This window comes from Streptomyces odontomachi (assembly GCF_024435355.1).
In the GTDB taxonomy this organism is placed as follows: Bacteria; Actinomycetota; Actinomycetes; order Streptomycetales; family Streptomycetaceae; genus Streptomyces; species Streptomyces odontomachi.
This window is the reverse complement of the sequence record NZ_JAMJWG010000030.1, coordinates 1-98,961: the sequence shown is the minus strand read 5'-3', so window position 1 is coordinate 98,961 and position 98,961 is coordinate 1. Positions and strand designations below refer to the sequence as shown.

Here is a 98,961-nt window from a genome sequence, read left to right as displayed (position 1 = left end):
GCAACTCGCGGAGTACGGGACCGTCGCCATGCAGTCACCGCCCGGGCACGCGCGGGCCCGCCGGCCCCGGGTGACGCGCGTTTTCGCCACCCGCTCGGCCTGCGGCGCGGCCGGGCCGGTCGTACGCTGGCGGCAGGCCGGCTCGGCTGGGCGTGGCCGGGAGCGGCACCGGCGGTCCGGCGGTCCGGCCACCTGCGGCCCCGGGCAGGACGTCTCCTCCGGTCGCCGCACCCCGCGCACCCGGAAGCACATGCGGCGCTCCGGTCCCTGTCCGGGCGGCGAAGCCGGTGCGCGGTCGGACCGGAGGGAGGAAGCATGCGCGAGTTCCTGGTGGAGATCACCACCGACATCCCCGAGGGCACCGACCCCGCCGAGGTCGACCGGCGCCGCGCCGCCGAGGCGGTCCGGGCGAAGGAGCTGGCCGAAGCCGGCCATCTGGTCCGCCTCTGGCGCCCGGTCGGCGAGCGGCGGAGCATCGGCCTGTGGCGGGCGGCGAACGAGGCCGAGCTGCGCGAGAAGGTGCTCGGCACGCTGCCGCTGCACGCGTGGATGACCCCGGTCGTCACCGCCGTCGAACCGCACCCCAACGACCCGGGCCGGCCGGCGCCCGCGGCCTGAACCGGTCGCCCGCCGGCGCACCGCCGGCCCAGCCGACCACCTGGAGTTCTCCGTGACCACAGCGCGAGACCTGATGATCGTCGCGATGGACGTAGCGAGGGACGAGGAGTCCGCCCGTCCCGTCGAGCGGGGCGACATGTCGCTGGCGCTCGCGGGAGCCGAACTGGTCGACCTGCTCGGTGCCGAGGCCGCCCACCTGGACGGCGAGCGCATCGTGCCGGGGTACCGGCCCACGATCACGGACGGCATGCTGGACGAGGCTGCTTCCGCGCTGGTCAGGGAGGCGCCGCAGGAATCCGTCGAGGACTGGCTGTGGCGCCGGGGCCGCGGTCTTGCCGGGGCCTATCTGGCCGCGCTGGAGGCCGACGGGCAGCTCACCCGGCGCCGGCGCCGCTGGTCACCCTTCCGCTCCGGCACCGCGGTACTGGCCGACTCCGCTACCCGGCGCCGGGCAGCCGACCGCTGGGCGGCGCGGGAGCCGGTGCTGACGGCGCTCGCCGTGGCGGCCGGCGTCGGCGAGGAGGGGGCCGCACAAGCGCCGGACGTGGCCGACGACGACATGGCCACCGTGCTCGCCACCGTCCACGACGCGGTCCGGGAACTGGAGGCCGAGCGGCAGCGCCGGGCCATCGAGCAGACGGCCTACGACAACATCTGGCGGGACCCCGGTGGATGACGATGGCTGCCGTGCGTCATGGCACGGCAGCCGTCGGGGGGTGGCGCCGAAGGCGCCTTTTCAGGGGCGCGGGGAACTGCGCGCTCAGCCCCCACCGACCCGCAGGGTCCCCCACCGACCCGCAGGGTCGCGTCGTGGCCGGGCGCGCCCACGCGGCGGAGCAGCACAGCGGAGCAGCACATCGGACACAGCCCCGCGCCCCTTTCAGGCGCCTTCGGCGCCGGGATCACGGCCAGCCGCGGGCCGTATCGGGCGCTGGCCTAGGCTGGGGAGGTCAGCCGTCGTCCCTCGGAGATCCGGGAAGCCGCAGGTCATGAGCAAACCCCCATATCCGTACGAAGCACCTGCCTCACGGCGGCTCTTCGACCGCGCGGCCCAGGTGACGCCGGGCGGCGTCAACTCCCCGGTGCGCGCCTTCGGTGCCGTCGGCGGTACCCCCCGCTTCATGGTGTCCGGCAACGGCCCGTACCTCACCGACGCCGACGGCCGCGAGTACGTCGACCTGGTCGGCTCCTGGGGGCCGATGATCCTCGGCCACGCCCACCCGGAGGTGCTCGCCGCCGTCCAGGAGGCCGCCCGCCGCGGTACGTCCTTCGGCACGCCCGGCGAGGGCGAGGTGGCACTCGCCGAGGAGATCGTGGCCCGGGTCGAGCCGGTCGAGCAGGTCCGCCTGGTGTCCTCCGGCACCGAGGCCACCATGTCGGCCATCCGTCTCGCCCGCGGCTTCACCGGGCGCAGCAAGGTGATCAAGTTCGCCGGCTGCTACCACGGACACGTCGACGCGCTGCTCGCCGCCGCCGGCTCCGGCGTCGCCACCTTCGCCCTGCCGGACACCCCCGGGGTCACCGGCGCCCAGGCCGGCGACACGCTCGTCCTGCCGTACAACGACCTGGACGCGGTCCGTGCCGCGTTCGCCGCGCACCCCGACGAGATCGCCTGCCTGATCACCGAGGCGTCCCCCGGCAACATGGGCTGCGTCCCGCCCGGGGACGGCTTCAACGCCGGTCTGCGGCAGCTCTGCCACGACCACGGCGCGCTCTACGTCTCCGACGAGGTGATGACCGGCTTCCGCACCTCGAGGTCCGGCTGGTACGGCGTCGACGGGGTGCGCCCCGACCTGATGACCTTCGGCAAGGTCATGGGTGGTGGGTTCCCCGCCGCTGCGTTCGGCGGCCGCGCCGACGTGATGGAGAAGCTGGCGCCGGCCGGCCCCGTGTACCAGGCGGGCACGCTGTCCGGGAACCCGGTCGCGGCCGCCGCCGGCCTCGCCCAACTGCGCCTGCTGGACGACGCCCGGTACGCCACCTTGGACCGGGTCGCCGAGGGGGTGCGGGGCCTGGTCTCGCAGGCGCTCGCCAAGGAGGGCGTCGCGCACCGCGTGCAGAACGCCACGAACATGTTCTCCGTGTTCTTCACCGACGTCGACGGGCGCGAGGTGCGCAGCTACGACGACGCCAAGGCGCAGCAGTCGTTCCGGTACACCGCCTTCTTCCACGCGATGCTGGCGCAGGGCGTGTACCTGCCGCCGTCCGCCTTCGAGTGCTGGTTCCTGTCGACCGCCCACGACGAGCGCGCCGTCGAACGCATCGCCGCCGCCCTGCCCACCGCCGCACGCGCCGCAGCGGAGGCGACCGCATGAGCGCCTCCACGGCACCGCAGGACGGCACGCCGCACGAGGAGCGCACCACCACCGTGCAGAACGAGACCGCGGAGAACGAGAGCGCGCAGAACGACACCGCGCAGGACCACGCCCCCGGGCAGGACCCGGACGAGGCCGCCGCCCGCACCGGCGTCGTCGTGCTGGAGGACGAGGCCGTCCCCGGCGAGCGCACCATCGTCCACCTGATGCGGCACGGTGAGGTGCACAACCCGGACGGCCTGCTGTACGGGCGGCTGCCCGGCTACCATCTGTCCGAACTCGGCCGGCAGATGGCCGACCGGGTCGCCGCGTACCTCGCGCCCCGCGATGTGACGTACGTCGTCGCCTCGCCCCTGGAGCGTGCGCAGGAGACGGCGGCGCCGATCGCCAAGGCGCAGGGCGTCGACGTGGCCACCGACGAGCAGCTGATCGAGGCGGCCAACGCCTTCCAGGGCAAGACCTTCGGCGTCGGCGACGGCGCCCTGCGCCGCCCGGCCAACTGGAAGCTCCTCGTCAACCCCTTCAAGCCGTCCTGGGGTGAGCCCTACATCGAGCAGGCCCACCGGATGCTGGCCGCGCTGGCCGCCGCGCGGGACGCCGCCCGCGGCCACGAGGCGGTGTGCGTCAGCCATCAGCTGCCGATCTGGACCGTGCGCAGCTTCGTCGAGCAGCGCCGGCTGTGGCACGACCCGCGCCGACGGCAGTGCACGCTGGCGTCCTTGACGAGCTTCACGTACCACGGCGACAAACTGGTCTCCGTCGGCTACACCGAACCCGCCCGCGACCTCGTCCCCGCCCATCTGCTGGCCGGCGCCAAGCCGGTGAAGGGCCAGGGCAAGGCGTTCGGGGCCTAACGAGCGAACAAGCCTGCCGCAAGACCGGTTCACCGGGCCCCGGAATGCCCTTTGAAATGCGATTTTGCAGGGGAAAGGGGGGTGTGGAAGATCCATGAATCAGCCATGCGAAACTTTTCACATGAGTGCCGTGATGCGCCGCCAGGAACTGGGTGGGGGCGCCCCCACGCCCGTCGGGCAGTGGGGGAGCTCCAGCCTTCCGCACCGCTTCCCCCGCGTGCTGCGCGCACGCCGCCGAAGTGCGCCTCGCAGCCGTGCCGCCCTGCTCACCGTCGCGGCCGCGGCCACCGCACTGACCCTGACGGCGTGCTCCTCCGGCGGCACCAGCGGCGGCTCGGGGCAGACCGGCTTCGTCACGGACGCCGGCGGGATCTCCACCGTCAAGCCCGCGGAACGCAAGGACGGCCCGCAGCTCGACGGCGAGACCCTGGACGGCAAGAAGCTCGACGTCGACTCCTACCGGGGCAAGGTCGTCGTGCTGAACATGTGGGGGTCCTGGTGCCCGCCGTGCCGCGCGGAGGCCCCGAACTTCGCGAAGGTGGCCAAGGACACGACGGGACAGGACGTGCAGTTCGTCGGGATCAACACCCGCGACCGCAGCAAGGGCCCGGCCCGTGCCTTCGAGCAGGACTACGACATGCCCTACCCGAGCCTGTACGACCCGGCGGGCAAACTGATGCTGCGCTTCCCCAAGGGCACGCTGAACCCGCAGTCCATTCCTTCCACGATCGTCCTCGACCGCAAGGGGCGCATCGCGGCCCGCTCCCTGAAGGCGCTGAGCGTGCACGACCTGCGCAAGATGATCGACCCGCTGGTCGCGGAGAAGTGATCCGCGTGACGTTCCCGGCACCCGGCAGCACCCGCAGCACCCGTCGGCCGGCCCCGTGCGGCGGCGCACCGCGCGCCACCCTCCGCGAGGGGACCCGCCCATGAACCAGACCGTCTACAGCGGCGCCCTGCTGCTCGCCCTGCCGATCGCCGCGCTCGGTGGACTCGTCTCCTTCTTCTCGCCGTGCGTGCTGCCGCTGGTGCCCGGCTATCTGTCGTACGTCACCGGCATCAGCGGCACCGATCTCGCGGAGGCCCGGCGGGGGCGGATGGCCGCGGGAGCGGCGCTGTTCGTGCTCGGCTTCACCGCCGTCTTCGTGTCGGGCGGTGCCCTCTTCGGTGGGTTCGGCGCGACGCTGCTGAGCCACCAGGACGTCTCCTCCCGGGTCCTCGGCGTGCTGATGATCCTCATGGGTGTCTTCTTCCTGGGCCTGATGCCCTGGCTCACCCAGCGCGAGTTCCGCTTCCACACCCGGCCGGTGACCGGCCTCGCGGGCGCGCCGGTGCTCGGCGTGCTGTTCGGCATCGGCTGGACGCCCTGCCTCGGCCCCACCCTCACCTCCGTGAACCTGCTCGCCGTGAACGAGGGCAGCGCGGGACGCGGCGCCGTGCTGGCCGTCGCCTACTGCCTCGGGCTCGGGGTGCCGTTCGTGCTCGCCGCCGTCGGGTTCCGCAAGGCGCTCGGCGCGTTCGGCTGGATCAAGCGGCACTATGCGTGGGTGATGCGCATCGGCGGCGGCATGATGATCGTGACCGGTCTCCTCCTGCTGACCGGCGCGTGGGACGGCATCGTGCAGCAGGTGCAGGGCTGGTCCGGCGGCTTCACGGTGGGGATCTGACAGATGAGCAAGACGACGACATCGACCGACGCGACCGGGGCCTCGTCCGGGACCGACGCGACCGGGACCCCGTCCGAAACGGGTACCGACCCCGCCACCAGCGACCTGACCGCCGCCTCATCGCAGCTGTCCACCGCGCCCGAGGAGGACACCGGGGTCACCCTGCCGTCGCTCGGCGTCATCGGCTGGTGCCGGTGGTTCTGGCGGCAGCTGACCTCGATGCGGGTCGCGCTGCTGCTGCTCCTGCTGCTCTCCCTCGCCGCCATCCCCGGCTCGCTCATCCCGCAGACGTCCACCAACGAGCTGAAGGTCCAGGACTTCCACCGGACGCACACCACCCTCGGGCCGCTGTACGACAAGCTCGGGCTGTTCCACGTCTACAGCTCGGTGTGGTTCTCGGCGATCTACATCCTGCTGTTCATCTCGCTCATCGGCTGCATCGTGCCCCGCACCTGGCAGTTCATCGGCCAGCTGCGCGGCCGTCCACCGGGCGCCCCCAAACGCCTGGACCGGCTGCCCGCGTACACCACCTGGCGCACCGACGCCTCGCCCGAGCAGGTACGCGAGGCCGCGCGCAGCGTCCTGAAGCGACGCCGCTACCGCACCCACGAGGTGAACGGCGCGGTGGCGTCGGAGAAGGGCTACCTGCGCGAGGCCGGCAACCTGATCTTCCACATCGCCCTGATCGTGATGCTGGTCGCCTTCGCCGTCGGGCAGCTGTTCAAGTCCGAGGGCAGCGTCCTGATCGTGGAGGGCGACGGCTTCGCCAACACGCTCACGCAGTACGACGACTTCCGCTCCGGGAACCTCTTCTCCGTCAGCGACCTGGAACCGTTCAGCTTCGACCTGCACCAGTTCACCGGCACCTTCGAACGGAACGGGCCCAACCGCGGCACCCCGCGCACCTACCGCGCGGACATCAGCTACAGCACGGGCGCCTACGGCACCTCCAAGAAGGCCGCCATCGAGGTCAACAAGCCGCTGGAGATCGGCGGCGCCAAGGTCTACCTCGTCAACCACGGCTACGCCCCGGTCGTGACCGTGCGCGACGGGAACGGCAAGGTCGTCTTCCACGACCCCGCACCGCTGCTGCCGATCGACGCCAACGAGACCTCCTCGGGCGCGATCAAGGTGTTCGACGGCTACCACAACGCCGCCGGCAAGAAGGAGCAGCTCGGCTTCAACGCCTTCTTCGTGCCGACCTTCGCGGGCGCCGGGAAGGGGACGATGTTCTCCCAGTTCCCGGCCGCGGACGCCCCGGTACTGGCGGTGTCGGGATACCACGGCGACCTGGGGGTGGACGCCGGATTGCCGCAGAACGTGTACCAGCTCGACACCTCCCACATGACGAAGTTCACCGACGCCAAGGGAGCGCTGCTCAAGAAGCGGCTGCACCCCGGGCAGACGATGAAACTGCCGGGTGGCGCAGGCTCGATCACGTTCGACAAGGACCTCAAGGAATGGGCCAGCTTCACGATCGCCCAGGACCCCGGCAGCGGCTGGGCGCTGGGCGGCGCGATCGCCGCGATCGCCGGCCTGGCCGGCTCGCTGTTCATCCAGCGGCGCCGGGTCTGGGTGCGCGCCACGCCGGGCGACGACGGAGGCTCCGTCGTGGAGATGGCCGGCCTCGGCCGCAGCGACTCCGCCCGGCTCCCCGAAGAACTGGGCGACCTGGCCGGCCTGGTACACGCCCGCGTCCCGAGCAGCACGGACGCCCCCGAATCCGACCCCGACCCGCACGCCGTGACTGCCGAAGGGGCTGAGAAGTGAATCTCGCCGCCACCACCAACGAGAACCTGGCACACACCAGCAACGTGCTGGTCTACTCGTCCATGGCCGTATACATGCTGGCCTTCTTCGCCCACCTCGGCGAGTGGCTGCTCGGCAGCCGCAGCCGGGTGGGCCGCACCGCCGCCGCGCTCACCGCGACCGCACCGGCCGCACCGGCCGCACCGGCCGTGCAGGTCAGGCGGCAGGGCGGCACCGCCGTCCTGGAGCGCCCGAAGGTCGTCACCCGCTCCTCGGCCGGCACCCGCGACGTGCCGGACGGTCCCGGGGCGCACGGCGGTGACGCCCAGGGCGACCTGTACGGGCGCATGGCGGTGTCCTTCACGCTGCTCGCGCTGCTCATCGAGGCCGGCGGTGTCCTCACCCGCGCGCTGTCGGTGGAGCGCGCGCCGTGGGGCAACATGTACGAGTTCAACCTCACGTTCTCCACCGTCGCCGTCGCCGTCTACATGGGCCTGCTGGCGCTGAAGAAGAACGTGCGCTGGCTCGGCCTGCCGCTGGTCACCACCGTCCTGCTGGACCTGGGCCTGGCCGTCACCGTGCTGTACACCGCCAGCGACCAGCTGGTGCCCGCGCTGCACTCGTACTGGCTGTGGATCCACGTCTCCACCGCGATCTTCTGCGGCGCCTGCTTCTACGTCGGCGCCGTCGCCACCCTTCTGTACCTCTTCCGGGACAGCTACGAGACCAAGCTGGCCGGCGGCGGCCGACCGGGCACCTTCGCCTCCTCGGTCCTGGAGCGGCTGCCGGCCGCGGCCTCCCTCGACAAGCTCGCCTACCGGGTGAACGCTGCCGTCTTCCCGCTGTGGACCTTCACGATCATCGCCGGCGCCATCTGGGCCGGGGACGCCTGGGGCCACTACTGGGAGTGGGACCCCAAGGAGACCTGGTCCTTCATCACCTGGGTCGCCTACGCCTGTTACCTGCACGCCCGCGCGACGGCCGGCTGGAAGGGCCGCAAGGCTGCCATGCTCGCGCTGGTCGCCTTCGGCTGCTGGCTGTTCAACTACTACGGCGTCAACATCTTCGTCTCCGGCAAGCACTCGTACTCCGGTATGTGACCGGGACGACGTCCGGCCCGGGGCGGCCACCCGCTAACCTGACTGCCGCACCGGGCCGCACCCGGCCCACCGTCGTCTGCTGGGGGGACCGACCACCACCATGCTCAGGTATCTGCCCTTCCTGCTGGTCCTCGCGCTGTGGATCTACGCCTTCATCGACTGCCTGAACACCCCCGAACAAGAGGTGCGCCACCTGCCCAAGGTGGTCTGGGTCATCATCATCCTGCTCTTCGGCGAGGTACTGATCGGCCCGATCGCCTGGCTCGTGGCGGGCAGGTCCCGTGGCGTCCCCGCGGGCGGTGCCACACCGTCGGAGTGGCACCGTAACCATCGTGCGGAGTGGGTTGCGCCCGATGACAACCCCGAGTTCCTGAAGTCCATCAGGGAAGAGAACAAGAAGGACGAGGCGCTCCTCAAGGACTGGGAGGCGGACCTGCGGCGGCGTGAGGAGGAACTCCGCCGCCGCGAACGCAACGACGAAACAGGCTGACGCCCGTTCACCCGTTTCCGGGGTCCCCCCGTCGCACCCGGGCCACCGGCTGGTGGCGGTTGTTTGCGCAGTTCCCCGCGCCCCTGTTGGGTGGGTGGCCGTTGACCGCCAGGGCACGTTCGGCTCGCTCCTCGGGAACCCGCGCGTTTGAGGGCACGTAGTGCCCTCTTTAGGGGCGCGGGGAACGGCGCGACGAGCCCCGACGGGGCCGTCGGGTCGCCACCGTCCCAGAGGGCCAGTCGTGTCCGGGCCACCGGCTGGTGGTGGGTTGCTCGCGCAGTTCCCCGCGCCTCTTTCTGGTGGCCGTCGACCGCCGGGGCACGTAGTGCGCTCTTTAGGGGCGCGGGGAACTGCGCGACGAGCCCCGACGGGGCCGTCGGGTCGCCACCGTCCCAGAGGGCCAGTTTCTGTCGTGTCCGGGCCACCGGCTGGTGGCGGGTTGCTCGCGCAGTTCCCCGCGCCCCTTTCTGGTGGCCGTCGACCGCCGGGGCACGTAGTGCCCTCTTTAGGGGCGCGGGGAACGGCGCGACGAGCCCCGACGGGGCCGTCGGGTCGTCACCGTCCCAGAGGGCCAGTTTCTGTCGTGTCCGGGCCACCGGCTGGTGGCGGGTTAGTCGCGCAGTTCCCCGCGCCCCTTTCTGGTGGCCGTCGACCGCCGGGACATGTAGTGCGCTCTTTAGGGGCGCGGGGAACTGCGCGACGAGCCCCGACGGGGCCGTCGGGTCGTCACCGTCCCAGAGGGGCAGGTTCCGTCGCGTCCGGACCACCGGCCGGCAGCCGACCGCAGGGGGCGAGGAACGGCGGCACGCCGGGGTCAGCGCAGGGGGCGGCATGCCCTCGGCGATACTTGACCCCATGGCTTACGACGATCTTCGCTCGCTGCTCAGGGCACTGGAGCGCGAAGGCGACCTGAAGCGCATCAAGGCCGAGGTCGACCCGTACCTGGAGGTCGGCGAGATCGTCGACCGGGTGCAGAAGGCCAAGGGGCCCGCGCTGCTCTTCGAGAACGTGAAGGGCTCGGCGATGCCGCTGGCTATGAACGTCTACGGGACCGACCGCCGACTCCTCAAGGCGCTCGGCCTGAAGTCGTACGAGGAGATCAGCGACAAGATCGGCGGGCTGCTCAAGCCCGAGCTGCCGCACGGCTTCACGGGCGTGCGCGAAGCCTTCGGCAAGCTCGGTCAGATGGCGCACGTGCCGCCGAAGAAGGTGAAGCAGGGCACCGCACCCGTCCAGGAGATCGTGCTGCACGGCGACGACGTCGACCTGAACCGGCTGCCCGCGCTGTTCACCTGGCCGAAGGACGGCGGCTCCTTCTTCAACCTGGGCCTGACGCACACCAAGGACCCGGACACCGGAATCCGCAACCTCGGCCTCTACCGCCTCCAGCGCCACGACAAGCGCACCATCGGCATGCACTGGCAGATCCACAAGGACAGCCGCAACCACTACCAGGTGGCCGCCCGGCGCGGCGAGCCGCTGCCCGTGGCGATCGCCTTCGGCTGCCCGCCGGCCGTCACCTACGCGGCCACCGCGCCGCTCCCGGGCGACATCGACGAGTACCTCTTCGCCGGCTTCCTCCAGGGCAAGCGCATCGAGATGACGGACTGCCGCACCCTGCCGCTCCAGGTGCCCGCACAGGCCGAGGTCGTCCTGGAGGGCCACCTGGAGCCGGGCGTCATGCTCCCCGAGGGCCCGTTCGGCGACCACACCGGTTTCTACACGCCCCAGGAACCCTTCCCCGCGCTCACCATCGACTGCGTCACGATGCGCAGTCGACCGCTGCTCCAGTCCACCGTCGTCGGCCGGCCCCCGATGGAGGACGGCCCGCTGGGGCGTGCGACGGAGCGGTTCTTCCTGCCGCTGCTGAAGATCATCGTTCCGGACATCGTCGACTACCACCTGCCCGAGGCCGGCGGCTTCCACAACTGCGCCATCGTGTCGATCGACAAGCGCTACCCCAAGCACGCCCAGAAGGTGATGCACGCCATCTGGGGCGCGCACATGATGTCGTTGACCAAGCTGATCGTCGTCGTCGACGCCGACTGCGACGTGCACGACCTCCACGAGGTCGCCTGGCGCGCGCTCGGCAACACCGACTACTCCCGCGACCTGTCCGTCGTGGAGGGCCCGGTCGACCATCTCGACCACGCCTCGTATCAGCAGTTCTGGGGCGGCAAGGCGGGTATCGACGCCACCCGGAAGCTGCCCGAAGAGGGCTACACCCGAGACGGCGGCTGGCCGGACATGGTGCTGAGCGACCCCCGAACAGCGGCCACCGTGGACCGCCGTTGGAAGGAGTACGGGCTGTGAACCCCTCGGCTGCGGCAGGGGGATGCCCCGCTCGCGTCGCCCGCGGGTCAGCGACGACCCGACGGGTCCTCCACGACCAGCAGGTCCTCCACGACCAGCAGGTTCCACACGATCAGCAGGTCCCACACGATCAGCAGGTTCCACACGATCTGCGCCAGCCGGGTTGGATCCAGCCCGGGTGGCTTCGAAAGACAAGGACGTCGCACGTGCCTGGCTCTCGCACCGCGCACCGCGCGCCCTACCGGAGCACGGAGGTGGTCGGCTCGTGAGCACGGCGGGAGAAGTCCTCGGCGGCCCCGGGCCGGCGCACCCCGACAGCAGGATCCGCGCCTTCCTGCGTCTTGTCATGATCGAACACTCCGTGTTCGCGCTGCCGTTCGCGTACATCGCCGCGCTGACCGCGATGTTCCGGCTCGACGGGAACATCCACTGGGGACGGCTGCTGCTCGTCACCATCGCGATGGTGGGCCTGCGCACCTTCGCGATGGCCTGCAACCGGATCATCGACCGCGAGATCGACGCCCGTAACCCGCGCACCGCCGGTCGCGAACTGGTCACCGGCGCGGTCACCGTGCGCTCGGCGTGGGCCGGCGCGCTCGTCGCCGTCGTGGTGTTCCTCGGCGCCGCCGCCCTGCTGAACCCGCTCTGCCTGGCGCTCGCGCCCATCGCCGTCATCCCGATGGTGGTGTACCCGTACGGCAAGCGGTTCACGAACTTCCCGCACGCCATCCTCGGCATCGCCCAGGCGATGGGCCCGATCGGCGCCTGGCTGGCCATCACCGGCAGCTGGTCCTGGCAGGCGGTGCTGCTGGGACTCGCGGTGGGCGTGTGGATCGGCGGTTTCGACCTGATCTTCGGCTGCCAGGACGTCCAGGCGGACCGGGCGCACGGTGTGATGTCGGTGCCGGCCCGGTTCGGCATCCCGGCCGCGCTGCACGGCGCGCGCGCCTGCCACGCCGTGACGATGCTGCTCTTCCTGTGGTTCGCGCTCGTCACCGACGCGGGCCCGCTCTTCTGGGTCGGCCTCGCGGTGGTCGCGGGCGCCTTCCTCTACGAGCACACCATCGTGCGGCCACACGACCTGTCCCGGCTGAACCGGGCGTTCTTCACCGTCAACGGTTTCATCGGGATCGCCCTGTTCGCGTGCGCCCTGTTCGATCTTCTGGTGCGCGGTCTGACGGTGTGAGCGGACGGCATCCGTGCCGGCCTCCGGCACGCACACCGGGGGGCTCCCGGCCGGCCGCAAGCACACCTGAGCGAATCCAAGGCGCACCGCGCCGCTAGGCTCGACCTCGTGGAGCACGACAACGTACCTGGACAGCGCCCGTCGGGGCCGCCCCGCGCGGCGCCCGATGCGGCGGGGGACCGGGTGCCCTGGGTGGTGGGTGTGTCCGGGGCCTCCGGCACGCCGTACGCCGCCGCGGTGCTACGCGCCCTGCTGGACGCGGGGGAGAGCGTCGACCTGATCGTCTCGCGGGCGGCGCGGCTGACGGTGCTGGACGAGACCGGCATCGCGTTCCGGGACGCACACTGGCGCACCGACCTGGCGGAATGGCTGGCCCGCGGTGCGGACGGCAAGCCGGGCGTCTTCACGACCGCCGGCATCGAGCGGGTGCGTCACTGGACCGCGGGCGACCTGGCGGCGGGGCCGTCCTCCGGTTCGTACCGCAGCAAGGGCATGCTGATCGTGCCCGCGTCGACGGCGTGCGTGGCCGGGGTCGCGCTCGGCCTGTCGAAGGACCTGCTCCAGCGGGCGGCGAGCGTGACCCTCAAGGAGGGACGCCGGCTGGTGGTCGCGGTGCGCGAGACCCCGCTGAACGGGCAGACGTTGCGGCACCTCGTCACCCTCGACGACGCGGGCGCCGTCGTGCTCCCGGCCGCACCGGCGTTCTACGCGGGCGCCACGCACATCCAGGACCTGGTCGACTTCGTCGCCGGGCGGGCCCTGGACGCCGCAGGGGTGCCGCACGGGCTGTACCGCCGTTGGGAGGGAGAGCTCGGCGGCGGGGCTGCGCCGCGTGACTGACGCGGCGGCCTCCGGCGTGGCACCGGGGGCATGCACCAGCCCGTCGAGGCATCCGGCGCGGAATCCGGCGTGGAATCCGGCGTGGCGCAAGCCGTCCGGGGCATGTCGTGCGAACCCTGTACCACCGTGTGCGCCCGGTGTACCACCTGCCGCGCATCCGGCCCATCCGTCGGGGGGACTCCGGCGCGACTCGTGGGTTCGTAGGCTGTCGCTGCTGTATGCCTTGACTTCTGGACGTAAAAATACTGGCCGGACTTGAGAACGATGAAAGGCACTGGACCTATGGACGCTGTGGACAGGCAGCTCATTCAGGCCCTGCGCGAGAACGGCAGGGCCTCCTACGCCGAACTCGGGCGGCTCGTCGGTCTCTCCGGCCCCAGCGTGACGGACCGCATCAACCGCCTGGAGGCGGCGGGGGTGATCACCGGTTACCGCGCCACCGTCGACGCCGCGTCGCTCGGCCTCGGCGTCACCGCCCTGATCGGCATCTCCCTGTCGGACGCGACCGACCACGAGGAGGTCGCTACCCGGCTCCGGGAGCTCGACGAGATCGAGGACTGCTGGTTCATCGCGGGCGACGACTCGTACATGCTCAAGGTGCGCGCCGGCGACGTGGACGGCCTGGAGAAGACCATCCGGCGGCTGTCGGGCACCAAGGGCGTCTCGCGCACCCGCACCACGATCGTGCTCTCCACCAAGTGGGAGAACCGGGTCGGCGAACTGCCCGAGCAGGTCTGAGCAGGTCCGGACCCGTCCGGCCGGTCCCGCCAAGATCGGCGGGCCCGGTCTGGCGTACGGTGAACGGGGCTGGCAGGCCCTTCAGAGCCCACGGCCGGGAGCGTCCCGGCCTGCGGCATCCGCAGCTAGGCAGAAGGCGGTCGGTGCATGGACGCGGGTCGGAAGCGGGCCCTTGAGGAGAAGGTCCGCGGTGGCGAGCGGCTGTCCCGTGAGGACGGCCTCGCGCTCTACGCCTCGGACGACCTGGCCTGGCTCGGCGGCCTGGCCCACGAGGTGCGCACCCGCCGCAGCGGCGACACCGCCTCCTTCACCCTGGGCACCCGGCTGAGCCTGACCGACGTCTGCACGGCGCCCTGCGCGTACTGCTCCACGGCGGGCGAGGCGGGCGGGAGCCAGGACCAGCCGGGCGAAGCGGACGCGTACGCGCCGCACATCGAGGCGGCCGTGCGGCGCGCCCGGGAGTCGGCGGCGGGCCTCACCGAGCTGCGCATCGAGGCGGGCCCGCACCCGACGCTGCCGTGGGGGTGCTACCCGCGCGCGCTGAAGGCGCTCAAGGAGGCGCTGCCGCAGCTGACGTTGACGGCGTTCACGGCGACGGACATCCAGGGCTTCGAGCGGCTCTCCGGACTGCCCGCGTCCGACGTCCTGGACGCACTCGTCGACGCGGGCCTGGCCTCCCTCGCCCCGGAGGCCGGCGGGCAGGGCGCCGACGACGCCGTCGGCTGGGCGGACTTCGCGCGCATCCACCGCCTGGCGCACGCCAAGGGCCTCAAGACGCCCTGCACGATGCGTTACGGCCACACCGAGGAGCCACGGCACCGCGTCGACCACGTCCTCCGGCTGCGTGCGCTCCAGGACGAGACCGGCGGCTTCCAGGTCTTCGTGCCGCTCCGTCACCGGCCCGACGCGACCGAGGCGGGGGACGCGGCCCCGTCCGGAGCGTCCGGAGTGCGCACGGGGCCGGTCAGCGGTGCCGAGGCGCTGAAGACGTTCGCGATCTCCCGGCTGCTCTTCGACAACGTTCCGCACGTCGGTGTCTCCTGGGCGACGTACGGCGAGCGCACGGTCCTGCTGGCGCTCCAGCACGGCGCGGACGACATCGACGGCCCGGTCCTCGCGGAACCGGAGCCGGAGCCGGAGCCGCAGCCGCAGTCGACCGGCCAGCACCCGGACGGCTCCGGTACGCCCGCCCCGCCGACCCGGGACGACCTGCTGGACCTGGTCCGGGACGCCGGTCTGCGGCCGGTGGCGCGTGACACGCGGCACGAGGTGGTCCGCGCGTACGAGGGCGCGGACCCCGGCCGCCGTGACGTGCCGCAGCCGATGCGGGTGTGAGGCCGGCACGGGGTGAGGCCGGCACGGGGTGCGTCCGGTGCCGTCCGGTGCCCTGTCGTGCGACGGTCGCGCGATCGACGGGCGGCAGGTGAGATGCCCTGGGCGACGGGTACCCGCCGGCCATGACCCCGGCCAGGACCCCCACGGCGTCGGAGGACGCGTACACCGCCGAGCCCTTCGTTCCGCAGCGCGGCGGTCTGGCCGCGCTGCGCAAGGCCGCCGCCGACTGCCACGGCTGCCCGCTGCACCGCGACGCCACGCAGACCGTCTTCGGCGCCGGTGACACCGGCGCCCGGGTGCTGCTCGTCGGTGAACAGCCGGGCGACCAGGAGGACCGGCAAGGCAGGCCGTTCGTCGGCCCGGCCGGCCGGGTCCTCGACCGCGCCCTCGACGAGGCGGGCATCGACCCCGCCGAGACGTACGCCACGAACGCCGTCAAGCACTTCAAGTTCACCCAGAACCCGGCGCGCGGGAAGCGGCGCATCCACAAGGCACCCACGCTGCGCGAGATGACCGCCTGCGGCCCCTGGCTCGCCGCCGAGCTGGCCCTCGTCGAGCCCGATGTGGTGGTCACGCTCGGGGCCACGGCGGGCAAGGCGCTGCTGGGCTCGTCGTTCCGGGTGACCAGACAGCGCGGGACCGTGCTGGAGGAGGACGTCCACGGGCGCTGCGAGCAGGTCGTGGCGACGATCCACCCGTCCGCGGTGCTGCGTGCGGACGAGGCCGACCGTGCGACGGCTTACGCGGGCCTGGTCGACGATCTGAAGGTGGCCGCCCGGGTGCTGGGGTGACCTGGGGCGCCTCTGGGGCAGTTTCAGCCGCTCGGGCGCCGGGCCCAGGGGGCGTGAACCCGCTTTCGGCGGTGTGCGCCCGGCGTGCTTCACTGGACAGGCGGTGCCCGATTCCCAGGCATTGCCCGATTCGGAATATTTCGGCCATATGGCAAACGGGGTGTACGGGTCATACGGACGCCCTGGACGCCTGGATGTGTGTGCATGCTCCGGATCGGATCAGGACGGAACGGACATTCGGAACGGAAGTCGGTTGACATGCTCCGCTACACGTTGAAGCGCCTCGGGATCTTCGCAGGCTGCCTCCTTGTCGTCTGGGGCCTCGTCTCCACCGGGATCGTGCCGCGCGGCCTCGGCGGTTCCAACTACCTCTGGATCGCGCTGCTCGCCCTCGTGATCTCCGCGCCCATCAGCTTCGTGGTGCTGCGCAAGGAGCGCGACCGCGCCTCCGCGCACATCGTGGCCCGCGTGGACCGCGCCAGGGCCGGCTTCGAGCGCAGCGCCAGCCAGGAGGACGACGCGGACGACGCGGCGCGTGAGGCCGACGAGGCGACGCGCGCGCGGAGCGCACGGGCACCGCAGGGGACGCAGAGCACCCAGGGGGCGTAAGGGCGCGGGCCGGGGGGCCACGACGCGGGGGCCCCGGAGCCGCCACCTCCCTCCCCTCGTCTCTCCTTCCCCCCTCGTCTCTCCTCCTGCCTCCCCTCCCTCCTCCTCGGCGCCCCGCATGCCGTCCTCGGTGTCCGGGTCAGGAGCGTCCAGGCGCGTGGACATGGCGTGGTCCATGCCAAAGGCCCGTACGCTTGCGGGGTACGGAACCGTACCCATCGGGCGGCAAGGGCGGAGGAGAACCGGGTGAGCGTGGTGAACGTCGGGGAGGCCGGTCAGCAGACGACGCCGGGCGGCTCGGCAGGGCGCGCCAAGCGGATGCCCCGCGCGGTACGCGAGGCCCAGATGCTCGACGCCGCCGTGCGCATCTTCGGGAGCCGCGGCTACCGGTCCGCCTCCATGGACGAGATCGCCGAGCTGGCGGGCGTCTCCAAGCCCTTGGTCTACCTCTACCTGAACTCCAAGGAGAGCCTCTTCTCGGCGTGCATCCGGCGTGAGGCGACCGCGCTCGTCGACGCGGTGCGCGTGGGCGCCGATCGGGAGCTGCCCGCCGACCGCCAGCTGTGGGCGGGACTGCTGGCGTTCTTCACGCACACCGCCGAGCACCAGGACGGCTGGGCGATCCTGCACCGTCACGCACGCACCGGCGGCGAGCCGTTCCTGGCTGAGGTCACCGCCCTGCGCGCGGAGATCGTCGCCTTCGTGACGGAGCTGATCGTGGTCGCCGCCCGTGAGGCGCACGGCACCCCGGAACTGGCCGACCGGGAGGTCGCCGGGCTGGCCGAGGCCCTGGTCGGCGCCGCCGAATCCCTCGCGGCCTGGGCGAACACGGACCCGGCCGTCTCCGCACAGCAGGCCGCGACCACCTTGATGAACGTCGCATGGGCGGGCCTGGGCAACCTGATGGACGGCCGCCGGTGGTCGCCGTCGGCGTCGGCCCTGCATCCGTAAAAGGCGTCTACTCCGCCAGCGGCCGTACCTCGCCCGTGAGGTGCACGCGTTCGCCGTCCGGGCCACCGCGCAGCGCGAAGGCCGGGCCCTCGGCCGCGTAGTGCACCGTCCCCGGCAGCAGGACCGGCTTGCGGAACGCGGCCGTCACCTCCACGGGCCCCTGCACGCCGTACTCCGCGAGGCACCGCCCGACGCTCCACATGCCGTGCACGATGGCCCGCGGAAAGCCGAACAGGCGGGCGGTCAGCGGATAGAGGTGGATCGGGTTCCGGTCCCCGGACGCCGCACCGTAGCGCCGGCCCAGGTCCCCGCCGAGCCGCCACTCGGCACGCACCGGAAGCGCGCGGGCCGCCCCGTCCGTCCCGCCTCCGGTATCCGCCGCGGCATCGGGCGAGCCCGGTGACCGGGTGGCGTGCCGGGCCAGATAGCTGCTGTCCGATTCCCACACCGTCTCCCCGGCCGTGCGCACCCGGGTCACGATGCGTGCCTCGGTGCCGCGCCGGTGCGGGGTCAGCTCCGCCGCGTGCACGGTGAGTTCGTACTCCGCGTCCGTGCGCAGCTCCCGTAGCTGGCGGATCTCGATCGCCGTGTGCACCAGACCGAGCACCGGCAGCGGGAAGTCCCAGCCGGACATCAGGCGCATCGTCGACGGAAACCCGAGCACATGCGGATACGTCACCGGCAGTGCGGCGCCGGCCGCGTCCGGCGCGTCGAACCCGCACACCGCCGCGTACGCGGCCAGCCGCCGGCGGTCCACCCGCAGCCCGGGGACGACCACCCGCCGGTCGGGCAGCGACGCATCCGCCCGTGGCCGCTTGAACGGCGACAGCGCCGCGCCCCGGAGCAGATGCGGAACGAGTGTGGATGACGACATGCCAACTCCCTGTCCAGGCCCCGGGCGGACGGCCCGGGGTCCCCTGCGTGTCGCGGCCGACGCGCCCGTGGCGGACGCGTCGGCGCCCTGCCTCAAGCGCCCAGCAGGCTCTGCCCGCACACCCGCACGACCTGCCCGTTCACCGCCCAGGACGCGGGCTGTGCGAGCCAGGCCACCGTTTCGGCGACGTCCACGGGAAGACCGCCCTGCCCGAGCGAGTTCATCCGCCGGCCCACCTCACGGGGGAAGAGCGGCATCGCCGCCGTCATCCGGGTCTCGATGAAGCCGGGCGCCACCGCGTTCACCGTCACGCCGTGCTCGGCGCGTGCGCGCGGTGCCAGGCCGCGTACCAGGCCGATGACGCCCGCCTTGCTCGCCGCGTAGTTGGTCTGGCCGACGTTGCCGGCGATGCCGCTCATGGACGAGGTGGCCACGATCCGGCCGCCACGGCGCAGCGCACCGGAGGCCAGCAGGGCGTCCGAGGTGCGCAGCACGGCGGCGAGGTTGACGTCGAGGACGGCGGCCCAGCGGTCGGCCGGCATGTTCGCGAGGCGACGGTCGCGTGTGATGCCGGCGTTCTGGACGAGGATGTCCAGGCCGCCGTCCGGGAGTGCGGCGGCGATCTGCTCGCCCGCGTCGTCCGCCGTGATGTCGAGCGGGAGCGCGCTGCCGCCGAGCCGGTCGGCGACCGCGGTCAGGTCGTCCCGTGCGGCCGGCACGTCCAGGCAGACGACCCGCGCGCCGTCCCGGGCGAGGGTCGCGGCGATCGACTCTCCGATACCGCGCGCGGCACCGGTGACCAGGGCGGTCCGACCGGCCAACGGCAGCTGGGGATCGGCCTCGTCCACCGGCTCGGGTGCGCCGTCCGCCGCGTCGCCGTCGATCTCGATCACCTGCCCGCTGACGTAAGCCGACTTCGGTGAGAGGAAGAACCGCAGGGTCGACTCGGCGGCCGCGTTGCCCTCCGCCGACCCCGCCGTCCGTACCAGGGTGGCCGTGCGGCCACCGCCGATCTCCTTGCCCAGGGAGCGCACGAGCCCTTCGAGAGCCTGCTGGGCGGCGCACTGGTGGTGGTCGGCAGGGTCGAGCGGCGCGCCGAGCACCACCACGCGCCCGCTCTCGGCGACCGAGCGCACGACCGGGTGGAGCGCGGCGTGGACCTCGGCGAGCGCCGCGACATCCGTGACGCCGCGGGCGTCCAGGACGATCGCCGCGGGGCGCTCACCGCTCGCGCCGCCGGGACCGGCCGGCGCGCCGGGGGCGCCGGCCGCGCCGCCCTCGCGCACCGACAGACCGGTGCGGGCCAGCACTTCGGCGAGCGAGGTGCCGGGGCCGTGCCCGGCCGGCTTTCCCGCGGTCAGGTGCAGCAGCGGGCCGCCGAGCGTGCTGCCCGGGGCGGTGTGACGGCGCAGTGGCGCGGGTCGGGGCAGGCCGAGCCGCCGGGTGAGAAACCGGCCGGGCGCGGTGCCCGCGAAGGTCAGGTAACGATCGGCCATGTCCAGCTCCCAGCTCCCAGTTCCCGGGTAATTTACTAGAGAGTAAGGTTACTCAAGAGTCAGATACGCGTCGAGAGAAACGGAACAGGGCGGCGAGCGGTGCGGCGACCGACTGTCGGATCACGTCGTCCAGACGAGTCAGGAGCAGGTCGAGATGAGCCCCGCCGGTCCACCGCAGTCCCCGTCCCCGTCCCCGAACGCGCCCGACGACCGGGACGCCCCCGCATCCCCCCGTCCGCCGATGGCGGAGCCGCTGCGGGCGCGTCGTGTGGCGGTCATCGGCGGCTGCCGCATCCCGTTCGCCCGCTCGGACGGCCCGTATGCGACCGCGTCGAACCAGGAGATGCTGACCGCGGCGCTGGACGCGCTGGTCGAACGTTTCGGGCTCGCCGGACCGGCCGCCGACGGACACCGGTCGGACGGTCAGGACGGTCCGCCGGTCGGCGAGTTCGTCGCGGGAGCCGTCCTCAAGCACAGCCGTGACTTCAACCTTGCACGCGAGACCGTGCTCGGTTCGCGGCTCGATCCGCGCACGCCCGCGTGCGACGTCCAGCAGGCCTGCGGCACCGGCCTCCAGGCGGTCATCGCCGCCGCCAACAAGATCATGCTCGGCCAGCTCGACTCGGCGATCGCGGGCGGTGTCGACACCGCGAGCGACGCCCCGCTCGGTGTCAACGACGAACTGCGGCGCATCCTGCTCGACGCGCGCCGTGCGAAGTCCACCGGCGCCCGCCTTGCGGCGCTCTCCCGTATCCGGCCCCGGCACCTCGTCCCGGACATCCCGCGCAACGCCGAGCCCCGGACCCGGCTGTCCATGGGCGAGCACGCCGCGGTCACCGCCCGCGCGTGGGGCATCACGCGTGCGGCGCAGGACGAGCTCGCGGCCGCCAGCCACCAGCGGCTGGCGGCGGCGTACGACAGGGGCTTCCTGCGGGAACTGGTGGTGCCGTTCCGCGGCCTGGAACGGGACCAGAACCTGCGGCCGGACTCGACGGCGGAGAAACTGGCCGCGCTGAAGCCGGTGTTCGGCACCCGCGAGCCGGGCGCGACCATGACCGCCGGGAACTCCACCCCGCTCACCGACGGTGCCGCGACGGTGCTGCTGGCCGGCGAGGAGTGGGCGGCGGCGCGCGGCCTGACCCCGCTCGCCTACCTCACCACCTACGAGACCGCGGCCGTCGACTTCGTCGGCGGGGACGTCGCCGGTGGCACCGACGGGCTGCTGATGGCGCCCGCGTACGCGGTGCCGCGGATGCTCCGGCGGGCCGGGCTCGGCATCGAGGACTTCGACTTCGTGGAGATCCACGAGGCGTTCGCGTCTCAGGTGCTCGCCACGCTGGCGGCCTGGGAGAAGCAGGGCCTGGCCCCGGTGGACCGGGACCGGCTGAACGTCGCGGGCTCCTCGCTGGCCACGGGGCACCCGTTCGCCGCGACCGGGGCACGCATCGTGGCCACCCTGTCCCAACTCCTCGCCGAACGCGACGCCCCCGGCCGTGGCCTGATCTCGATCTGTGCGGCGGGCGGCCAGGGCGTGACGGCGATCCTGGAACGCCCGTGACGGACGGCGTGTGCGCCGGGCCGGGGTCGAGGGCGCTCGGACGCACCTGAAGGGGCGCGGGGAACTGCGCGAACGGCCACGACGATGGCCGCGGGTCGTCACCGACCTCAGGGGGCCGTCGCTGTCGCATCCGGACCACCGGCCGGTGGTGTGGATGCGGCAGGAGCCCCGTGCGCTGCACGGGGCTCCTTGGGTGGTGCTTCAGTTCTGGAATGTCTGGATAGACGTGATCCCGGCGAACGCGGAAACCCGACTACGGAAGTGGGGTGACCGCGTAGCCCCCGGCTCCAGGTCCGACTAGATCGGGGTGACGTTCTCCGCCTGCGGGCCCTTGGGGCCCTGGGTGACGTCAAAGCTCACGGACTGGTTCTCCTCGAGGGAACGGAATCCGGTCGCGTTGATCGCGGAGTAGTGGACGAAGACGTCGGGGCCGCCGCCTTCCTGGGCAATGAAGCCAAAGCCCTTTTCGGCGTTGAACCACTTAACGGTTCCGGTAGCCATAAGCCCTCCTTGGGCCAAAGGGTTGCCCTGCTCCAGAACCTCGCTGTTGTAAGCAACTGCATAAGTCTGAAAACGACGAAAGCCTGCGGGTCACATGCTCCGCAGGCTCTGTACTGCAAGGGAAACCAAACTGCAACTTGGCTGTGAGCCTAGCATGGTGCCCCCCGAAAGCGATAGAGGGAAAGATCACTTCACCCGGTCGCCGGAAGTGCTTCAGAAGATGTTGACACGATCTTCGTCTTGGATCTTCATCCGGGAAGATCCACTGCCCGGTGGGCCCACCTTCACCGACGGCAGTCGGGTGATCCCGGCACGGCTCCCGGGTGGCCGTGCGGGCGCCCCCGGCCCCCTGGTGGCGGTGGCGCGCAGGTCGGGGTCTAGTCTCGCGATGTGGACAATTCTCCCGCGGATTCAGTCACCGGCCCGGGCGGCGACCAGCGCCCCGGCCCGCAACGCACCAGGCCGCGCGTCGGTCATATCCAGTTCCTGAACTGCCTTCCCCTGTATTGGGGGCTGGCACGTACGGGGACGCTCCTCGATCTCGAGCTCACGAAGGACACCCCGGAGAAGCTCAGCGAGCAGCTGGTGAGAGGCGATCTCGACATCGCCCCGGTCACCCTCGTCGAATTCCTCAAGAACGCCGACGACCTGGTCGCCTTCCCCGACCTCGCGGTCGGCTGCAACGGCCCCGTCATGTCCTGCGTGATCGTCTCGCAGGTCCCCCTCGACCAGCTCGACGGCGCCCGGGTCGCCCTCGGCTCCACCTCGCGCACCTCCGTGCGGCTGGCCCAACTGCTGCTGTCCGAGCGGTACGGGGTGCAGCCCGACTACTACCGGTGCCCGCCCGACCTCGGGCTGATGATGCAGGAGGCGGACGCGGCGGTGCTGATCGGCGACGCCGCACTCCGCGCCAACCTGCACGACGGTCCCCGCCTCGGCCTGGACGTGCACGATCTGGGCGCGATGTGGAAGGAATGGACCGGACTGCCGTTCGTCTTCGCCGTCTGGGCCACCCGCCGCGACTACCTGGCCCGCGAGCCCGAGATGGTGCGCCAGGCGCACGGCGCGTTCCTGGACTCCCGGGACCTGTCGCTGCAGGAGGTCGACAAGCTCGCCGAGCAGGCCTCCCGCTGGGAGGTCTTCGACGCGGACGTGCTGGCCCGTTACTTCACCACGCTGGACTTCCGCTTCGGCGCGGCCCAACTGGAGGGCGTCACCGAGTTCGCCCGCCGCGTCGGGCCGACCACCGGCTTCCCGGCGGACGTACGCGTCGAGCTGCTCAAGCCGTAGCCTGCGGCTCTGCCGCGCCCCGGCGGTGTCCTGCCGGCGCCCCCGGCCATGTCGCGGTCGGAGCCCCGGCCGAGCCACGGCGCCGTGCCCCGGCCGTGGAAACGGAATTGGGCGGGGGCCGATTTCGCCGGTTTCACCGGGTCGCTTTCCAAGCGATTCGGAGTCGCTTCGAAAGCCTTCGAGACCATTGCACGGCGTTTTCGGGGCCGGCGACCCGGCCGGGGCCCGGTGAAATTTCTGCGGACATGCCGACCTGATGCTTGACATTTTCCGGGGTCGCTGGGCGGATCGCGGCGGTTTGCGGCGGCCGGAATGAATTCCGGCCGCTGCCGGTGAACTTCGACCGTCTGCCGGGCAAACGCCGGCGCCGGTCCGCGCCCCGTCCGTCCGACCCTGCCAGCCCGTGCCCTGGGTGACTCATCGTGCACGGTACGTCATGCGCCCCTGCGTCCTGCGCGGGTTGGCGGCGTCCTGCGAGGGGTCGGGGCGTGGGATTAGGCTGATGGTCGCGCCGTCAGGGGGAGGGGTCGTTCGCCATGCAGCCGCTCGACGCGGATGAGCCCAGGGCCATCGGCCCGTACCGGTTGCTCGGCCGACTCGGCTCCGGCGGTATGGGCCGGGTCTATCTGGGACGCAGCGCGGGCGGTCGCACCGTCGCCGTGAAGATCGTCCACCCGCACTTCGCCCTCGACGCGCAGTTCAGGGCCCGTTTCCGGCGCGAGGTCGAGGCGGCACGCCAGGTCGGCGGCGACTGGACGGCACCCGTGCTGGACGCCGACCCCGAGGCGTCCGTGCCGTGGGTGGCCACCGGCTACGTGGCCGGGCCCTCGCTCGCCGAAGCGGTCACCCCGCTGTCCGGCGCGGCCGACGCGGGGCAGCCGGGGGACGGGGCGGACCCGGCCCGAAGCATCGTCCCGGTCCCACCGGCGCCGCTCCCCGAGTCCTCCGTGCGCGTCCTCGGCGCCTCGCTCGCCGAAGCGCTGGCCCACGTGCACTCCCTGGGCCTCGTCCACCGTGATGTGAAGCCGTCGAACGTCCTGCTCACCATGGACGGGCCCCGGCTGATCGACTTCGGCATCGCCCGTGCGACGGACGGCACCGCCTCGCTCACCTCGACCGGTGCCTCCATCGGCTCGCCCGGCTACATGGCGCCGGAGCAGATCGTCGGCAAGGGCGTCACCGGCGCGGCGGACATCTTCTCGCTGGGCGCCGTCCTCGCGTTCGCGGCGACCGGACGGCCGCCGTTCCCGGGCGACTCCTCCGCCGCACTGCTGTACAAGGTCGTCCACGAGGAACCCGAACTCGACGGGCTGACCGGGGACCTGCTCGACGTCGTGACCCGCTGTCTCGCGAAGGACCCGGCCGTACGCCCCACTCCACAGCAACTCGCCCACCGGTTGGCGCCCCAGGGCGCCGCCGGGTTGGTCGCCGCCGGCTGGTTGCCCGCGCCCCTGGTGACCGAGGTCGGACGCAGCGCCGTGCGCCTGCTGGACCTGGAGGCCGCCGCGCCGGACACGCCCCCGGAAGGGCCGCCCGCGTCCTCCGACACCACCATGACGCTGGGCCTCCCGGCGGCAGCAAGGAAACGGCACGAGCCGCCCGCCCCGGGCTCGGACGGCACGCCCCCGCCGCCGGCTCCCGGCCCGTCCCTCGGGGTCTTCGGGCCCCCCGACCCGTCGTACGGACAGCAGAACCCCCACGACGGACAGCAGACACCCCACGACGGACGGCAGATACCCCAAGACGGCAAGGGCCCGCACGACCGCAACGGCCCCCACGACCGCAAGGGCCCGCAGGGGAACGAGGACGGGCGCTCCCACCCGCCCGGCCGACTCTCCCTCAGCCTGTCGGCGACGACCGGGGCCGCGTCGGCGGCGGCCGGCCGGGGTCGCCGGCTGAGCTGCACCGTGGCGCTGGCGGTCGCGGGCGCGCTGGCCGCGGTGACCGTCGGCTCCGTGTTCGTGTTCGACCTGCTGCCGGGCGGGGGCGGGGGCGCGACCGGCAACCAGCCGCCCTCGACCGGTGGCGCGGCCGGTGACACGGGGGAGGCCACCCCGTCCGGGGACGGCGGTTCGGACGGCCCCACCCCGCAGGCCGGCGCCGTCCCCAAGGCGTACTTCGGGACCTGGCGGGGCGACGCCACCGCCGCCGGCATCCCCGACGGCACCTTCGAACTCGTCGTCCACAAGGGGAAGGTCGGCGGGCGGTTCGCGACGCTCACCCAGACGGATCTGCTCGGCGGCGTCTGCAAGGACGACCTGATCCTGAAGAAGGTGGCGGACGACCGGATCACGGCCACCGGCAAGGGCGACGCGTCGAACGGCTCGCACTGCTCGCAGACCGCGCACACGATCTACCTGAAGCCGGTCGGAGACGACCTCCAATACACCTCCGACGACCCCGCCGCGGGGGACCCCAAGGCGCGGCTGTCGAAGACGGACTGACGGGACCGGCGGGACCGACGGCGCGGTCCGGGGGCCCGATCGCGGCCGGGGAGCCTGCCGTACGCTGGATCGGTCAGTCCACACCCTTACGAAAGGGACACCCGTGACCGAGCAGGCCGACTTCGCTTCCACAGGTGTCTCCGCGACGGCGCCGGAGGGCGGCCCGAGCGGCGCTCCGGTCGACGTCGACATCGCCGCCGTGCTCGACCGGGCCGCCGCCGGCGGGCGGATCACGCCCGAGGAAGCGCTCGTCCTCTACCGTGACGCCCCGCTGCACGCGCTGGGCTCCGCCGCCGACGCCGTCCGCAGGCGGCGCTACGCCGGCACCGAGCACATCGCCACGTACATCATCGAACGGAACATCAACTACACCAACGTCTGCGTGACGGCCTGCAAGTTCTGCGCCTTCTACGCCGCGCCCAAGGACGTCGGGAAGGGCTGGACCCGCGACCTCGACGACATCCTGCGGCGCTGCGCGGAGACCGTGGAGCTGGGCGGCACCCAGATCATGTTCCAGGGCGGGCACCACCCGGACTACGGCGTCGAGTACTACGAGAAGCACTTCGCGGCCATCAAGAAGGCGTTCCCGCAGCTGGTCATCCACTCCCTCGGCGCATCCGAGGTCGAGCACATGGCCCGGATCTCCGGCGTCACGGTCGAGGAGGCCGTCACGCGCATCCGCGACGCCGGCCTCGACTCCTTCGCGGGCGCCGGCGCGGAACTGCTGCCCGCGCGCCCCCGCAAGGCGATCGCACCGCTGAAGGAGTCCGGCGAGCGGTGGCTGGAGATCATGGAGACCGCGCACGGCCTCGGCGTCGAGTCCACCACGACGATGCTCATGGGCACCGGCGAGACCAACGCCGAGCGCATCGAGCACCTGCGCATGATCCGCGACGTCCAGGACCGCACCGGCGGCTTCCGGGCCTTCATCCCGTACACCTACCAGCCCGAGAACAACCACCTGAAGGGCCGCACCCAGGCGACCATCCTCGAGTACCTGCGCATGATCGCCATCGCGCGGCTCTTCCTCGACAACGTCGCCCACATCCAGGGCTCCTGGCTGACCACCGGCAAGGAGATCGGCCAGCTCTCGCTGCACTACGGCGCCGACGACCTCGGCTCGATCATGCTGGAGGAGAACGTCGTCTCGTCGGCGGGCGCCCGGCACCGGTCCAACCGGATGGAGATCATCGACCTGATCCGCTCGGCGGGCCGGGTCCCGGCGCAGCGCTCCACCACGTACGAGCACCTGGTCGTGCACGACGACCCGGCGAACGACCCGGTCGACGACCGCGTCGTCTCGCACCTGTCGTCGACGGCGATCGACGGAGGCACGGCCCATCCGGAGCTGAAGCTCGTCGACGCCCGCTGAGCCGGTGCGGGGTGCCGGGTGCGGTCGGCCGGTACGGATGCCCGATACGTATGCTGGGCCCGTGACCCGCGCAACCCTGGACAAGCAGCCGCACGAAGTCGCCTCTATGTTCGACGACGTGGCGGAACGCTACGACCTCACCAACGACGTGTTGTCCCTGGGCCAGACCCGGTTGTGGCGCCGGGAGGTCGCGAAGGCGGTGGACGCCCGGCCCGCGCAGAAGGTGCTCGACCTGGCAGCCGGCACGGCCACCTCCTCGCTGCCGTTCACGCGCACCGGTGCCTACGTGGTGCCGTGCGACTTCTCGCTCGGGATGCTCCAGGTCGGCAAGCGGCGGCACTCCTGGCTGCCGTTCACGGCCGGCGACGCCACGCGGCTGCCGTTCCGCGACGACGTCTTCGACGCGGTGACGATCTCCTTCGGGCTGCGCAACGTCCAGGACACCGACGCTGCGCTGCGCGAGCTGTACCGGGTGACCGCACCCGGCGGGCGCGTCGTCATCTGCGAGTTCTCCCACCCGACCTGGGCCCCCTTCCGCACCGTCTACACCGAGTACCTGATGCGTGCGCTGCCGCCGGTGGCACGCGGCGTCTCCTCCAACCCCGACGCGTACGTGTACCTCGCCGAGTCCATCCGCGCCTGGCCCGACCAGTCCGCGCTGGCCGGACGCCTCGCCGGCGCGGGCTGGTCACGGGTCGCGTGGCGCAACCTGACGGGCGGGATCGTGGCACTGCACCGGGGGTTCAAGCCGGAGTGAACGCGTAATCCTCCGCAACCTTCGTTTCCGCCTCGCCACAGCCATCCCCATCGCCATCCCCACCGCTGTCGACGGCGGTTTCGCTCGCCCGCGGAACCGCCGCCGGGCAAGATGTGTCCATTGTCGGCGACGGGGGTCCGGTGCAGAGGTGGTGCCGTACGGCCCGCGATCCCTTCCTGGACGACCCTGGATGACGGAGCGTACCGATGGCGTCGCACTGCTCGTACTGCGGAACCGAGATCCCTCGGCAGGCACGCCTGTGCACGGGATGCGGCCGAGAGACGACGACCCCGGAGAGGACCGAGACCGCCGATACGGCGTCGGCTCCCGATACGGCGTCGGCTCCCGATACGGCGTCGGCTCCGGAGCCGCAAGGGGAGTCGGGCCCGGAGCCCGGGACCACGGCAGCGGGCCACACGCAGCCACCGTCACCGTCGCCATCATCGCCGTCCCCGTCGCCCTCGCCGTCCCCGCCGCCCGAGTCCGCCGCCGACGTGGACGCGGGCCCCGTGCGGGTGCCCGCCCCGTCGTCCGAGCCGCGCGCCGTTCCGGCCGCCCCGAAGACGCCGCCCACCGCGGGCGCGCCCGCCGCTCCACCTCCGGGCCACGCGCCGCACCCGCCCCTGCCGCCCGCGCACACTCCGGCGCCGTCTCCAGCCCATGCGCCGCTCCCACCGCCGCGGCACGCGCCCGCGCCGCCCGCCAGCGCACCCGGCCGGCAACCGGAGCCGTCACCCGGACCCACGCCACCCGCGCAACCGCCGGCCGCCGGACCGCTTCCCCTCTCGCCCGCCACGCCGCCGTCGGCACCCGCCGCGGCGCCCCCGGGACCGTCGACGCCGCCTGGAGCGCCCCTTCCGGCGGCTCCGGCGCCATGGTCCCCGCCCGGAGCTCCCGTTCCGCAGGCCCCCGCCGGATGGTCGCCGCCGGGGCCGCCCTCCCCGGTCGGGGCGTTCCTCGGGCGGGCGTTCGGGGGCCCCTGGGCGGGCTCCGTCAAGGCGGCGCTGTGGCCGGTCGTGTTCCTGCTGGTGGCCGCTTTGGGGCTGGCCATCCCGCGGTACGGGCAGCCGTCGGACGCCGTCGTCGTGGACTTCGCCGACCGGGTGCGCATCATCCTCGCGGTGTTGCTGAAGGGCGTCGGCGGCGGCCTCACGCTGCACGCCGGCGACGTCACCGACGCGGACTCCGGACTCATCGCCGACGCGGTCGGCACCACGACGATCTCCCTCGTCCCGCTGTCCGTCACCTTCCTGTGGATCGGCGCCCTCTACCTGGGCCTGCGCGGGCTCCGCACCCGTATCACGCTCGCCGCGACGGCGCCGGGCGGGTCCGGCGCGGGCATCGGTGCCGGGGCCGGCGCGGGGGCGACCGCCGGTCTTGAGGCAGCCGTCAGGGTCTCGCTGTCGGTCGCCGCCGGCGTGCTCCTCCTCGCGCTCTTCGCGCAGCCCTCGGTCGCCGGTGTCGCCGTCTCCTCCTCGCCGGTGCTCGCGGCGCTCGGCGCGCTGGTGCTGAGCCTGGTCGCCTCCGCGGCCGTCCTGTGCCACGCCGACGCGGCCCGCTGGCTGAGCGGCCGGCCGGCGGCGTACGCGCTGCTGCACGCGACGTCCACCGCGTTGCGCGCGCTCGCCGTGGTGCTGGTGCTGGGCTCGATCGCCGCGTTCATCGCCCTCACGCAGATCGACGACCTGGACGAGCAGCTCGACCTCACCGGCAGCGGGGTGTCACCGCTGCTGGCGGCCCTGCTGGTGGTTCCGAACCTGGCCGTGGCGGCGCTCGGCCTCGGCTGGGGCGCGCCGCTCAAGGCGACCGCGGGGGGCAGCGCGGCGAGCGGGGGCAGCTACGAGACCGAGTCGTTCGGGTTCTCCCGGCTCGCCGACGCCGCGGGCTCCGGAGCGGTGGTGGGCGCACTGGCGCTGGGCCTGGTGTGCGCGCTGACGGTGGCGCTGCTCGCCGCCCGGCGCAGCCCGGGCCGCGGCGGTCAACTGCTGGCCGCCGGCATCTTCTTCGTCCTCTTCCTGTCCCTCGCCGCGATCGGCGGCTTCGGCGTCGAGGCCACGGACAGCGCCACGGCGTACGACTCCGGGGGCAGCGGCAGCATCGACGCGGGACTGAGCGTGCCGGACGCCCTGTTGTTCGGGCTGCTCTGGCTCGGTGCCGCGGTCTTCGTCGCGCCCTATCTGCGCGGCGCGTCGGGACACGGCACCCCGGGCGGCGGCACCCCGGCGGGCGGGCCGCCACCGCCGGCCCCCGCGGCCGGCAACGCCCCCGCTCCCGGAGCCGGGACGGCCTGGAACCCCGCCGCCGTCCCCCCGAACCACCCCGTCGTCCCCGCCCCAGCGCCGCCCTCTGACGCCGCGTCGGGCACTCCGCCCACCGCCCCGCCGCCGTACGGCGGTACCGCGCCGCGCAGTCGCGCGGTCGTCTGGGTGGCCATCCTCGCCGCCGCCTTCCTGGTCGGCGGGGGCGCGGCGGCCGGCATCCTGCTCTGGCAGGACCACCACGGCCGCCCCGCCCAGGACCAGCCGGCTCCGGCCGCTTCGTCGACCAACGCCGCCGACCGACCCGACCAGCTCCGCATCACGAGCTGACCCACCGCACCCCGCTCACCCCGACCCCGGGCCCCTCGGTGCCCCCACCAGCAACGCGCCCCCGAACCGTCCCCAGGAACCGCGCGCATAGACTGCCGGTGTCCCGTGCCGTCCGGCACACCCACTGACGACTGGGGAGAGCCCGCCGTGACCGAGCCCCGCTCCGAACACACCGCCGACGTGATCGTCGTCGGGGCCGGACCCGCCGGTTCCACCACCGCCTACCACCTGGCCAAGGCCGGGCTGGACGTGCTGCTGCTGGAGAAGACCGCCTTCCCGCGCGAGAAGGTCTGCGGCGACGGGCTCACGCCGCGTGCGGTCAAGCAACTCGTCGGGATGGGCATCGACGTCTCGCAGGAGGCGGGCTGGCTGCGCAACAAGGGCCTGCGGATCATCGGCGGCGGCGTACGGCTCGAACTGGACTGGCCGGACCTCGCCTCGTTCCCGGACTACGGCCTGGTCCGCAAGCGTGACGACTTCGACGAGCAACTGGCCCGCCAGGCGCAGAAGGCGGGCGCCCGGCTGTACGAGCGGTGCAACGTCACCGCCCCGATCATCGACGAGCGCACCCGCCGGATCACCGGTGTGCAGGCCAAGCTGGGCGAGGAGAAGGCCCCGGCCACCTTCCACGCCCCGCTGGTGGTGGCCGCGGACGGCAACTCCACCCGGCTCTCGCTCGCCATGGGCCTGCACCGCCGCGAGGACCGCCCGATGGGCGTCGCGGTGCGCACCTACTTCACCTCGCCCCGGCACGAGGACGACTACCTGGAGTCCTGGCTGGAACTGTGGGACCGGCGCGGCGGGCAGGAGCGGCTGCTGCCCGGCTACGGCTGGATCTTCGGCATGGGCGACGGCACGTCCAACGTCGGCCTCGGCGTGCTCAACACCTCGGCCGCGTTCAAGGAGCTGGACTGGCGCGACGTGCTGAAGACCTGGTGCGCGTCGATGCCCGAGGACTGGGGGTACACGCCCGAGAACATGACGGGCCCGATCCGCGGCGCCGCGCTCCCCATGGCCTTCAACCGCCAGCCGCACTACACCCGGGGCCTGTTGCTCGTCGGTGACGCGGGCGGCCTGGTCAACCCGTTCAACGGCGAGGGCATCGCGTACGCCATGGAGTCCGGCCAGCTCGTGGCCGACGTCATCGTGCAGGCGCACGCCCGCGCCACCTCCGCACAGCGCGAGCTCGCCCTGCGCAACTACCCGCGGGTCCTCAAGGAGACCTACGGCGGCTACTACACGCTGGGCCGGGTCTTCGTGAAGCTGATCGGCAACCCGAAGATCATGAAGATCGGCGCCCAGCACGGCCTGACCCACCCGCTGCTGATGAAGTTCACCCTGAAGATGCTCGCCAACCTCACCGACCCCAAGGGCGGCGACGCGATGGACCGCATCATCAACGGCCTGACGAAGATCGCCCCCAAGGCCTGACGCACGGCCGCGCCCCGCCCGCCCGCGCCCGCCCCTTCCGCATCGCGCTCGCCGGTTGCCCGTCAACCGTCACGGTCAACCGGCGAGCGGCCTGCGCCTGTCTGATGGCCGGCCTTCCCCTGCCTTCCCGGCTTATCCCGCTTATCCCGTCTTCCCAGGCTTTCCCCGTCGATTGGTGACGCGTTCCGCACAACCAGACGGGCGGGTCGTTCGTCGAAACCGTGAGCCCGTAGTGGGCACATGATTTCGAACGAGAGAGCCACTATGAGACACCTTGCGTCCCGACGAAGACGGTCGCGCGCAGCCGCCGGGCCGATGGCCGTCGTCGGACTGCTGGCTGCCGCGTCCCTGCTTGCCATCGGCCCGGGGGCACCCGCCCACGCCGCGGACCCCATGCCCGTGACGATCACGGGTCAGGACCGTGTCGACCTCGCCCTGGACGGCGCCGACCCCGAGGAGCCGCAGGTCAGCCTCCACCTGAAGACTCCGGGCGACGAGGTCGAGGACGGCGAGGTCCCGGTCGTCCACCAGGGCGACTACACGATCCGCATCGACGCGTCCGCGCTGTCGGGCGTCGCCTCCGCGCGGCTTCCCGACTGCCCCGCCGAGGACGGCAACCCGCTGATCGTGGTCTGCTCCGGCAGCGAGCTGTACCAGGGCGAATGGCCCAACAAGGTCGGCAACATCCGCCTCACCACCGACGACGACAGTGCAGCCGGCGACTTCGGCACCATCCACGTCACCGGCGAAGGCGCGGGCCTGGCGTTCACGCCGCTCGACGTCGACGTCCTCGTCGGCGGTGCCACGTACCTGAACCACCGGGTCCACGAGCCCGACGACTTCACGTCGGGCGACACCTTCGACGCCCCCATCGGGTTCCGCAACACCGGCGCGATCGCCGGCCACGGCGCCGTTCTGCGCGTGCACGGCTCGCGCGGCCTCAGCTTCCCCGACTCGTACGGGAACTGCTCCTACCAGGTGGTCGACGACGGGCCCCTGCTGGACCGGGGCACCGAGGCGCTCTGCACGTTCGACGGCACCTTCGAGCCCGGCTCCGCGTACGAGGCGAGCGAGCCGCTGAAGGTGAAGGCAGCGGACTTCGCCATGCTCGACGTCTTCACGTACGGCTTCTCCGCCGTCTCCCCCGAGCAGGCCCGTGATCTGCTCGCCTCCGGCGACTACACGCCCGGCACCGGACCCGACCTGACGCTGCGGCCCGCGACCGGCACCAGCCCGGACGACTACGCCCAGTACGTCGACATCGACCTGCCCCGCCATGGCCCCAGCGACTTCGCCCTGACCGGCGACTCGCTCAAGGGCGCCGCGGGCGACACGGTCACCGCGAAGGTCGGCTTCCAGAACGGCCCCACCTGGGTCTCCGCGCTGCGCTCCGGCGGTGAACCGCTCCACTACGAGGTGAAGGCCCCCGAGGGCGCCAGCATCGTCAAGACCCCCAGCGGCTGCTTCCACGTCGACGAGCTCCCGGAGTCGGGTGGCGCCGGGTACGCCTGCCCCATCGACACGCCCATTCTCGAAGGCGCGTCGAGCACGTACCTCTTCACGCTGAAGATCGACAAGGTCGTCCCCGACGCCAAGGGCAAGGTGTACCTGCCGAGCTTCTACAGCGGGGAGACCGACACCGCCAACAACACCGCCTGGATCGTCCTCAACGCCACCGCAGAGGACGGCACGGACGGCGGCACCGGCGCGACCGCGGGCGGCGCCGACGGCGGTCAGTCCACGGACAGCGGCACCGGCGGCAAGGGCGGCACGGCGGACGACGGCGGCACCACGACGGCCGGCAGCCAGAGCGGCGGAGGGCTCGCGTCCACGGGCCTCGGCGGCATCCTGCTGATCTCCGGCGGCGCGCTGCTCGCCCTCGGTCTGGGTACGGCGGCAGTGCTTATGCGGAATCGCCGTCGCACCGCGGTCACGCAATCCACACGCACTGCCTGACCATGAAGCGGAATCTGCTGTGAATAGCGGGTGAAAGGTGGGGCCAGGGTGCCTGGAGGCATGTTTTGATCCGCGCGAGGCGGGAGTCAGGCAAGAGGTTCCCGCCGCAGTGCTTCACGCGCTGCGCCCCACCACCAGAAAAGGAACCCTCATCATCATGAGCGACACCTCCCGCGTGGAAACCTGCGAGATCGACGACGCTGCCCTCGACGGCATCGCGGGCGGCCTCTCCGTCAGCGGCAGCCTGGACGGCCTGACCGCCAACTTCGCCCCCGGCCCGAACGGCATCCCCATGCTGACCGGCGGCTCCCTCAAGTCCGCCAGCATCACCGTCTCGGACATTTCGCTGGGCCAGGCGAGCGCCTGACGCACGGCTGAGGCACGTACTCGGCCACGGAGCCCGGCATCACCCGGTTTCCACGGGGCAGTGAGGGCCCGAAGCGACGTCGGCCTTCAGGACCACAACCGGTGGTCCTGAAGGCCGATGTCGTTGTTCGGGGCTCCCGGCGGTGTCGGGAGCGCTCGTGTCAGAGCACCCGCACCGCGCCGCTCGCCGGGTAGCCGGAGAGGTCCTCGACGACGACGCCCTTCGACGGGTTGGCCGCGGACAGGTACTTGCCGCCGCCGAGGTAGACCCCGACGTGGTACGCCGAACCGGCGCCGCCCCAGTACAGGATGTCGCCGGGCTGCGCGCTGGAGACGGACACCGACGTGCCGGCGGTCGACTGGTCCTGCGAGGTGCGCGGCAAACTGACGCCGACCTGCTTGAAGGCGGCCTGGACCAGGCCGGAGCAGTCCCAGGAGTTCGGTCCCGTGCCGCCGGACACGTACGCGTCGCCGACCTGCGCCCGCAGGAAGCTCAGCACGGTCCCGACGCTGCCGCCGGGGACGGAGACGTCCGTGGAAGCGAGCGTGGTGCGCTCGCTGGAGCGCGACGCGGCCGCCGCGGCGCGGCGTGCGGCTTCCTCCGCCGCCTTCTTCTTGGCCTTCGCCTTGCGCTCGGCGGAGGTCTGGTCCTTCTCGGCCTCCTTGACGGCCTTCGCGATGGCGGCATCCCGCAGGGCTTGCGTGGCGTAGGCGTCCGCGGCCTGCTGGGTGACCTCGGCGGTCCGGGCGACCTGCGTGGAGAGACCGCCGGTGAGCGTGGGCAGCTCGGCGGTGTCGGTCACGGTCGGGGCGGCGTTCGCCGGGCTGGACGCGCCTGCCACGGCAAGGGTGCTGAGGACGCCACCGGCCACCCCGGCGCGCAGCGCGAGGGACGAGGCGCGGCGGCGGGATTTCCGGTGGCTACGTAGGTGGGCTGTGTGGGACATGTGTACAAGCGCTATCAGGGCCCGACCGTTACCTTCAAGAAACGTGGGGTGCGACACAGTTGAGGCACAGGGGGCTGAATCCCGGGCGTGTCGCGCTTTATTGATGCCGTACGGGGCAATGCGGACAGGGTTGCTCGGGTCTGTGGTCATCAAGTTTCGACGAAACGTCCGGATTGCGCGCCACTTACCATCTGTTGGCGGATCGGGGCAAACAGTTTTTCCCGGCGGCTCCGTCCGATGTGTTCAGCCTCACGGAACCGTCACGTTTCCCCGTGGCCCCGATCCGCCCGAACGGGGTCGGGGGATACGGCTCCTTGGTCCCTACGCTGGGTGAGCGCCGTGCACCCTTCGTGAACGCGCGCACAGGGCCGGCGTCGCGTGCTGCACCCGACCGCGCGGCGTCGCGCGGCGCGCGGACGCACCCGTTCGCGCCGCGCCCGAGCCCCTCTTCTTTGCCGCTGTGTACAACCCCGTCTCCCGTCTTCTCCATCCTTCTTACGCCCTGTCCGTTCACTTCCCTTGGAGTCGGAACGACTCGGGTCGTCCCCGCATCAGCCGGGAGGAATCGCCCCAATACCAGACGGGCTGCCGTTAGCGCGAATTTGCGCAAAGATGCCGCCCCTTGGTAATGGGCGACCCCTGCGACCAGCTGAAACGCGGTGCAATGTGACCTCTGGTGACCAGTCGGAGGCTTCGCGTATGAAGATCACTCCTGATCAGGCTTCATGATCATTAGTCAGGTGGTGGAGATCACAAGAGCTAACCGGGACCCCGTGTCGCAGATCACAGACTCGCGGGCATAAGATGGCACGCTGTCGGGCTTGTGACCTGCTTCACATGAACACGATCTTCGTGGTTTCCACGGAGGAGTGGTGGGGGTCCCGGATCGCCGGAGTGCAGGTCGATCGAGATGCAGATCGGCCGGGACCGGTGGTCGGGGTGCCTTGCGTAAAGAGGGGAGCGTGCCCGGCGCCGCCGTAGGTGTCAGCGCCGACTGAGAGGAGCGAGGAGCGGTGAACGCGTATGCGCCCATCCTCGTACTGGGAGCCCTCGGAGCAGGTTTTGCGATCTTCTCCGTGGTCACGGCCGCGCTTGTCGGTCCAAAGCGCTACAACCGGGCCAAGCTCGAAGCCTATGAGTGCGGTATCGAGCCGACGCCGACCCCGGCTGGCGGGGGACGGTTCCCGATCAAGTACTACCTGACCGCGATGCTCTTCATCGTCTTCGACATCGAGGTCGTCTTCCTCTATCCCTGGGCCGTCACTTTCGACGCCCTGGGTGTGTTCGGGCTCGTCGAGATGCTGCTCTTCGTACTGACCGTCTTCGTCGCCTACGCGTACGTGTGGCGACGCGGCGGACTGGAATGGGACTGAAACCCGCGAGGGACACCCGCGAGGGACAAAGAGGAACAACGCGAGGGATAAGAGGGGTCTGAGGGCCTATGGGACTCGAAGAGAAACTGCCGAGCGGTTTTCTGCTCACCACCGTTGAGCAGGCCGCGGGCTGGGTGCGGAAGTCCTCCGTCTTCCCCGCGACGTTCGGCCTCGCCTGCTGCGCCATCGAGATGATGACGACGGGCGCGGGACGCTATGACCTGGCGCGCTTCGGCATGGAGGTGTTCCGCGGCTCGCCGCGGCAGGCGGACCTGATGATCGTGGCCGGACGGGTGAGCCAGAAGATGGCGCCGGTGCTGCGGCAGGTCTACGACCAGATGCCGAACCCGAAGTGGGTCATCTCGATGGGCGTCTGCGCGTCCTCCGGCGGCATGTTCAACAACTACGCGATCGTGCAGGGCGTCGACCACGTCGTGCCCGTGGACATCTACCTGCCCGGGTGCCCGCCGCGTCCGGAGATGCTGATGGACAGCATCCTCAAGCTCCATCAGAAGATCCAGACCTCCAAGCTCGGCGTGAACGCCGAGGAGGCGGCCCGCGAGGCGGAGGAGGCGGCCCTGAAGGCCGTCCCCACGATCGAGATGAAGGGGCTCCTGCGGTGAGCGGGCACGACGAGCAGAACGAACCCAATCCGGAGCAGGATCTCAACGCCCAGAACCTGCCGGGACGGCGTGGCGAGCAGGGCGAGGAGATCCGCGTCCAGCGCGGCATGTTCGGCGCCAACAACGGCGGCGACACCACCGGCTACGGCGGCCTGGTGCGCTCCATCCGGCTGCCCGGACCCTCCTCCCGGCCCTACGGCGGCTGGTTCGACGAGGTCGCCGACGAACTCGAAGGCGCCCTGGAGGAGCAGGACCTGCTCCCGGAGAACGCGATCGAGAAGACGGTCGTCGACCGCGGCGAGATGACCTTCCACATCGCACGCGAGCACCTGCTGCGCGTCGCGAAGACGCTGCGCGACGACCCGGCGCTCCGCTTCGAGCTGTGCACCGGCGTGAGCGGTGTGCACTACCCCGGCGACAAGGGCCGGGAGCTGCACGCCGTCTACCACCTGCGCTCGATCACCCACAACCGGCTGATCCGCCTCGAAGTCAGCGCCCCGGACCAGGACCCGCACGTCCCCTCGGTGGTCTCCGTCTATCCGACGAACGACTGGCACGAGCGCGAGACGTACGACTTCTTCGGCCTGATCTTCGACGGCCACCCGGCGCTGACCCGGATCATGATGCCGGACGACTGGCAGGGCTTCCCGCAGCGCAAGGACTACCCGCTCGGCGGCATCCCCGTCGAGTACAAGGGCGCCCAGATCCCGGCTCCCGACCAGCGGAGGTCGTACACGTGACTCCCGATCGCCACCCCTCAACGACTTCCTTCGGGAGGCCACTATGACGTCCGCGCAGCAGGCAGGCGCACGCGAGACCACCGAGGGCCCCGTCTACACGGTCACCGGCGGTGACTGGGACGAGGTCGTGGAGTCCGCGGCCAAGGCCGACGACGAGCGTCTCGTCGTCAACATGGGCCCCCAGCACCCGTCCACGCACGGTGTGCTCCGGCTCATCCTGGAGATCGACGGCGAGACGGTCACCGAGGCCCGCTGCGGCATCGGCTACCTGCACACCGGTATCGAGAAGAACCTCGAGTTCCGCACCTGGACGCAGGGCACCACGTACGTCACCCGGATGGACTACCTGACGCCGTTCTACAACGAGGCGGCGTACTGCCTCGCGGTGGAGAAGCTGCTCGGCATCACCGACGCCATCCCGGACCGGGCCAGCGTCATCCGCGTGATGCTCATGGAGCTCAACCGCCTCTCCTCGCACCTGGTGGCGATCGCCACCGGCGGCATGGAACTGGGCGCCACCACGATCATGATCTACGGATTCCGTGATCGTGAACTCATTCTCGACCTCTACGAGCTGATCACAGGGCTGCGGATGAACCACGCGTTCATCCGTCCCGGCGGTCTCGCCCAGGACCTGCCGCCCGGCGCGGTCGACCAGGTGCGCGAGTTCGTGAAGACGATGCGCAAGAACCTCCCGGAGTACGACAAGCTCGCCACCGGGAACCCGATCTTCAAGGCCCGCATGCAGGACGTCGGCTATCTCGACCTGGCCGGCTGTATGGCGCTGGGCGCCACCGGGCCCATCCTGCGCTCCGCCGGCCTGCCGCACGACCTGCGCAAGTCGCAGCCGTACTGCGGTTACGAGACCTACGACTTCGAGGTCCCCACCGCCGACACCTGCGACTCCTACGGCCGGTTCCTGATCCGCCTGGAGGAGATGCGGCAGTCGCTGCGGATCGTCGAGCAGTGCCTGGACCGTCTCGAGCCGGGCCCCGTGATGGTCGCCGACAAGAAGATCGCCTGGCCCGCTCAGCTCGCGCTCGGCCCGGACGGCCTCGGCAACTCGCTGGACCACATCAAGAAGATCATGGGCACCTCGATGGAGGCCCTGATCCACCACTTCAAGCTGGTCACCGAGGGCTTCCGGGTGCCGGCCGGGCAGGCCTACGCGGCCGTCGAGTCACCCAAGGGCGAACTCGGCGTGCACGCCGTCTCCGACGGCGGCACCCGCCCCTTCCGGGTCCACTTCCGCGACCCGTCCTTCACCAACCTTCAGGCCATGGCGGCGATGTGCGAGGGCGGCCAGGTCGCCGACGTCATCGTGGCCGTGGCGTCCATCGACCCTGTGATGGGAGGCGTCGACCGGTGACCACCTCAGAACAGGGCGTCAGCCTGGGCATGCCCCAGCTGCCCGCCCCCGCATACCCGGCCGACGTGCACGCCCGGCTCGAAGCGGACGCCAAGGAGATCATCTCCCGCTACCCGGGCGCCCGCTCCGCGCTGCTGCCGCTGCTGCACCTGGTGCAGTCCGAGGAAGGACATGTCTCGCGCACCGGCATGCAGTTCTGCGCGGACCAGCTCGACCTGACCACCGCCGAGGTCACCGCGGTCGCCACCTTCTACTCGATGTACCGGCGCAGGCCGGGCGGCGAGTACCAGGTGGGCGTCTGCACCAACACGCTGTGCGCGGTGATGGGCGGTGACGCGATCTTCTCCGCCCTCCAGGAGCACCTCGGCGTCGGCAACGGCGGGACCACCGAGGACGGCAAGATCAGCCTGGAGCACATCGAGTGCAACGCGGCCTGCGACTTCGCGCCGGTGCTGATGGTGAACTGGGAGTTCTTCGACAACCAGACCATCGAGTCGGCCAAGCGCCTGGTCGACGACCTGCGGGCCGGCGCCCAGGTCGAGCCGACCCGCGGCGCCCCGCTGTGCACGTTCAAGGAGACCTCCCGGATCCTGGCGGGTTTCCCGGACGAGCGGCCCGGCGCCGTCGAGGCCACCGGTGGCGCGGGCCCCGCGTCGCTGATCGGGCTCAAGCTGGCCCGCGGGGAGACCCCGGCCGCCGCCCGGGTCGTCTCGCCGCGCGCCGCGGCCCCGCGCCAGGCACCGCAGCCCGGCGCCGAGCACCTCAGTTCCCATGACGCGCCGCAGCAGACCTCGGCGTCCGACCCCGGGCACCCCGCCGGACCGGTCACCGAGGAGGGGGAGTGATGACTGTGACAGCCGAGAACGGCAACGGCGCCACCGCCCAGCCCGAGCCGCAGGCGGAGGCCAGCGCCATGAAGCTGCTGGCACCGGTGCTGTCGGCCTTCTGGGACGAGGACGGGTCCTGGACGCTGGACACCTACCGCCGGCACGACGGCTACGAGGGACTGCGCAAGGCCCTCGCCATGCAGCCCGACGACATCATCGCCTACGTCAAGGACTCCGGCCTGCGCGGCCGTGGCGGCGCGGGCTTCCCGACGGGCATGAAGTGGCAGTTCATCCCGCAGGGCGACAACAAGCCGCACTACCTCGTCGTCAACGCCGACGAGTCGGAGCCGGGCACCTGCAAGGACATCCCGCTGCTCTACGCCAACCCCCATTCCCTCATCGAAGGCATCGTGATCGCCTGCTACGCGATCCGCTCCAGCCATGCCTTCATCTACCTGCGCGGTGAGGTCGTCCCCGTGCTCAGGCGGCTGCACGAGGCCGTACGCGAGGCCTACGAAGCCGGCTACCTCGGCAAGAACATCCTGGGCAGCGGACTCGACCTCGAACTCACCGTGCACGCGGGCGCCGGCGCGTACATCTGCGGTGAAGAGACCGCGCTGCTGGACTCGCTCGAGGGCCGCCGCGGCCAGCCCCGGCTGCGTCCCCCCTTCCCCGCTGTCGCCGGTCTGTACGCGTGCCCCACTGTTGTCAATAACGTGGAGTCCATCGCGTCGGTTCCCGCGATCCTGCACAAGGGCAAGGAATGGTTCAGGTCGATGGGCAGCGAGAAGTCCCCGGGCTTCACGCTGTACTCGCTCAGCGGCCATGTCGCCAGCCCCGGCCAGTACGAGGGCCCGCTCGGCATCACGCTGCGCCAGCTGCTCGACATGAGCGGCGGCATGCGCCCCGGCCACCGGCTGAAGTTCTGGACCCCCGGCGGCTCCTCCACCCCGCTGCTCACCGACGAGCACCTCGACGTCCCGCTGGACTACGAGGGCGTGGGCGCCGCCGGCTCCATGCTCGGCACCAAGGCCCTCCAGTGCTTCGACGAGACCACCTGCGTGGTGCGCGCCGTGACCCGCTGGACGGAGTTCTACGCCCACGAGTCCTGCGGCAAGTGCACCCCCTGCCGTGAGGGCACCTACTGGCTCGTGCAGTTGCTGCGCGACATCGAGGCAGGCAAGGGCACCATGTCCGACCTCGACAAGCTCGCCGACATCGCCGACAACATCAACGGCAAGTCCTTCTGCGCCCTCGGCGACGGCGCCGCCTCGCCGATCTTCTCCTCGCTGAAGTACTTCCGCGACGAGTACGAGGAGCACATCACCGGCCGGAGCTGCCCGTTCGACCCGGCCAGGTCGACCGTATGGGCGGACGGCTCCATCGACACCACGGAGGTGAACGCATGACGGTGATCACTGGCGCTCCCTCCGGGGGCTCAGCGGCCGCCACCCCACCAGAGGACCTGGTTAATCTGACCATCGACGGGGCAGAGATCAGCGTCCCCAAGGGCACCCTGGTCATCCGGGCCGCCGAGCTGCTCGGCATCGAGATCCCGAGGTTCTGCGACCACCCGCTGCTCGACCCGGCCGGCGCCTGCCGGCAGTGCATCGTCGAGGTGGAGGGCCAGCGCAAGCCGATGGCGTCCTGCACCATCACCTGCACCGAGGGCATGGTCGTCAAGACGCAGGTCACCTCGCCGGTCGCGGAGAAGGCCCAGCGCGGGGTGATGGAGCTGCTGCTCATCAACCACCCGCTGGACTGCCCGGTCTGCGACAAGGGCGGCGAGTGCCCGTTGCAGAACCAGGCCATGTCGGTCGGTGACGCCAACTCCCGCTTCGAGGGCACCAAGCGCACCTTCGACAAGCCGGTCCCGATCTCCACCCAGGTACTCCTCGACCGCGAGCGGTGCGTGCTGTGCGCACGCTGCACCCGGTTCTCCAACCAGATCGCCGGCGACCCGATGATCGAGCTGCTGGAACGCGGTGCGCTCCAGCAGGTCGGCACCGGCGAGGGCGACCCGTTCGAGTCGTACTTCTCCGGCAACACCATCCAGATCTGCCCGGTCGGCGCGCTCACCTCGGCCGCCTACCGGTTCCGCTCCCGGCCGTTCGACCTGGTGTCGTCGCCGGGTATCTGCGAGCACTGCGCAGGCGGCTGCGCCACCCGTACCGACCACCGGCGCGGCAAGGTGATGCGCCGCATGGCGGCCGAGGACCCCGAGGTCAACGAGGAGTGGCTGTGCGACAAGGGCCGCTTCGGGTTCCGGTACGCGCAGCGCCCGGACCGGCTGACCCGGCCCCTGGTCCGCAACAAGGAGACCGGTGAGCTGGAGGCCGCCAGCTGGCCGCAGGCGCTGGCCGCTGCCGCAGCGGGCCTGACGGCGGCGCACGGCCGCACCGGCGTGCTGACCGGTGGCCGGCTCACCGTCGAGGACGCCTACGCGTACAGCAAGTTCACCCGGATCGCGCTCGGCACCAACGACATCGACTTCCGCGCGCGCGTGCACAGCGCCGAGGAGGCCGACTTCCTCGCCGCCCGGGTCGCCGGACGCGGCAAGGACCTCGACGGCACCGGCGTCACCTACTCCCTGCTGGAGAAGGCGCCCGTGGTGCTGCTCGTCGGCCTGGAGGCCGAGGAGGAGGCGCCCGGGGTCTTCCTGCGGCTGCGCAAGGCCTGGCGCAAGCACGGCCAGCGCACCTTCGCGATCGCCAGCCACGCCTCCCGGGGCCTTACGAAGGCGGGCGGCACCCTGCTGCCCGCGGCACCGGGCACCGAGACCGAGTGGCTCGACGCGCTCGCCAGCGGCGTCGGCCTCGCGGAGAACGGCGAGCAGGCCGCCCAGGCCTCCGAGGCGCTGCGCTCCGAGGGCGCGGTCATCCTGGTCGGGGAGCGGCTCGCCGGCATCCCGGGCGGGTTCACCGCAGTGGTGCGCACCGCGACCGCGACCGGCGCCCGGCTGATGTGGGTGCCGCGCCGGGCGGGCGAGCGCGGTGCCGTCGAGGCGGGCGCGCTGCCGGCGCTGCTGCCCGGCGGACGTCCGGCCACCGACCCGCGGGCCCGCGAGGAGGTCGCCGGCGTCTGGGGCGTCGCCGAACTCCCGCACCACTTCGGCCGCGACACCGACCAGATCCTCGAGGCCGCCACGTCCGGCGCGCTGGACGCCCTGGTCGTCGCGGGCGTCAGCCTGGACGACCTGCCGGATCCGGCGGCCGCACGGGCGGCGCTCGACGAGGTGGGCTTCCTGGTCTCCTTCGAGCAGCGGCCCAGCGAGGTCACCGAACGGGCCGACGTGGTCTTCCCGGTGGCCGCGGTCGCCGAGAAGCCGGGCACCTTCCTCAACTGGGAGGGCCGCGCACGCTCCTTCAACGCGGCGCTCAAGCCCGACCAGATGACCCGCCCGCTGGCCCCCACCGACATGCGCGTCCTCCAGATGCTGGCCGACTCGATGGACGTCCACCTGGGCCTGCCCGACGTGGGCACGCTCCGTGCGGAGGTGCAGCGTCTCGGCACCTGGGACGGTGTCAGGCCGGGCGACCCCCTGAAGACCACGGCCACCATGCCGCGCCCCGGCGCCGGGGAGGCGCTGCTGGCCGGGCACCGGCTCCTGCTCGACCAGGGCCGGCTCCAGGACGGCGACGAGGCGTTGGCCGGCACCCGGCACGCCGCGGTGGCCCGACTCTCCGCCGCCACGGCAGCGGAGGCCGGCATCAAGGACGGCGATGCGCTCGCCGTCAGCGGCCCGCAGGGCGCCGTCGAGCTCCCCTTGCAGATCACGCCGATGCCGGACCGCGTGGTGTGGCTGCCGATGAACTCCATCGGGGCGGGCATCACCGCCGACACCGGCGCACGCCCGGGTGAACTCGTCCGTATCGGCCCGGCGGTGGCGCCGGAGTCCCAGGAGGTCACGGAGGTGACGTCATGACGCCCCTGGCCGCGGCGCCCCAGGCGCTGACGCCGCTCGCCGCGGAGGACCTGTCGGCCTTCGGCGGCGATCCGTGGTGGCTGATCGTCATCAAGGCGGTGTTCTGCTTCGCCTTCCTGATGGTGACGGTGCTCTTCTCCATCGTGTGGGAGCGCAAGGTCGTCGCCTGGATGCAGCTGCGCATCGGCCCGAACCGGCACGGCCCCTGGGGCATGCTCCAGTCGCTCGCCGACGGCGTGAAGCTGATGCTCAAGGAAGACGTGATCGTCAAGCGCGCGGACAAGGTGGTCTACATCCTTGCGCCGATCGTCGCCGCGATCCCGGCCTTCATGGCGATCGCCGTGATCCCGTTCGGACCTGCCGACAACGAGGTCTCGATCTTCGGTACCCGCACCGCGATGCAGCTCACCGACCTGCCGATCGCGATGCTGTACATCCTGGCGATCGCCTCGGTCGGCATCTACGGCATCGTGCTCGCCGGCTGGTCGTCGGGCTCGACGTACCCGCTGCTGGGCGGCCTGCGCTCCTGCGCGCAGATGATCTCCTACGAGATCGCCATGGGCGCCGCGTTCGCCTCGGTGTTCCTGTACTCGGGCTCGATGTCGACGTCCAGGATCGTCGAGCAGCAGCAGGACCGCTGGTACATCCTGCTGCTGCCGGTGTCGTTCCTGATCTACATCGTCACGATGGTCGGCGAGACCAACCGGGCGCCTTTCGACATGCCCGAGTCCGAGGGTGACCTGGTCGGCGGCTTCAACACCGAGTACTCGTCGATCAAGTTCGCGATGTTCATGCTCGCCGAGTACGTCAACATGGTCACCGTCTCCGCGGTCTCCACGACGCTGTTCCTGGGCGGTTGGCGGGCACCCTGGCCCATCACGACCTTCTGGGCGAACGCCAACCACGGTTGGTGGCCGCTGTTGTGGTTCGTCATCAAGGTGCAGCTGCTGCTGTTCTTCTTCATCTGGCTGCGCGGCACCCTGCCCCGGGTCCGCTACGACCAGCTGATGAAGCTCGGCTGGAAGGTCCTCATCCCGGTCTCCGTGGTCTGGCTGATGCTGGTCGCGACCGTGCGGACGCTGCGCAACGAGAACTACAACTTCTCGCACATCGTGCTCTACGTCGCCGGCGCGGTCCTCGTCGTGCTGCTGCTGTCGTTCGTCGCCGACGCCTTCCGGGACCGCGGCAAGGGCGAGGACGGTGCCGAGCCGCCGGCCTTCGACCCGATGGCGGGCGGGTTCCCCGTGCCGCCGCTGCCCGGGCAGACCATGCCGCCGGTGCCGAGGCGGCGCCCGCGCTGGGGCTCCTCGGAGGGTGGCGACGACGAACCCGAACTCGTTGTCAGTGGTGGCGTCGATACTGTGAGTGACGGAAAGGAGGCGTCCGATGGCTGAGCGACCCCGCAAGCAGATCGAGTCCGGAGAGTCCCCGCAGCCCCAGGAAGGGTTCCAGAACCCGGTGGCGGGCTTCGGCGTGACCTTCAAGGCCATGTTCAAGCGGCGGCTGACCGAGCAGTACCCGGAGCAGGAGAAGGTCACCGCGCCCCGGTTCCACGGCCGGCACCAGCTCAACCGCCATCCGGACGGCCTGGAGAAGTGCGTCGGCTGCGAGCTGTGCGCCTGGGCCTGCCCGGCCGACGCGATCTACGTGGAAGGCGCGGACAACACCGACGAGGAGCGCTACTCCCCGGGCGAGCGCTACGGCCGCGTCTACCAGATCAACTACGCCCGCTGCATCTTCTGCGGCCTGTGCATCGAAGCGTGCCCGACCCGCGCGCTGACGATGACGAACGAGTTCGAACTGGCCGACTCCAGCCGCGAGAACCTGATCTACACCAAGGAGCAGCTGCTCGCCGGGCTCGAGGAGGGCATGGTCGACAGCCCGCACGCGCTGTACCCGGACACCGACGAGCAGGACTACTACCGCGGCCTGGTGACGCACGCGGCGCCCGGCACCGAGCGGCAGGTCGCCTTCTCCAAGGGCGAGGCCCCTCAGGAGGCCGCCGCCGACTTCGGCCCCGGTGAACCGGCATCCGGAAAGGTGATCGGCCGATGAGCAATCTCGCCGCCTACCACACGTCGACCGGTGAGGCCTTCCAGTTCTGGGTCCTCGGGGTCGTCGCGGTGCTCGGCGCCCTGGGCACGATCCTGATGAGGAAGGCCGTGCACAGTGCCCTGTGCCTGGCCGGGACCATGATCGTCCTCGCGGTCTTCTACCTGGCCAACGGCGCCTACTTCCTCGGGATCGTGCAGATCGTCGTCTACACCGGCGCGATCATGATGCTGTTCCTCTTCGTGGTGATGCTGGTCGGCGTCACCGCCGCCGACTCCCTGAAGGAGACCATCAAGGGCCAGCGCTGGCTCGCCGCCCTGTGCGGCGTCGGCTTCGGCATCCTGCTGGTCGCCGGCATCGCCAACGCCTCCCTCAAGGACTTCGCCGGCACCGGCAAGGCCAACGCCAACGGCAACGTGGAAGGCCTCGCCCAGCTGATCTTCACCAAGTACGTGTTCGCCTTCGAGATCACCGGTGCGCTGCTCATCACCGCGGCGGTCGGCGCGATGGTGCTGACCCACCGTGAGCGCACCGAGCGCGCCAAGACCCAGCGCGAGTTGTCCGAGCAGCGCATCCGTGAGGGCAAGCACGTACCCCCGCTGCCCGCCCCCGGTGTCTACGCCCGGCACAACGCGGTCGACATCGCCGGCCTGCTCCCGGACGGCACCCCGTCCGAGCTGACGGTCAGCCAGACGCTGCGCGACCGGGGTCAGATCCGCGATGTGTCCGGTGAGGCGCTGAAGGACCTGAAGGCCCTGGAAGAGCGTGCTGCCGACCGCCTGGAGCGGGAGCGGACCGAGGAGGCATCCAACAAGTGAATCCGGTCTACTACCTCTATCTCGCGGCCCTGCTGTTCACGATCGGCGCCACCGGCGTGCTCATCAGGCGGAACGCGATCGTCGTGTTCATGTGCGTCGAGCTGATGCTCAACGCCTGCAACCTCGCCTTCGTCGTCTTCTCCAGGCTGCACGGCAATCTCGACGGCCAGATCATCGCCTTCTTCACCATGGTGGTGGCCGCCGCGGAGGTCGTCGTCGGGCTCGCGATCATCGTGTCGCTGTTCCGTTCCCGCCATTCGGCCTCGGTCGACGACGCCAGCCTGATGAAGCTGTAAGGGGTCGGAAGAATCGTGCAGAACCTGATTGCGCTGCTCGTCGCGGCGCCATTGCTCGGGGCGGCCCTGCTCTTGTGCGGCGGTCGCAGGCTGGACAGGTCCGGCCACCTCATCGGCACCCTGCTGTCCGGTGCCTCGTTCGTGATCGGCGTGGTGCTCTTCTCCGACCTGCTCGGCAAGGACCCCGACGCCCGCACCGTCCACCAGCACCTGTTCAGTTGGGTGCCGGTGGGCGGTTTCCGCGCGGACGTCGCCTTCCAGCTCGACCAGTTGTCGATGACGTTCGTCCTGCTGATCTCCGGTGTGGGCACCCTGATCCACATCTACTCGATCGGGTACATGGAGCACGACGAGCGGCGCCGCCGCTTCTTCGGCTACCTGAACCTGTTCCTCGCGGCCATGCTGCTGCTGGTGCTCGCCGACAACTACCTGCTGCTGTACGTCGGCTGGGAGGGCGTCGGTCTCGCCTCGTACCTGCTGATCGGCTTCTGGCAGCACAAGCCGAGCGCCGCCACCGCCGCGAAGAAGGCCTTCCTGGTCAACCGGGTCGGCGACATGGGCCTGTCCATCGCGATCATGCTCATGTTCACCACGTTCGGCACCTTCGCCTTCGGCCCGGTGCTGCACGCGGCGCCCGGCGCGAGCGAGGGCAAGCTGACGGCGATCGGCCTGATGCTGCTGCTCGCCGCGTGCGGCAAGTCGGCCCAGGTGCCGCTCCAGTCCTGGCTCGGTGACGCGATGGAGGGCCCGACCCCGGTCTCGGCCCTGATCCACGCCGCCACCATGGTGACCGCGGGCGTCTACCTGATCACCCGCTCCGGCGTGATCTTCAACAACGCGCCCGACGCGCAGCTGGTCGTCACCATCGTCGGTGCCGTCACGCTCCTCTTCGGTGCGATCGTCGGTTGCGCGAAGGACGACATCAAGAAGGCGCTGGCCGGCTCGACCATGTCGCAGATCGGCTACATGGTGCTGGCCGCCGGGCTCGGCCCGATCGGCTACGTCTTCGCGATCATGCACCTGGTGACGCACGGCTTCTTCAAGGCCGGTCTCTTCCTCGGCGCCGGTTCGGTCATGCACGGCATGAACGACGAGGTCGACATGCGCAAGTACGGCGGCCTGCGCAAGCACATGCCGGTCACCTTCGCCACCTTCGGCCTCGGCTACCTCGCGATCATCGGCTTCCCCGGCCTGTCCGGCTTCTTCTCCAAGGACAAGATCATCGAGGCGGCCTTCGCCAAGGGCGGTACGGAGGGCTGGATCCTCGGCGGGTGCGCCCTGCTCGGCGCGGCCATCACCGCGTACTACATGACCCGCGTGATGATCATGACGTTCTTCGGCGAGAAGCGCTGGGAGGCCGACGCGAACGGCAACGAGCCGCACCCGCACGAGTCGCCCAAGGTCATGACGATCCCGATGATCGTGCTCGCCTTCGGCTCGGTCTTCGCCGGTGGGTTCTTCGGCATCGGCGACCGGTTCCTGCACTGGCTGGAGCCCGTCACCTCGCACGCCGAGGGCAACTCCCCGGTGAGCGCCGCCGAGGTCACCATCGCCACCATGGTGCTGCTGGTGATCGGCGTGGGCATCGCGTACCTCCAGTACGGGCGCCGGCCGGTGCCGTCGGTCGCCCCGCGCGGCTCGCTGCTCACCCGGGCGGCCCGTCGCGACCTCCTCCAGGACGACTTCAACCATGTGGTCCTGGTGCGTGGCGGTGAGCACCTCACCCGCTCCCTGGTCTACCTGGACCACTCCCTCGTCGACGGGGTCGTCAACGGCACGGCGGCCTCGTTCGGCGGTCTCTCCGGCCGGCTGCGCCGACTGCAGAACGGCTACGCCCGCAGTTACGCGGTCTCGATGTTCGGCGGTGCGGCACTGATCGTCGCCGCGACCCTGCTGATGAGGGCGGTCTGATACCGATGTCCTTTCCTCTGCTGACAGCTACGGCGGCGGTGCCGGCCGTCGGCGCGGTGGCCACGGCCGCCGTGCCGGCCGCCCGGCGTACCGCCGCGAAGTGGCTCGCGCTGGTCTTCTCGCTGGCCACCCTCGTGCTGGCCGCCATCGTGCTCACCGACTTCGAGCCCGGTGGCGCCCGGTACCAGCTGACCGAATCGCACTCCTGGATCAAGGACTTCGGGGTGCGGTACGAACTCGGCGTGGACGGCATCGGGGTGGCGCTGCTGGCGCTGACCGCGCTGCTGATCCCGTTCGTGATCCTGGCCGGTTGGCACGACGCCGACCCCCTGGAGACGAAGAGCAGCCGGTGGCGGCCCACGCAGGGCTTCTTCGCCCTGATCCTGGCCGTCGAGGCGATGGTGATCCTCTCCTTCGAGGCCACCGACGTCTTCCTCTTCTACATCCTCTTCGAAGCCATGCTCATCCCGATGTACTTCCTCATCGGAGGCTTCGGGGACCGGGCGCACTCCGGCAGCGACGAGAACGCGGCCGCCCAGCGCTCCTACGCCGCGGTCAAGTTCCTGCTCTACAACCTGGTCGGCGGTCTGATCATGCTGGCCGCCGTGATCGGCCTGTACGTGGTCGCGGGGAGCTTCTCGCTCACCGAGATCGCCCACGCCCGGGCGAGCGGCTCCCTGCACATGGCGACCAGCACCGAGCGGTGGCTGTTCCTCGGGTTCTTCTTCGCCTTCGCGGTGAAGGCCCCGCTGTGGCCGCTGCACACCTGGCTGCCGAACGCGATGGGCGAGGCGACCGCCCCGGTGGCGGTGCTGATCACGGCCGTCGTCGACAAGGTCGGCACCTTCGCGATGCTCCGCTTCTGCCTCCAGCTCTTCCCGGGGGCCAGCAAGTGGGCGACCCCGGTGATCCTGGTGCTGGCGCTGATCAGCATCGTCTACGGGGCGCTGCTCGCGGTCGGCCAGCGCGACATCAAGCGGCTGGTGGCGTACGCCTCGATCTCGCACTTCGGCTTCATCATCCTGGGCATCTTCGCGATGACCAGCCAGGGCCAGTCCGGTGCCACGCTCTACATGGTCAACCACGGTCTGTCGACCGCGGCCCTGATGCTGGTGGCCGGCTTCCTGATCTCGCGGCGCGGCTCGCGGTTGATCTCGGACTACGGCGGGGTGCAGAAGGTCGCACCGGTGCTCGCCGGCACCTTCCTGATCGGCGGGCTCGCGACCCTCTCGCTGCCCGGACTCGCCCCGTTCATCAGCGAGTTCCTCGTCCTGGTCGGGACGTTCACGCGCTATCCGGTGATCGGCATCATCGCCACCGTCGGCATAGTGCTGGCCGCGCTCTACGTCCTCGTCCTCTACCAGCGCACGATGACGGGTCCGGTCAAGGCGGAGGTCTCCGCCATGCCCGACCTGCGGGTGCGTGAACTGGTGGTGGTCGCCCCGCTGATCGCACTGCTGATCTTCCTGGGCGTCTACCCGAAGCCGCTGACCGACGTGGTCAACCCGGCCGTCAAGCAGACCATGTCCGACGTCCATAAGACGGACCCCAAGCCCGAGGTGGAGGCGGCACGGTGAGCCCAACAGCCGTCCACAGCCTGTGGACAACCGCGGCCGACCCGATCACCAAGATCGACGCGCCGAAGATCGAATACGGGCAGCTGTCGCCCACCCTGATCGTCATCTGCGCTGCGGTCGTCGGCGTCCTGGTCGAGGCGTTCGTGCCTCGCAGGTCGCGGTACTACGCGCAGGTGTTCGTCTCCGTGGTCGCGCTCGCGGCCGCGTTCGCGGCGGTCATCGGCCTCGCGGCCGGCGGCTACGCGACCAACAAGGGCCGGATCGCGGCCATGGGCGCCATCGCGGTCGACGGACCCGCGCTGTTCCTCCAGGGCGTCATCCTGCTGGCCGGCCTGGTCGCCGTCTTCACCTTCGCGGAGCGGCGCCTGGACCCGTCGGCACATGGCAACCGCGTCGACTCGTTCGCCGCACAGGCCGCGTCCGTGCCGGGCAGCGACGGGGAGAAGGCCGCCGTCAAGGCCGGCTTCACCACCACCGAGGTCTTCCCGCTGGTGCTCTTCGCGATCGGCGGCATGCTGGTCTTCCCCTCGGCGAACGACCTGCTGACGTTGTTCGTCGCCCTTGAGGTCTTCTCGCTCCCGCTCTACCTGCTGTGCGCCGTGGCCCGCCGCAAGCGGATCATGTCGCAGGAGGCCGCGGTCAAGTACTTCCTGCTCGGCGCCTTCGCTTCCGCGTTCACGCTGTTCGGCATCGCGCTGCTGTACGGCTACGCGGGCTCGGTGTCGTACGCCACCATCGCGCAGGTCGTCGACGGCACCGTGACCAACGTCGACCCGGCGCTCGCCAACACCATGGGCAACGACGCGCTGCTGCTGATCGGCGGTGCCATGGTCGTCATGGGGCTGCTGTTCAAGGTCGGCGCCGTGCCGTTCCACATGTGGACCCCGGACGTCTACCAGGGTGCGCCCACGCCCGTCACCGGCTTCATGGCGGCGGCCACCAAGGTCGCGGCCTTCGGTGCGCTGCTGCGGCTGCTGTACGTGGTGCTGCCGGGCATGCGGTGGGACTGGCGGCCGGTCATGTGGGCGGTCGCGATCATCACGATGCTGGGCGGTGCGATCGTCGCGATCACCCAGACCGACATCAAGCGGCTGCTGGCGTACTCGTCCATCGCGCACGCCGGCTTCATCCTCGCCGGTGTCATCGCGATGACCCCCGACGGTGTCTCGTCCGTGCTGTTCTACCTGGCCGCGTACTCGTTCGTGACGCTCGGCGCGTTCGCCGTCGTCACGCTGGTGCGCGACGCGGGCGGCGAGGCCACCCACCTGTCCAAGTGGGCCGGTCTCGGACGGCGTTCGCCCCTGGTGTCGGCGGTCTTCGCGGTGTTCCTGCTGGCCTTCGCCGGCATTCCGCTGACGTCCGGGTTCGCGGGCAAGTTCGCGGTGTTCAAGGCGGCGGCGCAGGGCGGGGCCACCCCGCTGGTCATCGTCGGTGTGATCTCCTCGGCGATCGCCGCGTTCTTCTACATCCGGGTGATCGTGCTGATGTTCTTCAGCGAGCCGAAGCCGGAAGGCCCCACGGTCGCGGTTCCCTCGCCCCTGACCACGACGGCGATCGCGTTCGGCGTCATCGTCACCCTGGTCCTGGGCGTGGCACCGCAGTACTTCCTGGACCTGGCGGGCCAGGCGGGGGTGTTCGTGCGGTAAGGCCACTGCTGCGCCGTGGCCCGGTAAGGGGCGCGGGGAACTGCGCGACCAGCCGCGACGAGACCGTCAGGTCGTCACCGCCCCAAGGGGCTGTTTCCGTCGTGGCCGGGCCACCGGCCGGTGGATGGTCGCTTGCGCAGTTCCTCGCGCCCCTTTTTGCGGCAGCGGCCGGACCACCGGCCGGTAGGTGGTCGCTCGCGCAGTTCCCCGCGCCCCTCTTGCGGCACCGGGGGTGCCGTGGCGCGTAAGCGCGCCGTCCCTGTGGATAACTCGGGGCCCTGTCGGCGGGGCCCCCTATCGTGGCTGTCGTGCTCGACACACGACGTACGGGGGCAGGGCGATGAGCGGGACGGGCGGGACCACCGAGATGACAGAGACGCCGGCAGATCTGCCGGGGCCATGTGGCAAGGCGGAAGCAGCGGAAGCGGCGGGAGTGGTGCCGGAGCCGCCGGATGACCAGTGGGAGCCGGAGGGCGACCCGTGGGCGGCGGAGCCGGGGGAGGACCCGTGGGCGTCCGAGGCGGAGGAGGACCCGTGGGCGGCGGAGCCGAAGGGCCCCCGGTGGGTCCCGGGCGCCGCGCCCAGCGGGGAGACCGATGCCCTGCACGCCCTCCACCGTGTGTTCGGCTACGAGTCCTTCCGCGGCGAGCAGGAAGCCGTCATCGAGCATGTGATCGCCGGTGGTGACGCCGTCGTCCTGATGCCCACCGGCGGCGGAAAATCGCTCTGCTACCAGATCCCGGCCCTCGTCCGGCCCGGCACCGGTGTGGTGGTCTCCCCCCTGATCGCCCTCATGCAGGACCAGGTCGACGCCCTGCGGGCGCTCGGCGTGCGCGCCGGGTTCATCAATTCCACCCAGGACATGGACGAGCGGCGGCTGGTCGAGGCCGAGTTCCTCGCCGGCGAGCTCGACCTGCTCTACCTCGCCCCGGAGCGGCTCCGCCTGGACAGCTCGCTCGACCTGCTGGGCCGCGCCAAGATCTCCGTCTTCGCGATCGACGAAGCGCACTGCGTCTCCCAGTGGGGGCATGACTTCCGGCCGGACTACCTGTCCCTGTCGCTGCTCGGCGAGCGCTGGCCGGACGTGCCGAGGATCGCGCTCACGGCCACCGCGACCCAGGCCACCCACCAGGAGATCACCCAGCGGCTCGGCATGCCGGACGCACGGCACTTCGTCGCCAGCTTCGACCGGCCCAACATCCAGTACCGCATCGTCCCGAAGGCCGACCCGAAGAAGCAGCTCCTGACCTTCCTGCGCACCGAGCACGAGGGCGACGCGGGCATCGTGTACTGCCTGTCGCGCAGCAGCGTCGAGAAGACCGCCGCCTACCTGTCGGACCACGGCATCGAGGCCGTGCCCTACCACGCGGGCCTCGACGCCGGGACGCGCGCCGCCCACCAGTCGCGTTTCCTGCGCGAGGACGGCCTGGTGGTGGTCGCGACGATCGCCTTCGGCATGGGCATCGACAAGCCGGACGTCCGCTTCGTCGCCCATCTGGACCTGCCCAAGTCCGTGGAGGGCTACTACCAGGAGACGGGCCGTGCCGGCCGTGACGGCCTGCCGTCCACCGCCTGGATGGCCTACGGTCTCCAGGACGTCGTACAGCAGCGCAAGCTCATCCAGTCCGGCGAGGGCGACGAGACGTTCAGAAGGCGCGCCGGATCCCACCTCGACGCGATGCTCGCGCTGTGCGAGACGGTCCAGTGCCGCCGCGCCCAACTGCTCACCTACTTCGGCCAGGAGCCGCAGCAGCAGGCCTGTGGGAACTGCGACAGCTGCCTCACCCCACCCGAGACGTGGGACGGCACCGTTGCGGCCCAGAAGGTGCTGTCCACGGTGGTGCGGTTGCAGCGTGAGCGCCGGCAGAAGTTCGGCGCCGGCCAGATCATCGACATCCTGCTCGGCCGGCGGACGGCCAAGGTCATCCAGTTCGACCATGACCAGCTCTCCGTGTTCGGCATCGGCGAGGAGCTCGGCGAGGCCGAGTGGCGCGGCGTCCTCCGGCAGCTGCTGGCCCAGAGCCTGCTCTCCGTCGAGGGCGAGTACGGCACGCTGGTGCTGACGGACACCAGCGCGGCGGCACTGCGCGGTGAGCGGAAGGTGCCACTGCGCAAGGAGCCGAAGCGGGCCTCGGTGGCACGCGCCGGGAAGCCGGAGCGCGCGGGTGGCGGCGCGCAGGGCACCGAGCGCGGCGGCAGGCGGGGCAAGACCGTCGTCGATCTGCCGGAAGACGCCATGCCGCTCTTCGAGGCGCTGCGCGCATGGCGCGCCGAGCAGGCGCGCGAGCAGGGCGTTCCGGCGTATGTGATCTTCCATGACGCGACGTTGCGGGAGTTCGCGGCGCTGCGGCCGCGGTCGGTTGCGGAGCTGAGCGGCATCAGCGGCGTCGGGGAGAAGAAGCTGAACACATATGGGGAGGGGGTACTTGCGGTGATCGCTGCGGAGTCCGGCAGCGATGCTGCCGCGGACTCCGGGGGCGTGCCGGGTGCGGATGCGGATGCGGGTGCGGGTGCGGACCAGGTTCTCGATGGGCTGTCCGACGGGGATGCCGGGGACTGATAGGGATGCCGGGGATTGATGGGGATGGTGAGGATTGGCGTGGGTGATGAGGACTGGCGGGAATAGCGAGGATTGAAAGGGACTGGCGGGAATAGCGAGGATTGAAAGGGACTGGCGGGGATGCGCTCCTGGACCTGAGGGGCTCCCGGTGCGGTACCTCTCGCGGGGGGCTGCGGGGGGCGTCGTGTGGTGCCGGAGGGTGCCGCGGGGCGGGCCGGCCGCCCCGCGGCGTGCCCCTAGCGGGTGGTCCCTGCCGGGAGAATCCGCCCCCGTACCTCGCCGAGGCCGACCCGGGTGCCGTTGGGGCCCGGGGCCCAGCCCGTCAGGGTGATCTCGTCGCCGTCCTCCAGGAACGTCCGCTTGCCCTCGGGCAGGTCGAGCGGGTCGCGGCCGTTCCAGGTGAGCTCGATCAGCGAGCCGTACTGGCCGGGCGCCGACCCGCTGACCGTGCCGGAGGCGTACAGGTCGCCGGTGCGCAGGGCGGCGCCGTTCACCGTCATATGGGCGAGTTGCTGGGCGGCCGTCCAGTACATGCCGGAGAACGGCGGCTCGGAGACGACATGGCCGTTGACCGCGACCGACAGCCGAAGGTCGTAGCCACCCGGTTCGTCCGCAGCCGACTCCCCGGTGTCGTCGAGGTAGGGCTGTAGCGGGTGGGTGCGCTCCGGAGGGGCGACACGGGCCGCGTCCAGCGCTTCCAGCGGGGTGATCCACGCGGACAGCGAGGTGGTGAACGACTTGCCCAGGAACGGGCCGAGCGGGACGTACTCCCAGGCCTGGATGTCCCGGGCCGACCAGTCGTTCAGCAGGCAGAGCCCGAAGACGTGCTGACGGAAGTCGCCCAGTGGCACCGGTACGCCGAGCGTGGACGGCACGCCGACCACGAAGCCGACCTCCGTCTCGATGTCCAGCCGCACCGACGGACCGAAGACCGGCGGCGCCCCGGCCTCGGCGGCCCTGCGCTGGCCACACGGCCGCACCACGTCCGTGCCGGAGACCACCACGGTGCCGGCCCGACCGTGGTAACCGATCGGCAGGTGCTTCCAGTTCGGGGTGAGCGGGTCCGCGGCGTCGGGCCGGAAGATGCTGCCGAGGTTACTGGCGTGCTGCTCGGACGCGTAGAAGTCCACGTAGTCGGCGACCTCGAACGGCAGGTGCAGCCGCACCGAGGAGAGCGGGAACAGCAACGGTGCCAGGGTGTCCTGGTGTGCCGGCACCGTCACCCAGGCGGTCAGCGCACGCCGCACGTCCCGCCAGACCGTGGGCCCCGCCGCCAGCAGCGGGCCGAGCGAGGGCCGCGCGAGCAGCGCGACGTACGGGGAGCCCAGCGCGGCGGCCGCTGCCCCCGCGTCGAGCACATGCTCGCCCAGTCGGACGCCGACCCTGCGGTCGTCCGAACCGGCCGGGGTGAAGACGCCGTACGGGAGGTTGTGCGGGCCGAAGGGGTTGTCTTCGGAAAGACTGAACGGATCTTCCCGGACGGCGGCGCCGAAGGCGGTAGGACGGGCGCCAGAGGCGCCAGAGGCGCCAGGGGCGCCAGGGGCGCCAGGGGCGGCAGGGGCGGCAGGGGCGCCAGAGGCGGCAGGGGCGGCAGAGATGGCAGAAGTGGCAGAGGTGGCAGGGGAAGGAGCGGATCGGTCGTCTTGCGGGGGCCCCGATGAGCCGCTCTGGGGCAACCCGGAAGGGCCGTCGTGGGGCAACCGGGAAGGGCCGTCGTGGGACAGTCCGGAAGGGTCGTCGTGGGAGAGGTCGGAAGGGTCGGAGCGGTCGTAGGGGGAGAGGCCGGAGGAGCTGTCAGGGGACAGGCTGGAGGAGCCGTCAGGGGACAGGCCGGAAGAGCTGTCAGGGGACAGGCCGGAAGGATCTTCCTCGGACGGGTCGGAGGGATTGTCCTCGGACCGGTCGAAGGGGGCGCCGCCGGGAAGGTCGAGCGGGGTCTGCTCGGTCTGCTCGGGCATCGGTGCTGCCTCACTTTCCGTGTCGGTGAGCCACACGTTACGGGGAACGGTGCCCGCTGCTTCCCGTCCTACGGGGCGGTTCCCCGTACGGCCGCGCGGCCGCACGGCCGTGGGGCGGCAGGGCGGACGGCCGTGGGGCCGCAGAGCGGACGGCCGCAGGACTGTCGCCGGTTGTCCGGCCACGGCTCCGGGCTCCGGGGTATCCGGTGGCGCCCAGCCCGCCGAGGCGGGGGATGTTCTGCGCGTCGAGAGGAGGACGCCCAGCTCAGCCAGCAGGCTAAGTCCGTCCTCCGGTACGGGCGTTGATCTTCCCTCCGTATCCTTGGATCATGCTCACCCTGGCGCCGTATGCGCTGATCGCGACCGACCTGGACGGCACGTTGCTCCGCCCCGGGGACACTGTTTCGGAACGCTCCCGGGCCGCGTTGGCCCGCGCCGCCGGGAACGGAGCGCGGCATGTCGTGGCCACCGGGCGACCGGTGCCGGAGGTGCGGTCACTCCTGGACGATCTCGGGTACCGAGGGCTGGCCGTCTGCGGCCAGGGCGCGCAGGTCTACGACACCGTGACCGAGACCATGATCTCCTCGCTGACCCTGGACCGGGATCTCGCCGAGACGGCGGTCGGCAAGATCGAGGCCGAGGTCGGTCCGGTCTTCCTGGCGGTGAACCAGTGCACGGCCGACGGTCTCACCCTCGCCGAGCACGGCTACCGCATGCCGCACCCCCGGTTACCGGCCACCCGGGTGGCGGAACGCGCCGGGCTGTGGGCAGCGCCCATCAACAAGGTGCTGGTCAGACATGCCACGCTCGACGACGACGAACTGGTCGAGGCGGCTCGTGGCGTGGTCGGTGACCTGGTCACGGTCACCATGGCGGGCGCGGACACGGTGGAGCTCCAGCCGTTCGGGGTCACCAAGGCGACAGGGCTGGCGGTGGCCGCCGAGCGGTTGGGGATCGGCCCGGAGGGCACCATCGCCTTCGGTGACATGCCGAACGACATCCCCATGTTCGGCTGGGCGGCCCACGGGGTCGCCATGGCCAACGCCCATCCCCAGCTGAAGGCCGTCGCCGATGAGATCACCCTCTCGAACGACGAGGACGGTATCGCGGTGGTCTTGGAGCGACTGTACGGCTGACCGGCTGTGTGGGCGATCGGCGGCTGCGCTGCTGGCGGGCCGGGCCGGCTGTACGGCTGACCGGCTGTGGAGCTGACCGACGGCTGTGCAGCTGACCGCCGACCAGGGCGCAAAGCCACCCGACCAGGGCGGATGTCCGACCGGAGCGGCGTGCAGGTGCCGGCGGCGGCGCAGGTGCCGGGGCGGTGCAGACGCCGGGGTGGCGGGCTTCGGACGTGTCTGGCCGGCAGGAGGGGGCTGGGAGCGCCGAAGGGTGGGTACCTGCGCACCGGTGACACCGTCATCCGCTCAGCGGATCCGGTCCGGCGACCGTATGAAGTTCGTAGCGGGAGGGGCGACAATGAATACGTGTGCCGTAAACCAGGGCGAGGCCGTGGATGAGATGAGGCCGTGGGCCGGCCGAAGCGGCCGTGAATGAGCCAACCAGCCAACCAGCCGATGACCTGATCAGGAGTATGGCCGTAGCGATCCATTGCCGTCTGCACCGGTCGGGCAGGCGCTCACTCTGATCGAAAGTCGACCGGATACGCTGACTTGAGTGGGTGCAGCGACACATCGACAAACCGTGTCACCGACCTTGTGATCGTCAGCAGACAGGAGAACCCTCGTGACCGCAGTCGGGCCCTTTGGGCTGAGCGTGCGGGACCAGGCTCTCGAAGCCGATGTCCAGGCCGGGTTGGCCGCTGTCGAGGAGGGTCTGCTCGACGCTACCAAGAGCGAGGTGCCCTTCATCACCAAGGCCGCCCAACACCTCGTCCACGCGGGAGGCAAGAGGTTCCGACCGCTGCTGGTGATGCTGGCCGCGCAGTTCGGCGACCCGTACGCGCCCGGCGTGGTGCCGTCGGCCGTCGTGGTCGAGCTGACCCATCTGGCGACGCTGTACCACGACGACGTGATGGACGAGGCCGAGGTGCGCCGCGGCGTGGACAGCGCCAACAACCGTTGGGGCAACTCCGTCGCCGTCCTGACCGGCGACTTCCTCTTCTCCCGTGCCTCGCACATACTGGCCGACCTCGGTCCCGAAGCCGTCCGCATCCAGGCCGAGGCGTTCGAGCGACTGGTCACCGGCCAGATCCTGGAGACCGCGGGTCCGCGCGACGGGCGTGACCCCGTCGATCACTATCTGGACGTGATCAGCGGCAAGACCGGCTCACTGATCGCCGTCTCCGGCCGCTTCGGCGCGATGATGTCCGGCGCCGACGAGACCGTGGTGGACGTGCTGACCCAGTACGGCGAACGGCTCGGCGTCGCGTTCCAGCTCGCCGACGACGTCCTGGACATCGCCTCCGACAAGCGCGAGTCCGGCAAGACGCCCGGCACCGACCTGCGGGAAGGCATCCCCACGCTGCCGGTGCTACGGCTGCGCGAACGAGTGCACCGGCTCGGCCTCGCCGAGGACATCGAGCTGGCCGAACTGCTCGACTCCGACCTCAGCGACGACGCGCGGCACGCGGAGGCGCTGACCCGGATGCGGGCCCACCCGGCGCTGGAGCAGGCTCGCCGGGACACCGTGCGGTATGCGGAGGAGGCTCGCGCGACCCTCTCCCCGTTGCCCGACCGGGGGGCGAAGCGAGCGCTGCTGGAACTGTGCGACGCGGTGGTCCACCGGGCCGGCTAGATGCCCTTCCCGGCCTCCGCTGCCGAGGCCCCGGCCGGTACGGGCGGTACGCGGGTCCCGGCTGGTACGGATCCCGGCTGGTACGGGCGGTGCGGGTCCCGGCTGGTAGGGGCGGTACGGATCCCGGCTGGTACGGCTGGTTCGGCTGGTTCGGCTGGTTCGGCCGGTAGGGGTGGCACGGGTGATACAGGCGGGTTCGGTCGGCGACCGCCGAGGTCGGCGAGGTCGCCGCGGGTCCCACGGGCACCCGGTGGGATCGCCCCCTACGGGGTGCGCGCGCAGGGGACGGCTCGCCGTCATACCCGAGGCGTACACCGAGTTGATCCCGCGGGCTGACGCCACCGGGGCGCGAATTTGGTCGGATGGAAATCACCACCCCTGACCAATTCGGGTGAGAATGGCGGCACCGGGGTGGTGGACCTCCGCGCGCAGCGGGGGAAGAGTGACGGATAAGGGTAGGCCGCCGCCGAGCCACGGAGGTAGGGCACAACATGGCACCGTATGAATCCGGCGAATCCGGTGATTTCTCCCCCGATGGGCCCCAGCGGTCCGACGGGCCCACGGCGGCCGGCGCCGCTCAGGCCCGCAGGGGCGGCAAGGCGGCCCGGTACGTGGTCCCGTTCGCGGTGATCGGAGTGGCGGCGGCGACCATCGGGTTGGTCCCGGCGCTTGCCGACTCCGGCGATCCCGACCTGCCGAAGATCAGCGCGCAGCAGCTCGTCGAGAAGATAGCCGCGTCGGATACGCAACAGCTGTCCGGCACCGTGAAGATCAACACCGACCTCGGTCTGCCGGACCTCGGTGGCGTCGCGGCCTTCGTGCCGGGTGCCGCGGGTGGCTCCGGGGCGCACGCCCCCGGCGCGGGCTCGGGATCGTCAGCCGATCCGCAGTCCCGGCTGACGGAGCTGCTCTCCGGTGCCCACACGCTCCGAGTGGCGACGGACGGTCCCGACCGCCAGAAGCTCTCCATCCTGGACCATGCATCCGAGTACAGCGTGATCCACAACGGTGGCGAGCTGTGGGCGTACGACAGCGCGTCGGACGAGGCGTATCACGCCAAGACGGATAAATCTCACCGTTCCGGCAAATCGCCTGAGCAGAGCAAACCGCCGGCCACTCCGGACGAGTTGGCCCGACAGATGCTCAAGGCGAGCGACGACACCACGTCGGTGACCGTCGACGGCACGGAGCGGGTGGCCGACCGCGACGCGTACCGGCTGGTCCTCAAGCCGAAGCAGTCCGGTTCGACGGTCGGAGCGATCAGCGTCGCGGTGGACGCGAAGACCGGCACTCCGCTGAAGTTCACGCTCACCCCGGCCTCGGGCGGCAGCGCGGTCGTCGACGTGGGCTACACCAAGGTCGACTTCGGCAAGCCGGCAGCGTCCACCTTCGACTTCACCCCGCCGAAGGGCACGAAGGTGACGGAGGCGGACGAGGCCCGGAAGGCCCAGCAGGGCCAGCCCGGCCTGGGCGCTCCGAAGGGTTCGAAGGACCTCAAGAGCCTCAAAGACCTCAAGGGTCTGAAGGATCCCGAGGACTTGAAGAAGCTGAGGGAGTCGAAGGGCGCCGGCCAGTCGAACGGGCCGGATGACGTGAAGGTCATCGGCAAGGGCTGGGGCGCCATCGCCGAGTTCACCATGCCGGGTGGGCAGGGCATGCCGTCCGCCGGCTCCGGCCAGCTACCTCCGGACGCCGAGCATTTGCTGGACTCCCTGGGCGACAAGGCACAGGGGAAGTTCGGCTCCGGCACCGTCTTCTCGACCCGGCTGATCAACGCCCTGGTCACCGACGACGGCAAGGTTTACGTCGGCGCGGTCACCAAGGACGCGCTGGTGAAGGCGGCGAACGCCGCGCAGTAGGGCACGATGCCGCCTGGCTGCCGGCGCCCACCGGGTCGGTCGGTGCCCGGCGCCCACCGGGTCGGGCGGTGCCCGGCGCCCACCGGGTCGGGCGGTGCCGGTCGGTGCCGGGCGGTGTCGGTCGGTGCACGGCTGCGGCGGTCGGTGCCCGACCGCCCCGGTAGCGGGCCTGGGCCCGAGCCCGGGGCGCTGCGGTGGGGTGCGTGGCATGGGTGGCCGCGCGTGGCGTTGGCCGCGAGGGCGTAGGGGCCTTGGCGCCAGCCACGCTCGGGCGTCCCGCCCCGGTAGCCCCTCGGGAGCCCGGGAGCCCGGGAGCCCAGGAGCCCGGTTGCCCGGTTGCCGGTAGTCCGGTAGCCGGTGATCAGGTTGCCGGGTCCCTCGCTCGTCCGCGTGGGGCTCGGCGCCAGCCGGGGGCATCCGGCAACGTAACGTTCGGATCGATACCGACCCTGCGGTATCGATCCCCTCGATACCGCAGGGTCCCCGTGATACCGAGTGTCCCCGTCAGGAGGCCCGATGGATGAGCTGCCAGCTGCGAGGCCCGACGCGGATCCCGGTGCGGTGATCGCCACGCGTGCGCTCACCAAGCGCTACCGCGGCGGTCAGCTCGCCGTCGACCGGCTCGACCTGAGCGTCCCGGCGGGGAGCGTCTTCGGCTTCCTCGGGCCGAACGGCTCCGGCAAGACGACCACCATCCGCATGCTGATGGGGCTGATCGAGCCGACCTCCGGCACGGCCCGGGTACTCGGTCAGCACATGCCGCGGGCGGAGCGCACGGTATTGCCGCAGGTGGGCGCGCTCATCGAGGGGCCCGCGCTGTACGGCTTCCTGTCCGGCCGCGACAATCTGCTGCGCTACGACGCGGCCGACCCGTCCGCGGATTCGCGCACCCGGAGCGCCCGGGTCGCCGTCGCGCTGGAACGGGTCGGGTTGGCGGCGGCAGCAGGGAAGAAGGCGAAGGCGTACTCGCTCGGGATGAAGCAGCGCCTCGGTCTTGCGGCGGCCCTGCTGCGCCCCCGTCGGCTCCTAGTCCTCGACGAGCCCACCAACGGCCTCGACCCGCAGGGCATGCGGGAGATCCGGAGCCTGGTCCGCGAGCTCGCCTCGGACGGCACGACCGTCTTCCTCTCCTCCCACCTGCTCGACGAGATCGAGCAGGTCTGCACGCATGCCGCGGTGATGGCGAAGGGCCGGCTCATCACGCAGGGGTTGGTGGCCGACCTGGCGGCGGGCCTGCACGGGCGGCTCGCGGTGACCACACCGGACCCGGGCGACGCGGCCCGCGTACTGAAGGAGCAGGGCGTGACCGATGTCGTGGTGACCGGCGATCGCGTGACGGGCGATCCACCGGAGAGGGACCTCGCGGAGGTGAACGCCCTGTTGGTGGCCGCGGGCGTACGGGTGCGCGGCTTCGGCCTGGAACGACCCTCGCTGGAGGACGCGTTCGTGGCCCTGACGGGGGAGGGCTTCGATGTCGCAGGCTGACGGCTCACGGGCCACCGAGACGACGTCCGGGATGACGTCCGAGACGACGTCCGGGACGAGACCCTCGTCGGACTCGGCAGCCTCGAGCGCGGCAGCGCCGGGTTCGGCAGCGTCCAATGCCGCAGACTCGGGTTCGGCAGCGTCCAATGCCGCAGTGTCGGGTTCGGCAGCGTCCAATGCCGCAGTGTCGGGTTCGGCAGCGTCCAATGCCGCAGTGTCGGGTTCGGCAGCGTCCAATGCCGCAGTGTCGGGTTCGGCAGCGCCCAATGCCGCAGTGTCGCGCTCAGCTGCGCCGGACGCGGTGGGCCGATGGACCTGGGGTCTGGCGCTCTTCCGCAGCGAGCTGGCCATCACCTTCCGCCGTTGGCGCACCCTCGCACTGCTCGCCGTGCTGGCGGCCGTGCCCGTGCTGGTCGGGATCGCGGTGAAGCTGGAGACGGACGGCGGCAGCTCCGGTGGCGGCGGTCAGGGCGGTCCGGCGTTCATCACCCAGGTCACCAACAACGGCCTTTTCCTGGTCTTCACCGCGCTCGCCGCCACCCTGCCGTTCTTCCTGCCGATGTCGATCGGCGTCATCGCGGGCGATGCGATCGCGGGTGAGGCGCACGGGGGCACGCTGCGCTACCTGCTGGTGGCGCCCGCCGGCCGTACCCGGCTGCTGCTGGTCAAATATGCGACGACGATGACGTTCTGCCTGGTGGCCACGGTGGTCGTGGCCGTCTTCGCGCTCGCCACCGGAGCAGTGCTCTTTCCGCTCGGGGATGTCACCACCATCTCCGGCACCACGATCAGTTTCGGCGCCGGCCTGCTGCGTGCGCTGCTGGTCGCGCTGCTCGTCGCCGCCTCACTGCTCGGTCTCGCCGCCCTCGGGCTGTTCGTCTCGACCCTGACCAGCAGCGGCATCGCGGCCATGGCGACCACCGTGGGCCTGCTGATCACCATCCAGATCCTGGATGCGATCCCGCAGCTGCACGCGCTCCGCCCGTACTTCTTCTCGCACTACTGGCTGTCCTTCGCCGACGTGATGCGCGCACCCGTCTACTGGGACGACGTGATCAGGAACCTGGGCCTTCAGGGCCTGTACGTCGCCGTGTTCGGCTCGGCGGCCTGGGCTCGCTTCTCGACGAAGGACATCACGGCGTAGCTCAGGAACCGGACCGGTCGGCGGCAGGGAGACCCGCCGGCCGCTGCGCCTCCGGGGAGCTCTCGGAAGCCTCCCCCTCCGCCTCCCCCTCCGCCTCCGCCTCCGCACGGAGCCGCGTCACCTCCGCCCTGGTACGCCGAGCGGTGCGCAGCGCGTCCCATGTCAGTACCGAGAGCGCCAGCCATACGAGGGCGAAGCCGGCCCACCGCTCGGGGGGCATCTCCTCGTGGAAGTAGACCACCCCGAGCAGGAACTGGAGCGTCGGCGTCAGGTACTGGAGCAGTCCGAGCATGGACAGCGGCACCCGGATGGCCGCCGCACCGAAGCAGACCAGCGGTATCGCCGTCACCAGGCCGGCGGAGGCGAGCAGCGCGGCGTGCCCGGCGCCCTGGGACGTGAACGTGCCCTCGCCGCGCGCCCCCAGCCACAGCAGATACGCCAACGCCGGCAGGAACTGGACCGTCGCCTCCGCAGCCAGTGACTCCAGCCCGCTGAGCCCGACCTTCTTCTTGGCCAGCCCGTAGCTGGCGAACGAGAAGGCGAGGCAGAGCGAGATCCACGGAGGCTGGCCGTAGCCGAACGTCAAGGTGACCACCGAGACGAAACCCGTCCCGACTGCCACCCATTGCGCGGGCCGCAGCCGTTCCTTCAGCAGCAGCACACCCATGGCTATGGTGACCAGCGGGTTGATGAAGTATCCAAGGGACGCCTCCACCACATGGCCGGAGTTCACGGCCCAGATGTAGACACCCCAGTTGACCGTGATCGTCGCGGCCGCGACGACGACCAGCGCCAGTTTGCGCGGCTGCCGCAACAGCGTGCCCGCCCACGCCCAACGTCGCATCACCAGCAGGACCAACACGACGAGGACCAGGGACCACACCATGCGGTGGGCGAGGATCTCGACGGCGCCGGCCGAGTCGACGAGCGGCCAGAACAGCGGGACGAGACCCCACAGGCCATATGCAGCGATGCCGTTCAGCAGCCCGATGCGCTGTTCGCCCCTCGTGGTCACGACTCCCTCTTCTCTCGCTCTTCCCTCGGCGCGTTCTCGGTCTCGCCGGCCGACGCCATCGCGCGCAGGCCGACCAGATGACGGTAACGCCGCCGCCCGATCGCTGTCATGTGCGTATCGCCATACGGTCATGACAGTACGAGGGCAGCCCCCCCCCACACGCGCAGCGGCCTGCACGAGGGCGGCCCCCACGCGAAGCGGCCCGGACCTGGGTGACCAGATCCGGGCCGCTTCAGGCGAGGCGGTCGGCCGAACGGGTTAGCCGGCGACCGTCCAGGTGTCGTTTCCGGTCAGCAGAGCGGCGAGGTCGCCCTTGCCCTGCTGCTGCACGGCGGCGTCGAGCTGGTCGTTCATCAACGTGTCGTACACCGGCCGGTCCACGTCGCGGAAGACGCCGATGGGCGTCTGGTGCAATGTGGTGGGGTCGGCCAGACGGGTCAGCGCGAAGGCCGTGGTGGGGCTGGGGTTGTGCGCGTCGTGGACGAGGATCTGGGACTCGTTCTCCGGGGTGACGGGCACCACGGTGAGGTCACCGGTGATCGCGTCGCGCACCACGCCCTTGGAACCGTCGGCGCCGAAGCGGATCTGCCGGCCGTGCTCCAGCCGGATCACCGCCTCCTGGGCCAGCTGGCGGTCCTTGACGGCCTCGAACGCACCATCGTTGAAGATGTTGCAGTTCTGGTAGATCTCGACCAGGGCGGTGCCGCGGTGCGCGGCGGCCTGGCGCAGCACGCTGGTGAGGTGCTGCCGGTCGGAGTCGACGCTGCGCGCGACGAACGACGCCTCGGAGCCCAGGGCCAGCGACAGCGGGTTGAAGGGGTAGTCCAGGGACCCCATCGGCGTCGACTTGGTGATCTTGCCGACTTCGCTGGTGGGGGAGTACTGGCCCTTGGTGAGACCGTAGATCCGGTTGTTGAACAGCAGGATCTTCAGGTTCACATTGCGCCGGAGGGCGTGGATGAGGTGGTTGCCGCCGATCGACAGGGAGTCGCCGTCGCCGGTGATGACCCAGACGGAGAGGTCGGGGCGGGAGGCCGCCAGACCGGTGGCGATGGCCGGCGCCCGGCCGTGGATGGAGTGCATCCCGTACGTGTTCATGTAGTACGGGAACCGGGAGGAGCAGCCGATGCCGGAGACGAAGACGATGTTCTCTCTGGCCAGGCCGAGCTCCGGCATGAAGCCCTGGACGGCGGCGAGGACCGCGTAGTCGCCGCAGCCGGGGCACCAGCGCACTTCCTGGTCGGACTTGAAGTCCCGCGCGGACTGCTTGGCGGTGGCCTTGGGGACCAGCTTCAGGGCCTCGATGCCCTGGCCCGCGGCACCCGCGCCGGCACCGTTCCTGCGTGTGGTGGTGTCAGTCATCGAGGGCCTCCTTGAGGGCCGTGGCGAGCTGCTCGGCCTTGAACGGCAGGCCACGCACCTGCGTGTAGGACCGGGCGTCGACCAGGTAACGCGCCCGGATCAGCTGGGCCAGCTGCCCGAGGTTCATCTCCGGGATGATCACCTTGTCGTAGCGCTTGAGGATCTCGCCGAGGTTGGCGGGGAACGGGTTCAGATGGCGCAGGTGGGCCTGGGCGATGTGCTCCCCGGCCCGGCGCAGCCGTCGGACCGCCGCCGTGATCGGACCGTAGGTCGAGCCCCAGCCGAGCACCAGCAGCTCCGCCTCGCCCGTGGGGTCGTCCACGGCGATGTCCGGCACCCGAATCCCGTCGATCTTGGCCTGGCGGGTACGGACCATGAAGTCGTGGTTGGCCGGGTCGTAGGAGATGTTGCCCGTGCCGTCCTGCTTCTCGATGCCGCCGATACGGTGCTCGAGCCCGGGGGTGCCCGGGATCGCCCACGGCCTGGCGAGCGTCTCAGGGTCCCGCTTGTAGGGCCAGAAGGCCTCGGTGCCGTCCTCCAGGGTGTGGTTCGGAGCCTGGGCGAACTGCACCCGCAGGTCCGGCAGGTCGTCGACGTCGGGGATCCGCCAGGGCTCGGAGCCGTTGGCCAGGTAACCGTCGGACAGCAGGAAGACCGGGGTGCGGTAGGTCAGCGCGATCCGGGCGGCCTCCACCGCGGCGTCGAAGCAGTCCGCGGGGGTCTGCGGGGCGATGACGGGAACGGGGGCTTCGCCGTTGCGCCCGTACATGGCCTGGAGCAGGTCGGCCTGCTCCGTCTTGGTCGGCAGACCGGTGGACGGACCACCCCGCTGGATGTCGATCACCAGCAGCGGCAGCTCGAGGGAGACGGCCAGGCCGATGGTCTCGCTCTTGAGCGCGATGCCGGGCCCGGATGTCGTGGTCACGCCGAGGGATCCACCGAAGGCGGCACCCAGCGCCGCACCGATTCCGGCGATCTCGTCCTCCGCCTGGAAGGTGCGCACGCCGAAGTTCTTGTGCTTGCTGAGCTCGTGGAGGATGTCGGAGGCCGGCGTGATCGGGTACGAGCCGAGGAACAGCGGCAGATCGGCCTGCTGGGAGGCGGCGACCAAGCCGTAGGCCAGCGCCAGGTTGCCGGAGATGTTGCGGTAGGTGCCCGTCGGGAAGGCCGTGGACGCGGGGGCCACCTCGTAGGAGACGGCGAAGTCCTCGGTGGTCTCGCCGAAGTTCCAGCCGGCCCGGAAGGCCGTCAGGTTGGCCTCGGCGATCTGCGGCTTCTTGGCGAACTTGGTCTTCAGGAACGCCTCGGTGCCCTCGGTGGGCCGGTGGTACATCCAGGAGAGCAGTCCCAGGGCGAACATGTTCTTCGACCGGTCGGCGTCCTTGCGGGGCAGGCCGAAGTCCTTCAGGGCCTCCACCGTCAGCGTGCTCAGCGGTACGGGGTGCACGCGGTAGGCGTCCAGCGAGCCGTCCTCCAGCGGCGAGACCGCGTAGCCGACCTTGGTCAGGGCGCGCGTGGTGAACTCGTCCGTGTTGACGATGATCTCTGCGCCCGGCGGCAGGTCTGCCAGGTTGGCCTTGAGGGCGGCGGGGTTCATCGCCACCAGCACGTTGGGTGCGTCGCCGGGGGTGAGGATGTCGTGGTCGGCGAAGTGGAGCTGGAAGGAGGAGACGCCGGGGAGCGTGCCGGCGGGAGCGCGGATCTCAGCAGGGAAGTTCGGCAGGGTGGACAGATCGTTGCCGAAGGAGGCCGTCTCGGATGTGAAACGGTCACCCGTCAACTGCATTCCGTCACCGGAGTCACCCGCGAACCGGATGATCACACGGTCCAGCCGGCGGATCTCTTTGTCGCCTGGCTCCGGCCGCGGGGTGAGCTGCTGGCCGGCGTCCTCGTCGGACAACTCGGCTGGGCTACTGACCTGGCTGGTCACTGAACTGGACCTCCCTCGGGGCGGCTGTGCGAGGCTGGCCTCCCGACCGGCCTGCCCCGCAACAACAGTACGTCGGTAAGGGTCCCCTTCCCTGAGCCGTTCGAATTCTGGACGGCCATTTGAGACAGTCCCCCGCCCGTTTTTGACATGATTTGCCCTGTCTTCTGGCTCTCTTGCTGGAGAGCTTCCTGCTCATACTTTCGGTCTAGGACCAGGCCCCTGACCGCGTACTGGGACTGGTCGCGGTCGTCGGGGACCTGTTCGCACGGGTGTCTGATCGGTGGCCGTGGTCGGTGCCGCGGTGGCCGGTTGGGAACATCCGTACGTCCATCAGTGTGTCGTGGGTTAGGAGTTCAAATAGGTCAGGACGGCGAGAACGCGGCGGTGATCCCCGTCACTCTGGGACAGGCCCAGTTTGAGGAAGATGTTGCTGACGTGCTTCTCCACCGCACCGTCGCTCACCACGAGCTGGCGGGCGATCGCGGAGTTCGTCCGGCCTTCGGCCATCAGCCCCAGCACCTCGCGCTCCCGCGGGGTCAGCCCGGTGAGCACGTCCTGCTTGCGGCTGCGTCCGAGCAGCTGGGCGACGACCTCCGGGTCCAGCGCGGTGCCGCCTCGGGCCACGCGTACGACCGCGTCCACGAACTCGCGCACCTCGGCGACGCGGTCCTTGAGCAGATAGCCCACGCCATGACTGGAACCGGCCAGTAGTTCCGTCGCGTACTCCTCCTCTACATACTGGGACAGCACCAGCACGCCGAGTCCCGGATGCGCTCGGCGGAGCTGGACGGCGGCCCGGACCCCTTCGTCGGTATGCGTCGGCGGCATGCGCACATCCGCGACCACGACGTCGGGCAGTGCCTCCTGCTCGGCCAGACTGGTGATGGTCTTGATCAGGGCTTCGGCATCCCCGACGCCCGCCACCACCTCATGCCCGCGGTCGGTCAACAGCCTGGTCAGGCCCTCCCTGAGCAGCACCGAATCCTCGGCGATGACCACCCGCACCCTGTCCTCCACGATCTTCGATCCCCCAGCCCTACGGCCCGCCTCGACCCGGGCGGGCCACTGCCCGCATCCGTGTCAGCGGCCGTCCCCTTTTCCTCGTCCTCCACGTCCGGACTCCAGCATCCCAGCAATCCACCCCCTTCGCTGAGCGCCTGTGGATAACCCCAACTGGATACCTGTGGAAAAGACGACTGGATACCGGCGGACGCGGGATGGCCGGCCGGCACGGCCGTCCGCGGCTGTGGTGCAGAACGCGATGACCAGGGGGAGTTATGGGTGCGCGAGGCGCTGGCGGACGGGGCGAACGGATGGGGGAGCGGATGGGGACGAGGAGCGTGTCATTGTGCCGCTGTCTTCCGTGGGCGCGGCGTTCGGATGGTGAGATGCCGTGACGCCGGCGGCCCAGCGGGCGTCGGCAGGTCCGGAGGTCCTGCCGTCGCCCCTGGGCGTCGGAGCCTTGGGTCGTCAGGCGGCGAGGCGGTCCCGCCACGGCAGCTCGGCCGTTATGCGGGTCGGGCCGGCCTCGGGGGAGTCGATCGCGAGGATGCCGTCGACCGCGTCCAGCCGCTCGGCCAGACCCCGCAGGCCCGAGCCGGCGGCCAGGCCGGCGCCCCCCACGCCGTCGTCCGTGACCTGGAGCAACAGGCGACTCTCCACCTTCCATACGTCGACCGTGGCCCGGGAGGCCCGACTGTGCTTGCTGACGTTCTGGAGGAGCTCGGATACCGTGAAGTAGGCGATGCCTTCGATGGCGGGTGCGGGCCTGGCGGGCAGGTCGACCTCGACGGTGACCGGGACCGTGCAGCGGGCCGCGACGGAGGAGAGGGCGGCGTCCAGGCCGCGGTCGGTGAGCACGGCCGGGTGGATGCCCCGGGCCAGATCGCGCAGCTCCTGAAGGGCTGTCTTCACCTCGCCGTGTGCTTCGTCCACCATGCGGGCCGCCGCGTCCGGGTCCTCCGCCAGCTTCTCCTTGGCGAGGCCGAGGTCCATCGCGAGACTGACCAGTCGGGCCTGTGCGCCGTCGTGCAGGTCGCGCTCGATGCGGCGCAGGTCGGCGGCGGCAGTGTCGACCACCACCCCGCGGTCCGACTCCAACTCGACCACCCGGGTGGCCAGCCGCGACGGGCCGAGCAGCCCACTCACCAGCAGCCGGTCGACCGTCGTCAGGGCCCGCATCATCCACGGTGTGGCGAGCGTGACCAGCAGGCCCACCAATGCCGTCATCGCGATCTCGAAGGGGTTGTCCAGATAGACGTTGTGCGTGGCGTCGCCATACAGCTGGATGCCGCCGGTGCCCAGGTACATCGGGAAGACCCACTGCCAGAGCGGGTAGGACAGCAGGGCCCAGCCGTAGGTCCAGAACCCCAGCGAGACCGAGCCCGCGAAGACCGCCCACGGGAAGTGGATCATCGCGTAGAGCATGTGCCGCCAGGAGACGCCGCTCTTGAGCAGCTCACCCATCCAGGCCAGCGCGCCGCGCTTCGCCGGGCGAATGGGCTCGGGCGGCGCCACCTCCAGGCCGAGCAGCGCTCGGGCCCGGGTCCGCTCCAGCGCACCGAAGCCCCGGCAGCAGGCCAGCCCCGCAGCGAGTATCGGCACCCCGAGGAACGTGATCAGCATGCCGGCGCCCATCGAGAGCGTCGTCACTGCGAGGGCGAACAGGACGGTGCTGATCGGCAGGCTCAAGAGCAGATAGGCGAATTCCCCCCAGGTCCGTGCCTCGATCGGTGCTCGCAGCATGGCCGGCAGACGACGCCTGCCCCCGCCCCGGCCGTTCCCCAGGTCCCCGGGCCCCACCCCGCCGAACCCGGGCCGGCCCTGCCGCCCGTACTCCTGTCCGTAACCCGTGGCCATCGGTGTCGTCCGTTCTCTCCGGTCCAGCGGACCCCGTTGTTTCTTCTTGTGCGTTTTATGTGTCTTACGCGTTTTGCGAGTCTTGCTCGGCTTGTATGTCTTACGTGATGTGTGCGAATTACATGTCTTACGTGTCTTACATGTCTCATGTGGCAATGGAGCTGCCCGCCCGCTGGTTGGCTCCGCGGCCTCGGTGGAGCAAGGGGCGGGGAGTTCCGGTGGCGTACCTCAACACTGCCGTCGGTGACCCGAGCGGGCCATGGAGCAAGTGGGCCTCTTGGACCGGGGGTTTTCCCTACCTCCGGACGACCGGTCCGTGGCGGCACCGGCGTTTCGCACGGTGCGCGCACTCAAGGCCGGCGCATGCCTGAGCGGGGCGCACGCCCGACGCGCGCCCCCGTGCGAGGGATTTCCTCCGCCGGCTCCTACTTCTGCTCGTCCTGGCGGTCGCGCCAGGGGAGTTCCGCTGTGACGGTCGTCGGGCCGCCCGTGGGGGAGTCGATGACGAACAGGCCGTCCACGGCGCCCAGCCGCTCCGCAAGGCCCGCCATGCCCGTGCCGCCGGAGAGGTCCGCGCCCCCCACGCCGTTGTCGCTGACCTGGATCAGTAGCCGGGAGTCCGCACGCCACACGTCCACGGATGCGGAACGGGCCCGACTGTGTTTGCTGACGTTCTGGAGGAGCTCGGATACCGTGAAGTAGGCGATGCCTTCGATGGCGGGTGCGGGCCTGGCGGGCAGGTCGACCTCGACGGTGACCGGGACCGTGCAGCGGGCGGCGACGGAGGAGAGGGCGGCGTCCAGGCCGCGGTCGGTGAGCACGGCCGGGTGGATGCCCCGGGCCAGATCACGCAGCTCCTGGAGAGCGAGCTTCACCTCCCCATGCGCTTCGTCGACCATGGCCGCGGCGGCGTCCGGGTCCTCCGTCAGCTTCTCCTTGGCGAGGCCGAGGCCCATGGCGAGATTGACCAGTCGGGCCTGTGCGCCGTCGTGCAGGTCGCGCTCGATGCGGCGCAGGTCGGCGGCGGCCGTGTCGACCACCACCCCGCGGTCCGACTCCAACTCGGCGATCCGCACCTCCAGGTCGTCCGACGGCGACAGCAGGCCGCGGACCATCGCCCGGTCGACGTTCGCCAGCCCGCGCAGGATGAACGGGGAGACCGGCCACAGGACGACGAACGAGACCATCGTGACGACGAAGGTGAGGATCCCCCAGGGCAGGCGTATGAAGCCGTACAGCGCCGTACGCCAGCCGAGCGGATCCTTCACGCTGGACCACAGCCGGGCGAGGAGGCTCTGCCCACCCCGCTTCCGCTTACGCCTCGGCTCCGCCGTCCGCACACCCAGCAGCGCCCGGGCCCGGGCGCGCTCCGCCCGACTCAGCTCACGGGCGCCCGCCAGACCGGCCGCGAGCAGCGGCAGACCGATCACGGTCACCGACATCCCCGCACCCGTGGTGAGAGACGTGACCACATACACGAAACCGATCACGGCCACCGGCAGATTGAGCAGGAGGTGGGCCATCTCCTTCCAGGTGTGACGGTCGTACTTGAGCAGCCGGGGTGGCGGTGGCCCGTCCGGGCTGCCGGTGCGATCCCCGGCGGCACCCTGCGCTGCGCCGGGCTCGCCGAACGGAATCGTGTACGTACGTGCGGTCATACCGACAGCCTGCCCGCCCGCCGTCCGCCGCGCCATGAGGTGGACCGCCATGACGTACTGCGGTAAACCCCACCATCCATTTCACGTCGGTCCACCGGCCGGCGCCCTGGTCGGCACTTACCCGGACTTTAGATGCCCTGCTCACCCCGTTCCGGGCAGGCCCTAGACTCGCGTGCGTAAGCCAGCATGCGTACAAGATGCGTATAGGCCGTCGAAACGGGGCATCCCGGGCCGCCAGCATCGCGTACGCCCGAGGCGCCGCAAGACCAGGGAGCGAGGGGCGGACGTGCCGGAACCGACCGTGCTCGCGGCGGGCTACTTCGCGTCGTACTCCGTCGTCGGGCTGCTCGCCGTCGTGGGCGTGCTGTTCGTCGCCGTCGCGTTCGGCGCGGGGCGGTTGCTGCGGCCCGTCGTGCCCACCCCCGAGAAGCTGCTCACGTACGAGTGCGGGATCGATCCGGTCGGCGAGGGCTGGGCGCACACCCAGGTCCGCTACTACGTGTACGCATTCCTCTATGTGATCTTCGCAGTCGACTCGATCTTCCTCTTCCCCTGGGCGACGGTGTTCGCGGCGCCCGGGTACGGCGCGACCACGTTGGTGGAGATGTTCGTCTTCCTCGGGTTCCTCGCCGTCGGCCTGCTTTACGCCTGGAAGAAGGGCGTACTCGCATGGACATGAACCAGCCTGCCTCGAACCCGTCCGTGCCGTCCGTGCCCGGTGCCGGTACCGGTGCCTCCGCGGCGCGGTCCACCGGAAGCAGCCGGGCCGTGGAGCTGCCCGCTCCGGTGCGGCTGCCTCCCGAGGGCGCCGGTTCCGGCCGGCTCGGCGCGCTCGCCCGGCTCGCGCCCGAGCCCATGAAGGTGGTCCTCAACTGGGGGCGCCGCTACAGCCTCTGGGTCTTCAACTTCGGCCTCGCCTGCTGCGCGATCGAGTTCATCGCCGCCTCCATGGCGCGCCACGACTTCATCCGCCTCGGCGTCATCCCGTTCGCCCCGGGGCCCCGGCAGGCCGACCTGATGGTGGTCTCCGGAACGGTCACGGACAAGATGGCACCCGCCGTGAAGCGGCTCTACGAGCAGATGCCGGAGCCCAAATACGTCATCTCCTTCGGAGCCTGCTCCAACTGCGGTGGCCCCTACTGGGACTCGTACAGCGTGACCAAGGGCGTCGACCAGGTCATCCCCGTCGACGTCTACGTACCGGGCTGCCCACCGCGCCCCGAGGCGCTGCTCCAAGGGATCATCAAGCTCCAGGAGAAGATCGCCCGTGAATCCCTCGGGGAGCGGTACGCGGGTCCCGCCGAGGCTGCCCGGGGTTCCCGCCGGTCGTCGGCGGACGAGTTGCAGCGCGGTCTGGTGAGGCCGCCGCACCGCCCCGCCACGCCAGGGGAGGAGGGCACGCCGTGACCGGCTGGCTCACCGCCGACGTCGGCGAACTCTTCGGGGACGGTGCCGTGGCCCAGGAGTCGTACGGCCTGCTCACCGTCGACGTGCCGGCCACCTCGTGGATCGCCGCCCTGCGCACCGCGCACTCCGAGCTCGGCTGCACCTACTTCGACTGGCTCAGCGCGGTGGACGAGCCCGGCACCGGCTTCCGGGTCTCCGCGCACGTGGTGGCGCTCGCGCCGGTGCGCAGGCTGCTGCTGCGCACCACCGTGCCGCACGACGCGCCGGTACTGGCCTCCGCGGTCGACGTGTACGCCGGCGCGAGCTGGCACGAGCGCGAGACCCACGAGATGTTCGGGATCGACTTCGAGGGCCATCCGCACCTCGTGCCGCTCCTGCTGCCCGACGGCTTCGAAGGACACCCGCTGCGCAAGGACTTCGTCCTCGCGGCGCGGGTCGTGAAGGCGTGGCCCGGCGCCAAGGAGCCGGGCGAGTCGGAACACGGCGGGCCGCGGCGGCGCCAGATGCGGCCGCCCGGCGTGCCGGACCCGAACGAATGGGGGCCGCACAAGGGCACCCTCCCAGCCGCCCCCGCACGCCCGGCCCGCGGCGCACGCCCGGGCAGCGGCGGGGGCGCGGCTGGCGAACCGGCGGCCCGAGGCGCCGCGCGCCCCGCGAGGGAGCGCCGGCCGCGCCGGATGCGCACGGCGTCGGAGGGCTCGGTGAGCCAGTCGACTCAAGGGGCGGGGTCGGGTGAGGCGCCTTCTCAGCAGCATCCTCAGCCTTCTGAGCGGGCCCGGACATCTCAGCGGCCTCAGCCTTCTGAGCAGGCTCAGGCATCTCAGCGACCTCAGGCGGCTCAGCGACCTCAGGCGGCTCGGCCGGCTCAGCCGACTGAGGCTCCCCAGACGTCAGTGGAGCCTCGACCGTCCGGGGAGCCTCAGGCGTCCGAGAGGCCTCAGGCATCCGAGTCCCCTCAACCGCCGCACAGGTCGGCCGGGGCCCCCGCCGAGGAGGCTGCCGGTCTTGCCGGTGCCTCGGACGCCGAGGGGGCGGCGGCAGGCGGGGCTCCTGCGCGGGGCGAGTCCGGTGTGCCCGGTGGGGCCGACGAGCCCGGAGCCTCCGGCGCGTCCGGCGCCTCTGAAGAACCTGGTGCGCCGGAGTCCGCGCCTCAGGAGCCACCCGCCCGAACCGGCGCGCGCAGCACCGACGCCCCGTGGCACCACGCCCGCCCGGCCTTCGAGGACCGGCACCGTGAACATGCCGACCGCCCCGACGGCCGCGACGGCACCCCCGACGACCGCGCCCGACGAACCTCGGAAGCCAACGACCGGGGCGCCAACGACCGGAGCGCCAACGACCGGGGCGCCAACGGCACGGATGCCAACGACGAGGATCCAAACGACGGGGACGCAAACGACGACGCCCCCGACTCGGACACCCCCGACACCTCCGGTCCCGACCCCTCCGACCCCGACACCTCCGACCCCGACACCTCCGACCCCGACACCTCCCACCCCGACACCCCCCGAGGAGGCCCCCGGTGAACGACGTGTTCGACGTCGTCGTGCGGCTCCTCGTCGTGCTCGCCGTCTTCCTCGTCCTTCCCCTGGTGATCGGTCAGGCCGAGCACAAGGTGATGGCCCATATGCAGGGCCGTCTGGGGCCGATGTACGCGGGCGGGTTCCACGGGTGGGCGCAACTGGTCGCCGACGGTGTGAAGTTCGCGCAGAAGGAAGACGTGGTCCCGGCCGCCGCGGACCGGCGGGTCTTCCAGCTTGCGCCGGCCGTCGCGCTCCTGCCGTATCTGCTGGTGCTCGTCGCCCTGCCGATCGGGCCCGGCGCGGGGGCGGTCGGCGAGGTCGTCGACGCGGGGGTGTTCTTCGTCCTCGCGGTCATGGGCGTCGGGGTGCTGGGCTCGCTCATGGCGGGCTGGGCGTCCGCCAACAAGTACTCGCTCCTCGGTGGCCTGCGGACCGCCGCCCAGTTGCTCGCGTACGAGCTTCCGATGCTGCTCGCCGCCGCGTCGGTGGCGATGGCGGCCGGCACGCTCTCGCTGCCCGGCATCCTGGACGCCTTCGCATGGTGGTGGGTGCCCTGGCAGCTGGTCGGTGCACTGGTGTTCTTCGTCGCCGGCCTTGCGGAGCTCCAGCGCCCGCCCTTCGACATGCCGGTCGCCGACTCCGAGATCATCTTCGGCGCTTACACCGAGTACACGGGGCTGCGCTTCGCCCTCTTCATGCTCGCCGAGTACGCGGGGATCGTCGTCCTGTGCGGGCTGACCACCGTCCTCTTCCTCGGCGGCTGGCACGGGCCGTGGGGCGGTGACGGCCTGGGCTGGGTGTGGACCCTGCTCAAGACGGCCGTCCTCGCCTTCCTCGTGATCTGGCTGCGCGTCAGCTATCCGCGGCTGCGTGAGGACCAGCTCCAGAAACTCTCCTGGACCCTGCTCGTGCCGCTGGCCCTCGCCCAGATCGCCCTCACCGGTGTCGTCAAGGTGGTGATGCAGTAATGGCGCCCCCCATTCCCGGATCAGGGCTCGCCAAGGGCCTCGCCGTCACGCTGCGGACGATGACGAAGAAGACCGTCACCCAGCAGTACCCGGACGTGCAGCCCGAGCTTCCGCCGCGCAGCCGCGGCGTGATCGGCCTCTTCGAGGAGAACTGCACGGTCTGCATGCTGTGCGCGCGTGAGTGCCCCGACTGGTGCATCTACATCGACTCCCACAAGGAGACCGTGCCGCCCGCCGCCCCCGGTGGCCGCGAGCGCAGCCGTAACGTCCTCGATCGGTTCGCGATCGACTTCGCCCTGTGCATGTACTGCGGTATCTGCATCGAGGTCTGTCCTTTCGACGCGCTGTTCTGGTCACCGGAGTTCGAGTACGCGGAGACCGACATCCGTGATCTCACGCATGAACGGGAGACGTTGCGTGAGTGGATGTGGACCGTGCCCGCGCCGCCCCCGCTCGACGCGGCGGCCGAGGAGCCCAAGGAACTCACCGCTGCCCGCAGGACCGCGGACAAGCTGGCCGCCCAGCAGTCCGCCCAGCAGCAGTCATCGGCTCGGCAGCAGGCCTCCGGAGGTCCGCACGGTGCCCCGCCCCAGGGCGACGGGCGCGGCACGCCACCACCCTCGGGACCGGGCACGGAAGGAGAGTCGTGACACACGCTGCCGCCCACGCCCACGGCTTCCTCTCCCCGTCCGGCGTCGAGATCGCCTTCGTCCTCGTCGGCCTGGCCACCCTGGGCGCGGCGATCGTCACCGTGACCACCCGGCAGATCGTGCACGCGGCGCTCTGGCTGGTCGTCGCGCTCGGCGGTGTCGCCGTCGAGTACCTGCTGCTCACGGCCGAGTTCATCGCCTGGGTGCAGGTGCTCATCTACGTCGGCTCGGTGGTCGTCCTGCTGCTCTTCGGGCTGATGCTCACCAAGGCGCCCATCGGCCACTCCCCGGACGCCGATTCGGGCAACCGCCCGGCGGCGCTGCTGGTCGGCGTCGCCTCCGCCGCCGTCCTCGTCTGGGTGGTCGTCGACGCGTTCCGTGCCACCTGGATCGATCTCGGCGGGCCGGTCGCCGGCTCGGCCGCCGTCACCGGGGCGAGCCTCTTCAGGAACTGGGTGCTGCCGTTCGAGGCGCTCTCCATACTGCTGCTCGCGGCCCTCGTCGGTGCCATCACCCTCTCCCGTAAGACGCCGACCCCCCACGAGGCCTCCCCGGCAACGGCCTCCAGGCGCACACCGACCCTCGGCGCTCCCGGGGGTCCGTCGTCGGCAGCCGGTCACGGCACCTCTGACGGCGGCGGGTCCGCCGCCGCTGGGGAGGGCCGCCGCTGATGCATCTCGTCTTCCCCGCCGTGCTGTCCGTCCTCCTCTTCTCCGTCGGTGTCTACGGGGTGCTGGCGCGCCGGAACGCGATCCTGGTGCTGATGGCCGTCGAGTTGATGCTCAACGCCGTCAACCTCAATCTGGTCGCCTTCGACGTCTGGCTGCGCGACCGCCTGCATTCCGGCCAGGCGCTGACCCTCTTCACGATCGCCATCGCGGCCGCCGAGATCGGCATCGGCCTGGCGATCGTCCTGATGGTGTACCGGGGCCGCGGCACCTCCGACGTGGACCGGCTCCGTGACGCCGCCGAACCGCGCGGCCCCGGCGACGGGGACGCCGCCGCCGACGTCCTGGCCGACGACCCCGACGCGGCGCCGGCCGGCAACCCGCGGCCCGCACGGGCAGACCGGACAGAGGCCACCGCGTGACCACGACCCAGCTCGCCGTACTCGTCCCCCTCCTGCCGTTCCTCGCTGCCGCCGCCGGACTGCTGCTCGGCCGGACAGCGCCCGGTTACGTGCGCCCCATCGCCGTGCTGCCCACCCTCGCGTCAGCCGTGCTCGCCGTGACGGTGGCCGCCCGGCAGGGTGGCGGGCCGCCCGTCGACGCCGCCACCAGGCTCACGCCCACCGGCTCGGTGCCCATCGACCTCGCCCTGCACCTGGACGGGCCGGCCGTGCTGGTCGCGGTGCTGGTCGGCCTGGTCGCCTGCGGTGTGCAGATCTACTCGATCGGCTATCTGCACGACGACCCCCGGTACCCGTCGTATGCCGCACTGGTGTCCCTCTTCACCTCCGCGATGCTGCTCGTCGTCTACTCCGGCGACCTGATGGTGCTACTGGTCGGCTGGGAGGTCATGGGCATCTGCTCCTACTTCCTGGTCGGCCACTACTGGGAGACGCCCGAGGCCCGCGCGGCGTCCCTGAAGGCCTTCCTGGTCACCAAGCTCGGCGATGTGCCCTTTCTCTTCGGGCTGTTCGCGCTCGCCGCCGACGCCGGGTCCTTCCGCATCACCACCGTCCTCGACGCGGCCGCGGGCGGCGGGCTCGCGCATCCGACGCTGATCGCGCTGCTGCTGCTCGCCGGTGTCGCGGGCAAGTCGGCGCAGTTCCCGCTGCACACCTGGCTGCCCGACGCGATGGCGGGCCCCACGCCCGTCTCCGCGCTGATCCACGCGGCGACGATGGTCGCCGCCGGGGTCTATCTCATCGCCCGGCTCCTCCCCGTATTCGCGGCCTCCACGGCCGCGCTCGTGGTGCTCGCGGTGCTGGCCGCGATCACCATGGTCGGCTCGGCTCTGGCCGCGCTCGCCCAGGACGACATCAAACGCGTCCTCGCCTACTCGACCGTCGGCCAACTCGGCTACATGACTGGCGCTCTCGCCGTCGCCGACCGCGGTGCCGCCCTCTTCCACCTCCTCACGCACGGCGCCTTCAAGGCGCTGCTGTTCCTCGCCGCGGGCGTGGTCATCCACGCCGCGGGCACCAACTCGCTCGCCGCCATGACCCGCATACGCGGACTGCGGGCCCGCGTGCCGGACGCCTACTGGACGATGACCGTGGCCCTGCTGGCGCTCGCCGCGATCCCGCCCTTCAGCGGCTTCTTCTCCAAGGAAGCCGTACTGGGCGCCGCCGAGCACGCCGCCACCACGCCCACAGCGCCGCTGCCGGGCACACCTGCCGTACCCGCCGCCGCCGGCTGGATCGTGCTCCTCGCCGGTCTGGCCACGGCCCTGCTCACCGGCGCCTACGCGACCCGGCTGTGGCTGCTGGCCTTCCGCGGCCGGGGCGCCGAGGTCCCCGCACAGGGCCGCGAACCCCTCGTCATGAACGCCGTGCTGTGGGTGCTCGCCGTCCCCTCGCTCGCGCTCGGCCTGGCCACCGGCGTACTGCCCGACTGGCTCGGCGGCACCACCCTCACCCCGGTCCTCACCACCTCCGTCCTCGGCACCGGCGTCTCGCTCGCCGGCGGACTCGTCGTCTACGGGGCCTGGCGGCACACCACCGCGCTCGCCGCACGTGTCCCCATCGGCGCCGTCGCCGCCCGGCGGGGTGCGGACGCGGGTGAGGTCGAGGCCGAGGCCATCGCCGCCCACGAACCGGTCTACGGGAACATCGCCGCCGCCGACGACCCGGCCGACCCGGGCAAGCTGCTGCTCGGCCCGCTGCACCGGCACGCCGCCACCGGCTTCCACCTCGACGCCCTGTACACGACGCTCTTCGTGCGCCCCGTACGGGCCGCGGCGGGTCTGGTCCGCTTCCTGGACCGCGAGGTCGTGGAGACCTACGTGCGCGGCGCCGCGGTGCTGCCGGGCTGGCTCGGGGCTGCCGTCCGCCGTGCGCAGACCGGGAACGTGCAGACCTACCTGAGCGTCCTGCTGGCCGGCTCCGCCGTCCTCGCGCTCGCCGTCGTCCTCGTCGCCACCGGGGGAGCGTGAGTCGCCGTGCTCGATATCAGCCCGTCCGTGATGCAGGCCCTTCTGGCATTGATCGTCGTCGGCCCGCTGCTGGGTGCCGCGGCGGCCCTGCTGCCTGCGCCGCCCGGACTGAAGGGGAAGTCACCCGAGCAGGCCGTGCTGCGGCACGGGGTGACCGTCACCGGAGCGGTCCTCGTCGCCGCTGTCGTCCTCGCGCTCGGCTTCGACCGCGACCACCCGTCGACGATCCAGGCGAGCACCGACATCAGCTGGATCCCGGCGCTCGGCGTCCGCATCCACCTCGGCATCGACGGCATCTCCCTCCCCCTGCTCGTCCTGACCGCACTGCTGACCTTCCTGTGCGCGCTGTACAGCTACGCCAAGCCGCCCAGCGGCGACACCGCCCCGTCCCCGAAGGCCTTCGTCGCGCTGCTGCTGCTCATGGAGGCAGGCACGCTCGCCACCTTCGCCGTCCTCGACCTGCTGCTCTTCTTCCTCGCCTTCGAGACGGTGCTCGTGCCGATGTACTTCCTCATCGCCCGCTGGGGTGGTGCGGGCAGGCGGGCGGCCGCCTGGAGGTTCATCCTCTACACGCTCCTCGGGTCCGTCGTGATGCTGCTCGGGCTGCTGCTCGTCGGGCTCAGGGCAGGCACCTTCGACATGGTGGCACTCGCCACTGACAACGGCCGGGGGATGAGCGGATCCGTGCAGGTCATCGCCGCTTTGGCGATCGGGCTCGGGCTCGCGGTGAAGGCGCCGATGTGGCCGCTGCACAGCTGGCTGCCCGACGCGCACACCGCCGCGCCGACGGTCGGCTCCGTGCTGCTGGCCGGCGTGCTGCTGAAGATGGGCACGTACGGGTTCGTGCGGATCGTGCTGGCGATCACACCGCACGGCGCCCACACCTTCGCGCCCGCCCTCGCCGCGCTGGCCACCGTCGGCATCATCTACGGATCACTGGCCTGCCTGGCCCTTGCGAGAAGCGGCACCGGCGGCGACCTCAAGCGCCTGATCGCCTACTCGTCGGTCGGCCACATGGGCTTCGTGCTGCTCGGCATCGCCACCCTGACGCCGACCGGGCTGGACGGCGCACTGTTCGCCAACATCGCCCACGGACTCATCACCGGCCTGCTGTTCTTCCTGGTCGGCGCGGTGAAGGACCGCACGGGCAGCACCGACCTCGACACGCTGGCGACCGGCGGCGGCGCCGCGCTCTACGGACGCGCGCCGCGTCTGGGCGGCCTGGTCGCCTTCGGCGCCGTCGCCTCGCTCGGGCTGCCGGGGCTCGCCGGGTTCTGGGGCGAGATGCTGGCCATGTTCGGTGCGTTCCGGCCCGCGGCGGACCTCAACCGTCCCGCGTTCCTCGTGTTCATGGCGCTGGCCGGCCTCGGCACCCTGCTCACGGCCGGGTATCTGCTCGTCGTGGTGCGCCGGGTCTGCATGGGCCCGGGCCGGACTGCGACCACGGAGCCGGGTGCGGCGCTCCCGAGCCTGCCGGACGTGCACGCCCACGAGTTCGCCGCGTTCTCGCCGCTCGTCGCGCTCACCGTCCTGGCCGGACTGTGGCCCGCCGTGCTGCTCGGCCTCACGAACCCCGCCGTGCAGCATCTCCTCGCAGGAGGCACCCCGTGACCGAGACCGCCGCGGGCCTCGTCCAGTCCATCGACTGGTTCGCCGTCGCACCGCCCACCATCGCCGCGGTCGTCGGCCTGGCCGTCCTGGTCGCCGACCTGTTCGTCGACGACGCTCGCAAGCCTCTGCTGGGCTGGGTCTCCGTCGCGGGCCTCGCCCTGGCCGCACTCGCCCTGCTGCCCCTGCTCGACGGCGACCGGACCACCTTCTGCCGCACCGACCGCCCCGCCGTATGCAGCTACACCGCCGATCACTTCGCGGTCGTCATCCAGTTCCTGGTGCTGGGCGGTGCCCTGCTGGCCGCACTGCTGTCGATGAGCACCCTGCGGGACGCGCGGACCGGGGGCGCGCGGACCGGGGGCGCGCGGGACGCCCGGAACGAGGGCTCTAAGGGAACGCCTCAGGACGCCGCCGGCGCCATGCCCGACGGCGAGTACTGGTTCCTGCTGCTGTCGTCCGCAGCGGGCGCCGCCCTGCTGCCGGCCGCCCGGGACCTGGCCACCCTGGTCGTCGCCCTCGAGGTGGCCTCCCTGCCGGCGTTCGCCCTGGTCGGGCTCAAACGAGGTGACCGGAAGTCCGCCGACGCGGCCCTGAAGTTCTTCCTGTCGTCGGTCACCGCGACCGCGGTCACCCTCCTGGGGGCGAGCTTCGTCTACGCGGCCACCGGGAGCATGTACCTGACGGAGATCGCGAGCCGGCTCCCGCACGTCGACGGACAGCTCCAGACGCTCGCCCGCACCGGGGTCACGCTCACCCTGGTGGGCTTCGCCTTCAAGACGGCGGCGGTGCCGTTCCACTTCTGGGTGCCCGACACCTATGTGGGCGCGCCGCTGCCCATCGCCGCGTACCTGTCGGTGATCGGCAAGGCGGTCGGCTTCTCGGGCCTCATCGTCGTCACCGTGCTCGGGTTCCCGTCGTACGCGCACGTGTGGGGGCCCGCCCTGGCGGTGCTCGCCGCGCTCACCATGAGCGTGGGCAACGTCGCCGCGCTGCGCCAGCCGCCCACGCGCGCGTACAGCGCGGTCCGGCTGCTGGCCTGGTCGTCCGTCGGGCAGGCGGGCTACCTCCTGGTGCCGATCGCGGCGGCCGGGTACGCCCGGCGCACCGACGGCGTCGAGCGGGCGATCGGCTCCACGGTGGCGTACGCCCTGATGTACGCGGCGGTGAACCTCGGTGCCTTCGCCGTGGCCGCCCTGGTGGCCCGGAGCAGCCCGTACAACCGGCTCAGCGACTACCGCGGCCTGTACGCCCGCCGCCCGCTCACCGCGCTCCTCCTGGGCTTCTTCCTGCTCTGCCTGGCCGGCCTGCCGCCAGGCGTCATCGGACTCTTCGCCAAGGTCACCGTCTTCTCCGCCGCGGTCGACGCGGGGCTCGGCTGGCTCGCGGTGGTGATGGCCGTCAACGTGGTGATCGCGCTCTACTACTACCTCCAGTGGACGGCGCTCCTCTTCCGTGCGCCCGCTCCTCAGGAGGTGCCCGGCAGCGAGGCGGAAACGCCCGGCAGCGAGCCCTCCGGGGTGCCCGAGGCGGCCGGCGCGGGATCGCGTCCGGATTCCGCTTCCGCCTCTGCCGGCGCCGGGGGAAGCGCCGGTCCGCCGCCGGCCGCGGTACCCGTACCCCTCGCTGCCGCGCTCGGCTTGACGGCGCTGTTGGCGGTGGCCCTCTCAGGAGCGCCTCAGCTGATCATGCGATTTTCAGCCATCGCTCTCTTCTAGAGTCCCTTTCCGGCTACCAGGAGTCCCTTTCCCGGATACGGCAGGCGGGCCGCCGAAATCGGTGCGCGGCCCGTGCCCGCGGCGCACGGGCGTGACGGGCGTCACCCGCGCCCGCCCGGTCGGCACGCGGACCGTCCGTCCGGGGCCGCGAACACCCTCGGAGACCGTCCGGAGACGACCCGGAGATCACCCGCCCGCCGCAGGCACCAGGGAACTCGTGCCTCCTGCCCAGCGTTGACGGGTATGTGAAGGGTTCGGGAGACCAAGGCACAAGGTCTCCCCGACCGTCGACGCACCAGCATCAGCAAGCAGAGGATTCCCTGCCGCACCACCAGGAGGGCGTACTGTGCACCGCCGGCACAATGGGCTGAAAACCGCCGTACTGCTCGGGGGACTGTCCGCACTCATCCTTCTGATCGGCAGCTTCTTCGGCCGTCCAGGTCTCGTCATCGCGCTGCTCGTCGCCCTGGGCACCAATGCGTACGCCTACTGGAACAGCGACAAGCTGGCCCTGCGTGCCATGCGCGCCCGCCCGGTCAGCGAGTTCGAGGCGCCCGGCCTGTACCGCATGGTGCGCGACCTCTCCACCCAGGCACGCCAGCCCATGCCCCGCCTGTACATCTCGCCGACCGAGGCGCCGAACGCGTTCGCGACCGGCCGCAATCCGCGCAACGCCGCCGTGTGCTGCACCGAAGGCATCCTGCGCATACTCGACGAGCGCGAGCTGCGCGGTGTCATCGGACACGAGCTGAGCCATGTCTACAACCGCGACATCCTCATCTCCTCCGTCGCCGGCGCCCTCGCCTCCGTCATCATCTTCCTTGTGAACTTCGCCTGGCTGATCCCCATCGGCCGCTCGGACAACGACGAGGGCCCCGGCATCGTGGGCATGCTGCTGATCATGCTCCTGGGGCCGCTCGCCGCGAGCGTCATCCAGCTCGCCATCAGCCGTTCCAGGGAGTATGAGGCCGACGCCTCCGGCGCCCAGCTCACCGGCGACCCGCTGGCCCTGGCCAGCGCCCTGCGCAAGCTCGACGCCGGCACCCGGCAGCTGCCGCTGCCGCCCGAGCCGCGCATCGAGACGGCAAGCCACATGATGATTGCCAACCCATTCCGTCCCGGGCAGGGCATGGCCAAGATGTTCTCCACACATCCGCCCATGGCGGACCGGATCGCCCGACTGGAACAGATGGCAGGTCGCCGCCCGTGAAGACACTCCTCAACATCATCTGGCTGATCCTGGGCGGCCTCTGGCTCTTCCTCGGCTACCTCCTAGCCGGCGTGCTGCTCTGCGTGACCATCATCGGGATCCCGTTCGGCGTCGCTGCCTTCCGGATCGCCCGCTACGCCCTCTGGCCGTTCGGCTACACCACGGTGGAGCGAGCCGACGCCGGAGCACCGTCCTGCGTGGGCAACGTCCTGTGGTTGCTGCTGGCCGGCTGGTGGATCGCCCTGAGCCACATCGTCACCGGTATCGCGCAATTCGTCACGATCATCGGCATCCCATTGGCCATCGCCAATTTCAAGCTGATCCCCGTCGCGCTGATGCCCCTCGGCCGCGAGATCGTCCGCACGGACCAGCCGTTCGCACCCTCGGCCCGGTGGTAGCCCCAGCCGTGCGACCGCCGCTGTACCACGGGGCCGTGGGACCACCGCTGTACGCCCTGACGGCGTATGACGCAGACGAAACGGTCCTTCGAAAACCTGGCCGCACAGCCGGGTCGGCACCTGTGCGCCACGGCGACCGTGCCGTCACCGGAGCGTGCACCAAGGAGCCATGCGAAGCCGGCGTGGAGCCCAGACGCCCTGTCGAGCCCCCGGCACCCTCGGCAGGGCCGGCCAGCGACCCACGACCGCCCTCAGGGGTCTCCCAGCAGTCCCGCAGAGCGCCTGGGCCGCCCCCGGGCGAGCTGGAGGACCTGGAGGACCCGGAGTCGCTCAGCGCCCGCTCTGACGGCCTCTGGGCCCTCTGCGCAGACGCACAGGACCTCTTCCGGGACCCGCCCCCCGCCGCACGGGCCCTCTTCGCACTCCGCGACTGCACCCCCGAAGGCCCCCTGAGAGCAGCGCTCGCCCGCTTCGAGCCGTGCCGCGCATCCGAGACGCCCCCGTCCCACGAGGACCACGACGCAGCCCCCTCCGCCCCCCTGGGCCTGCTCGTCCTGGAGACCCTGGACGCCTCCGGCAAGCCCCTCAGCGAGTGGCAGTTGACGGACGCCCGCCTCGTGGCCGCGCGCCGCAGCGCCCACCACCCCGGGTCGTACGACCTCACCGTCGAGGCGATCGCGCACGAGGACCAGCCCGACCACCCGCACCACCCCCCGGACTCCCCGGGCCACCGGCTGCGCGGCACGAACCACCGCCCCCTGGGCCACTGCCGGGACCTGACCTGCGTACGGGAGGCGCCCCCCGACTCCGAGGAGCCTCCTATACGGCTCATCGGGTGTTCCCCCAGCGGGCTGTTGCGCACCGCGCTCGCCATCGGCGACGAGGAGCTCGGGCACGCCAAGATCCTCCGGCTCGACGAGGACGGGCAGATGCTCCAGTACGTCGCGGAGGGTGAGGTCACCGCGTGGATCCCGTCCTCGCTCGGCCGCGGGCTCGTCGACCTCACACTCGAGCCGTGGTCGCAGCGGCCCCCGAGCGCGGCCCGTGACGTGTGGACCCGGTGGAGCTCCGGCCGCCCCGGCCGGCCCAACCTGTGGGCGGACTGCGGCGTCGAAGGCAGACGCTTCTGGCTCCGGACCGCGCAGGACCACGCCATCCGCCGGTGCTCGGCCCCGCACGCCGTGGCCGGACGGACCTACCACCTGGACGGCCGGCACATCACCGACGAGCTCGGCTTCTACTGCGCGCTCGGCGAGGCGGTGCACGGCCCGGGCGGGTACTTCGGCCAGGACGCCGACACGCTCATCGACTGCCTGTGCGGCAACCGCGGAACGCTGCCCGACCCTCCGCCCACCCTCGTCTGGCATGACGCGAGCACGGCACGCGCCTGTCTCGGCGTCACCCCGCAGACGGCGCGCCCGCCGACGTTCGAGGAACTGGTGACGTTGCTCACGCGGTGCGGGGTGGAGACGGTGCTGGCCTGAGACGCCACGGCACCGGCGGAAGGGAAGTGCCCCGCGCGGGCCAGGCGTTCGTGCCAGGCCAGCGGCTTGTGTCGGGATCGGCGCCGAACGACCCGGCGCACGGTGGAGCATGCGCGCCTCGGCCGCGCACCGTCGTGCGCCGACGGGCCTCGCAACCGGTTCCGGCCCCGGTGGCGTCCTCGCTCTCGATGTCACCCGACATCAGCGCGTATTGCCAGCGGTTCGTGATCGCGCGGACATAGCATCGTCGGGGCACGCCTGTGCATGCGTGCGCCCCGTGTGGTCTTACGTGTCGGGTGGTATACGCAGCCACGTGATCGTTCTGGTCTGCTGGTCGTCCGCGTCCATGTGACGTGGGCACTTGCAGGGCGACCGGGAGGCTGACCGGGCGTCATTCCAGCGGTCGCACCCGCCCGTTGGGAACCCGTCGGCGTGTGTGAACATGTGTGCGTATGACCAACGGGTGACGTCAAGACGGTGAAATACTACGAAAGGAAGGTCCTGACCATGGGTTTCATCAGTTGGATCATCCTCGGCCTGTTTGCCGGCGCCATAGCCAAGCTCCTGCTGCCGGGACGCGACCCGGGTGGCCTCGTCGGGACCACGATCATCGGCATCGTCGGCGCCTTCCTCGGCGGTTGGATCTCTTCCACCTTCCTCGACACCGACGTCAAGAAGTCGTTCTTCAACGGCCCCACGTGGCTGTCGGCGATCGGCGGCTCGCTGGTCCTGCTGATCATCTACCGCATATTCTTCGGAAATTCGCGGGAACGATGAGGGGATTCAAATGAATGCCGCGGAAATTCCGGTGGATTTAACGGGCTGGTTCGTTCCCAGGCCGGCCTCGGGATGTCCGCTGTCGACGGGGGGCGGCGCCGTACGCGGGCGGGATTTTTCGATCTCGCGGCGATTAGGGCCCACGCTGCGAAATCGTGCGCCTCCTTGTCCGCCTTGCTATTGATCACGGGTATAGGTATACTGCCCGCCCCTCCTGAGAGCCGTACGCGGACTGATCCATAACTCATCAGGACTGCTTGATCCGGTGAACCTGGCCGGCGGCTCGTTGAATCCGGAACAGACCATTCGAAGCGTTGGTGGCCATGATCTTCGCCGGTCGCGAGGACACGCACGGTGACCTTCGCCGTAGCTGCGGATGGATATTGCAGACCATTCAGGTCTATCCCGCGCATGCTGATCCAGGTGGAAAAGTTCTGGAAGCACAGGGCGAAACTCGCAGTTTCGCCCATGTCAACCCTATTCAGGGGTGACCAGACCAATGCGCACTCCCCGCAGATCGTGACAACACGCACATAAATCAAGTGGTAATGCTCTAAAGGTGACCGCCATTAAGTCGTCTCTTGACCCACGTGGCCATGGCTGATCTTCTTAGGTGGTTGCTGTCTGGACCGCGCCTCTGCGGGAGGAGGGGCGCAAGCGTTACCAGGGGGTACAGCCGTGCGGTCAGCGTCACCCATCGGTATTACTCAACCGGAGAAAAATGAGCGACGTTCTGATCGCCGGTGTGCTCGCCGGCTATGGGATCGCGATGCCGGTGGGCGCGATCACCATTCTGATCATCACGACTTCCGCGCAGACATCCCTGCGTGCCGGTCTCGCCGGCGCGATGGGTACCGCGACGGCGGACGGGCTCTACGCCCTCATCGCCGTGACGGCCGGCGCAGCCGTGTCGGGACTGTTACGACCCGTGGCGGGACCGATACGGTGGGTGGCCGGGCTTGTGCTCATCGGAATTGCCGCAAAGAGCATCATCGGAGCATTGCGCCGTTCTCGTTCTTCGAACGACGCAAAGGTGCTCCAGGCCAAACGTCCCTTGCGGACGTACCTGGAACTCACCGGGCTCACGATCCTCAATCCGCTGACCATCATCTACTTCTCCGCGCTGGTGCTGGGTCTACGCAGTGATGCGTGGACTGTCGCGGACAGCGTTGTTTTCGTGCTCGCGGCATTCGCCGCATCCGCCAGTTGGCAGGCCGTCCTGGCTCTCGGCGGAGCGCTTGTGGGCCGTGTGCTCACCAGTGACAAGGGCCGCATGGGAACAGTCCTCATTGGAAATGGTGTGATTGTTCTCCTTGCTATTCGCCTCTTTGTTGCCTGATTGACCCGCGAGCCGCTGGCAGCATCTCACTTTTTCGGCATCCACGACGTAAGTTCGGCCAGGCCGAACTCACAGCACTAGGAGTGTGCCTGTGGAGGAACTATGTCAGCCGTACGAGTATGAGATACCGCAACCGGGGCAACAAGCAGATGTTTCACCACGAGTGGTGTGCGTGCCTGGTCCCTCGGCGATTCTGCCCGAGGGATTAGGCCTCCACGCACTCGAAACCCCGGCGGTCGAAGTCCCCATAGATTCTGTCGTAGTCGCTGATTCACCACGCAGCGCCGGCAGCAGTAATGCTCACGCCCGGGTCCTCGCGGAGGCGGAGGAGGAACTGCCTCCCATTCTCCTGCACGGTCCGACGATGCGTGTGATCGATGGCATGCACCGATTGGAGGCGGCAAAGCTGCGCGGCGCCAAGACGATCAGCGTGCGCTTCTTCAACGGAGACGAGGAGCAGGCGTTCGTCCTTGCCGTCGAAATGAACGTAAAGCACGGGCTGCCGCTCTCCCTGGCGGATCGCAAGGCTGCCGCCATGCGGATCATGAAGGCGTATCCGAACTGGTCGGACCGGGCGGTGGCAGCCAAAGCGGGACTGGCGCACAAGACGGTAGGTTCGCTGCGATGTCGGTCAAGTGGGGAACTTCCCCAGTTGACTGCTCGGGTCGGGCGCGACGGAAGGGTGCGCTCGGTGCGCGTCGGCCCGGTGCAGCCGGACGTCGGCGGTCCCGCCCCCAAGGCCAAGGCCAAGGGCAGCCAGACGGCGCGGAAGCCCACCGTCCCGCTGCTGGAGGAAGGGGCGCCGGCCACGGCTTCCCTTGCTTATCCGGCGCCCCGACCCGTTCACGCGAACACTGACTGGATGGCGAGTCTGCGCAGGCTGCGCACGGACCCGTCCCTGCGGTACACCGAGGCGGGACGCTTGGTCCTCCGGGTGTTCGATGTCCATCTGGCGGTGTCGGGGAAGTGGCACGAGATCGCCGACCTGCTCCCCGAGCACTGTCTTGATGCGCTGACCGAATTCGCGCTCAAGTGCGCCGACGACTGTCGACGCTTATCGCTTCGGCTGGAGGCGCGAAAGGGCCGGCGGCGCTGAGCCTGTCGCCCTTGGGGCTCTATCGGTCGTCCACGGGGCTGTATCAGATGTCCACCGGACGACGTGCCCTCACTCTCGATTGACCCGGGCTGCGACGAGATTCACCCATCCGTTGAGGATCCGTCGCGCATAACGCCCCATGCGCACCGCTGCCTCGCGCAGTTCATCGGTGATCTGCTGTGGACTTCCCGGACCGCATCGCTCCATGAGTTCCGTCGTGCACGCGGGGACTTCCAACCAGGCGGCGAGCAGGTCCGGGTCGACCTCCAGATGGAATTGCAATCCGTATGCCGTGGTGCCGACGCGTATGGCCTCGTGGGGACACCCCGGTGAACCCGCGAGGCTCGTGCCACCGGTGGGGCATGCGAAGTTCTCGCCATGCCACTGGAACACCGGCAGGGCTCGGGGCAGACCACCGAAGAGCGGGTCGTCGAAGGAGCCCCGTTGCAGGTCAGCGGTGTGCATGCCGTAGTGCGCAGCGGCCGGTTTCACCTCTGCACCGAGGGCGGCGGCGAGCAGCTGCGCCCCCAGGCAGACACCGAAGTAGGGAATACCTGAGTCGACTGCCGTGCGGATGTAGTCCATTTCCGCGGGAAGCCACGGCAGTGGGTCGTTCACGCTCATGGGTCCGCCCATGGCCAGGATGCCGTCCACGTCGGACACCGGGGGCGGTTGTTCACCTTCGTCGACACGTACCGGGAAAAGGGTCGCACCGCGTTCGGTGAGTAGTCGGGCGAAGGAGCCGGGCTTCTCCCAGCTCGCGTGCTGGAGTACCGCGATACGGAGAGGGCCGCCGAATCGCGTTTCATTGGCTGCGTCCACAATCGGCCTCTTTCTCTTGCGGGGCACACAGGATACGTGCATGCCAAGATTGGCAGAAGAGTCGTCAAAATGGGCGCCTGGCATTGGTTGCCGCTCGAAATCATTGGCTATACCGTCGTTAGTTGTTCGCCCTGGCGGGTCCGGGCCGTGTCTCTTCTATTGGGGGACTTCCCATGACTTACGTGATCGCGGAACCGTGTGTCGACATCAAGGACAAAGCCTGCTTGGATGTGTGCCCGGTCGACTGCATATATGAGGGCAAGAGGTCTCTGTACATCCACCCTGATGAATGTATCGACTGTCATGCGTGCGAGCCGGCCTGTCCGGTGGAGGCAATATTTCCGCTGGATGAGCTGCCAGAGAAATGGTCACCGTATGCCGAGGCCAATCGGGATTTCTTCACCGAGGTGACCGATCTGGGCAGCCCAGGTGGCGCCGCAAACACCCAGGCTCAGGACGTCGATCATCCCGTTGTCGTCAACCTGGCCACTCGGGCCTAGGACGGAAGGAACGCACGTGGCAGACAAGAAATGGCAGGAAGTAGGTTATCCGGCTCGTCTCGAGGAGCGACTCCCCGACGATGTCGTCCGGTGTCACCTGAGCCCCCGCAACTGTCGGATCAGGCCGGGCCAGCACGGTTTCTGCATGGTGCGGGCGAACCGTGACGGGCGACTGGTTTCGCTGAACTACGGCCGGTCGGTGCACGCGACCGAGGAAACCATCGAGACCGAGGCCGTATTCCATTACGAGCCGGGTGCCCGCATTCTCTCGATGGGCAACATCGGCTGCATGCTGAACTGCGACTACTGCCACAACTGGAAGACGTCGCAGGCCCGGTACGTGGAAGACAAGGACGTCTACTACTACACGCCGGAACAGGTTGTGGACATCGCCAAGCGCCACAACATCAGCGTGATTTCGTGGACGTACAACGACCCGGTGGTGTGGCACGAGTTCGTGGTGGAGACGGCGGCCCTGGCCAAGGAGGCCGGCATCGTCAATCTCTACAAGTCGGCGTTCTTCATCTCCGAAGAGGCGATCGACGAGCTCATACCGGTCATCGACATCTTCTCCGTGTCGATCAAGTCGATCGACCCGAAGTACTACCGGAAGATCACCAAGGGCTGGCTGGAGCCGGTCCTGGACGGCACCGCGAAGGTGTACCAGGCGGGTAAGCACGTCGAGGTCTCGACGCTGATGGTCACCGACCTGAGCGACAACGAGAAGACCGCCCACGACATCGGGGCGTTCGTGCTCGACCGGCTCGGTCCCGAGGTGCCGACGCACTACGTGCGGTTCCACCCGGACTACAAGATGACCAACACCATCCGGACGCCCATCGACCGGCTGGAGGCCGCCCGCCGGGTGGGCCTGGACATGGGCCTGCGCCATGTCTACCTGGGCAACGTGTACGACACCGAGTCCACCAACACCAGGTGCCACAGCTGTGGCGAGCTGCAGATTACCCGTTACGGCCTGAACGCAAACATTCTGGCCGTCAACGAGCAGGGCAAGTGCACCAAGTGTGGTGCCGACGCCAACATCAAGCGCATTCCGGGCGGAGTCGCCACGCAGAGCACCGTCGCGGAGCTGCCGGCCGCCGCCGACCTGGAGACCGCCACGTTCGACTGGTACGGCGACGTGCGGGCGCTGCACGTCCAGATCCGGAACGACGGCACCGAGACGCAGCGGATCTACCACCGGCGCAACCGGGGCACGGGCGGCACCCCCTGGACGGTGCTCGAGCTCCAGCCCAAGGAGAGCTACCGGTTCATCGCCGCCAAGTCCTCGCTGGACGAGCGCGGTGTGGCCGTCGCCGTGCCGCCGACCTGCACCTCCTCGCTGCACCAGGTCTTCGACCGTGCGCACTTCCCGACCACGGAGGCCGACAGCGGTTCGCTGAACGCGGACGTCACGCCCCTGCCGCTGTTCGAGGCACGCGGCTGAGAAAAGCGAAAGGAAGGAACATGACCGTCAGCGAGAAGAGAGAGGAATTCCCCGACCTCGTCATCGTCAAAGGCGCCGACGTCGAGAGCAGGGAGGCCTTCCCCAACCTCACCCGGCGCGTCCTGGCCCACAACGAGGACCTCATGCTGGTCGAGCACGTGATGGCGGAGGGGTCGGTGTTCCCCCTGCACAGCCACCCGCACGTGCAGCTGGCCTACCTGGTGTCCGGGCACATCAAGGTGGTGGCAGGCGACCAGGAGTTCGAGGCGCGCGGCGGCGACAGCTTCGTCGTCAGGGGCGGCATCGAGCACCAGGTCCACGCCATCGAGGAATCGGTCGCCCTGGACCTCTTCACCCCGGTCCGGGAGGACTACGTGGACTGGGTGAACGAGGCCTCGTGACCCCGACCGCGTGAAAGACCGCCGGGGCGGCCCGTCCGACCCCGGCGGCCATCCGCTCCCCGTCCTGCCGTGGCACGCACGCTGTCCGCCCCCCAGGGGGCGGGCCCGCGGTGCCCCAGGCGCCTGCGCAGGACCCCATGGGCACTGGCACGCAGCAGAGCCCCCTCCGGAAGTGCACCGGGGGAACCCGACCGCCCCTGTACGGCCCCCGGCGCACCCGGGGGCGCCTCCCACGTCCACGGGGCGGTGGGGATCGGCGGGAGAGCGACGGGCGTGACGAGAGCGTGACGACGGGGCCCGGTCCTGGCGCCGGCCCCATCTCGACGACTGCGACGACTGCGACGACTGCAAGAAAGTGGGGAAGGCTTGTGACACAGGCGCTGATCCGGCAACCGCCGGAGACCCGACGCCCGGCGAGGCTGCTGGAAATGGTGGTGGGCCCCACCGCGCCGCCGCCTTCGGTACTGGAGCGAATCGCTGCACCCGCGCCGCCGCTGACCGATCTGGAGTTCATCGCGGAGTTCGGGCGCTGCCTCGTCCGCCTCCGCGAGCTCATCGGCTCGACGTCCGCGGCCGTGGCGGTGGTCCCCGGCAGCGGCACCAACGGAATGGAGAGCCTCGCGGTCAGCCTGCTGAAGCCGGAGGTTCCCGTCCTGGTGGCCTCCACCGGCATGTGGGGCGACCGATGGCGCGACATCTGCCTACGCCATCACATTCCCGTGCGCGCCCCCAGGTTCGCCGCGGGCCGCGCCCCCGACCTGGAGCTGGTGGAGAAGCTGCTCTCCCGCGAGCAGTACCAGGCGGTGCTGGTGGCGCACGTCGACTCCAGCAGCGGCGTACGGACCGATCTCGCCGAAGTGACCGAGCTGGCCCACCGGCACGGGGCGCTCTGCCTCGTGGACGGGGTGTCGGCGATAGGCGCCGAGCAGATCGAGTTCGACGAGTGGGGCGTGGACGCCTACCTCGGCGGGCCCCCGAAGGGCCTGGCCAGCGCCCCGGGCCTGGCGATGTACGCGCTGAGCGAGCGTGCCGTCGAGCTGTTGAACGACCGGACGTGGCAGCGCCCGACCTTCTCGCTCGACCTCGGCCCGTGGCTGCCCGTCATGGACGCCATGGAACGCGGCGTGTTCGGCTACTTCCAGTCACCCGCCGGCAATCTGGTGCTCGGCCTGTCCGAGGCCCTGCGACTGGCGCTGGAAGAGGGCAGGGAAGCCCGGGTGAACCGGCACGCGAGCCTGCGCGACAAGCTCCACGCCGGAATGGCGGAGGCCGGGTTGGACCTGCTCGTTCCGGAACCGGCCGAACGTGCCAACGGGGTGACCGTCGGCATCCTGCCGGAGGGCATGACAGAGGCGGAGTTCCTCAGCGCCGTCACCGCGCACGGCGTGCTGCTGAACCCGGGCACGTTCTCGCCGCTGGGCCGCCGGACCTTCCGGATCGGTCACCTGGGCACCGTGAACGACGAGGACATCGCCCGAACCGTCGCCGCGGTCCAGGCAGTCATGGCTACGCAAGGGAGTAAGGCATGACAACGCGGACGATCGCCGCCCGACTCGTCGAGCACGGCGCCGTGCCGGTGGTCGAGGAGGTCGAGCTGGCCGAGCCGGGCGTCGGCGAGGTCCTCGTCGACATGTGCTACGGCAGTCTCAACCCCCTGGACACGTACGTCATCCAGGGAGCGGTCGGTGGCCAGGCGGCCCTGCCGCGCACCGTGGGCGTCGAGGGCGTGGGCCTGAGCGAGGGCCGGCCGGTCGTCGTGCACGGCGGCGGGCTCGGCGTCATCTGGGACGGCGTGTGGGCCGGGAAGGTCGTGGCGCCCAAGGACGCCCTGGTCCCGGTGCCGTCCTCGGTGTCGCTGGAAGCGGCGGCGGCCGCCGCGGTCGTCGGCACCACCGCCATCCGGGCCGCCGTCGACGTGGGCCGGGTCAGCGCCGTCGACCGGGTCCTGGTGCTGGGCGCCACGGGCGGTGTGGGGCAGGCGGTCATCAGCCTGGCCCTGTCGGCCGGGGCACAGGTCTGGGGCCAGACGGCCAGCGCCGACAAGGCGAAGGCCATCACGGACCTGGGCGCCGACCCCGTCCAGGCCGCCTCGCCTGAGGAACTCCTCCAGGAGGCCGACGAGATCGTGCCCACCGTGGTCTTCGACGCGCTCGGCGGCGGCTACACGGTGGCCGCGGTGGAACTCCTCACCGAGCACGGGCGACTCGTCAGCTACGGCGCCAGCGCCGGCGCCGAGAGCACGCTGCCGATCCGGACCGTCTACCGCAAGAACCTCACCATCTCCGGCTACGGCGGGATGGGGGAGTCGCCCGACCGGCTGCGCGGCGGCACGGAGCTGGCGCTGCGCGCACTCGCCGACGGGAGCATGACGATCCCCGTCCACGAGGTCCGTCCGCTTCAGGAGGTCGGCACCGCCCTCGCGACCCTCAAGGGCCGAGGCGGCGCCGGGAAGATCCTGCTCGACCTGCGCGACGGGACGTCCGCGACGGCGTGATGCGGGCCGGCCCGCCCGACGCGGCGGGGGCGGCCCGAGGGGTCACACCAGAAGGCCGTTCCGGAGGAAGGAGTCCGAGATCTTCTCCGATTCGAAGACGCCGTTCCGCTCGAACAGCCGCAGGGTGGCCGCCGCGGCGGCGCGCATGTCCGCGTTGATGCGTGCGGTCGGGTACGACTCCTCGATCACCCCCAGGACGGACTCCCGGTCCAGGCAGGTGTGCTGGAGCATGGCCGTCATCGCGTCCACGTCGGGCTTGAGGAAGGCCACGACGAACTCCGGCAGGAGCGTGCCGACCAGCTCCTTGTGCCGGCGGTCCAGCTGCGGCCAGGCGTATTCGAAGAACCGCGAGAAGAACGCGTGATGCCGGCCTTCGTCCTCGGCGTGGTCGGCGATCGTCTCGCGGACGGCGGTGCACACCCGGTGGTCCTTCGGGATGCCGCCGAGGATGCCGGAGATCAGCGTCTCCGACACGACGGTGAAGAAGAGGTCGGCCAGTGGCCGCACGGCAGGGTCGAGTTCGGTCTTGACGGCCCTGAGACGGGAGAGGAAGTAGGGCTCCCCCACCACGGCCGGCTTCTCCTTCGTCACCGATACCACCTGGCACTGGAGGTCGTCGGAGAACTGCGCGTGCCAGGCCTCGTCCGTACATATCTTGTACGAGTCGCGGATCATTTCAGGCGGCAGCTCGAATCCGGTCCGCCGGCGACTGATGAGCTGTGTGACGGGCGTGATGACAAGCTGCTCCAGATCCTCGGTGAAATCGAGGTAGACATGGAGCCGCTGGAGTAACAGGCTGTTGATGACCTGCTGTTCCTGTTCCCTGACCAATGGGTGGTAGAGCACCGGAACGAGTTCCGGCGGGAAGAACACCTTTCCCTGTTCGAGCTCCTCCAGTGTGCGACGCGGCTTTGCGCGGACACTGGATCTCTTTTCCCAACTGCTGAAACTGGAGCGATAGGGATTAGGGGAGTCTAGGGATTCTGTACCAGAAGTCATCAACAACCTCCCGGAAGGCAAGTTTGCGAACGCCGCAAAGCCCGATGAATCGATGCTAACAACGAACCGAACAGAGGAGTCAAGGATGAGTGGGCCTTCGCGCGGGTGGCCGGTCGACACATCGATCGTGGAGAAGCTCAAGAGCGCCTACACAGGTGCTCTCACCGATATCCTGGACGGGCTCGGGTATGTGAAGCAGAGCCTTTCCGGCGATTTCCTGTTCCAGGACCCGACCATGCGCATGGTCGGTCCCGTATACCCCGTCGAGTGCAAGCCCAATCCGTTGGCGGTCTCCCATGGCAAGAGCGCCAGGGGCCTATTCGAAATGCTGAGTTCGGTGCCTGCCGACCACATCGCGGTGGTGCAGATGAACGGCATCGACGCCTCGATCTTCGGCGACCTGTCCATCACCGCGTTGCAGAGTCGCGGTGCCGGCGGCGCCCTCATCGACGGCGGCGCGCGTGACCTGCACTCGGTGCACGAGATGGGCTTCCCGGTGATCTCGAAGTTCGTGCGCCCGCAGGGCTTCATCCAGCGCGGTGACTGGGTCAGCTGGGGAGAGGAGCCGGTGCACATCGAGGGCGTGCGCATCGCGCCCGGCGACTACCTGGTCGCGGACGGCTCGGGCGTGGTGATCGTGCCTCAGGAGATCGCGGCGAAGGTCGCGGACGAGGCGACCGCGGTCGCCACCAAGGAGGAGTCCCTCCGGGACGCCGTGCGATCCGGCATGAGCCCGCTGGAGGCTTTCGAACGCTACCTGGTCAACGGTGAGACGCGGGTGCTCACCAACCCGCCCGACACCCGGCAGGCGCCGGAGCGCCGCAGCTCCGGGTGCTGCGGCGACCGCAAGGCGGCACAGCAGGCCGAGCGCGCCAGGCCCGCGACAGCGGCCCTCCAGTCGACCCCGCGCGCCACCGTCGACGTCACCACCCCCCGGCCCTACAAGGGACGCGTACCGGAGGGTGACCTCACGCGGCGGGCCGGTGTCGAGCAGCTCGAAGAGCGCGGAGTCGACGTCATCGAACTGCGCGAGAAGCTGATCGACGCCGCGGCGGCCGAGTTCACCACGTACTACTACTACACGGTGCTGCGCCACTTCCTGGCCGGCAAGGAGGACTACAAGGCGATCGCCGAGGACGCCCGGCTCGAGGACCGGTCGCACTTCGAGCTCATCACCCCCCGCATCTTCGAGCTCGGCGGCACCATCCCGTTCGACATCAGGGACTTCGCCGACCGGGCCGGCTGCCCCGACGCCTTCCTGCCGAACACCAACAACGGCCGCCTCAGCTGGGGCGCCGACGGCGAGGACGCCGTCAGCCCGGCGAGCGCGACGGAGATCCTCACGGTGCTGCTGGAGGCCGAGCGCTGCGCGGTGCGCTCCTGGTGGGAGATCTGCGACCTGACGTTCGGCAAGGACCCGCGCACCTACGAACTGGCCATGCGCATCCTGAACGAGGAGGTCGAGCACGAGGCGTGGTTCATCGAATTGCTGAGCATGGAACGAGACGGCGTGTCGCGTCCCTCGGGCCACTTCAAGCGGGGAGCAGTGGGTGACGCACCCTGGAGCAGGAACCGACCCTTCGACCACCCCTGATGAGGAGAGCTTCCCGATACGCGTCGAATTCGAAGGCGCCGTCTGGGACATCCGGGCATTCCGCGGGGAGCCCCTGCTGGACGCGGCGGAACGCCACGGCCTGAGACTTCCCAGGACCTGCCGGCAGGGATGGTGCACCAAGTGCGCGGCACGAATAACGGAAGGCCGGGCGGAACATTCGTCGGCCCGCCGGTTCTACCAGGCCGACGAGGACGCCGGGTTCGCGCTGTTGTGCTCGGCGCGCGCACTGTCCCCGATGCGTGTGGTGGCCGGTCAGCACCCGGCTTTCCGGGAGCACCGCATTCGTAACGGGCTACCGGTGCCCCGTACGTGACCGGTTCGGGTCGTCGGGAAGGGACAGGGAGGGACGGGAAGGGAAACGTGGAGGATACGGGGGGGGGATTCCCCCCCCCGTATCCTTTGCCGTTCCCTTCCTTCGCCTTCCTTCGCCTTCCTTCTCTCTCCCCCCCCCCCTGCCCCCCCCCCCCCCCCCCCCTTGCGGTCATATCGGGAGAGCACACCTCTCAAATCCCCGCCCCATACTCCCTCC

General features: G+C 70.7%; 81 protein-coding genes and 1 pseudogene. 69 read left to right on the top strand and 13 right to left on the bottom strand.

Annotated features, from left to right (window positions below; translation table 11 throughout):
* The first annotated feature begins 315 nt into the window (after positions 1-315).
* From NQO67_RS38960 to NQO67_RS38880, 17 genes are all read left to right on the top strand, one after another.
* On the top strand, positions 316-618 hold the full coding sequence (locus tag NQO67_RS38960) for a muconolactone Delta-isomerase family protein (RefSeq protein WP_255955230.1): 303 nt from the start codon (positions 316-318) through the stop codon (positions 616-618).
* A gap of 52 nt (positions 619-670) precedes the next feature.
* Positions 671-1,294, top strand: a complete 624-nt coding sequence (locus NQO67_RS38955; RefSeq protein ID WP_255955229.1) for a GPP34 family phosphoprotein — start codon at positions 671-673, stop codon at positions 1,292-1,294.
* A gap of 313 nt (positions 1,295-1,607) precedes the next feature.
* Positions 1,608-2,933 (top strand): glutamate-1-semialdehyde 2,1-aminomutase, encoded by a 1,326-nt coding sequence (hemL, locus tag NQO67_RS38950; RefSeq protein ID WP_255955228.1) that lies wholly within the window; start codon positions 1,608-1,610, stop codon positions 2,931-2,933.
* Positions 2,934-3,139: 206 nt separating this feature from the next.
* Positions 3,140-3,787 (top strand): histidine phosphatase family protein, encoded by a 648-nt coding sequence (locus NQO67_RS38945; RefSeq protein WP_255955239.1) that lies wholly within the window; start codon positions 3,140-3,142, stop codon positions 3,785-3,787.
* A gap of 121 nt (positions 3,788-3,908) precedes the next feature.
* Entirely contained in the window at positions 3,909-4,616 is a 708-nt protein-coding gene (locus NQO67_RS38940; RefSeq protein ID WP_255955227.1) for a TlpA family protein disulfide reductase, read from the top strand.
* Between the two features lie 100 nt (positions 4,617-4,716).
* Positions 4,717-5,454: a cytochrome c biogenesis CcdA family protein gene (locus NQO67_RS38935; RefSeq protein ID WP_255955226.1), complete on the top strand. Its 738-nt coding sequence runs from the start codon at positions 4,717-4,719 to the stop codon at positions 5,452-5,454.
* Positions 5,455-5,457: 3 nt separating this feature from the next.
* A complete protein-coding gene (gene resB, locus NQO67_RS38930) occupies positions 5,458-7,224 on the top strand; it encodes a cytochrome c biogenesis protein ResB (RefSeq protein WP_255955225.1) in 1,767 nt (588 codons plus the stop codon).
* The gene (ccsB, locus tag NQO67_RS38925; protein WP_255955224.1) at positions 7,221-8,303 is read left to right on the top strand and encodes a c-type cytochrome biogenesis protein CcsB; all 1,083 of its coding nucleotides are present in this window, start codon (positions 7,221-7,223) and stop codon (positions 8,301-8,303) included. Before resB ends, ccsB begins: the two co-directional genes overlap by 4 nt.
* Positions 8,304-8,403: 100 nt before the next feature.
* A complete protein-coding gene (locus tag NQO67_RS38920) occupies positions 8,404-8,793 on the top strand; it encodes a PLD nuclease N-terminal domain-containing protein (protein ID WP_255955223.1) in 390 nt (129 codons plus the stop codon).
* Between the two features lie 855 nt (positions 8,794-9,648).
* Positions 9,649-11,106, top strand: a complete 1,458-nt coding sequence (locus tag NQO67_RS38915; RefSeq protein ID WP_255955222.1) for a menaquinone biosynthesis decarboxylase — start codon at positions 9,649-9,651, stop codon at positions 11,104-11,106.
* A 265-nt stretch (positions 11,107-11,371) separates the two neighbouring features.
* Entirely contained in the window at positions 11,372-12,292 is a 921-nt protein-coding gene (gene mqnP / locus NQO67_RS38910) for a menaquinone biosynthesis prenyltransferase MqnP (RefSeq protein ID WP_255955221.1), read from the top strand.
* A gap of 183 nt (positions 12,293-12,475) precedes the next feature.
* The gene (locus tag NQO67_RS38905) at positions 12,476-13,132 is read left to right on the top strand and encodes a UbiX family flavin prenyltransferase (protein WP_255955238.1); all 657 of its coding nucleotides are present in this window, start codon (positions 12,476-12,478) and stop codon (positions 13,130-13,132) included.
* Positions 13,133-13,414: 282 nt separating this feature from the next.
* A complete protein-coding gene (locus tag NQO67_RS38900) occupies positions 13,415-13,870 on the top strand; it encodes an Lrp/AsnC family transcriptional regulator (protein WP_255955220.1) in 456 nt (151 codons plus the stop codon).
* Between the two features lie 147 nt (positions 13,871-14,017).
* A complete protein-coding gene (locus tag NQO67_RS38895) occupies positions 14,018-15,205 on the top strand; it encodes an aminofutalosine synthase MqnE (RefSeq protein ID WP_255955219.1) in 1,188 nt (395 codons plus the stop codon).
* 122 nt (positions 15,206-15,327) lie between these two features.
* Complete coding sequence (locus tag NQO67_RS38890) at positions 15,328-15,996, top strand: UdgX family uracil-DNA binding protein (protein ID WP_255955218.1); 669 nt, start codon at positions 15,328-15,330, stop codon at positions 15,994-15,996.
* Positions 15,997-16,254: 258 nt separating this feature from the next.
* Complete coding sequence (locus NQO67_RS38885; protein WP_255955217.1) at positions 16,255-16,605, top strand: DUF4229 domain-containing protein; 351 nt, start codon at positions 16,255-16,257, stop codon at positions 16,603-16,605.
* A 318-nt stretch (positions 16,606-16,923) separates the two neighbouring features.
* Complete coding sequence (locus tag NQO67_RS38880) at positions 16,924-17,556, top strand: TetR/AcrR family transcriptional regulator (protein WP_255955237.1); 633 nt, start codon at positions 16,924-16,926, stop codon at positions 17,554-17,556.
* 7 nt (positions 17,557-17,563) lie between these two features.
* Here NQO67_RS38880 and NQO67_RS38875 read toward each other — a convergent pair whose 3' ends face one another.
* Both NQO67_RS38875 and NQO67_RS38870 read right to left on the bottom strand, forming a co-directional pair.
* The gene (locus tag NQO67_RS38875) at positions 17,564-18,430 is read right to left on the bottom strand and encodes a MaoC family dehydratase (protein ID WP_255955216.1); all 867 of its coding nucleotides are present in this window, start codon (positions 18,428-18,430) and stop codon (positions 17,564-17,566) included.
* A gap of 92 nt (positions 18,431-18,522) precedes the next feature.
* Positions 18,523-19,926, bottom strand: a complete 1,404-nt coding sequence (locus NQO67_RS38870) for a 3-oxoacyl-ACP reductase (RefSeq protein WP_255955215.1) — start codon at positions 19,924-19,926, stop codon at positions 18,523-18,525.
* Between the two features lie 241 nt (positions 19,927-20,167).
* Between NQO67_RS38870 and NQO67_RS38865 the strand changes: the two genes are divergently transcribed.
* A complete protein-coding gene (locus tag NQO67_RS38865; RefSeq protein WP_255955236.1) occupies positions 20,168-21,484 on the top strand; it encodes an acetyl-CoA C-acetyltransferase in 1,317 nt (438 codons plus the stop codon).
* 297 nt (positions 21,485-21,781) lie between these two features.
* Here NQO67_RS38865 and NQO67_RS38860 read toward each other — a convergent pair whose 3' ends face one another.
* Complete coding sequence (locus NQO67_RS38860) at positions 21,782-21,985, bottom strand: cold-shock protein (RefSeq protein WP_255955214.1); 204 nt, start codon at positions 21,983-21,985, stop codon at positions 21,782-21,784.
* A 477-nt stretch (positions 21,986-22,462) separates the two neighbouring features.
* Here NQO67_RS38860 and NQO67_RS38855 point away from each other — a divergent pair, with 477 nt between their 5' ends.
* The 8 genes from NQO67_RS38855 to NQO67_RS38820 all read left to right on the top strand — a co-directional run bounded on the left by NQO67_RS38855 (position 22,463) and on the right by NQO67_RS38820 (position 34,190).
* On the top strand, positions 22,463-23,275 hold the full coding sequence (locus NQO67_RS38855; protein WP_255955235.1) for a menaquinone biosynthetic enzyme MqnA/MqnD family protein: 813 nt from the start codon (positions 22,463-22,465) through the stop codon (positions 23,273-23,275).
* A gap of 536 nt (positions 23,276-23,811) precedes the next feature.
* On the top strand, positions 23,812-25,719 hold the full coding sequence (locus NQO67_RS38850) for a serine/threonine-protein kinase (protein ID WP_255955213.1): 1,908 nt from the start codon (positions 23,812-23,814) through the stop codon (positions 25,717-25,719).
* 190 nt (positions 25,720-25,909) lie between these two features.
* Positions 25,910-27,091 carry a cyclic dehypoxanthinyl futalosine synthase gene (mqnC, locus tag NQO67_RS38845; RefSeq protein ID WP_255955234.1) on the top strand — a complete coding sequence of 394 codons (1,182 nt, stop codon included), beginning with the start codon at positions 25,910-25,912 and terminating at the stop codon, positions 27,089-27,091.
* 61 nt (positions 27,092-27,152) lie between these two features.
* Positions 27,153-27,848, top strand: coding sequence for a demethylmenaquinone methyltransferase (locus NQO67_RS38840; protein ID WP_255955212.1), 696 nt, complete (start codon positions 27,153-27,155; stop codon positions 27,846-27,848).
* Between the two features lie 1,016 nt (positions 27,849-28,864).
* On the top strand, positions 28,865-30,436 hold the full coding sequence (locus tag NQO67_RS38835) for a zinc ribbon domain-containing protein (RefSeq protein WP_255955211.1): 1,572 nt from the start codon (positions 28,865-28,867) through the stop codon (positions 30,434-30,436).
* A 147-nt stretch (positions 30,437-30,583) separates the two neighbouring features.
* Complete coding sequence (locus tag NQO67_RS38830; RefSeq protein WP_255955210.1) at positions 30,584-31,867, top strand: geranylgeranyl reductase family protein; 1,284 nt, start codon at positions 30,584-30,586, stop codon at positions 31,865-31,867.
* 315 nt (positions 31,868-32,182) lie between these two features.
* A complete protein-coding gene (locus NQO67_RS38825; RefSeq protein WP_255955209.1) occupies positions 32,183-33,823 on the top strand; it encodes a hypothetical protein in 1,641 nt (546 codons plus the stop codon).
* Between the two features lie 157 nt (positions 33,824-33,980).
* Entirely contained in the window at positions 33,981-34,190 is a 210-nt protein-coding gene (locus tag NQO67_RS38820; RefSeq protein ID WP_255955208.1) for a hypothetical protein, read from the top strand.
* A 160-nt stretch (positions 34,191-34,350) separates the two neighbouring features.
* Here the strand turns inward: NQO67_RS38820 and NQO67_RS38815 are convergent, their stop codons facing one another.
* The gene (locus tag NQO67_RS38815; RefSeq protein WP_255955207.1) at positions 34,351-35,136 is read right to left on the bottom strand and encodes a C40 family peptidase; all 786 of its coding nucleotides are present in this window, start codon (positions 35,134-35,136) and stop codon (positions 34,351-34,353) included.
* A gap of 1,013 nt (positions 35,137-36,149) precedes the next feature.
* Between NQO67_RS38815 and NQO67_RS38810 the strand changes: the two genes are divergently transcribed.
* The 15 genes from NQO67_RS38810 (at position 36,150) to recQ (ending at position 54,853) form a co-directional block, all read left to right on the top strand.
* Positions 36,150-36,509, top strand: coding sequence for an NADH-quinone oxidoreductase subunit A (locus NQO67_RS38810; RefSeq protein WP_255955206.1), 360 nt, complete (start codon positions 36,150-36,152; stop codon positions 36,507-36,509).
* 68 nt (positions 36,510-36,577) lie between these two features.
* Positions 36,578-37,132: a NuoB/complex I 20 kDa subunit family protein gene (locus tag NQO67_RS38805; protein ID WP_255955205.1), complete on the top strand. Its 555-nt coding sequence runs from the start codon at positions 36,578-36,580 to the stop codon at positions 37,130-37,132.
* On the top strand, positions 37,129-37,872 hold the full coding sequence (locus tag NQO67_RS38800) for an NADH-quinone oxidoreductase subunit C (RefSeq protein WP_255955204.1): 744 nt from the start codon (positions 37,129-37,131) through the stop codon (positions 37,870-37,872). Before NQO67_RS38805 ends, NQO67_RS38800 begins: the two co-directional genes overlap by 4 nt.
* Positions 37,873-37,915: 43 nt before the next feature.
* Positions 37,916-39,241, top strand: a complete 1,326-nt coding sequence (locus NQO67_RS38795; RefSeq protein ID WP_255955203.1) for an NADH-quinone oxidoreductase subunit D — start codon at positions 37,916-37,918, stop codon at positions 39,239-39,241.
* A 29-nt stretch (positions 39,242-39,270) separates the two neighbouring features.
* Positions 39,271-40,086 carry an NADH-quinone oxidoreductase subunit NuoE gene (gene nuoE, locus NQO67_RS38790; RefSeq protein WP_255955233.1) on the top strand — a complete coding sequence of 272 codons (816 nt, stop codon included), beginning with the start codon at positions 39,271-39,273 and terminating at the stop codon, positions 40,084-40,086.
* The gene (gene nuoF / locus NQO67_RS38785; RefSeq protein ID WP_374119273.1) at positions 40,086-41,477 is read left to right on the top strand and encodes an NADH-quinone oxidoreductase subunit NuoF; all 1,392 of its coding nucleotides are present in this window, start codon (positions 40,086-40,088) and stop codon (positions 41,475-41,477) included. Before nuoE ends, nuoF begins: the two co-directional genes overlap by 1 nt.
* Complete coding sequence (locus tag NQO67_RS38780; protein ID WP_255955202.1) at positions 41,474-43,993, top strand: NADH-quinone oxidoreductase subunit G; 2,520 nt, start codon at positions 41,474-41,476, stop codon at positions 43,991-43,993. Before nuoF ends, NQO67_RS38780 begins: the two co-directional genes overlap by 4 nt.
* 26 nt (positions 43,994-44,019) lie before the next feature.
* Positions 44,020-45,387, top strand: coding sequence for an NADH-quinone oxidoreductase subunit NuoH (nuoH, locus tag NQO67_RS38775; protein ID WP_255955231.1), 1,368 nt, complete (start codon positions 44,020-44,022; stop codon positions 45,385-45,387).
* The gene (gene nuoI / locus NQO67_RS38770) at positions 45,380-46,048 is read left to right on the top strand and encodes an NADH-quinone oxidoreductase subunit NuoI (RefSeq protein ID WP_255955201.1); all 669 of its coding nucleotides are present in this window, start codon (positions 45,380-45,382) and stop codon (positions 46,046-46,048) included. Before nuoH ends, nuoI begins: the two co-directional genes overlap by 8 nt.
* Positions 46,045-46,863: an NADH-quinone oxidoreductase subunit J gene (locus NQO67_RS38765; RefSeq protein WP_255955200.1), complete on the top strand. Its 819-nt coding sequence runs from the start codon at positions 46,045-46,047 to the stop codon at positions 46,861-46,863. Before nuoI ends, NQO67_RS38765 begins: the two co-directional genes overlap by 4 nt.
* Positions 46,860-47,159 carry an NADH-quinone oxidoreductase subunit NuoK gene (gene nuoK / locus NQO67_RS38760; protein ID WP_255955199.1) on the top strand — a complete coding sequence of 100 codons (300 nt, stop codon included), beginning with the start codon at positions 46,860-46,862 and terminating at the stop codon, positions 47,157-47,159. Before NQO67_RS38765 ends, nuoK (NQO67_RS38760) begins: the two co-directional genes overlap by 4 nt.
* Positions 47,160-47,174: 15 nt before the next feature.
* Complete coding sequence (gene nuoL / locus NQO67_RS38755; protein ID WP_255955198.1) at positions 47,175-49,070, top strand: NADH-quinone oxidoreductase subunit L; 1,896 nt, start codon at positions 47,175-47,177, stop codon at positions 49,068-49,070.
* 5 nt (positions 49,071-49,075) lie between these two features.
* Positions 49,076-50,647 (top strand): NADH-quinone oxidoreductase subunit M, encoded by a 1,572-nt coding sequence (locus NQO67_RS38750; RefSeq protein WP_255955197.1) that lies wholly within the window; start codon positions 49,076-49,078, stop codon positions 50,645-50,647.
* Complete coding sequence (nuoN, locus tag NQO67_RS38745) at positions 50,644-52,293, top strand: NADH-quinone oxidoreductase subunit NuoN (protein WP_255955196.1); 1,650 nt, start codon at positions 50,644-50,646, stop codon at positions 52,291-52,293. The genes NQO67_RS38750 and nuoN overlap by 4 nt, the downstream gene beginning before the upstream one ends.
* Before the next feature lie 367 nt (positions 52,294-52,660).
* On the top strand, positions 52,661-54,853 hold the full coding sequence (recQ, locus tag NQO67_RS38740; RefSeq protein WP_255955195.1) for a DNA helicase RecQ: 2,193 nt from the start codon (positions 52,661-52,663) through the stop codon (positions 54,851-54,853).
* Positions 54,854-55,089: 236 nt separating this feature from the next.
* Here recQ and fahA read toward each other — a convergent pair.
* A pseudogene (gene fahA / locus NQO67_RS38735) lies at positions 55,090-56,307 on the bottom strand (fumarylacetoacetase); the annotation flags it as partial.
* 833 nt (positions 56,308-57,140) lie between these two features.
* Here fahA and NQO67_RS38730 point away from each other — a divergent pair.
* The 5 genes from NQO67_RS38730 to NQO67_RS38710 all read left to right on the top strand — a co-directional run bounded on the left by NQO67_RS38730 (position 57,141) and on the right by NQO67_RS38710 (position 64,053).
* Positions 57,141-57,947: a Cof-type HAD-IIB family hydrolase gene (locus NQO67_RS38730; RefSeq protein ID WP_255955194.1), complete on the top strand. Its 807-nt coding sequence runs from the start codon at positions 57,141-57,143 to the stop codon at positions 57,945-57,947.
* A 607-nt stretch (positions 57,948-58,554) separates the two neighbouring features.
* On the top strand, positions 58,555-59,565 hold the full coding sequence (locus tag NQO67_RS38725; RefSeq protein ID WP_255955193.1) for a polyprenyl synthetase family protein: 1,011 nt from the start codon (positions 58,555-58,557) through the stop codon (positions 59,563-59,565).
* Positions 59,566-60,056: 491 nt separating this feature from the next.
* A complete protein-coding gene (locus tag NQO67_RS38720) occupies positions 60,057-61,424 on the top strand; it encodes a LolA family protein (protein WP_255955191.1) in 1,368 nt (455 codons plus the stop codon).
* Between the two features lie 516 nt (positions 61,425-61,940).
* A complete protein-coding gene (locus NQO67_RS38715) occupies positions 61,941-62,909 on the top strand; it encodes an ABC transporter ATP-binding protein (RefSeq protein ID WP_255955190.1) in 969 nt (322 codons plus the stop codon).
* 274 nt (positions 62,910-63,183) lie between these two features.
* Entirely contained in the window at positions 63,184-64,053 is an 870-nt protein-coding gene (locus NQO67_RS38710; RefSeq protein WP_374119272.1) for a DUF2705 family protein, read from the top strand.
* Position 64,054: 1 nt separating this feature from the next.
* Here NQO67_RS38710 and rarD read toward each other — a convergent pair whose 3' ends face one another.
* From rarD to NQO67_RS38680, 6 genes are all read right to left on the bottom strand, one after another.
* Positions 64,055-65,068 carry an EamA family transporter RarD gene (gene rarD / locus NQO67_RS38705; protein ID WP_255955188.1) on the bottom strand — a complete coding sequence of 338 codons (1,014 nt, stop codon included), beginning with the start codon at positions 65,066-65,068 and terminating at the stop codon, positions 64,055-64,057.
* Positions 65,069-65,326: 258 nt separating this feature from the next.
* On the bottom strand, positions 65,327-66,430 hold the full coding sequence (locus tag NQO67_RS38700) for a 2-oxoacid:ferredoxin oxidoreductase subunit beta (RefSeq protein WP_255955187.1): 1,104 nt from the start codon (positions 66,428-66,430) through the stop codon (positions 65,327-65,329).
* Positions 66,423-68,360 carry a 2-oxoacid:acceptor oxidoreductase subunit alpha gene (locus NQO67_RS38695; protein WP_255955186.1) on the bottom strand — a complete coding sequence of 646 codons (1,938 nt, stop codon included), beginning with the start codon at positions 68,358-68,360 and terminating at the stop codon, positions 66,423-66,425. Before NQO67_RS38695 ends, NQO67_RS38700 begins: the two co-directional genes overlap by 8 nt.
* A 345-nt stretch (positions 68,361-68,705) precedes the next feature.
* A complete protein-coding gene (locus NQO67_RS38690; protein WP_255955185.1) occupies positions 68,706-69,377 on the bottom strand; it encodes a LuxR C-terminal-related transcriptional regulator in 672 nt (223 codons plus the stop codon).
* 453 nt (positions 69,378-69,830) lie between these two features.
* Positions 69,831-71,219: a sensor histidine kinase gene (locus NQO67_RS38685; RefSeq protein WP_255955184.1), complete on the bottom strand. Its 1,389-nt coding sequence runs from the start codon at positions 71,217-71,219 to the stop codon at positions 69,831-69,833.
* Between the two features lie 425 nt (positions 71,220-71,644).
* A complete protein-coding gene (locus tag NQO67_RS38680; protein WP_255955183.1) occupies positions 71,645-72,877 on the bottom strand; it encodes a sensor histidine kinase in 1,233 nt (410 codons plus the stop codon).
* 286 nt (positions 72,878-73,163) lie between these two features.
* Between NQO67_RS38680 and NQO67_RS38675 the strand changes: the two genes are divergently transcribed.
* The 16 genes from NQO67_RS38675 to NQO67_RS38600 all read left to right on the top strand — a co-directional run bounded on the left by NQO67_RS38675 (position 73,164) and on the right by NQO67_RS38600 (position 90,154).
* Positions 73,164-73,556 (top strand): NADH-quinone oxidoreductase subunit A, encoded by a 393-nt coding sequence (locus NQO67_RS38675; RefSeq protein ID WP_255955182.1) that lies wholly within the window; start codon positions 73,164-73,166, stop codon positions 73,554-73,556.
* Positions 73,547-74,284: an NADH-quinone oxidoreductase subunit B gene (locus tag NQO67_RS38670; protein WP_255955181.1), complete on the top strand. Its 738-nt coding sequence runs from the start codon at positions 73,547-73,549 to the stop codon at positions 74,282-74,284. The genes NQO67_RS38675 and NQO67_RS38670 overlap by 10 nt, the downstream gene beginning before the upstream one ends.
* Positions 74,281-75,810: an NADH-quinone oxidoreductase subunit C gene (locus NQO67_RS38665; protein ID WP_255955180.1), complete on the top strand. Its 1,530-nt coding sequence runs from the start codon at positions 74,281-74,283 to the stop codon at positions 75,808-75,810. The genes NQO67_RS38670 and NQO67_RS38665 overlap by 4 nt, the downstream gene beginning before the upstream one ends.
* The gene (locus NQO67_RS38660; protein WP_255955179.1) at positions 75,807-76,775 is read left to right on the top strand and encodes a complex I subunit 1/NuoH family protein; all 969 of its coding nucleotides are present in this window, start codon (positions 75,807-75,809) and stop codon (positions 76,773-76,775) included. The genes NQO67_RS38665 and NQO67_RS38660 overlap by 4 nt, the downstream gene beginning before the upstream one ends.
* Entirely contained in the window at positions 76,775-77,425 is a 651-nt protein-coding gene (locus NQO67_RS38655) for a NuoI/complex I 23 kDa subunit family protein (protein ID WP_255955178.1), read from the top strand. The genes NQO67_RS38660 and NQO67_RS38655 overlap by 1 nt, the downstream gene beginning before the upstream one ends.
* The gene (locus tag NQO67_RS38650) at positions 77,422-78,096 is read left to right on the top strand and encodes an NADH-quinone oxidoreductase subunit J family protein (RefSeq protein WP_255955177.1); all 675 of its coding nucleotides are present in this window, start codon (positions 77,422-77,424) and stop codon (positions 78,094-78,096) included. The genes NQO67_RS38655 and NQO67_RS38650 overlap by 4 nt, the downstream gene beginning before the upstream one ends.
* On the top strand, positions 78,096-78,515 hold the full coding sequence (gene nuoK / locus NQO67_RS38645) for an NADH-quinone oxidoreductase subunit NuoK (protein ID WP_255955176.1): 420 nt from the start codon (positions 78,096-78,098) through the stop codon (positions 78,513-78,515). Before NQO67_RS38650 ends, nuoK (NQO67_RS38645) begins: the two co-directional genes overlap by 1 nt.
* Positions 78,512-80,524 carry an NADH-quinone oxidoreductase subunit 5 family protein gene (locus NQO67_RS38640; RefSeq protein ID WP_255955175.1) on the top strand — a complete coding sequence of 671 codons (2,013 nt, stop codon included), beginning with the start codon at positions 78,512-78,514 and terminating at the stop codon, positions 80,522-80,524. Before nuoK (NQO67_RS38645) ends, NQO67_RS38640 begins: the two co-directional genes overlap by 4 nt.
* A gap of 6 nt (positions 80,525-80,530) precedes the next feature.
* Positions 80,531-82,135 (top strand): complex I subunit 4 family protein, encoded by a 1,605-nt coding sequence (locus NQO67_RS38635; protein ID WP_255955174.1) that lies wholly within the window; start codon positions 80,531-80,533, stop codon positions 82,133-82,135.
* Positions 82,132-83,850, top strand: coding sequence for an NADH-quinone oxidoreductase subunit N (locus tag NQO67_RS38630; RefSeq protein ID WP_255955173.1), 1,719 nt, complete (start codon positions 82,132-82,134; stop codon positions 83,848-83,850). Before NQO67_RS38635 ends, NQO67_RS38630 begins: the two co-directional genes overlap by 4 nt.
* Before the next feature lie 346 nt (positions 83,851-84,196).
* On the top strand, positions 84,197-85,060 hold the full coding sequence (gene htpX / locus NQO67_RS38625; RefSeq protein ID WP_255955172.1) for a zinc metalloprotease HtpX: 864 nt from the start codon (positions 84,197-84,199) through the stop codon (positions 85,058-85,060).
* Positions 85,057-85,458: a YccF domain-containing protein gene (locus NQO67_RS38620; protein ID WP_255955171.1), complete on the top strand. Its 402-nt coding sequence runs from the start codon at positions 85,057-85,059 to the stop codon at positions 85,456-85,458. The genes htpX and NQO67_RS38620 overlap by 4 nt, the downstream gene beginning before the upstream one ends.
* 854 nt (positions 85,459-86,312) lie before the next feature.
* Positions 86,313-86,942: a barstar family protein gene (locus NQO67_RS38615; RefSeq protein WP_255955170.1), complete on the top strand. Its 630-nt coding sequence runs from the start codon at positions 86,313-86,315 to the stop codon at positions 86,940-86,942.
* A 507-nt stretch (positions 86,943-87,449) separates the two neighbouring features.
* Entirely contained in the window at positions 87,450-87,719 is a 270-nt protein-coding gene (locus NQO67_RS38610; protein WP_255955169.1) for a GlsB/YeaQ/YmgE family stress response membrane protein, read from the top strand.
* 721 nt (positions 87,720-88,440) lie between these two features.
* The gene (locus NQO67_RS38605; protein WP_255955168.1) at positions 88,441-89,058 is read left to right on the top strand and encodes a LysE family transporter; all 618 of its coding nucleotides are present in this window, start codon (positions 88,441-88,443) and stop codon (positions 89,056-89,058) included.
* A gap of 364 nt (positions 89,059-89,422) precedes the next feature.
* Positions 89,423-90,154: a ParB/RepB/Spo0J family partition protein gene (locus NQO67_RS38600; RefSeq protein ID WP_445195118.1), complete on the top strand. Its 732-nt coding sequence runs from the start codon at positions 89,423-89,425 to the stop codon at positions 90,152-90,154.
* Positions 90,155-90,223: 69 nt separating this feature from the next.
* On the opposite strand, the gene NQO67_RS38595 is transcribed toward NQO67_RS38600, so the two are convergent.
* Positions 90,224-91,018, bottom strand: coding sequence for a type 1 glutamine amidotransferase (locus NQO67_RS38595; RefSeq protein WP_255955166.1), 795 nt, complete (start codon positions 91,016-91,018; stop codon positions 90,224-90,226).
* A gap of 131 nt (positions 91,019-91,149) precedes the next feature.
* Here NQO67_RS38595 and fdxA point away from each other — a divergent pair, with 131 nt between their 5' ends.
* The 5 genes from fdxA to NQO67_RS38570 all read left to right on the top strand — a co-directional run bounded on the left by fdxA (position 91,150) and on the right by NQO67_RS38570 (position 95,818).
* Positions 91,150-91,476 (top strand): ferredoxin, encoded by a 327-nt coding sequence (fdxA, locus tag NQO67_RS38590; protein WP_255955165.1) that lies wholly within the window; start codon positions 91,150-91,152, stop codon positions 91,474-91,476.
* 16 nt (positions 91,477-91,492) lie between these two features.
* Positions 91,493-92,923: an AmmeMemoRadiSam system radical SAM enzyme gene (amrS, locus tag NQO67_RS38585; protein ID WP_255955164.1), complete on the top strand. Its 1,431-nt coding sequence runs from the start codon at positions 91,493-91,495 to the stop codon at positions 92,921-92,923.
* A gap of 20 nt (positions 92,924-92,943) precedes the next feature.
* Positions 92,944-93,324: a cupin domain-containing protein gene (locus NQO67_RS38580; RefSeq protein ID WP_255955163.1), complete on the top strand. Its 381-nt coding sequence runs from the start codon at positions 92,944-92,946 to the stop codon at positions 93,322-93,324.
* Between the two features lie 368 nt (positions 93,325-93,692).
* Positions 93,693-94,853: a pyridoxal-phosphate-dependent aminotransferase family protein gene (locus NQO67_RS38575; RefSeq protein ID WP_255955162.1), complete on the top strand. Its 1,161-nt coding sequence runs from the start codon at positions 93,693-93,695 to the stop codon at positions 94,851-94,853.
* Positions 94,850-95,818, top strand: a complete 969-nt coding sequence (locus NQO67_RS38570; protein ID WP_255955161.1) for a quinone oxidoreductase family protein — start codon at positions 94,850-94,852, stop codon at positions 95,816-95,818. The genes NQO67_RS38575 and NQO67_RS38570 overlap by 4 nt, the downstream gene beginning before the upstream one ends.
* A gap of 42 nt (positions 95,819-95,860) precedes the next feature.
* Here the strand turns inward: NQO67_RS38570 and NQO67_RS38565 are convergent, their stop codons facing one another.
* Complete coding sequence (locus NQO67_RS38565; protein WP_305126794.1) at positions 95,861-96,817, bottom strand: diiron oxygenase; 957 nt, start codon at positions 96,815-96,817, stop codon at positions 95,861-95,863.
* Between the two features lie 85 nt (positions 96,818-96,902).
* On the opposite strand from NQO67_RS38565, the gene NQO67_RS38560 reads away from it, so the two are divergent.
* Both NQO67_RS38560 and NQO67_RS44710 read left to right on the top strand, forming a co-directional pair.
* A complete protein-coding gene (locus NQO67_RS38560; RefSeq protein ID WP_255955159.1) occupies positions 96,903-98,411 on the top strand; it encodes an RraA family protein in 1,509 nt (502 codons plus the stop codon).
* On the top strand, positions 98,368-98,745 hold the full coding sequence (locus NQO67_RS44710) for a 2Fe-2S iron-sulfur cluster-binding protein (protein ID WP_374119271.1): 378 nt from the start codon (positions 98,368-98,370) through the stop codon (positions 98,743-98,745). The genes NQO67_RS38560 and NQO67_RS44710 overlap by 44 nt, the downstream gene beginning before the upstream one ends.
* Positions 98,746-98,961: the final 216 nt, after the last annotated feature.

Excerpts from the sequence above, each read along its gene's own strand:
- NQO67_RS38730 (WP_255955194.1), top strand. The coding sequence starts at position 57,141 with ATGCTCACCCTGGCGCCGTATGCGCTGATCGCGACCGACCTGGACGGC.
- NQO67_RS38780 (WP_255955202.1), top strand. The coding sequence starts at position 41,474 with ATGACGGTGATCACTGGCGCTCCCTCCGGGGGCTCAGCGGCCGCCACC.
- NQO67_RS38875 (WP_255955216.1), bottom strand. The coding sequence starts at position 18,430 with ATGTCGTCATCCACACTCGTTCCGCATCTGCTCCGGGGCGCGGCGCTG.
- NQO67_RS38850 (WP_255955213.1), top strand. The coding sequence starts at position 23,812 with ATGCAGCCGCTCGACGCGGATGAGCCCAGGGCCATCGGCCCGTACCGG.
- nuoK (WP_255955176.1), top strand. The coding sequence starts at position 78,096 with ATGCATCTCGTCTTCCCCGCCGTGCTGTCCGTCCTCCTCTTCTCCGTC.
- NQO67_RS38685 (WP_255955184.1), bottom strand. The coding sequence starts at position 71,219 with ATGGCCACGGGTTACGGACAGGAGTACGGGCGGCAGGGCCGGCCCGGG.
- NQO67_RS38890 (WP_255955218.1), top strand. The coding sequence starts at position 15,328 with ATGACCCCGGCCAGGACCCCCACGGCGTCGGAGGACGCGTACACCGCC.
- NQO67_RS38715 (WP_255955190.1), top strand. The coding sequence starts at position 61,941 with ATGGATGAGCTGCCAGCTGCGAGGCCCGACGCGGATCCCGGTGCGGTG.
- NQO67_RS38805 (WP_255955205.1), top strand. The coding sequence starts at position 36,578 with ATGGGACTCGAAGAGAAACTGCCGAGCGGTTTTCTGCTCACCACCGTT.
- NQO67_RS38670 (WP_255955181.1), top strand. The coding sequence starts at position 73,547 with ATGGACATGAACCAGCCTGCCTCGAACCCGTCCGTGCCGTCCGTGCCC.
- NQO67_RS38765 (WP_255955200.1), top strand. The coding sequence starts at position 46,045 with ATGAGCAATCTCGCCGCCTACCACACGTCGACCGGTGAGGCCTTCCAG.
- NQO67_RS38820 (WP_255955208.1), top strand. The coding sequence starts at position 33,981 with ATGAGCGACACCTCCCGCGTGGAAACCTGCGAGATCGACGACGCTGCC.
- NQO67_RS38605 (WP_255955168.1), top strand. The coding sequence starts at position 88,441 with ATGAGCGACGTTCTGATCGCCGGTGTGCTCGCCGGCTATGGGATCGCG.
- NQO67_RS38895 (WP_255955219.1), top strand. The coding sequence starts at position 14,018 with ATGGACGCGGGTCGGAAGCGGGCCCTTGAGGAGAAGGTCCGCGGTGGC.
- NQO67_RS38750 (WP_255955197.1), top strand. The coding sequence starts at position 49,076 with ATGTCCTTTCCTCTGCTGACAGCTACGGCGGCGGTGCCGGCCGTCGGC.
- NQO67_RS38900 (WP_255955220.1), top strand. The coding sequence starts at position 13,415 with ATGGACGCTGTGGACAGGCAGCTCATTCAGGCCCTGCGCGAGAACGGC.
- NQO67_RS38655 (WP_255955178.1), top strand. The coding sequence starts at position 76,775 with ATGGCGCCCCCCATTCCCGGATCAGGGCTCGCCAAGGGCCTCGCCGTC.
- NQO67_RS38860 (WP_255955214.1), bottom strand. The coding sequence starts at position 21,985 with ATGGCTACCGGAACCGTTAAGTGGTTCAACGCCGAAAAGGGCTTTGGC.
- NQO67_RS38940 (WP_255955227.1), top strand. The coding sequence starts at position 3,909 with ATGAGTGCCGTGATGCGCCGCCAGGAACTGGGTGGGGGCGCCCCCACG.
- NQO67_RS38610 (WP_255955169.1), top strand. The coding sequence starts at position 87,450 with ATGGGTTTCATCAGTTGGATCATCCTCGGCCTGTTTGCCGGCGCCATA.
- NQO67_RS38570 (WP_255955161.1), top strand. The coding sequence starts at position 94,850 with ATGACAACGCGGACGATCGCCGCCCGACTCGTCGAGCACGGCGCCGTG.
- NQO67_RS38720 (WP_255955191.1), top strand. The coding sequence starts at position 60,057 with ATGGCACCGTATGAATCCGGCGAATCCGGTGATTTCTCCCCCGATGGG.
- NQO67_RS38560 (WP_255955159.1), top strand. The coding sequence starts at position 96,903 with ATGAGTGGGCCTTCGCGCGGGTGGCCGGTCGACACATCGATCGTGGAG.
- NQO67_RS38825 (WP_255955209.1), top strand. The coding sequence starts at position 32,183 with ATGGCCGTCGTCGGACTGCTGGCTGCCGCGTCCCTGCTTGCCATCGGC.
- NQO67_RS38680 (WP_255955183.1), bottom strand. The coding sequence starts at position 72,877 with ATGACCGCACGTACGTACACGATTCCGTTCGGCGAGCCCGGCGCAGCG.
- NQO67_RS38920 (WP_255955223.1), top strand. The coding sequence starts at position 8,404 with ATGCTCAGGTATCTGCCCTTCCTGCTGGTCCTCGCGCTGTGGATCTAC.
- NQO67_RS38595 (WP_255955166.1), bottom strand. The coding sequence starts at position 91,018 with ATGCACGTATCCTGTGTGCCCCGCAAGAGAAAGAGGCCGATTGTGGAC.
- nuoF (WP_374119273.1), top strand. The coding sequence starts at position 40,086 with ATGACTGTGACAGCCGAGAACGGCAACGGCGCCACCGCCCAGCCCGAG.
- NQO67_RS38700 (WP_255955187.1), bottom strand. The coding sequence starts at position 66,430 with ATGACTGACACCACCACACGCAGGAACGGTGCCGGCGCGGGTGCCGCG.
- NQO67_RS38935 (WP_255955226.1), top strand. The coding sequence starts at position 4,717 with ATGAACCAGACCGTCTACAGCGGCGCCCTGCTGCTCGCCCTGCCGATC.
- hemL (WP_255955228.1), top strand. The coding sequence starts at position 1,608 with ATGAGCAAACCCCCATATCCGTACGAAGCACCTGCCTCACGGCGGCTC.
- NQO67_RS38885 (WP_255955217.1), top strand. The coding sequence starts at position 16,255 with ATGCTCCGCTACACGTTGAAGCGCCTCGGGATCTTCGCAGGCTGCCTC.
- NQO67_RS38600 (WP_445195118.1), top strand. The coding sequence starts at position 89,423 with ATGCGTGTGATCGATGGCATGCACCGATTGGAGGCGGCAAAGCTGCGC.
- NQO67_RS38795 (WP_255955203.1), top strand. The coding sequence starts at position 37,916 with ATGACGTCCGCGCAGCAGGCAGGCGCACGCGAGACCACCGAGGGCCCC.
- NQO67_RS38870 (WP_255955215.1), bottom strand. The coding sequence starts at position 19,926 with ATGGCCGATCGTTACCTGACCTTCGCGGGCACCGCGCCCGGCCGGTTT.
- resB (WP_255955225.1), top strand. The coding sequence starts at position 5,458 with ATGAGCAAGACGACGACATCGACCGACGCGACCGGGGCCTCGTCCGGG.
- NQO67_RS38565 (WP_305126794.1), bottom strand. The coding sequence starts at position 96,817 with ATGACTTCTGGTACAGAATCCCTAGACTCCCCTAATCCCTATCGCTCC.
- recQ (WP_255955195.1), top strand. The coding sequence starts at position 52,661 with ATGACAGAGACGCCGGCAGATCTGCCGGGGCCATGTGGCAAGGCGGAA.
- nuoE (WP_255955233.1), top strand. The coding sequence starts at position 39,271 with ATGCCCCAGCTGCCCGCCCCCGCATACCCGGCCGACGTGCACGCCCGG.
- nuoI (WP_255955201.1), top strand. The coding sequence starts at position 45,380 with ATGGCTGAGCGACCCCGCAAGCAGATCGAGTCCGGAGAGTCCCCGCAG.
- NQO67_RS38815 (WP_255955207.1), bottom strand. The coding sequence starts at position 35,136 with ATGTCCCACACAGCCCACCTACGTAGCCACCGGAAATCCCGCCGCCGC.
- NQO67_RS38580 (WP_255955163.1), top strand. The coding sequence starts at position 92,944 with ATGACCGTCAGCGAGAAGAGAGAGGAATTCCCCGACCTCGTCATCGTC.
- NQO67_RS38915 (WP_255955222.1), top strand. The coding sequence starts at position 9,649 with ATGGCTTACGACGATCTTCGCTCGCTGCTCAGGGCACTGGAGCGCGAA.
- fdxA (WP_255955165.1), top strand. The coding sequence starts at position 91,150 with ATGACTTACGTGATCGCGGAACCGTGTGTCGACATCAAGGACAAAGCC.
- NQO67_RS38960 (WP_255955230.1), top strand. The coding sequence starts at position 316 with ATGCGCGAGTTCCTGGTGGAGATCACCACCGACATCCCCGAGGGCACC.
- NQO67_RS38945 (WP_255955239.1), top strand. The coding sequence starts at position 3,140 with ATGCGGCACGGTGAGGTGCACAACCCGGACGGCCTGCTGTACGGGCGG.
- NQO67_RS38880 (WP_255955237.1), top strand. The coding sequence starts at position 16,924 with ATGCCCCGCGCGGTACGCGAGGCCCAGATGCTCGACGCCGCCGTGCGC.
- NQO67_RS38865 (WP_255955236.1), top strand. The coding sequence starts at position 20,168 with ATGGCGGAGCCGCTGCGGGCGCGTCGTGTGGCGGTCATCGGCGGCTGC.